101 protein-coding genes (1 of these 101 only partly in view) are annotated in these 115,343 nt (G+C 53.2%); 26 read left to right on the top strand and 75 right to left on the bottom strand.

Features of this window, described 5'->3' with window-relative positions; genetic code table 11:
* The 12 genes from KQI79_RS01855 to KQI79_RS01800 all read right to left on the bottom strand — a co-directional run.
* A protein-coding gene (locus tag KQI79_RS01855) for a glycoside hydrolase family 88 protein (protein ID WP_216536523.1) crosses the window boundary here: on the bottom strand, positions 1–1,002 show its 5' portion. Its footprint begins 120 nt before the window's first position; the window shows 1,002 of its 1,122 coding nt (coding positions 1–1,002); its start codon is at positions 1,000–1,002; the stop codon falls past the left edge of the window.
* A gap of 26 nt (positions 1,003–1,028) precedes the next feature.
* Positions 1,029–2,921 (bottom strand): DUF2264 domain-containing protein, encoded by a 1,893-nt coding sequence (locus KQI79_RS01850; protein ID WP_230192094.1) that lies wholly within the window; start codon positions 2,919–2,921, stop codon positions 1,029–1,031.
* Between the two features lie 29 nt (positions 2,922–2,950).
* A complete protein-coding gene (locus tag KQI79_RS01845; protein WP_216536509.1) occupies positions 2,951–4,552 on the bottom strand; it encodes a response regulator transcription factor in 1,602 nt (533 codons plus the stop codon).
* Positions 4,527–6,344, bottom strand: a complete 1,818-nt coding sequence (locus KQI79_RS01840; protein ID WP_216536508.1) for a cache domain-containing sensor histidine kinase — start codon at positions 6,342–6,344, stop codon at positions 4,527–4,529. Before KQI79_RS01840 ends, KQI79_RS01845 begins: the two co-directional genes overlap by 26 nt.
* Positions 6,345–6,464: 120 nt before the next feature.
* Positions 6,465–7,841: an ABC transporter substrate-binding protein gene (locus KQI79_RS01835; protein ID WP_216536507.1), complete on the bottom strand. Its 1,377-nt coding sequence runs from the start codon at positions 7,839–7,841 to the stop codon at positions 6,465–6,467.
* Positions 7,842–7,947: 106 nt separating this feature from the next.
* Positions 7,948–8,772, bottom strand: a complete 825-nt coding sequence (locus tag KQI79_RS01830) for a carbohydrate ABC transporter permease (protein ID WP_216536506.1) — start codon at positions 8,770–8,772, stop codon at positions 7,948–7,950.
* 24 nt (positions 8,773–8,796) lie between these two features.
* Entirely contained in the window at positions 8,797–9,705 is a 909-nt protein-coding gene (locus KQI79_RS01825) for a carbohydrate ABC transporter permease (RefSeq protein ID WP_216536505.1), read from the bottom strand.
* Between the two features lie 304 nt (positions 9,706–10,009).
* Positions 10,010–10,354 (bottom strand): cytochrome o ubiquinol oxidase subunit IV, encoded by a 345-nt coding sequence (gene cyoD, locus KQI79_RS01820; protein WP_216536504.1) that lies wholly within the window; start codon positions 10,352–10,354, stop codon positions 10,010–10,012.
* A 1-nt stretch (position 10,355) separates the two neighbouring features.
* A complete protein-coding gene (gene cyoC, locus KQI79_RS01815; protein ID WP_216536503.1) occupies positions 10,356–10,970 on the bottom strand; it encodes a cytochrome o ubiquinol oxidase subunit III in 615 nt (204 codons plus the stop codon).
* Complete coding sequence (locus KQI79_RS01810; protein ID WP_216536502.1) at positions 10,970–12,940, bottom strand: cbb3-type cytochrome c oxidase subunit I; 1,971 nt, start codon at positions 12,938–12,940, stop codon at positions 10,970–10,972. Before KQI79_RS01810 ends, cyoC begins: the two co-directional genes overlap by 1 nt.
* Before the next feature lie 20 nt (positions 12,941–12,960).
* A complete protein-coding gene (cyoA, locus tag KQI79_RS01805) occupies positions 12,961–13,929 on the bottom strand; it encodes a ubiquinol oxidase subunit II (protein WP_216536521.1) in 969 nt (322 codons plus the stop codon).
* Between the two features lie 852 nt (positions 13,930–14,781).
* Positions 14,782–15,336, bottom strand: a complete 555-nt coding sequence (locus KQI79_RS01800) for a DJ-1/PfpI family protein (protein ID WP_216536501.1) — start codon at positions 15,334–15,336, stop codon at positions 14,782–14,784.
* A 184-nt stretch (positions 15,337–15,520) separates the two neighbouring features.
* Between KQI79_RS01800 and KQI79_RS01795 the strand changes: the two genes are divergently transcribed.
* Positions 15,521–16,252, top strand: a complete 732-nt coding sequence (locus KQI79_RS01795; RefSeq protein ID WP_230192098.1) for a DUF4352 domain-containing protein — start codon at positions 15,521–15,523, stop codon at positions 16,250–16,252.
* Between the two features lie 913 nt (positions 16,253–17,165).
* Here the strand turns inward: KQI79_RS01795 and KQI79_RS01790 are convergent.
* The 5 genes from KQI79_RS01790 to KQI79_RS01770 all read right to left on the bottom strand — a co-directional run bounded on the left by KQI79_RS01790 (position 17,166) and on the right by KQI79_RS01770 (position 24,319).
* Positions 17,166–19,757: an outer membrane protein assembly factor BamB family protein gene (locus KQI79_RS01790; RefSeq protein ID WP_216536499.1), complete on the bottom strand. Its 2,592-nt coding sequence runs from the start codon at positions 19,755–19,757 to the stop codon at positions 17,166–17,168.
* A gap of 135 nt (positions 19,758–19,892) precedes the next feature.
* Positions 19,893–21,263, bottom strand: coding sequence for an ABC transporter substrate-binding protein (locus tag KQI79_RS01785; protein ID WP_216536498.1), 1,371 nt, complete (start codon positions 21,261–21,263; stop codon positions 19,893–19,895).
* Positions 21,264–21,300: 37 nt separating this feature from the next.
* Complete coding sequence (locus KQI79_RS01780) at positions 21,301–22,692, bottom strand: M56 family metallopeptidase (RefSeq protein WP_216536497.1); 1,392 nt, start codon at positions 22,690–22,692, stop codon at positions 21,301–21,303.
* Positions 22,693–22,702: 10 nt separating this feature from the next.
* Positions 22,703–23,062: a BlaI/MecI/CopY family transcriptional regulator gene (locus KQI79_RS01775; RefSeq protein ID WP_216536496.1), complete on the bottom strand. Its 360-nt coding sequence runs from the start codon at positions 23,060–23,062 to the stop codon at positions 22,703–22,705.
* A 225-nt stretch (positions 23,063–23,287) separates the two neighbouring features.
* Positions 23,288–24,319 carry a BMP family lipoprotein gene (locus tag KQI79_RS01770; protein ID WP_216536495.1) on the bottom strand — a complete coding sequence of 344 codons (1,032 nt, stop codon included), beginning with the start codon at positions 24,317–24,319 and terminating at the stop codon, positions 23,288–23,290.
* Between the two features lie 219 nt (positions 24,320–24,538).
* Between KQI79_RS01770 and KQI79_RS01765 the strand changes: the two genes are divergently transcribed.
* Genes KQI79_RS01765 through KQI79_RS01745 form a run of 5 tightly spaced genes read left to right on the top strand, consistent with a single transcriptional unit; the run spans position 24,539 to position 30,166 of the window.
* Positions 24,539–25,657, top strand: coding sequence for a carbohydrate kinase (locus KQI79_RS01765; protein WP_216536494.1), 1,119 nt, complete (start codon positions 24,539–24,541; stop codon positions 25,655–25,657).
* A complete protein-coding gene (locus KQI79_RS01760; protein ID WP_216536493.1) occupies positions 25,654–26,577 on the top strand; it encodes a pseudouridine-5'-phosphate glycosidase in 924 nt (307 codons plus the stop codon). Before KQI79_RS01765 ends, KQI79_RS01760 begins: the two co-directional genes overlap by 4 nt.
* Before the next feature lie 11 nt (positions 26,578–26,588).
* Positions 26,589–28,118 (top strand): ABC transporter ATP-binding protein, encoded by a 1,530-nt coding sequence (locus tag KQI79_RS01755; protein WP_216536492.1) that lies wholly within the window; start codon positions 26,589–26,591, stop codon positions 28,116–28,118.
* A 4-nt stretch (positions 28,119–28,122) separates the two neighbouring features.
* Positions 28,123–29,199: an ABC transporter permease gene (locus KQI79_RS01750; protein WP_216536491.1), complete on the top strand. Its 1,077-nt coding sequence runs from the start codon at positions 28,123–28,125 to the stop codon at positions 29,197–29,199.
* A 1-nt stretch (position 29,200) separates the two neighbouring features.
* Complete coding sequence (locus tag KQI79_RS01745) at positions 29,201–30,166, top strand: ABC transporter permease (protein WP_216536490.1); 966 nt, start codon at positions 29,201–29,203, stop codon at positions 30,164–30,166.
* 369 nt (positions 30,167–30,535) lie between these two features.
* Here the strand turns inward: KQI79_RS01745 and KQI79_RS01740 are convergent, their stop codons facing one another.
* The gene (locus KQI79_RS01740; protein WP_216536489.1) at positions 30,536–30,817 is read right to left on the bottom strand and encodes a hypothetical protein; all 282 of its coding nucleotides are present in this window, start codon (positions 30,815–30,817) and stop codon (positions 30,536–30,538) included.
* Between the two features lie 243 nt (positions 30,818–31,060).
* Here KQI79_RS01740 and KQI79_RS01735 point away from each other — a divergent pair, with 243 nt between their 5' ends.
* Positions 31,061–32,029 (top strand): RNA polymerase sigma factor, encoded by a 969-nt coding sequence (locus KQI79_RS01735; protein WP_216536488.1) that lies wholly within the window; start codon positions 31,061–31,063, stop codon positions 32,027–32,029.
* An 87-nt stretch (positions 32,030–32,116) separates the two neighbouring features.
* A complete protein-coding gene (locus KQI79_RS01730; protein WP_216536487.1) occupies positions 32,117–33,220 on the top strand; it encodes a carbohydrate kinase in 1,104 nt (367 codons plus the stop codon).
* Between the two features lie 46 nt (positions 33,221–33,266).
* Here the strand turns inward: KQI79_RS01730 and ptsP are convergent, their stop codons facing one another.
* The 15 genes from ptsP to KQI79_RS01655 all read right to left on the bottom strand — a co-directional run bounded on the left by ptsP (position 33,267) and on the right by KQI79_RS01655 (position 50,048).
* A complete protein-coding gene (gene ptsP, locus KQI79_RS01725; protein ID WP_216536486.1) occupies positions 33,267–34,991 on the bottom strand; it encodes a phosphoenolpyruvate--protein phosphotransferase in 1,725 nt (574 codons plus the stop codon).
* Positions 34,988–35,254 (bottom strand): HPr family phosphocarrier protein, encoded by a 267-nt coding sequence (locus KQI79_RS01720; protein ID WP_216536485.1) that lies wholly within the window; start codon positions 35,252–35,254, stop codon positions 34,988–34,990. The genes ptsP and KQI79_RS01720 overlap by 4 nt, the downstream gene beginning before the upstream one ends.
* A 39-nt stretch (positions 35,255–35,293) precedes the next feature.
* Positions 35,294–36,655 carry a PTS ascorbate transporter subunit IIC gene (locus tag KQI79_RS01715; RefSeq protein ID WP_216536484.1) on the bottom strand — a complete coding sequence of 454 codons (1,362 nt, stop codon included), beginning with the start codon at positions 36,653–36,655 and terminating at the stop codon, positions 35,294–35,296.
* A 23-nt stretch (positions 36,656–36,678) separates the two neighbouring features.
* Positions 36,679–36,948: a PTS sugar transporter subunit IIB gene (locus KQI79_RS01710; RefSeq protein WP_216536483.1), complete on the bottom strand. Its 270-nt coding sequence runs from the start codon at positions 36,946–36,948 to the stop codon at positions 36,679–36,681.
* A gap of 74 nt (positions 36,949–37,022) precedes the next feature.
* Positions 37,023–37,757, bottom strand: coding sequence for a sugar isomerase domain-containing protein (locus tag KQI79_RS01705; RefSeq protein WP_216536482.1), 735 nt, complete (start codon positions 37,755–37,757; stop codon positions 37,023–37,025).
* Positions 37,758–37,806: 49 nt separating this feature from the next.
* A complete protein-coding gene (locus KQI79_RS01700) occupies positions 37,807–39,966 on the bottom strand; it encodes a BglG family transcription antiterminator (protein ID WP_216536481.1) in 2,160 nt (719 codons plus the stop codon).
* Between the two features lie 339 nt (positions 39,967–40,305).
* On the bottom strand, positions 40,306–41,658 hold the full coding sequence (locus tag KQI79_RS01695) for an ABC transporter substrate-binding protein (RefSeq protein WP_216536480.1): 1,353 nt from the start codon (positions 41,656–41,658) through the stop codon (positions 40,306–40,308).
* A 345-nt stretch (positions 41,659–42,003) separates the two neighbouring features.
* Positions 42,004–43,086: a sulfate ABC transporter substrate-binding protein gene (locus KQI79_RS01690; RefSeq protein ID WP_216536479.1), complete on the bottom strand. Its 1,083-nt coding sequence runs from the start codon at positions 43,084–43,086 to the stop codon at positions 42,004–42,006.
* 19 nt (positions 43,087–43,105) lie between these two features.
* Positions 43,106–44,170 (bottom strand): sulfate/molybdate ABC transporter ATP-binding protein, encoded by a 1,065-nt coding sequence (locus KQI79_RS01685; RefSeq protein WP_216536478.1) that lies wholly within the window; start codon positions 44,168–44,170, stop codon positions 43,106–43,108.
* A gap of 1 nt (position 44,171) precedes the next feature.
* On the bottom strand, positions 44,172–44,969 hold the full coding sequence (locus KQI79_RS01680) for a sulfate ABC transporter permease (RefSeq protein ID WP_216536477.1): 798 nt from the start codon (positions 44,967–44,969) through the stop codon (positions 44,172–44,174).
* Entirely contained in the window at positions 44,966–45,781 is an 816-nt protein-coding gene (gene cysT, locus KQI79_RS01675) for a sulfate ABC transporter permease subunit CysT (protein WP_216536476.1), read from the bottom strand. Before cysT ends, KQI79_RS01680 begins: the two co-directional genes overlap by 4 nt.
* A gap of 295 nt (positions 45,782–46,076) precedes the next feature.
* Positions 46,077–47,219 (bottom strand): N-methyl-L-tryptophan oxidase, encoded by a 1,143-nt coding sequence (gene solA / locus KQI79_RS01670; RefSeq protein ID WP_216536475.1) that lies wholly within the window; start codon positions 47,217–47,219, stop codon positions 46,077–46,079.
* A gap of 113 nt (positions 47,220–47,332) precedes the next feature.
* Positions 47,333–47,914 (bottom strand): TetR/AcrR family transcriptional regulator, encoded by a 582-nt coding sequence (locus KQI79_RS01665; protein WP_216536474.1) that lies wholly within the window; start codon positions 47,912–47,914, stop codon positions 47,333–47,335.
* A 4-nt stretch (positions 47,915–47,918) separates the two neighbouring features.
* Entirely contained in the window at positions 47,919–48,551 is a 633-nt protein-coding gene (locus KQI79_RS01660) for a YigZ family protein (protein WP_216536473.1), read from the bottom strand.
* Between the two features lie 141 nt (positions 48,552–48,692).
* Positions 48,693–50,048 (bottom strand): glucose-6-phosphate isomerase, encoded by a 1,356-nt coding sequence (locus KQI79_RS01655; protein ID WP_216536472.1) that lies wholly within the window; start codon positions 50,046–50,048, stop codon positions 48,693–48,695.
* 292 nt (positions 50,049–50,340) lie between these two features.
* On the opposite strand from KQI79_RS01655, the gene KQI79_RS01650 reads away from it, so the two are divergent.
* Positions 50,341–51,246 carry an NAD(P)-dependent oxidoreductase gene (locus tag KQI79_RS01650; protein ID WP_216536471.1) on the top strand — a complete coding sequence of 302 codons (906 nt, stop codon included), beginning with the start codon at positions 50,341–50,343 and terminating at the stop codon, positions 51,244–51,246.
* Positions 51,247–51,351: 105 nt separating this feature from the next.
* Here the strand turns inward: KQI79_RS01650 and tkt are convergent, their stop codons facing one another.
* The 3 genes from tkt to KQI79_RS01635 form a co-directional block, all read right to left on the bottom strand.
* Positions 51,352–53,370: a transketolase gene (gene tkt, locus KQI79_RS01645; RefSeq protein WP_216536470.1), complete on the bottom strand. Its 2,019-nt coding sequence runs from the start codon at positions 53,368–53,370 to the stop codon at positions 51,352–51,354.
* A 286-nt stretch (positions 53,371–53,656) separates the two neighbouring features.
* Positions 53,657–54,517 carry a formyltetrahydrofolate deformylase gene (purU, locus tag KQI79_RS01640; RefSeq protein WP_216536469.1) on the bottom strand — a complete coding sequence of 287 codons (861 nt, stop codon included), beginning with the start codon at positions 54,515–54,517 and terminating at the stop codon, positions 53,657–53,659.
* Between the two features lie 103 nt (positions 54,518–54,620).
* The gene (locus KQI79_RS01635; RefSeq protein ID WP_216536468.1) at positions 54,621–55,754 is read right to left on the bottom strand and encodes a deoxyribonuclease IV; all 1,134 of its coding nucleotides are present in this window, start codon (positions 55,752–55,754) and stop codon (positions 54,621–54,623) included.
* 108 nt (positions 55,755–55,862) lie between these two features.
* Here KQI79_RS01635 and KQI79_RS01630 point away from each other — a divergent pair, with 108 nt between their 5' ends.
* Together KQI79_RS01630 and KQI79_RS01625 are read left to right on the top strand one after the other, a co-directional pair.
* Positions 55,863–56,333, top strand: a complete 471-nt coding sequence (locus KQI79_RS01630; protein ID WP_216536467.1) for a DUF2621 domain-containing protein — start codon at positions 55,863–55,865, stop codon at positions 56,331–56,333.
* A 27-nt stretch (positions 56,334–56,360) separates the two neighbouring features.
* Positions 56,361–57,260, top strand: a complete 900-nt coding sequence (locus tag KQI79_RS01625) for a TIGR01777 family oxidoreductase (protein WP_216536466.1) — start codon at positions 56,361–56,363, stop codon at positions 57,258–57,260.
* On the opposite strand, the gene KQI79_RS01620 is transcribed toward KQI79_RS01625, so the two are convergent.
* The 10 genes from KQI79_RS01620 to KQI79_RS01575 form a co-directional block, all read right to left on the bottom strand.
* The gene (locus tag KQI79_RS01620; protein WP_216536465.1) at positions 57,257–58,957 is read right to left on the bottom strand and encodes a DUF6382 domain-containing protein; all 1,701 of its coding nucleotides are present in this window, start codon (positions 58,955–58,957) and stop codon (positions 57,257–57,259) included. The genes KQI79_RS01625 and KQI79_RS01620 overlap by 4 nt on opposite strands.
* A gap of 21 nt (positions 58,958–58,978) precedes the next feature.
* Entirely contained in the window at positions 58,979–59,485 is a 507-nt protein-coding gene (locus tag KQI79_RS01615) for an A24 family peptidase (protein WP_230192112.1), read from the bottom strand.
* Positions 59,486–59,498: 13 nt separating this feature from the next.
* Positions 59,499–60,485 carry a TadE/TadG family type IV pilus assembly protein gene (locus KQI79_RS01610; RefSeq protein WP_216536463.1) on the bottom strand — a complete coding sequence of 329 codons (987 nt, stop codon included), beginning with the start codon at positions 60,483–60,485 and terminating at the stop codon, positions 59,499–59,501.
* Between the two features lie 41 nt (positions 60,486–60,526).
* The gene (locus KQI79_RS01605) at positions 60,527–62,713 is read right to left on the bottom strand and encodes a hypothetical protein (RefSeq protein ID WP_216536462.1); all 2,187 of its coding nucleotides are present in this window, start codon (positions 62,711–62,713) and stop codon (positions 60,527–60,529) included.
* Between the two features lie 80 nt (positions 62,714–62,793).
* Positions 62,794–63,519 (bottom strand): TadE/TadG family type IV pilus assembly protein, encoded by a 726-nt coding sequence (locus KQI79_RS01600; RefSeq protein ID WP_216536461.1) that lies wholly within the window; start codon positions 63,517–63,519, stop codon positions 62,794–62,796.
* On the bottom strand, positions 63,488–63,667 hold the full coding sequence (locus KQI79_RS01595) for a Flp1 family type IVb pilin (protein WP_230192116.1): 180 nt from the start codon (positions 63,665–63,667) through the stop codon (positions 63,488–63,490). The genes KQI79_RS01600 and KQI79_RS01595 overlap by 32 nt, the downstream gene beginning before the upstream one ends.
* Before the next feature lie 53 nt (positions 63,668–63,720).
* Positions 63,721–64,596, bottom strand: coding sequence for a type II secretion system F family protein (locus KQI79_RS01590; protein ID WP_216536459.1), 876 nt, complete (start codon positions 64,594–64,596; stop codon positions 63,721–63,723).
* Positions 64,597–64,613: 17 nt separating this feature from the next.
* Positions 64,614–65,369 (bottom strand): type II secretion system F family protein, encoded by a 756-nt coding sequence (locus tag KQI79_RS01585; protein WP_216536458.1) that lies wholly within the window; start codon positions 65,367–65,369, stop codon positions 64,614–64,616.
* Between the two features lie 30 nt (positions 65,370–65,399).
* Entirely contained in the window at positions 65,400–66,617 is a 1,218-nt protein-coding gene (locus KQI79_RS01580; RefSeq protein ID WP_216536457.1) for a TadA family conjugal transfer-associated ATPase, read from the bottom strand.
* Complete coding sequence (locus tag KQI79_RS01575; RefSeq protein WP_216536456.1) at positions 66,614–67,822, bottom strand: P-loop NTPase family protein; 1,209 nt, start codon at positions 67,820–67,822, stop codon at positions 66,614–66,616. Before KQI79_RS01575 ends, KQI79_RS01580 begins: the two co-directional genes overlap by 4 nt.
* Positions 67,823–68,169: 347 nt before the next feature.
* Here KQI79_RS01575 and KQI79_RS01570 point away from each other — a divergent pair, with 347 nt between their 5' ends.
* Complete coding sequence (locus KQI79_RS01570; protein ID WP_216536455.1) at positions 68,170–68,979, top strand: thermonuclease family protein; 810 nt, start codon at positions 68,170–68,172, stop codon at positions 68,977–68,979.
* Positions 68,980–69,132: 153 nt separating this feature from the next.
* Here KQI79_RS01570 and KQI79_RS01565 read toward each other — a convergent pair whose 3' ends face one another.
* From KQI79_RS01565 to xylA, 5 genes are all read right to left on the bottom strand, one after another.
* Positions 69,133–69,708, bottom strand: coding sequence for a hypothetical protein (locus tag KQI79_RS01565; protein WP_216536454.1), 576 nt, complete (start codon positions 69,706–69,708; stop codon positions 69,133–69,135).
* A 69-nt stretch (positions 69,709–69,777) separates the two neighbouring features.
* A complete protein-coding gene (locus KQI79_RS01560; RefSeq protein ID WP_216536453.1) occupies positions 69,778–70,281 on the bottom strand; it encodes a hypothetical protein in 504 nt (167 codons plus the stop codon).
* Positions 70,282–70,654: 373 nt separating this feature from the next.
* A complete protein-coding gene (locus tag KQI79_RS01555) occupies positions 70,655–71,074 on the bottom strand; it encodes a hypothetical protein (protein WP_216536452.1) in 420 nt (139 codons plus the stop codon).
* A gap of 106 nt (positions 71,075–71,180) precedes the next feature.
* On the bottom strand, positions 71,181–72,689 hold the full coding sequence (gene xylB / locus KQI79_RS01550; protein ID WP_216536451.1) for a xylulokinase: 1,509 nt from the start codon (positions 72,687–72,689) through the stop codon (positions 71,181–71,183).
* A 4-nt stretch (positions 72,690–72,693) separates the two neighbouring features.
* On the bottom strand, positions 72,694–74,007 hold the full coding sequence (gene xylA / locus KQI79_RS01545; protein WP_216536450.1) for a xylose isomerase: 1,314 nt from the start codon (positions 74,005–74,007) through the stop codon (positions 72,694–72,696).
* Between the two features lie 175 nt (positions 74,008–74,182).
* Between xylA and KQI79_RS01540 the strand changes: the two genes are divergently transcribed.
* A complete protein-coding gene (locus tag KQI79_RS01540; RefSeq protein ID WP_216536449.1) occupies positions 74,183–75,358 on the top strand; it encodes an ROK family transcriptional regulator in 1,176 nt (391 codons plus the stop codon).
* A gap of 100 nt (positions 75,359–75,458) precedes the next feature.
* Here KQI79_RS01540 and mgrA read toward each other — a convergent pair whose 3' ends face one another.
* From mgrA to KQI79_RS01505, 7 genes are all read right to left on the bottom strand, one after another.
* On the bottom strand, positions 75,459–76,445 hold the full coding sequence (mgrA, locus tag KQI79_RS01535; protein ID WP_216536448.1) for an L-glyceraldehyde 3-phosphate reductase: 987 nt from the start codon (positions 76,443–76,445) through the stop codon (positions 75,459–75,461).
* A 77-nt stretch (positions 76,446–76,522) separates the two neighbouring features.
* On the bottom strand, positions 76,523–76,939 hold the full coding sequence (locus tag KQI79_RS01530) for a PaaI family thioesterase (RefSeq protein ID WP_216536447.1): 417 nt from the start codon (positions 76,937–76,939) through the stop codon (positions 76,523–76,525).
* 75 nt (positions 76,940–77,014) lie between these two features.
* Positions 77,015–78,691: a long-chain-fatty-acid--CoA ligase gene (locus KQI79_RS01525; RefSeq protein ID WP_216536446.1), complete on the bottom strand. Its 1,677-nt coding sequence runs from the start codon at positions 78,689–78,691 to the stop codon at positions 77,015–77,017.
* Positions 78,692–78,733: 42 nt separating this feature from the next.
* A complete protein-coding gene (locus tag KQI79_RS01520; protein WP_216536445.1) occupies positions 78,734–80,515 on the bottom strand; it encodes an acyl-CoA dehydrogenase family protein in 1,782 nt (593 codons plus the stop codon).
* Positions 80,516–80,535: 20 nt separating this feature from the next.
* Entirely contained in the window at positions 80,536–81,717 is a 1,182-nt protein-coding gene (locus KQI79_RS01515) for an acetyl-CoA C-acyltransferase (protein ID WP_216536520.1), read from the bottom strand.
* Between the two features lie 67 nt (positions 81,718–81,784).
* Positions 81,785–84,172: a 3-hydroxyacyl-CoA dehydrogenase/enoyl-CoA hydratase family protein gene (locus KQI79_RS01510; RefSeq protein ID WP_216536444.1), complete on the bottom strand. Its 2,388-nt coding sequence runs from the start codon at positions 84,170–84,172 to the stop codon at positions 81,785–81,787.
* Positions 84,169–86,400, bottom strand: a complete 2,232-nt coding sequence (locus tag KQI79_RS01505; RefSeq protein WP_216536443.1) for a (Fe-S)-binding protein — start codon at positions 86,398–86,400, stop codon at positions 84,169–84,171. Before KQI79_RS01505 ends, KQI79_RS01510 begins: the two co-directional genes overlap by 4 nt.
* A gap of 182 nt (positions 86,401–86,582) precedes the next feature.
* Here KQI79_RS01505 and KQI79_RS01500 point away from each other — a divergent pair, with 182 nt between their 5' ends.
* The 3 genes from KQI79_RS01500 (at position 86,583) to KQI79_RS01490 (ending at position 89,598) form a co-directional block, all read left to right on the top strand.
* Positions 86,583–87,359, top strand: a complete 777-nt coding sequence (locus tag KQI79_RS01500) for an electron transfer flavoprotein subunit beta/FixA family protein (RefSeq protein ID WP_216536442.1) — start codon at positions 86,583–86,585, stop codon at positions 87,357–87,359.
* Positions 87,360–87,390: 31 nt separating this feature from the next.
* Positions 87,391–88,380: an electron transfer flavoprotein subunit alpha/FixB family protein gene (locus KQI79_RS01495; RefSeq protein WP_216536441.1), complete on the top strand. Its 990-nt coding sequence runs from the start codon at positions 87,391–87,393 to the stop codon at positions 88,378–88,380.
* A 114-nt stretch (positions 88,381–88,494) separates the two neighbouring features.
* A complete protein-coding gene (locus KQI79_RS01490; protein ID WP_253297893.1) occupies positions 88,495–89,598 on the top strand; it encodes a nitric oxide synthase oxygenase in 1,104 nt (367 codons plus the stop codon).
* A gap of 71 nt (positions 89,599–89,669) precedes the next feature.
* Here KQI79_RS01490 and KQI79_RS01485 read toward each other — a convergent pair whose 3' ends face one another.
* The 14 genes from KQI79_RS01485 to KQI79_RS01420 form a co-directional block, all read right to left on the bottom strand.
* Positions 89,670–90,221, bottom strand: coding sequence for a DUF1697 domain-containing protein (locus KQI79_RS01485; protein WP_216536440.1), 552 nt, complete (start codon positions 90,219–90,221; stop codon positions 89,670–89,672).
* A gap of 77 nt (positions 90,222–90,298) precedes the next feature.
* Positions 90,299–90,721 (bottom strand): thiol-disulfide oxidoreductase DCC family protein, encoded by a 423-nt coding sequence (locus tag KQI79_RS01480; protein ID WP_483311360.1) that lies wholly within the window; start codon positions 90,719–90,721, stop codon positions 90,299–90,301.
* A 22-nt stretch (positions 90,722–90,743) separates the two neighbouring features.
* Entirely contained in the window at positions 90,744–91,421 is a 678-nt protein-coding gene (locus KQI79_RS01475; protein WP_216536439.1) for a DUF4166 domain-containing protein, read from the bottom strand.
* Entirely contained in the window at positions 91,405–92,385 is a 981-nt protein-coding gene (locus KQI79_RS01470; RefSeq protein ID WP_216536438.1) for a DoxX-like family protein, read from the bottom strand. Before KQI79_RS01470 ends, KQI79_RS01475 begins: the two co-directional genes overlap by 17 nt.
* Before the next feature lie 525 nt (positions 92,386–92,910).
* The gene (locus KQI79_RS01465; protein WP_216536437.1) at positions 92,911–93,549 is read right to left on the bottom strand and encodes a response regulator transcription factor; all 639 of its coding nucleotides are present in this window, start codon (positions 93,547–93,549) and stop codon (positions 92,911–92,913) included.
* Positions 93,550–93,604: 55 nt separating this feature from the next.
* Complete coding sequence (locus KQI79_RS01460; RefSeq protein WP_216536436.1) at positions 93,605–94,969, bottom strand: sensor histidine kinase; 1,365 nt, start codon at positions 94,967–94,969, stop codon at positions 93,605–93,607.
* Positions 94,970–94,979: 10 nt separating this feature from the next.
* Positions 94,980–95,492 (bottom strand): VanZ family protein, encoded by a 513-nt coding sequence (locus KQI79_RS01455; RefSeq protein ID WP_216536435.1) that lies wholly within the window; start codon positions 95,490–95,492, stop codon positions 94,980–94,982.
* A gap of 23 nt (positions 95,493–95,515) precedes the next feature.
* Positions 95,516–96,172 carry a flagellar brake protein gene (locus tag KQI79_RS01450; RefSeq protein WP_216536434.1) on the bottom strand — a complete coding sequence of 219 codons (657 nt, stop codon included), beginning with the start codon at positions 96,170–96,172 and terminating at the stop codon, positions 95,516–95,518.
* Positions 96,173–96,323: 151 nt separating this feature from the next.
* A complete protein-coding gene (locus KQI79_RS01445) occupies positions 96,324–97,526 on the bottom strand; it encodes an enolase C-terminal domain-like protein (protein ID WP_216536433.1) in 1,203 nt (400 codons plus the stop codon).
* A gap of 23 nt (positions 97,527–97,549) precedes the next feature.
* Positions 97,550–98,392, bottom strand: coding sequence for a carbohydrate ABC transporter permease (locus KQI79_RS01440; protein WP_216536432.1), 843 nt, complete (start codon positions 98,390–98,392; stop codon positions 97,550–97,552).
* Entirely contained in the window at positions 98,379–99,251 is an 873-nt protein-coding gene (locus KQI79_RS01435; protein ID WP_216536431.1) for a carbohydrate ABC transporter permease, read from the bottom strand. The genes KQI79_RS01440 and KQI79_RS01435 overlap by 14 nt, the downstream gene beginning before the upstream one ends.
* A gap of 78 nt (positions 99,252–99,329) precedes the next feature.
* Positions 99,330–100,640: an ABC transporter substrate-binding protein gene (locus KQI79_RS01430; protein WP_216536430.1), complete on the bottom strand. Its 1,311-nt coding sequence runs from the start codon at positions 100,638–100,640 to the stop codon at positions 99,330–99,332.
* A 130-nt stretch (positions 100,641–100,770) separates the two neighbouring features.
* Entirely contained in the window at positions 100,771–101,493 is a 723-nt protein-coding gene (locus KQI79_RS28125) for a FadR/GntR family transcriptional regulator (protein ID WP_216536429.1), read from the bottom strand.
* A 144-nt stretch (positions 101,494–101,637) separates the two neighbouring features.
* Positions 101,638–102,621, bottom strand: a complete 984-nt coding sequence (locus KQI79_RS01420; RefSeq protein WP_216536428.1) for an LCP family protein — start codon at positions 102,619–102,621, stop codon at positions 101,638–101,640.
* 247 nt (positions 102,622–102,868) lie between these two features.
* Here KQI79_RS01420 and KQI79_RS01415 point away from each other — a divergent pair, with 247 nt between their 5' ends.
* Entirely contained in the window at positions 102,869–104,509 is a 1,641-nt protein-coding gene (locus tag KQI79_RS01415) for a SulP family inorganic anion transporter (protein WP_253297892.1), read from the top strand.
* A 79-nt stretch (positions 104,510–104,588) separates the two neighbouring features.
* A complete protein-coding gene (locus KQI79_RS01410) occupies positions 104,589–104,918 on the top strand; it encodes an ArsR/SmtB family transcription factor (protein ID WP_216536516.1) in 330 nt (109 codons plus the stop codon).
* Between the two features lie 42 nt (positions 104,919–104,960).
* Here KQI79_RS01410 and KQI79_RS01405 read toward each other — a convergent pair whose 3' ends face one another.
* Genes KQI79_RS01405 through KQI79_RS01395 form a run of 3 tightly spaced genes read right to left on the bottom strand, consistent with a single transcriptional unit; the run spans position 104,961 to position 107,398 of the window.
* Entirely contained in the window at positions 104,961–105,731 is a 771-nt protein-coding gene (locus KQI79_RS01405; protein ID WP_216536427.1) for a hypothetical protein, read from the bottom strand.
* The gene (locus KQI79_RS01400) at positions 105,718–106,263 is read right to left on the bottom strand and encodes an RNA polymerase sigma factor (protein WP_367398123.1); all 546 of its coding nucleotides are present in this window, start codon (positions 106,261–106,263) and stop codon (positions 105,718–105,720) included. Before KQI79_RS01400 ends, KQI79_RS01405 begins: the two co-directional genes overlap by 14 nt.
* Positions 106,264–106,315: 52 nt before the next feature.
* Entirely contained in the window at positions 106,316–107,398 is a 1,083-nt protein-coding gene (locus tag KQI79_RS01395) for an FAD:protein FMN transferase (protein ID WP_216536426.1), read from the bottom strand.
* A 142-nt stretch (positions 107,399–107,540) separates the two neighbouring features.
* Between KQI79_RS01395 and KQI79_RS01390 the strand changes: the two genes are divergently transcribed.
* The 8 genes from KQI79_RS01390 (at position 107,541) to KQI79_RS01355 (ending at position 115,248) form a co-directional block, all read left to right on the top strand.
* A complete protein-coding gene (locus KQI79_RS01390) occupies positions 107,541–107,933 on the top strand; it encodes a NusG domain II-containing protein (protein ID WP_216536425.1) in 393 nt (130 codons plus the stop codon).
* The gene (locus KQI79_RS01385) at positions 107,917–108,474 is read left to right on the top strand and encodes a Gx transporter family protein (protein ID WP_216536424.1); all 558 of its coding nucleotides are present in this window, start codon (positions 107,917–107,919) and stop codon (positions 108,472–108,474) included. The genes KQI79_RS01390 and KQI79_RS01385 overlap by 17 nt, the downstream gene beginning before the upstream one ends.
* Positions 108,467–109,318, top strand: coding sequence for an ATP-binding cassette domain-containing protein (locus KQI79_RS01380; RefSeq protein ID WP_216536423.1), 852 nt, complete (start codon positions 108,467–108,469; stop codon positions 109,316–109,318). The genes KQI79_RS01385 and KQI79_RS01380 overlap by 8 nt, the downstream gene beginning before the upstream one ends.
* Positions 109,294–110,163, top strand: a complete 870-nt coding sequence (locus tag KQI79_RS01375; protein WP_216536422.1) for an ATP-binding cassette domain-containing protein — start codon at positions 109,294–109,296, stop codon at positions 110,161–110,163. The genes KQI79_RS01380 and KQI79_RS01375 overlap by 25 nt, the downstream gene beginning before the upstream one ends.
* Entirely contained in the window at positions 110,163–110,957 is a 795-nt protein-coding gene (locus KQI79_RS01370; protein WP_216536421.1) for an energy-coupling factor transporter transmembrane component T family protein, read from the top strand. The genes KQI79_RS01375 and KQI79_RS01370 overlap by 1 nt, the downstream gene beginning before the upstream one ends.
* A gap of 107 nt (positions 110,958–111,064) precedes the next feature.
* On the top strand, positions 111,065–113,029 hold the full coding sequence (locus KQI79_RS01365; protein WP_216536420.1) for a peptidase U32 family protein: 1,965 nt from the start codon (positions 111,065–111,067) through the stop codon (positions 113,027–113,029).
* Positions 113,030–113,053: 24 nt separating this feature from the next.
* Positions 113,054–114,367: an aspartate aminotransferase family protein gene (locus KQI79_RS01360; RefSeq protein ID WP_216536419.1), complete on the top strand. Its 1,314-nt coding sequence runs from the start codon at positions 113,054–113,056 to the stop codon at positions 114,365–114,367.
* A complete protein-coding gene (locus KQI79_RS01355) occupies positions 114,358–115,248 on the top strand; it encodes a UbiA-like polyprenyltransferase (RefSeq protein ID WP_216536418.1) in 891 nt (296 codons plus the stop codon). The genes KQI79_RS01360 and KQI79_RS01355 overlap by 10 nt, the downstream gene beginning before the upstream one ends.
* Positions 115,249–115,343 lie beyond the last annotated feature (95 nt).

Below are 115,343 nucleotides of genomic sequence, written 5' to 3'. Positions count from 1 at the left end.
GTGCCGCAACAACCCTTCCGCTTTGGAATGGCTTGCTTCCGCATAGTTCGTCGACAAGGAATACATGCTTTGCCGCAACGCTTTCTCGAACGATTCCCGATCGGGGTCGCTGTCGCCGAGCCATTCCAGCAGTTCGAGCAGACCGCATGCGGCGATCGCGGAAGCGGAGCTGTCGCGCGGCGTTCCGGGCTCGAGCGGAACGTCGAAATCCCAGTATACGACGTAGTCCTCAGGCAGCCTTTCGATAAAATAGCGGGCAAGCCGTTTGGATGCGTCCAAAAACGCGGCATCCTTCGTATATCGATAGGCGAGCGCGAAGCCGTAGATGCCCCATGCCTGTCCGCGCGTCCACGTCGATCCGTCCTCGTATCCTTGATGCGTGCCGCCGCGAAGCGCATGGCCCGTGCTCGGATCAAAATAAAACGTGTGGTAAGAGGAACCGTCGCCGCGCACGAGAAACTTCAGGCTCTTGCGGGCGTGCCGATAGGCGATGTCGTAATATTTGCGGTCGCCCGTCTGTTCGCAAGCCCAGAACAGGAGCGGCAAGTTCAGCAAACAGTCGATAATGATCCGTCCCCCGTTATCGGGATCGCCCTCGACGCCCCACGCCTGAATCGCGCCCATCCCCGGCCGCCACCGCCCGCACAGCTTCTCCGCCGCCTGCAGGGCCACGGCGCGCGCTTCCTCGCTTCGGGTCGTCCGCCACTGGGCGACGGCCGACAGCGAATACAAGAAGCCGATATCGTGGTGATCCAGCTCCACATGACGATCCAACCGGTCCTTGAAGTTCGGCAGGAACGACTCTGCCGCCTCTTTATAGTAAGCGTCCCCGCTGTATTCGTAAGCCAGCCACATCATGCCGATATAGAAGCCCTCGATCCAATCGTCGTTGCCGCCCCACTCGTAGCGCTGCCCTTCCGTAATATGCGGCAGCTTTCCCGGGTGGCCGGCAATATTATTCTTCAGTATATGCAAAGCTTGTTCGATCGCTTGTTGCCACATCGCTTCTTCCATCCCCTTCCAGAGCTCTATTGCGCATCCGTACGCGATCGCGAAACGGGCGCCTCGCACCATATCTCGCCCGACTCCGGGTCCCGCACGACGATGGCGGATCCTCCCGCCGCGCGCTCGACGCGAGGCGGCCGCGCCCATCGCCGCACGTTCTCCTCGCTATGCGTCGCCCCAATCACGGCGGAGACGAGCCAATGTTCCCCCGGCTCCAACCGGGTCGTCAGCGTAGGAATCATCGTGCGCGGGTGCAGCACATTCGTGTTGGCGTCCGGATAAATCATCTCGGCCTGCCCATGGCCCTCCACGTTCGCGATCCCGCTGACGCCCCATGGCAAGATGGCGGCAATGCCGCATGGCACGGTCATAATCGCGTCTTCTTCGCGGATCGCGAAATCGGCCGGACGCCGCACGGCAAAGCCGCCTTCGGCCGCGTCAAGCGGCCGCCCGGTCGCGATACGGTGAATGCGGACATGCCACACGCCCGCAGGCACGAGCCATGTCCGCACTTCGACGTCGCGCCAAGGCAGCCAGCGCGAATAGACATAGCGCTCCGCGATCGCGAACTCCTCGCAAAACCGCCGCACGCGGTAATGGTCGTCGCATTCGCTGAGCGCCAGCGTCGAATCGTAGGCGCCCTGCACCAAGCCGTAGTACGCCTTCGGCACACTGAAGCCGAACAGCGTCGAATACGCGAACTTGGCGTATTTCGCTGCGCTGTGCGCCATATCGAAGTTGGCCATTTGCCCGGATGCGAGCGCCGTCACATGCCGGTCCCCTTCCGGACGGCAAACGATCATTCGCGCATGCGGCTGCGCGGATGCCGCTCCAAGCGCGGGCAGCGGCTCTTCCTCCGCCAGCCAAAACGGATCGTCGTCCGGCAAGGCCAGCACGAGGAACGTTTTGTAAGCCCAATAAGGCGAGCCCGGCGCATTATAGTTCTCTCCCATGATCAGGTTCGGATAAGCATACCCGATGCTGAGCAATCCGTCCGGCGCAAAGATCGGTTGGCGGAACCACCAGCGCAAATGGCGCATGACAATTCCTTTCAGCACGCCCGGCGTAAACACTTCCACGCCGGCGTACGCGAGCGCGGACCAGAACGACGCCTGCGCGAAACGGTACGTCAGGCTCCGCCCGAACGGCAGACTGCTTCCGTCTTCGGCAAACCAATAGACGAATTGCTCGGCAAAGCGCTTGGCCCGTTCGCGATAACGCGCGGCGCGCCCGGGATCTTCCCCTTCCATCAGCTTCGCATAGATCAGCGTATAGTAATGCATCGCGAACGGAATGTAATAATCGCGCTGATCGGTCTTGCCGTCCGCGTACCAACCGTCGTCCAAATAATAGGAGTCGATCGTGTCCAAATACTCGTTCATAATCGCCCGGTTATAAGGCAGGCCGACCTTCATCAATCCGATATTGACGAGCACGGTGAACATAAGCCAATTGTTCGGATTCGAACGATCGACCAAGTTGATTTGATTGAGCCAGCGGAACAGATTGTCTCGCTGCCGTTCGTTCAGCGGCTCCCACAACCGGTGCGGCGCAAGCGCCAGCCCGAGGCCAAGCGCCGCCTGCTCGACCATTCGCTGGTCCTTCGTGCCGAAATCGCCCCAATACTCCTCATGTTCCGGGTCGGTTCCGTTCGCGATTCCTTGAAGGAAGAGCGGCCACAGATCGCTGTCCCCGCCTCCGGCGGCATGCGGCACAAGCCCCCATAGCGGCCGGGCGAACGCCTCCATCAAAGCGATCGCTTCATTATGTATCGCTCCCGTCGCCCCGAGCTCCAATCCGGCACGGCCCGGGGTAAATCGCGCCCGCAAAGGCTCGAACGTTGCAACGGCCGCTTGCTGCAAGTCGGCTTTCGTGCGAAACGATTGCCAATCCGGCATTTCAGTTGTTTTGTGCATACGGTTCATACTCCTATCCGCCGTCTTTGTTAGTGCCAAGCCGTATATTCGCTGGGCGTCATGCCGACTTCCCGCTTGAACAGTTTAATGAAGTAGCTCTTATTGGCATAGCCCAAATAATCCGAAATTTCTTCCACCGTCTTATTCGACAGTTCCAGCAGTTCCTTCGCCTTTTGCAGTTTGACCATATTGACGTATTCGATAAAATTTTGATTCGTTTCCCGTTTGAACAACCGGCTGAAATAGCTGGAGTTCAAATTCAAGTGAGCCGCCATATCTTCCAGCGTAATTTTCTCGGTTACGTGCGCAATGACGTATTGCTGCGCCTTGATCACTTCCGTACGCTTCGAACGGACCGCAAGCATGCTCAATTTGCGCGAGAGATCGCATACGTATTGCAGCAGCCATTCTCGCAAATGATCGATCGATCGGATTCCGTTTACGGCGTCATGAAGCTTCTCTTCCGACAGGGAAGGCTGATATTGCAGCGTAACCTTCGTCTTCATCTGCAAATCGAGCAGCAGTTGCAGCACCCACTCTTTCACGTCGCCCGGATGGAATTTTTCGGATTTCACCCATTCCGCCCAGCCGCCGACAATGCTCTGCAACTCGTCCGTCCGGTTCAGCGCGATCGCGTCGTTGATGACGGAGAAGAAACGGGAATATTCCCCGTAAATATCTTCCGCGCTGTATTTCTGTTTCTCGAAACGATGAACTTTCGCTTCTTCCAGATAGAAACGATGCCAGGCTTCGTTTAACATCGGCGCAAGCGTTCTGCGGATATCGTCCGGCGTGCGCGCCTCTTGCCCGATCAAGCAGGAAACGGATATTTTCAAGTAATTCTGAAAAGCCGCAATGCATTTTTGCGTGGAATAATAAGCTAATTGAACCTCTCTCGCGGGATCGTCGCAGCATAACAGTACGACCAGATCCCGATTGCTGTACCGGAAGATGACGCATCGATGCATCGAATCCATAATTTCCTGCAAAATATTCTCGACCGCGAAAACGATCGTATAATCGTTCATATTCCGCAGCCGCGCCGCTTCGGCCGCCCGGTCGACCGACACGACCATCGGCACGTAATGCTTCGCCTCGAGCGATATGCCGTTCAGCCGCGCTTGCTCGATCCAATTATCCTTCGTCCACGACGGCTGATACAACGTATCTTTCAGAAACTGTTCCTTCAAAGCCGATTGGTTGATCGATTGCTTCCGTTGATACATCAGCATTTCCGCGATTTTATCCTTTTCCTTGCAGAGATCGGTCGAAATATGCCGCAAAATACGCTGCAGTTGGCCGACGTCCAAACTTTCTTTAAGAATATAATCGCTGACTCTCAATTTCATCGCTTGCTGCGCATAATGGAACTCGTTGTGGCATGATAATATCACCGCGCGGAACAGCGGGTGAACGGCGCCCAGCTTTTCCAACATTTCCAATCCGTTCATTTTGGGCATGCCGATATCGGTAATAACGATGTCCGGCAAGCTCCGCTGCGCGCCTTCCCACGCCTCGAGCCCGTTCGAATAGCAGCCGACGAGTTCGATGCCGAGTTCTTTCCAAGCGACCGTTTCCGAAAGATACCGTACCACCGGATAATCGTCATCCACTAGAATCGCCGTCAACATGATGCTCATCCACCCTTCCATACTCTAATGGAAATATCAACGCAATTTCCGTACCCACATTGGGCTCGCTCTTCATCTCCATTTGGAACCGGTCGCCGTAGATTAAGCGCAACCGCTGGAACACATTGGTTACCCCGATTCCCGAAAAACCGGCCGGGGCGCGTCCCCGCGGATCGGCCGAGCCGTCCAATTTGGACCGCAGCTCATTCAATCTTGCCTCCGTCATTCCGATTCCATTGTCGCGAACCGCGATCCGCAACCATTGCCGCGCACCGTCGTTCCCGCTATCCGACTCGATCGCGATTTGTCCGTCGTATTGCTCGAACCCGTGAATGATGGCGTTTTCAATGAGCGGCTGTATCATAAAGCGCGGAACCAACGCATTCCCGGTGTCGTCATCGCCTTGAAAATCAAGCCTGACCTGGTTCGCATGCCGGAAATTCATCAGACGAACATAATGGCATACCGTATCCACTTCTTCCCGAAGCGTAATGAATTCGTTATCGCGGGTGATCGTCATTCGCAGCAGCGAAGACAACGAACCGATCAAGTCCGCGTTTTCCTTATCCCCTTGTATCAAAATGTTCAACCTGATCGAATTCAGAAGATTGAACATGAAATGCGGGTTGATTTGCGCCTGGAGCATTTCGAGCTCCGCTTTCCGCTTTTTGGCTTGCTCCACCGTAATTTGCTCGATCATCGACTGGATTCGGTCCAGCATATGATCGATCGTCCGCCCGAGTTGGCCGACTTCATGCTGGCCGCGAATGCCGGAGCGTTCGTTAAGCTGCCCGCGTCCGATATTCGTCACGAATCGGCTCAATTCGGCGATCGGCCTCGTAATGGCGGAAATGACCAAAGTCAATAAAATGCAAAATACCGTAAAAAATAAAAATTGCAGTGTAAAGCTGATAAACAAAACTTGCTTGTTTTTCGCAAGCGCCGACGACAATGGGATCAGGTTCACCAGTCTCCAGTTCTCGTTGTTGTGCAGCTTCTTTTCGACGTACACATAATTTTCGCCGTCAATACCGATCGTCCTCGAATCACCGCTTCGCTTCCACCAATCCAATCTCGTTCCGATCTTCTCCGGATCGGTATGGGAGATGACGACCCCTTCTTCGTTCAACAGCATCATTTCTTGATTCGGGGTATTCGCCAGCATGGAACGAATTTTCCTTTCGTTTACGCTGACGACGACATAGCCGACCGGGCTGCTTGAAGTCGTCCGGATCGGGCGCCCGATCGTCACCAGGTAAGAAGACGCATTGCCCGGCAAGAAATAATTATGCTGCAAACCGGTCCAATAGGTGGAGAAGGCCGGGATACGGTCCAGCTCCGAGAACCACGGTTGTTCATACAGTGTGACCGGGTTGAACTCGATATGCGAATAATTCGTATAGATTAAACCGTTTTTCCCCAAAACCGTGACATAAAAATCGCCGTTCTGCGCGAATAAATCGTCCAGAAAACGCACCAATCGGCTGTAATTCACCAGGAAATCTTCCCTTTGTTCCGCCGATTGCATGTCATGCTGGCTAAAGAGCAGCAATTGGCGGATGCCGCTGTTCGTCAGCACGATGTTCGACAATTCCAACGTCTGGTCGATAATGCCGCCGACATCGGACTGCACCGCTTTCAACGAATCTTCCGCGCTGATAACCGCCTTCTCCAAGATAAGATCTTTTGTAAAATAATTCGTTACGACATAATTGACGCCAAGAGGGACCAGGAAACATACTAATGCCGACCACACCAATTGTTGACGCAAAGAGAGTTGTCTTATCTTCACCGGATGCAGGCCTCGAATCTAAATGGAATAGGACAGGGAAAACGAACGAATATCGTTCGTTTCCCCCGTATCCTCAATTGTAAATCCGTTTCTATTAAGCGGCAACCGCTTTACGGCCGATTATTTTCCGTTATTTTTAACAATCTCCGCAATTTTTTGATCGATTTTTTCGATCGTCTTATCAATGCTTTCTTTATTCAGGAGAAACAGTTCGGCTTCCGGAATGACGGAATTTTTCACTTCTTCGGCATAGGTCGCAGGAACGGGCGCGCTTCCCGGAATTGTATTTTTCATCGTATATTTCAAAGATTCCACGTCGATTTTGGACGGGTCCTTCGCATTTCCTACGATCGTTTCGACTAATTTGTCCGAATCCGATTTCGCCCAACCGGAGAACACTCTTCCCCCGATTTCCAAGCCCTCGGAAGTGTACCATCTGACGAACTGATAGGCGGCTTCCTTGTTTTTCGACTTGGCGGCAACGCCCATATACGTCGGCTGTACCGGCGAATAATGCGCATTCTCGCTTTCCAGCTTCGGAAGCGGAGCGAATGCGGTTACGAATGTGGCGGGAATCGCATCCGTGCCGCCCGATTCGGCCACCATCCAGTCTCCCATCGGGAGCATGACGGCATTTCCGTTAAAATATTGGTTCCGGTATTGCAATTTTTGCGAGATGATGTCCTCATACGGGCTCACGCTCTTGTCCTCGTACATCATTTTCTTCATCATTTCCAGATTCGTTTTGAGCAGCGGATCTTTCCCGTTGGACGTTCCGTCGGACTTCAAAAACGTATTGTCGGCGGATTTGCTCATCAGCTGCAATTGGAAATAATCCGGCCAGTTATGCAAATAAGCGCCATAACGTTTGCTTGCTCCATCGCCTTTGGTCAATTTTTTCGCATAGTCCATAAAGTCGTTCCAGGTCCAATCCGTCGGTACGGGCAAGCCTTCTTGATCCAGCACCTCTTTGTTCATAATGACGAACCAGCGCTGCATGGAGGACGGAAGCGCGTAAATTTTACCGTTGACGCGCGTGTCGACAAGGTATTCTTCATCGTAGTTGTAGCCTTGTTCAATATATCCGTCGAGCGGCTCGAGCAATCCGATGTCGGCGCGCTGCGAATAGTTGGTATACGGGAACTCGATAATGTCGAGCTGATCGTTGGAAGCGGCCATCAAATCCAGCTTCTGCATCGCCGCGAGCGAATCGCCTTTCTCGCTTAACAAATCGAGCTCGACTTTGATGTTAGGATATTTCTTTTCAAATTCCGGAATAATCTTGCTCCATTGGGCCTTCCCGTCCTGCTGCCAGGTGCTGAGCTTGAGCGTCACTTGCTCGGCTTGTTCCGGCTCATTCGCGGACTCTTTGGACGGCTCCGGGGAATTCGAGGATGCATTCTGTTCCGCCTGCGGCGACGATTGGCTTCCGCTGCCGCATGCGGCAACGAACAGCGCCAGAGATAAACAAAGTACGAGCGATAAAATCTTTTTCATATAGACCCTCCTAATTCATAAGTAAGTGCTTACAATGCCATCCTATCACGATTGATTCGGAAGCGAAGTGGCCAATTTTGACGTATACGAAACGATTTTGACTTCTTCATCCTTTTACGCCGCCGAGCGAGATCCCTTCGATGACTTGCTTTTGCCCGATTGCGAAAATAATAAGCAGCGGCAATATCGCCGATACGGTTCCGGCCATCATAAGCGAGTAGACGTCGCCGTATTCGTCGCCGAATAGCGAAATTCCCAGTTGGATCGTAAACAACGCTTTCGTCTTGAGAAAAATAAGCGGATTCTGATAATCGTTCCATGTCCAGATGAAGCGCAAAATCGCATAGGTCGCCAGCGCGGGACGAATCAGCGGCAGCGCGATTTGGAAAAAGGAACGGAAATGGCCGGCTCCGTCGATTTTCCCCGATTCGATATACTCGTTGCTGACGCTCATAAAGAACTGCCGCAGCATAAACGCCCCGATAATGCTGAAGCTGTTGAGCAATATGAGCCCAAGATGCGTATCGTATAAATGAAACCAGCGCAGCAGCAGGAATTGCGGGACGAGCGACGCTTGCGGCGGAACCATGTATAGAGCAAGTACAAGCAGGAACATCGTATCTCTGCCGCGAAACCGCAATTTGGAAAACCCGTAAGCCGCGAGCGCGCACACGAACACGTTGATGACGGTCGTGGCGACCGTTATATAGATGGAATTTCCGTAATACCTGACGAAATCCCCCGACCATACTTGCTTATAGTTTTCGATCGCATTCCACTGTTTGGGAATCCATTCGATCGGAAACGTAAAGACGTCGATTTCCTGTTTGAATGAGGCCGACAGCATCCATATGAACGGAAGCAGGAATAAGATACCGATCAGTGCCATAACGATCGTCCAGCATAATTTCGAAATGGATAGTTTTTTCATTGAAGTTTCCTCCTCCCTTGCCGTTTAGTAGTTGACCCACTTCTTCTGCGCAATCCATTGCGCGGCCGTAATGATGAGGCATATAAGGAACAAGATGAGCGCCATGGAAGAAGCGTAGCCTGTCTTCAGCTCGACGAACGCCGTATCGTACAATTCGTATACGATGACGGTCGTCGAATTCGCCGGACCGCCTTTCGTCAACACCTGGATGAGGTCGAATATTTTGAAGGAGCCGATAATGCCCGTCACGAGCAAGAAGAAAGTGGTCGGCGATATGCACGGCACGGTAATGTTGCGGAATTTCACCCATACGTTGGCGCCGTCGATATCGGCCGCTTCGTACAAATCTTTCGGAATCGACTGCAAGCCTGCAATGTAAATGATGATATTGTAGCCGAGCATAATCCAGACTTGAATCATCATCAGCGACGGCAGCGCGAAATCGATATCGGCGAGCCATTTGGGCGGGTTGTCGACGCCGAGCGCTGCGAGCGTCTGGTTTACCGGCCCCAGCGAAGGATGGAACAGCACTTGCCATACCATCGCTACGGCGACGATGCTGGATATGTACGGCAAAAAGTAAATCACCTTGAACGTATCCTTGATATACACATACTTGTCGATCAGTATCGCAAATACGAGCGCGAGAATCATCGTCACCGGCACCGTAAAGATGAAAATAAGATTGTTCTTCAAACTTTGAACGAAAGCGGAGTCGTTGAACAATTTGACGAAATTGTCAAAGCCCGCGAATTTGATGGCGTCGAAGCCCGCGACGAAATTCCAGTTCGTAAAGCTGAGCAGCAGCGAGAACACGACGGGAATCAGCGTTAGCACGACGAGACCGATCATTAAAGGAGCGACAAACAAATATCCCGCAATTTGCTCTCTCGTCCCCATGCTCAAATGGTCGAATCTGTTTTTTCGATTCATGGTTGGTTCCTCCTATACCCGTTGTATGTCTCATTGTAGAAAAAACGAGCGCGCCGCATAAGAAATAGAAATGAGCATTTTGGAACGAATTTTACTTTTTGCGCACGCAAAAAACCCGATGGAGCCGAATTCTCATCCGGTCAATCGGGTAATAGGCCGCTAGCCTTGCGTTAATTTTTTAAACTAGTTTTCAGCGAAATAGCCGACCGCCCAAGCAAGGACAAAGTCAATGTACCAAACCTTATAAAATAAAGGACTTTGCAACGTTAATGTCGCAACGCGGACAGAGGATCCCTTATTCCGATTAATGCGCCACTTGGTTGAAGGTCATGATCCAGATCGATCCCGCCAGGATCGTGACGACGATGACGAGGCCGAGAATAAGCGCCATAACGTTCCAACGCTTATTCTCCCCGTCGCGAATATGCATGAAGAAGAACAGTTGGACGATAAATTGCAGCGCCGCCATCGCCAGGATGACGACCGCCGTCGCGGTTTTGTTCAGCATTCCGTTCATCACGACGACCAGCGGAATGACGGTCAGGATGATGGACAGCAGGAAGCCGATCACATAGGACTTCAAGGAACCGCCATGGGATTCGCCATGCGTTTGTTGCGAATGCGCCTCATGTGCGTTATGGTTACTCATCCTACATCACCCCCATCAAGTATACGACCGTGAAGACGAAAATCCAGATCGCGTCGAGAAAATGCCAATACAAGCTGATGACGTTCACTTTACGCTTCGTTACATTCGTAATGCCGTGGCGCCGAAGCTGAATCATAAGCGCAATCATCCAGATCAGACCGATCGACACGTGCAAACCGTGCGTTCCGACCAATGTATAGAAGGCGGATAGAAATGCGCTGGTCGAGATGGTTGCCCCTTCGCCGACCAAGTGCACGAACTCGGTCACTTCCAGCGTAATGAAAGAGATCCCGAGCACGGCGGTAACGGCCAGCCACCCGATCAGGCCTTGCTTGCTCCCCCGGTTCATCGCCAGAACGGCAAGGCCGCTCGTAAAGCTGCTTGTCAGCAAGATGAACGTTTCGGCGATAATCATCGGCATTTGAAACAATTCTGCCGCCGTAGGACCGCCGCTCGTATTATTCCGTAAGACGACGTAAGTGGCGAACAATACGGCGAACAGAATCACGTCGGTGATGAGAAACAGCCAAAATCCGAACGTCTTCAACGATTCTTGATCGTGATGATCATGCTCATGATGTTCGGCACCGTGACGTTGCGAAATCGTATGTGCCATTAATTTGCCCCCCTCAACGCTGCTTCCGTACGCTTAATCTCGTCGACCGGAATGTAGTAGTCCGTATCGTATTGGAACGAGCGCGCCAGCATGCATATTGCGACGCCGATCAGTCCTGGAATCGCCATCCACATCCAGCCCCAGACGAAGCCGAAGCCGGCCACAAACCAGCAGATCGACTTGATAAACGGAATGCCGGAATTTTTCGGCATATGGATCGGTTCGAGCGGCGGCTCGGGCTTCGGCGGAATGCCTTGCGCCCGCTTCTGCTTTTGCTCCCACCAATCGTCCTGGCTTTCCACCGTCGGCGTGATGGCGAAATTATATGCCGGAGCCGGGGAAGGAATCGACCATTCGAGCGTACGGCCGTCCCAATTGTCGCCCGTTTTTTCTTTTTTATGATTTTTGATGCTGTAGGCGATTTGCCATACTTGGAAAATAAACGCGATCCCCATCAAAAATGCGCCGACCGTCGAAACGACGTTAAGCGGCTGCCAGCCCATATCGAAATCGTACGTATTGAGACGGCGCGTCATGCCCATTAAGCCAAGCGCGTATTGCGGCATGAAGCAAATGTAGAAACCGATGTTCCAGAACCAGAACGCCCATTTGCCGAGCCGTTCGTTCAGCTTGAAGCCGAACATTTTGGGCCACCAATAATACAATCCGGCGAAATATCCGAAGACGACGCCACCGATCAGCACCTGGTGGAAATGCGCGATCAGGAAGTAACTGTTATGGAACTGGAAGTCGGCCGGAGCGACCGACAGCAGAACGCCGGTCATCCCCCCGATGACGAAGCACGGTATGAACGCCACGGCCCACATCATCGGCGTCGAGAACGTAATCTTGCCCCGGAACATCGTAAACAGCCAGTTGAACACTTTGACCCCGGTCGGGATGGCGATCAACATCGTCGTAACCGCGAAGAACGCGTTCACGTCCGCCCCCGATCCCATCGTGAAGAAATGGTGAACCCATGTAAAGAACGAGAGAACGCTAATCGTCATCAAAGCGAACACCATCGATTTATAGCCGAACAATTTCTTCTTGGAAAACGTCGCGACCACTTCGGAAAAAATACCGAACGCGGGCAGGACGACGATATACACTTCGGGATGTCCCCACATCCATATCAAGTTGACGTACATCATCGGATTCCCGCCGGCGTCGAGCGTAAAGAAATGCGCGCCGGTAAAGCGGTCCAGAAACAATAACGCGAGCGTAACGGTCAAAATCGGGAACGCCAAGATGATCGTCAAGCTGGATGACAGAACCGACCACGTAAAGACAGGCATCTTCATTAACGTCATGCCGGGCGCGCGCATTTTCAATATCGTCACGATAAAGTTAATGCCTGTCGCCAAGCTGCCGATCCCGGATATTTGGATGCCCCATAAATAAAAGTTCTGCCCGACGCCCGGACTGCCCGACAATCCCGACAGCGGCGGATAAGCCAGCCATCCGGTGTCCGGGGAGCCTCCGATGACAAACGATACGTTGAACAGCATCGCGCCCCAGAAGAACAGCCAGAAGCTAAGCGAGTTCAAGAACGGGAACGCAACGTCACGAGCCCCGATTTGCAGCGGTACGATAATGTTGAACAAGCCGAACATGAGCGGCATCGCCATGAAAAGAATCATGATCACGCCATGGGTCGTAAAGATTTGGTTGTAATGCTCCGCATTCAGAAATTCAAGCTGCGGCGCGGCGAGTTGGGCTCGCATAAGCAGCGCGTCGACGCCGCCGCGGAATAACATTAATATGGATGCGATAATATACATAATGCCGATCTTTTTATGGTCGACGGTCGTCAGCCATTCCGTCCATAACCAGCGCCATTTTTTGAAATAGGTCAAGACGAATACGATCGCGACGACCGATAGAGCAATCGATACTTGCGCCCCGAGAATGAGCGGATCGCCGGTAACGAAAAACTCGGATGCGAATTCTTTCAAATTATCGAGCATAGGAACCACCTTTCTGTTTGCTATCCCCCATGATGATGTTGGGAAGTACTGTCGCCTTGCTCCGACGGTTGCGACTCTTCCATAACGCCGTTTGCCCCGTCGTCAGGCTTTTCTCGATCTTTCGAATTGGTGCCGCCGTGATGGTGGGATCCGCCCGGAGCGTATTTCGTTACGACCCGCTCGAACAAGCCTTCCGGGAACGAGGAGAACGACTGCAAATCCGAAACTCCCGGTTCTAATAACTGCTCGTAAGCTTCTTCCGTTAACGGCGGGGACGTTTCTTTTACTTCCTTCACCCATGCATCGAACTCGTCTTCCGATGTCGCCTTCACTTTAAACGTCATTTGCGCGAAATCCTTTCCCGTGAAGTTGGCCCCCGAACCGTAGTAGCTGCCTTCTTCATCGGCTTGCAAATAGAGCGTCATCGCCATGCCCGACATCGTATACATTTGGCCGCCGAGCTGCGGAATCCAGAACGAGTTCATCGCCGATTCGCTCGTCAGTTCGAACCGCACCGGAACTCCAGCCGGAATTTGCGCGTAATTGATCGTCGCAATGTCCTGATCCGGATATTTGAACAGCCATTTCCAATCGAGCGACGTGACTTGTATCGTTATTTCCTCTTTTGCCGATTCGATCTGTTTGGAAGGCTCCAACGCATAAGTATAATTTACCGTTACGGCAGCCAGCGCGATAATGACGATGATCGGGATGGTCCACCACGTAAATTCAAGCTTGTTGTTATGTTCCCAATTCGGTTTGTACGCGGCTTTCCGGCCCGGTTTGTCGCGATAACGCCATACGATAATGACGGTCATGATCAGAACGGGAACGATCACAATCGCGCACAGTATCGTAGCAATGACCATCAAATCCCTTTGCGATGACCCGATCGGGCCTTTCGGATCGAGCACGATAAACTTATCGCTGCACCCCGATAAGAGGCCAACCATGACGGCAAAAAGAACGGGCATCAAAATTCGCTTCATCGGTCTCACTCAGTTTTCATCTCCTTGTCCTTACCTGCTCTTGCGGATGCGCTTCGTAACATATTTCATTGACGAGAGACGTGACCGCTATTTTGTTACTCTTAACATAGCAGAAATAAAAGCTCTTAACTGCCGACTTAACAATTACGACAAAAAACCGCCTTTTTTTCGTAATACTTTATTCACCGGAATGACAAATCTTCGGCATTTGCTGGAGCAAGCTGGAATTTCGCCGATTTATCCGCATGAAACTGTCACAAAACGTTCAACGTTTTGCCGGTATTCTCCTTTCCCGCCATTAGCGTTGCATCCCTTTTTAAAAACGGATTGGGACGAGGAAGCAGTGTTCGTCTTTGGAAACCAACCGTGCTAGCAGGGAGAGATTAGTTTGACAATGACTTTGATTCAGAAACCTGCAAATGAAACCAATTTCATCATACCGTTAACGGCTGACGTTCTTTCGGGCAGGCTAACGAAACTGAAACATGCTTATGAGGGAAAAAAAGCGATTAAACCGCCGATTTCCTATGAATAACGATACGTACTTTCGTATGATTGGAAATGTCTTCATTTTGAGCCCAATAAGGATTGCCAGTTTCGTTAGCGCCTAGGTCCGCGCGGATCGCCTTCAAAATGGGGAATATTACTATCGCGCATGACAACTTCCATGAACTCGAATCCGCAGCCTTTATGGAGGCAATGCAGTGCACTCCCGCAACCATTTGCTTTGGGCACGATCCCATTCGCTCAGGCGGCGACAATTTGGGAACGCAAAAAAGGCCGCCCCAAAGCCACCAAAATGACTCTGGGACGACCTGCTATTTTCAGCTTCGCGCCTGATGATCCGCCAAACTATCGCAGCAATTTCAAAAATTCCCGCATAAATCCCGGCAAATCCGGCCAAGCATGGCCTGAAACAAGATTGCCGTCAAGATGAAGCGTTTCGGAAGTATAAGACGCTCCTATATTTTCAACGTCAAATTTGCATGCGCTATATGCCGTCATCGTGCGCCCTTCGAAATAACCTTTCCCCGGGAGGGCGCTAAATACTAAAGCCGCATGGCAAATCGCCCCGATCGGCTTGTTCGATTCCAGGAAATGTTCGAGAATGCGCGGAATATGCTCGTCGAGCCGAATATATTCCGGCGCCCGGCCTCCCGGAATGATCAGGCCCGCATAATCCGACGGTTCCACATCCGCGAATGCGAGATGCGATTCCAGCCTGTACCCCTGTTTTTCCGTATAAGTATCCCATCCCTCGAAATCATGCACCACCGTTTGCAGCAATTTTTTCTTGGGCGAGGCGATGACGGCTTCGTATCCTTCCTCCAATACGCGAAAATAAGGATAATACACTTCAAGAGCTTCTACGGCGTCTCCAGTAATGATGAGCACTTTTTTGGACATGGAATCAACTCCAATTCATTTTTTTAGGCTTTGCCCTGCATTTATTGTCAACCAACGGATAACCGCTGTAAAGAGGTGGAAAATGCGGAAATTTGTCGTACGAAAAATATTTTTTTTCGCGGTAGGAAAAAACGATTCCGCATCGAAATTAGGGAATGTAAACCAAAATGTTCAGGAGGGAATTATGAAGAAAAAAGCTTTCATCATCGCATCGCTAGCTTGTTTTGCGGCGGTTGCCTTCTCCGCCGGCGTCTTTGCGGCGCAAGACATCAAACTGATCGTGAACGGCAAGACCGCCAAAGCCGATGTGAAAACGATCGACGGTTCGACCTACGTTCCGCTGCGGGCCGTTTCGGAAATGTTAGGCGCCAAAGTCGATTACGATCCGAAGACCAAAACGGTTACGATTACGGGAGCCGCCGGCGCCGGAGAGAAGGAGAACGCAAACGAGAAGGCCGGAACGTCATTGCGCAATGCCGCGCCGATCGGTACGACGGTTTCCTTTTCCGATTCGGGCATATACGAATATGAAGGAACGTTAACCGTGAATGAAGTCATCCGGGGCGAAGAAGCGTGGAAGCTCGTTTCGCAAAACGAGTTCAATAAAGAGCCGAAGGAAGGCTACGAGTATTTGCTGGCAAAAGTAACCTTCGGCGTGACGAAGAACAAGAAAAACGCTGACGAACAAATTGTGATTAACCCTGCCAGGTTCGATCTGCTCTCGGGAGACGGCAAGGTATACGACCGTACTTCCGTGGCCGATCCGGAACCGGGCATCGCCTCGAAATTGTATGCCGGCGCGTCGCATACCGGTTGGGTCGGATTTCATGTGAAAAAGGACGATCCGAATCCGATCATCGCGTACGCCAGATCCCTGGACGGAACGGGCGGAGCCTGGTTGAGAACGTCTAAGTAAGGCAACAAGGGTTCCTCTCCGACTTTACAGAGAGCTTTTGCTTTTCATGGCATATAAAACCGCTGGAGAACACCCCTCCTGCGGTTTTATTATTCTTTGGCGGGCGAAGGGCGCATAAGAGTCGGCATAAAAGTCAGCATGCGGCATGGCGAAGAGCGTATCCCATTCGTCATAGCTCCGAAGTTTGGAGTTAATTGGTAATTCTATCGATTATATGTCACCGGCGTTGCATCGAGAAATTGCTATTCGGACCGTACGGCCGTTATTTCGCGTCAAAATCGCTTATTCACGGTTTAGGCGGACATTGGTTCCGCTATCCGTTCGACGGAGGGCTTATTTTTACGCTTTTGCCGCGAATAGAGGATCGTATGTCCGCGAACTGTCCGAAATTGGGCGTTTTGTCACAATCAGCGTCTTCTGTGTCCGCGAACTTGGGAGCGAGGCGGTAGAACCAATGTGAAGGAATAGTACGGTAATCCGCACAGCTGTTTCAATATTGCTGAAAAAAGTTAATGCAACGCCAGTGATGATTCTGCAAAGGTATACGAAAAATCGTACTAATCGAGCGGCGCACACTGCGAATCCGTCGATTTAGTTCGAAATTTCATACACAATGAGCGATTTCCCCCTATTCCCTACTATATGTACTCTTTAACGGCGAAAACTACCGCTAATTTTTGAGAATCAACTTTTTGGGCAAGTCCGCTCGAAAGCAGTTCCGCAAAATACCGTTAGTTTTCATTTTTTGCCCCGTGAGAACAAGATTACTCCAGAATTTACCGCTAAATAAAAAACGCCTGACGGGTCCTTGCAGCTTACTCGAACCGAAACGATCGAAATAGGAATGGATTCCTCGAAAAAAGCAAGACGCCCGCCGAAGGGTTCCGCCGCGAACGGACATCTTGCGATCAAGCTATTTCAATTTCGTGAACATCCCGTTCCCTGAGCCGACGTATACATCGTTGCCAAGCTTCGTAACATAACCTTCGACCGCCGGCTTCTCGCGCAGGTCGGGATAACCGAACCGCTGGCCGGCCACGCGATTCAGCGCCGTTCCATCCTTGGCGCGCAGCGTATATAGATGCTTCCATCCCTGCACTAGCAGCTCGTCGCCGCGCAGAATCATGCGCGGACCGCCGTCAGTCAGGGGAGATTGCCAAATCGTCCGTCCCGTAGCCAGTTGCAGCGCCGCAGGATGTCCGTCGAGCGCAAGGTACAGCGCATCTTCTTTTACAATGGCGCCTGCGCCCCTTCCTTCCCGTTCCCATACGATTTCGGAATTGACGGTATCGTACAATGCCGTTGTGAATGTTTCATTCGGCCACTCTCGCGAACCGGTAATAAGTAAGAAATACCGTTCGTTTGCTTGTTCTACGCTCTGTTCCCCGATTAAAGGGAGACGATGCGTCACTTTACCCGTTTTCGTATCGATTCGCAACAGTTCGTCCTTTGCGGGAAGCCAACGTTCCGCCGGAGCAGGCGAGCCTAGATCCCTTTCGTCGACGGAATAAGGGAAATTTTCATAGAGGCCCGATTTGAACCTGGACATGTCGATGTTTTCAGGGAGTTCCCATCTTTTCTTCCCGGTTCGCGAATCGTATGCGGACAGGCGATTTTTCGAAGCGATCAATACGTTATCGCGCGACTGCCGATCCAGGATCAGGCTCTCGCTGTCCGCGAGCGTTTTGGTCCATAGCGACTTGCCGGTCGACTCGTCAAACGCGGTCAGTTTCCCGCTCCTCTTGCCTTCCCAATCGCTCTTCTGCATGACGATTACCCCATTCGCTTTCGAAAACTCAAGACGGTAATTCTCGTATTCCTTGCTATTGCGATTGAATCTCTTGCTCCATACCGTCTTGCCGGTGTTTGCGCTGATATACCGCAGCGAGGGCGAGTCGCCGTATGCGGTGTAAACGGCTACGTTCCGGCGGTCTTCGGAAATAAAATAGGCGAGTTCCTCGTTTTTGACATCGATCGTCCACCGCTTGCCCCCGGTCGCCGCGTCAACACCATACAGCTTTTTATCGTAATGCATGCCGCTGTATCCGCCGTCATCCGCCAATACAAGGAGCGTTGAGCCAGCTTTGCCGACAAGGAAATTGTAGGCGAGTTCGCTTTGAAACTTCCACGCTTCCTCTTTCCGTACGGATCGTACGAACGGTTCCTTTCTTAATATATGGGAAAGGCGGCCGCTTTCTCCATCCATCTCAACTACGCTCAAATACCCGGTCTCGCCTTCCGGATAGGCAAACTCAATCCCGCGAACGGTTTTATCCTTCGACCAGGTCACGGCCATTTGCCAAGCATCGGTTTCGTATCTCCAAACGTCCAACGTTTGCAGCGGTTCTCCCGTCATATTGACGGCTTCGGACGATTCCCGGAAGGACGGTTCGCCGAAAATTTGCTTGAACTTCGATGCCGCATCGCCGGGCCGAATATTGGCGTTTACGGCAGCTTTCGTAAAACTGAGCGATCGAGCATCCGATTTTACAGGCTCGACGTCCCGTTCCCGAATCCACCCTGCCCGCGGCGCCCGCTCATTTTCCGCCTGTTCCTGGTACAGATATACTTTCAACCAGTCTTTGTAACGCGCTATCGCCTGCACTCTTTGTCCGATTTCCGCGACGCCGCGTTCCACCGAATCATTCGGGTACAGGGCTAAGGACGTTGTCGCCTTCATGGCGAAATCTTGCGGCAGCATACCGCTCATTTCCTCCGTCTCCGGCGTCAAATACCAGATCGGGATCCAGCCGAAGTCGCTTTCGAAATCGATGAGGGCGTAATGTTCGGTAAGCGCGGTTACCAAAAACGCTTGCTCCGGTTTCGGATAGAACAACGCCTCCCGTTCCGCCGCGCGCGGCAAAGCGTAAGCTGCATCGGTTCCGGAGGGCAAGCGGTAAGTTTGGCCGATTTCGATTCCGTAACGCTCGGCCAACCTATTAGCCGCGGAATCGCCGGGCGGAATGTCCGCTGTGCCGGAATAAGAGGAGACAACTCGGCCGTCCTTAAGGGCATACGCAATATACTGCGATACTTTGTCATGATCCCATTCGACGATAAGCTGCTCGCGAACCGCGCCGCTGCGCAGTCCGTCGAAATCGACGTCCACCGTATATCCGTTCCTGTCAGCAAGGGGCGTAAACTGGTACGAGGAATCGGCAACATCGTACCGCCAATACTCCCGCGTGATCAACTCCCCGCCCTCATAACGGGATTTTTGGAATTCATAGTCGGGCGATTCCAGCACTCGCACCAATTGTTCTTTGCTCATGCCGATTTGAATTTGCCTCGTGTCCGGCAAACCGGATGACCGGTCGCCCTTCGGGACAAGCGATCCCTTCTCCTTCAGCTGTTCGGTCGATACTTCCACGAGATTCGCAGACGTCGGGCCGCCGGATTCGAAAGGCTTCCGCGAAGAATCGCCTCCGTCTTTCGCCGCCGCGCAGCCCGCTGCCAACGCGAGCACCGCCGCAAAATATATGGATTTCACCCATCTCGTTTTCATGTCATTCTCTCCGTCTTTCATTGTATATTTTTTTCATTCGTTTCTAATTATATGACGAGAGTGGAGAATGGATTGTTACGCTTCCTTCCGAACTTTCTTTTCCGGATCCAGCGCTGAAATGAGCCGCCGCTTGCATTACGATTGATCAGCCTTCACAATCCGGTCCAATACCGTCTGGCCCTCCGCCTGAATCCTGTCCAGCGCCTCGTCCAAAGTCGTCTCTTTGGCTTGCACCCGCTGAATTTCCCGTTTCGTCAGTTCCTCAAAGAGCGGATAAAATTCATTGGGGATATCGCTTTCGCGGCCGTTACTCACGGTCTTGGGTTTAAGCGCATAGAAGGCCTCCAGTCCGTTCTCCGCATATTCTTCTTTGTAAGAACCCATTCTGGAGAGCAGGTTACCGTTCATCGTTCGTGATTTGATCTTAGCATATTCGACCCCGTTGACATATTTAATAAACTCCCAAGCGGCATCCGAATTCGGCGAACCGGCCCGAATCGCAAATATTTCCTGCAACTGAATATCTCTTGACGAATCCGGCTCGAACGGGTCTACCGGACCTGCCGCAATCCCCAGTTGAAAAGGTTTAAAAGCCTTGATTCGTTCTTTTACCTGCTTTATATTTTGAAGCAAATAAGAATCGTCCACGGTCATCGCCATCCGTCCCATCAAAAACGGCTTATGCAGATAATACTCCTCTAAAGAACCGCCCCAAAAGTCCTCTTTCGGGCTGTAAATTGCCCCGGAATTCGCCGCTTCCAAAGCCATCTTCCAAACGTTTCTCCATGAATCGGTGTTTGCCGTCACTTTCAACGTACCGGGATTGACAGTGGTCAGTCCTTGGGTATAAGCGATACTGCTTGCTAAAGTATCTAGAAGACGATCGGAGGTCACGGAACCTTGCAGTCCGAACCCGTACACCCGCTCCTTCTCGTCGCCATCCGCCGGAAAACGCCGCGCCAATTCGAGTATTTCCTGCCAGGTCATTTTGTCATGCGGCAATTCGACTCCATACTTGGCGAACAAATCCGCGTTATAGAACAGCGCGTTGCCGTAAAACCTCGGACTGAGCCCGTACAGTTTGCCACCGCCCTTTTCTTTCAACAAATCGATGATGGTAGGATAAATGCCGTCGATGTCGTAGTTTTCTTTGCGAATGAAAGAATCCAGTTCCAACAGCATCCCGTCCGCGGCATATAGTTCGTATTGCTCCGCGCTGAGCAGCACAACATCCGGCTGCTCCTTATTGATAAAGTTGGTCTCCGCCTTGATGCCGTCTTTTTCCGATTCATAATCAATACCGCGATAGTCTACGACCTGCACTTCAATATTGGGGTATTTCGTAGAGAATAAATCGCCGTATTCCTGATAAAAATAGTCCTCGCTATAATACATAATTTTGAGACGCCGAGGCTCAGCGGACTTTTCCGGCTTGACGAGCGTACATCCCCCAAGCGCAATACAAAGCGCGATAACGAACATCTTATATATTTGTTTGACTCTCATTGCGACCTCCAAAGGCTGAAGTGAGGAAGAACGTTTTTTACCGAAAAACTATATTGCCGCCGGCAATGTGAAAGCCGTATGTATCGATGAATTTCACCAGCTCTTGATCGCTTATTGACACGATCTTCTCGATTTGGTTGCTGCCGTTTCTGATCACTTGCACGTCAACCGCGCCTCTTGCGTCGAAATAAAGAGTATCGGTTTCCCTTTTCGCAGCCGCATTCCCGTCAATCAATAACCTGATCGCTTTGTTGTCCCATAAATAGCGCTGTGTCTTTGGATCGTACTCGATTCCGTAATCCGTATAGACGTCTAACGATTCATCGCTTGCACCCGGGCCGTCGCCCTGCTCGAATGCAAACGTATAGTTGGAGCCGACAGTCGCTTGAACGTCGTCTGCCGTACCTGGCGTAAATACCGTAACGGCAGTCGCCTGCATGTCTTCTGCAGTGCCGGCCGCGAAGACCGAAACGGCTCCCAGGGTCAACGCCACGGACAAAACGATCGTTGCGACCGATGCTTTTCTAAATTTCATAATGGATACGATTCTTTCTTGGACGGCATTTTTACCGAATCCGTTATACAATGGGGCAAACTTTGAATTCCGCTCCGCCATAGCGATCAAAGACAATGCATAATCCGCCTTCTTGTCATCGCCGAGCTTCTGTAACACCTTTTCGTCGCAGGCCAGTTCCAAATCTCTGTTCAAGAGCATATACAAGAGCCAGACTAGCGGATTGAACCAATGGATACAAAGCGCCAGTGCCGATACGGTCTTCCATACCACATCGAAATGCTTGATATGCGTCAATTCGTGAGTAAGAACCTGTTTCAATAGCCCCTCATCGCTTAGATCCAACGCCTTCGGCAAAATAATTCTCGGTTTCAACAAGCCGCAGGCGATCGGGGTCGTGATTCGATCGGAAACCAGTATTCGGATGGGGCGAACGGTTTTATGTCCGCGCAGCCACTCCTCTATGAAGGGATGATGCCGAAGCGGCAAAGCCGTTCGAATCTCCCTGTAGCTTCTATAAAAAGCGGCTATACAATAAACGGACAGCAGTATCGTTCCCGCAAGCCAAACGACAACGATCGGAGCGATGAATTCGCTTCGATCCGACGTAGCGGTACCACCTGCGTATGAATGGGCCAAACCGGGAACGCCTTCCATAGATTGCCCGTTGGCGAGAGTTGAGATATCGGCAGCCGGAGAAGGAAGAAACGATGCTGCGCTGCCGATCCAATCGGATACGGTCCATAGGGGTAATGCGGGTATCGGAATGGAAACAGGAAGGATCAGCCGACATACCGCAATGCCCCATAGGATCACAAATGTTGTTTTGGGCAGCTTATCGATCGCAAGCGCTCTTACTATTGCAATGAAGGCTATCAAGGCTCCTGCCGAAATGCTCATTTGGAGAATCATCATCACAAATCCCTCACTTTAGGCGCTCAACAATTTGCTTTAACTTGTCGATCTCCGCTTTAGTCAAATTTTTCTCGTTAATAAAGGAAGAAAAGAACAGCTCGGCAGAACCGTCGAACATTTTGTTGATCAAACCCATCGTTTCCTGTTCCTGTACTTGCTCCTTGGACACTAGCGCCTTGCATACGAAATTCGGCTCCACTCGTTCGATTGCATTTTTTTCGATTAGTTTTTTAATCACCGTATAAGTCGTATTTCGATTCCAGCCCGTTTCTTCTTTCAAAAGCTTGGCAAGCTGCCCGGCCGACAAATCCCCCTCTCTCCATAATGCTTCCATCACTTTTAATTCCGAATCAAACAATTTAATTTCCATGTTATTCTCTCCTTGCGTGACTATTGCAATAGTTATCATGCATCAATACTATCGCAGTAGTCACACCTTGTCAATGACGATTATAGTAGTTAATCAAAAATTGGGGATTACCGAACCTAGAGTTGTGTCGAAAACAAAAAAAGCCGCCGATCTCCCGGGCTTACCTTTGCGGGTGATCGACGGCGCGAGGTTCGGACTTTTTATCGTTTCGTCCTGCAAGCTTGCCTATTCCATCGGCACTTCAATTTCTCCGTTCACAATCTTCTCTTTATATTCTTCGACTTGTTTCAGAACGTCCTCGGGCACGTTTTTCGAAGAGGTGTCGGCAATGCCGACCCCGTTCTCTTTCAGCCCCAGTTCGAGCGTAGTTCCGCCTTCGAACGTTCCGTCGATCAGCTCTTCGGAGACGCGGTATACGGCTTCATCCACCCGTTTCATCATGGACGTCAATGTAACGTCGTCGCCGTACTCCAAGGACTGGTCTCTATCTACGCCGATGACCCATACTCGCTTTCCTTGTTTCAACCGGTCCGACGCTTCGTTGAACACACCCGCGCCGGTGCCGCTCGAAGCGTGGAAGATAATATCGGCCCCCGCGTTATAAATGGTCGCCGCCGCCGCTTTGCCGAGATCCGGCTTATCGAACGCGCCGGTATAGTTGACGATAATTTCCGCGTCCGGATTGACCGCCTTCACTCCCGCTTTAAAACCGGCTTCGAATTTGGCGATAACCGGAATTTTCATTCCCCCGACGAAACCGACTTTGTCCGATTCGGTCATTAATCCCGCAATGACGCCGACAAGAAAGGATCCTTCATGCTCCTTGAACAAGACCGACTTCACATTCGGTTCGTCCACTTCATTATCCACAATGGCCAGCTTCGCGTTCGGGTTGTCCCGAGCCACCTTCTGAACCGCCTCCACCATGACGAATCCCGTCCCCCATGTCAGGTCGTAACCGTTCTTTACAAATTGGCTCAAATTCGGAACGAAATCGGCGTCGGTTTTACTCTGCAAATATTTAATATCCGCGCCTTTGTCTTTTTTGATCTGCTCCAAAGCTTCCCAAGCGGTTTGGCTGAACGCCTTGTCGTTCACCCCTCCGATATCCGTTACCAAGCCGATTCGGACCGATTGTTGACCCGCGTTCCCTTCGTTCTGTTCGGTACCGCCGGCGCTTTTGCCCGAATTGCAAGCGCTAACAATCATTGATACGAAAAGCATGAAAACGACCGACACCCAAGATAACCTTTTCAACAGAATTCCTCCCTTTAATCAATAATAGTTTAACAAATAAATGTTTGTTTATTAAACTTATGTTTATTTATAGCATATGCAAACCGAACTATCAATACTAAAAAAATGTTCCAAAACGAAGGAAGCGGAAATAAGCGGCAAGTTGCAAATAAAAAATTTACTATTGTTTTTACAACAAACATATGTTTATAATGATGTGAAAAAGGATGGTGACAAACATTGGACAAAGATAAGGACAAACAGATTTTAGATTACATCAGGCTGAATCCTTATATATCGCAACAGGAATTAGCGGATAAACTCGGTTTATCCCGTCCGGCGATCGCGGGGTATATTTCCAACCTGACCAAGAAAGGAGTGATTAAAGGGCGGGCGTACGTATTGCGCGAAGATACGGTCATCACTTGTATCGGCACGTCCAATTTCGACCGGAAAGCCTACAGCAAGCAAAAAATGATTACAGGCACGGCCAATCCGGTCGAATTCAGCGAATCATGCGGAGGCGTGGCGCGGAATGTCGCGGAAAATTTGGCCCGGCTCGGCCTTCACGCGACGTTGGTATCTTGCGTCGGCAACGACCGGGAAGGAGAGCTGCTCCTGGACGAAACGCGGCGCGCCGGCGTCGATGTCAGCCAAGTCAATGTGCTGCCGGACGAAAGAACCGGCACGTACACGACATTGCTGGACACGACGGGGGAAATGTTCATTGCCATCGCCAATTACAATGTATTGGACCGGTTAACGAGTTCGATGTTGGCGGAGCGCTGGTCGGCGGTCGCCTCCTCGCAAGCCGTCTTCCTCGATTCCAACGTATCGGCGGAGAGTCTCTCTTATGTCATCGAACGTTGCAGGGACGAGAATATCCCGCTCTATGTCGATCCGGTATCGCTGCCGGATGCGCAGAAGCTTCCGCAAAGGCTCGACGGCGTTCACTGCATATTTCCGAATCGCCACGAAGCCGGATTTTTGGCGGGCATGGTGATCGAGAGGGCGGAAGATTGCCGCATAGCCGCCCGCAAAATAAAAGACAAAGGAGTGCGCAACGTCATCATTACGATGGGCGACCAAGGATTGTTCTATTCTTCCGAGGAAGAGGAACGGTTCTTGCCCACTTTTTCAACCGAAGTCGTAGACGTTACGGGTGCGGGCGACGCCTTTACGGCAGGGTATTTATTCGGCATCGTCCGGGAGGAAAGCATGCATCGCGCCTGCCAATTAGGCCTGGCCGCTTCCTCAATCGCTTTGCAAAGCGATCAATCCGTTTCGCCCAAGCTGCAGCCGAATCTATTGTATTCCCTATTAAACGAACATAACGATGAGGAGGTCCTAACGCAATGAAATCTTATATAACGATATCCGAAGAAGTGCAATCGGCTCTGGAGCAAAAGCTTCCTGTCGTCGCCCTCGAAACGACGATTATCTCTTTCGGATTCCCGCATCCGTACAATATTCAAATGGCATTGGAGATGGAGGAAATTATTCGCCGGCATGGCGCCGTTCCCGCAACGATCGGCCTGAAGGAAGGGAAAATCAAGGTAGGCTTAAGTAAAGCGGAAATCGAGGAGTTCGCCACGGAAGGCTCGGTGTTGAAGGCGGGCCGGCGCGATTTCCCTTATGTGCTCGGGCAGAAGAAGTTGGGGGCCACCACCATTTCCGGCACGATGATCGCCGCCGGACTGGCAGGCATCCGAGTATTCGCCACGGGAGGATTGGGCGGCGTACATCGCCACGGCGAAGTGACATGGGACGTTTCCGTCGATTTGACCGAAATGTCGCTTACCAATGTCGCGGTCGTCAGTTCCGGCGCCAAAGCGATTCTCGACCTGGGCCGGACATTGGAAGTGTTGGAGACGTTAGGCGTGCCGGTCGTCGGATACCAATCGGATTATTTCGCCTCGTTCTATTCCCGCCAAAGCGGATTGAAAGCCAATTTCCGGCTGGACACCCCGGAGGAAGTCGCGGCGATGATGGACGCGAAATGGAGTATCGGCCTGAACGGCGGAATTCTTGTCGCGAACCCCGTACCGGAGCAGGACGAAATTCCGTTCGCCGAAATCGACGAAATTATTAAGCAAGCGGTGGAAGAAGCGAACGCCGAAGGCATCGCCGGGAAAGAAGTGACGCCGTATCTGCTGAAGCGCATCAATCATCATACGAAAGGCCGGAGTCTGGAGACGAATATTGCGCTGGTTAGAGAAAATGCAAAAGTAGGCGCGCAAATCGCCGTCGCCTATCAACATCTGCAAAACAACAGGTAGGTGAGATGACAATGGCGCCAAATGCCGCAGTGGAGTTGAAAAAGATTACAAAACGTTTCCCCGGCATCGTCGCGAACGATTCGATCGATTTCAAGCTGGAGAAGGGAAGCGTTCACGCCTTGCTCGGCGAGAACGGAGCGGGCAAATCCACGCTAATGAATATTCTCTTCGGACTGTATCAACCGGACGAAGGCAGCATTGAGATCGATGGAAAAGAAGTCGCCATCAACGGGCCAAACGAAGCGATCGGGTACGGAATCGGGATGGTGCACCAGCATTTCAAGCTCGTCAGCCCTTTTACGGTCGCCGAGAATATTATTCTCGGCATGGAGCCGAAGCGCGGCGGGCGCATCGATACCCGTTCGGCCGTCCGTAAAGTGCAGGCCTTGTCGGAACAATACGGATTGCATGTCGATCCCCAAGCGAAAATCGCGGAAATATCGGTTGGCATGCAGCAAAGAGTGGAGATTTTGAAAACGCTTTACCGCGGCGCGAACATTCTTATTTTCGACGAACCGACGGCGGTTCTTACCCCGCAAGAAATTTCCGAACTGCTGGACATTATGAAACGTTTGGTTGCCGAAGGCAAATCGATTATATTGATTACCCATAAATTGAAGGAAATTATGCAAATCGCCGACACGGTGACCGTTATCAGGCGCGGCAAAGCAATCGATACTTGCCCCGTATCCGGGACGAACCCGGATGAGCTCGCCGAGAAAATGGTCGGGCGAAGCGTCAATTTCAGCGTGGAGAAACAGCCTGCAAAGCCCGGCCCGGTCGTCCTGAAAGTCGACAAGCTTGTCAGCCGCAATAAGGACGGCGTCCAAGCGCTGAATGAAATCTCCTTCGAGATTCGGGCGGGCGAAATTGTCGGAATCGCCGGGGTCGACGGCAATGGACAGACGGAACTGATCGAAGCGATATCCGGGCTAAGAAAAGCCGATAGCGGGAGCATTCGCCTGAACGGCCAAGAACTGACTTCCTTAACGCCGCGCCAAATATCGGAAGCGGGGCTGTCGCATATTCCGGAGGATCGCCATAAGCACGGTCTTGTGTTGGATTTTACGATGAGTGAAAATATGGTGCTGCAAACGTATTTTCATCCCGAATTCCAAAAACGGGGGCTGCTCAATTATAAAGCGATCGACCGCAAGGCGGAGACGTTAATTGCCGAATTCGACGTTAGAACGCCTGACATCCACACTCCCGCCCGCGCACTGTCCGGAGGCAATCAGCAGAAGGCGATTATTGCCAGAGAGATCGACAAAAATCCGGATCTGCTCATCGCCGCTCAGCCGATTCGAGGCTTGGATATCGGGGCGATCGAATTTGTGCATAAACAGCTGATCGCTCATCGCGACCGCGGAAAAGCCGTGCTTCTCGTGTCCTTCGAGCTGGACGAAATTCTGAACGTGGCGGACCGGATTGCGGTCATTTACGAAGGTCGAATCATAGGCGAGGTATATCCGCATGAAACGAATCATCAGGAACTGGGCCTGATGATGGCGGGAAGCGATAAACGTTCAAAATCGAGGTGATACGATGCGCAAATTGGCGACATGGTTGCAAGGAGACTCGCTTATTATTTCATTCGTTTCTATTTTTCTAGGTTTGCTCTGCGGCGCGGTCATTATGCTGATGGGCGGATACAATCCGATCGTCGCCTATTCTTACCTGTTCGCCAAAGTGTTCGGCAATATGTATGATTTGGGCGAAACTTTGCGGCAGATCAGCCCGCTTATTCTTACCGGTCTGGCCGTCGCCTTCGCGTTCCGGTCCGGACTGTTCAATGTAGGCGGCGAAGGGCAATTTATTATGGGCATGACGGGGGCAACGATCGTAGGAATCAAGCTGTCGCTTCCATGGTTCATCCACGCTCCCCTTGCCGTAATCGCCGGAGCGCTGTTCGGCGGCCTGTGGGCGGCCATTGCCGGGTTTTTTAAAGCGAAGCGCGGGGTTAACGAAGTCATTACGACGATCATGTTGAACTGGATCGCCATGTTCCTTGCCAACTATTTGATCGGAGCGTTCCTAATCGAAGCAGGCCAGCAACGTTCGCAAACGATCCATGACTCCGCATCCGTTACGATCGCCCCTCTGCTCCCTTTGTTCGATAACGCGCGCATCCACTGGGGCATGCTGCTGTCGTTCGGATGCGTCCTGATCTATTACTTGGTGATGTGGAAAATGAAGCAAGGCTACGAATTTCGGGCGATCGGCCATAATGCCGAAGCAGCCAAATATGCCGGCATGAATATTAGCAAAAGCATCGTGAGCGCTATGTTCCTTAGCGGCATGTTCGCCGGTTTGGCGGGAGCGTTCGAGGTTCTCGGCGTATTTCATTATCAGCCCGTCGCGACCGCCTTCCCCGGTTACGGCATTGACGGCATCGCGGTAGCGCTGCTCGGCATGAGCAATCCGATTGGCGTCGTCCTCGCCGCCTTCCTGCTCGGATCGCTCACGTACGGAGCGGCGGGGATGAGTTTCGGAACGGATGCGCCTCCTGAAATTATTCGCGTCGTGATCGGTTCGATTATTTTCTTCGTCGCTACGCAAGGCATGATACGTTTCGTTCTGAAACGGTTTTATCCAAAAGGTACCGGGAAGAAGGTGATGTAAGATGGATGCAATGGACGTCATCGGTAACATTATCAACATTACCCTTGTATACGCCACCGCGTTAATCTTTACTTCCATGGGCGGAATCGTTTCCGAGAAATCCGGAGTCATCAATATCGGTTTGGAAGGACTTATGACGATCGGGGCTTTTACCGCGGCGATAACCGCCTTTTATATGCAAACAAAGCTCGGAATGGGGGCGAGTTCCCTCTGGATCGGCATGATCGCCGCCATGATCGCTTCCGCGGCATTCTCGTGCATCCATGCGGTCGCCTCCGTTTCATTCAAGGCGAATCAAATCGTTAGCGGCGTGGTCGTAAACTTTTTGGCGGCGGGATTGGCCGTCTATTTGGTCAAGCTGTTGTTCGACGGATCGGGAACGACAGACACATTGAAGGTGGTATTCGGCAAAATCGAAATTCCTTTCCTTTCCTCGCTCCCGATTATCGGAAACGGAATATTCGTCGCCTATCCGACCACTTTTCTGGCACTCATTCTTGTCGTTGCAATCTATTACGTATTGTTTAAAACTCCGTTCGGTCTGCGCTTGCGGGCCGTCGGCGAGCACCCCAGCGCGGCGGATACCGTCGGCGTCAAAGTGTCTCGTATGCGGTATATGGCCGTCATGTTAAGCGGCGCTCTGGCGGGACTCGGAGGAGCGACGATCGTGTTGACGACGACCAGCAATTTCTCCCATAATACGATTACCGGGCAAGGATATATTGCGCTCGCGGCCATGATTTTCGGCAAGTGGAATCCGTTCGGAGCGTTGGTGGCTACGCTGTTCTTCGGATTTTCGCAGGCGCTCGGGAATATTGTGCAGTTGTATCCGTGGGCGAACGATATCCCGCGGGAGTTTATCTATATGCTTCCTTATATTTTAACGATTCTCATCTTGGTCGGGGCGATCGGCCGCGCTTATCCGCCCGCTGCGCTCGGCGAGCCTTACGACCCGAACAAACGTTAAGTTAGCGGCGCTGCCTGGAGATCGCAATTCTCTGGGCAGTTTTTATAGCGGACAGTGGATCCCTTATTTGGCGAAAAAGCCCCTTTTTCCGCATGCTGGAGGACAGAGCTTCCGTTATCTGTGACAAATCGTCTTTTCGGGCCTGTTCCGGGTCAAATTGCGGATCGTGTGTCCGCCAATCATCGAAAAAACGCTCATCTAGCCAATTTAACGGAAGCTGTATCCGCCAAATCGCTTACCGCAGTCGCTTTCCCGTTTCTCGCGATCAAGCGGCTTAGAACAAACAAAAATCGCCCCCTGGCCATCATGCGGCCAAGGGACGATATGCTAGACGAGACTTATACGGCTCGCCGTACGCGCCCTTCCGTCTTACGATTCGCTTCGCTCGTTCTCTCGATCTCGATTCATCCGTTCGTGCACCAGCCCCATCGCCGTGCCGATGACGTAAATATGAACGCTGCCGACCAGAAATCCGAGGCCGACCATCAGGCCCGTATTTTGATCGCTGAAATGATATAAATTGAACAGGCATAGCAGCAAGCCTATGCCGAATACGGCCCAAGCCATCCAAGTCATCGCTTTGACCAAACTCCGGGCGCTTCCTTCATTGCCGCCTTTCACTCCGCTTACGGATACTGTCTTTGTCGTCATCTCGAACACTCCCGTACTGTTGTAAGTGCTTACTTATCTATACTATACCACATGTATCCGAATTTGTTCATACAATTTTCGAAATTTGATCAAAAAACGGTCAAAATTATACGCAGGCATTAGTCTAATCATGTTTCCGGAATGGGCCCGCATGGAATCGATCGAAAAAATTTTACGCCCCCCGCATCGAATCGAACCGCTTCATTGTCTAATATAATAGAGACTATACGAGGAGGAATACGAATGGAACAGCATACGGAAGCGGATCTTCAAAGTTTGGAACAAGAAGCGTGGAATTTAAAAAAGAGATTTCTAGAGACGGTTGCGCCTTATCGGTCGGATCTGTGGAGGTATTGCCGCAAATTAACCGGTTCGCCATGGGATGCGGAAGATTTGGTTCAAGAAACGCTGCTCAAAGCGTTGGCCTCGTTAGGTCAGATTTGGCAGCCGGTATTTCCGAAGAGCTATCTGTTTCGCATCGCGACAAATACGTGGATCAATCAGTGCCGCAGAGACAACCGATTCGAGTTGTCATCCTATGATGAAGAATGGGATGATTCCAATCGCTCCGGACATATATCGGATTTTGAAATTTACGAATCGATCGAGTTATTGGTACATAGATTGTCCCCCAAACAAGCCGCGGCTATTTTATTGGCGGAGGTGTTTCATTTTACCGCTAAGGAAACGGCGGATATGCTTGCAACGACGGAAGGAGCGATGAAATCCTTGCTGCACCGGGCAAGAAAAAACTTGCGATCCATGCAAACAAACGATGAAAAGAACAGGGAAAGCCGAAGCGTCTTGGAAAGAGAATATCCGATGCCGGACCGGAAAGTAATCGATTCGATTATCGACGCGTTCCATAAGCGCGATCCGGAAGCGATGGCCGCACTATTCAGCGAATACGCCTATAACGATATCGTTCACGTCGGACAGGAATTCGGCAGGGAAACGATCAAGAAATACTCCGTCCGCGATACGTTTTTGCATTGGTCCGGAGCATTAAAGGCTTTCTTTCGGATGCTATGGGATCGCCCGGTTGTGATCGTCTTGATCGATACGAACCAAGGGTGGCAGTTAAAGAGCGTAATTTATTTGGAAACGCTAGACTGCTCTATCGTTTATAAAAAGGAATATTATTTCTGCGAAGATTTATTGCTGGAAGCGGCCAAAGAATTGGATGTTAAGCTTCACGAGAGAGGCTGGTGAAGAAATTTCGTCAACAGGATCGCCATGTACCGTTTTTATTTTATATAAACATATGTTTATAATGAAATGAAAGGGATGGTGACCTCGATGGAAAAAAACAAGGAGCAACAAATTTTGCACTATATCAGGCTGAATCCGTACATATCGCAGCAGGAGCTGGCCGATAAAGTCGGTTTGTCCCGTCCGGCGATCGCAGGATACATTTCCAATCTGACGAAAAAAGGTGTCATCAAGGGGCGCGCATATATTTTGCATGAAGATGCGATCATTACATGCATCGGCACATCCAACTTCGACCGCAAAGCCTACAGCAGGCAAAAAATTATAACCGGTACGGCCAATCCGGTGCATTTCAGCGAATCATGCGGAGGCGTGGCGCGGAATGTCGCCGAAAACTTGGCGCGGCTCGGACTTCATGCGACGCTCGTGTCCTGTGTCGGCAACGATAAGGAAGGAACGCTTCTATTGGAGGAGACGCGGCGGGCCGGCGTCGATGTCAGCCAGGTGAGCGTCATGCCGGACGAGCGGACGGGCACTTATACGACATTGCTGGACGCGACGGGAGAAATGTTCATCGCCATGGCCAATTACGATATTTTGGATCGGTTGACGAGCGCCGTGCTGGCCGAACGCTGGTCGCTGATCGCATCCTCCCAAGCCGTCTTCCTCGATTCCAACGTATCCGCGGAATGCCTGACTTACGTTATTGAACGTTGCCGGGACGAGAATATTCCGCTCTATGTGGACCCGGTCTCGTTGCCGGATGCGCAGAAGCTTCCGGAGAGGCTGGATGGCGTTCATTGCATATTCCCGAATCGCCGCGAAGCCGGATTGCTTGCCGGCATGAACGTCGAAACGGCGGACGACTGCCGCGCCGCCGCACGCATCATCAAAGAAAAAGGCGCCCGCAATGTGATCATTACGATGGGCGCCGAAGGGTTGTTCTATTCGTCCGAAGAAGAAGAGCGGACATTGCCGTCCATGTCGACCGAGATCGTGGACGTGACGGGCGCGGGCGACGCTTTCTCCGCCGGTTATTTATTCGGAATCGTCCGGGGCGAAACGATGCAGCAAGCGTGCCGACTAGGCCTTGCGGCTTCCTCGATCGCCCTGCAAAGCGACCAATCCGTGTCGCCTAAGCTGCATTCCGATTTGCTTGATGCTATCGTTTCGCAGGCCGGCCCCAAATAAGCGGCGCCCCTCCCGAATCCGATCGGGAAGGGCGCTTCCTATTCTATTACGCGAATTGCTCCTGCAGTAAAGAGAGCACTTCCTCTTGGCCGGCGCATTGCAAGGCGGATGCGGCCATTTGCTCGCAAGTCCCGCTATCCAGCGAAGCCGCCTTTTCTCTAATGCCGAGTATAGAAGAAGCCGACATGCTGATCGAATCGACTCCCAGGCCGATCAGAAGCGGAAGAGCGGACGCTTCGCTGCCCCATTCGCCGCATAGGGAAACGGTAATGCCATGGCGATGTGCTTGCTCCGCAATATAGGCGATCTGGCGCAGAACGGCCGGATGATACGGTTGGTAAAGATGCGATACCGATTCGTTCATGCGGTCGCAAGCCATCGTATATTGCACCAGATCGTTCGTGCCGATACTGACAAAGTCCACCATCGCGCCGAGTTGGTCCATCAGCAGGGCGGCAGCCGGCGTTTCCGCCATGATGCCGACTTTCATATGCAGGTCGTAAGGGATTCCTTCTCGGTCAAGCTCCTCTCTCGCCTGCTGCAAAAGCTGCCGCGTTTGCCGGATTTCTTCGGCCGCGCAGACCATCGGCAGCATAAGCCGCACTTGCCCGTAATGGCTCGCGCGCATAATGGCCCGCAGCTGCGCTAGGAACAACTGTGGCTGGTCCAGACAAAGCCGTATCGCTCGATAGCCGAGAAACGGATTCAGTTCTTTCGGCACTTGGAGATAAGGCAAATCTTTATCGCCGCCGATATCCAAGGTGCGGATCGTGACCGGCTTTCCGGCCATCGTCTCCGCGGCTTTGGCATAGGCGGCAAATTGCTCCTCTTCCGACGGCAAATCGTCGCGATGCATAAAGATAAATTCCGAGCGGAACAGGCCGATCCCTTCGGCTCCTTGCCGCAACGCCGCCGCCGCTTCGTCCGGATGGCCGATATTGGCCTGCAGAACGATGCTCTTGCCGTCGGCCGTAACCGTCGGCTTATCCTTCCAGCGGGCTAACCGGCTGCCGGCTTCCTCCAACGCGCGCCGTTTCTCCTCGTATTCGCTCAGCAATTCCGGGGCGGGATCGATATGAACGATTCCGGCGCTGCCGTCCACGATGAGCGTCTGTCCCGATTGAATCCGATCCCGCAGTTCGCCGGCGCCTACGACGGCGGGAATGCCGAGCGTTCGGGCAAGGATCGACGAATGGGACGTTCGCCCCCCCGTCTCCGTCACCCATGCCAGCACCGTGTCCGGATTCGCTCCGACGGTGAGCGAAGGCGGCAAGTCGCGCGCCACCCATATGACGGGGCCGTTCGTTCGCTCGACGCCATCGCTATCGCCGCCTTGCAGCTCCGTCAACAGCCGATTGCCGAGATCGCGCACATCGCTCGCCCTTTCCCGCATATATGCATTGTCCATTGACTCGAACATGCCGATCAATTCGTCCACTTTCCTCTTCGCCGCATCGGCTGCGGACGCGCTTTCTTCGTCGATGATGCGCAGCATGCCCTCAATCCAGGAGCGATCCTTCGTCATTAGAATTTGGCCTTTAATCATTTTGGCGGTGTCGTCGCCAAGCTTGGCCTGCGCCTGAGCATAGATCGTTTCCAATTGCTGCCGCACCTGCTCGAACGCTTGCAATAGCCTCGCTCTTTCTTGTTCCGGCTCTCCCGCCGCGATGGCAGGCGCCGCCTCATCGTCTTCCCAGTATGAGCGGGGAAGTACCCAAGCCGTACCGATCGCAACGCCTTCCGCCGCCGCAATGCCGCGAATCGTATTCATGCGTCCTCCTCCATTTCGCCGAGAACCCGCTCCAAAGCGGCCAATGCCTCTTCCTCATCCGGTCCTTCCGCTTCAATCACGATCTCCTCGCCGCATGCGATTGCCAGCGAAATGACGCCGACCATACTTTTGGCATCAACCGAAATACCGTCTTTCACGAGTGAAATCTTGCTGGCAAAAGCGGAGGCACAATCGACGAATTCCGTTGCCGGACGCATATGCAACCCGTTCGCGTTTCGGATCGTAGTTCGTTTCTCCACCATGTTTCTCCCCACCTTTATTTCTCAATATCGTCATTCACATTATTGTTTCAGTTCCGCGCCTTTGTTCCGGCCGTTGCGAACGATGCCCCATACAATGAGCGCAACGATAACGGCAGGAACGACAATCGGCAGCAAATGAAGCGAATGGAGCAGCTTCACGCCCGATAGCACGATCAGCGCGTCGGACACGAGCAGAGCGATCCCCGTTACGCCATACGCCTCCAAACCGTACATCGGGAAGAATAACGCTACCGGAATCGTTAACACCAGGCCGTATATCAAACCGGAAATCATCGCTCCCCGTCTGCCGCCCCACGTATTGCCGAAGATGCCGGCAATCCCGCCGGTGAAAAATCCGCCGATGATGGAAGGAAGCGGGACGATTGCGCCGAAAGATTGGGAGACGAGCATTCCGATCACCATGCCGACGATGCTGCTCAAGAAGCCGATAATCAGCGCATTCGGCGCAAACGCGAATACGACGGGACAATCCAGCGCTGGCGTCGCCCCCGGCACGAGCTTCTGCGCCACCCCGCGGAATGCGGGTACGATTTCTCCCAGGAACATCCGCACTCCCTGCAGCAAAATAAGCACGCCGGCCGTAAAGCCAAGCCCTTGAACGATCGCAAACACGATCCAATTCTGGTCATTGCTGATCGACTTCATAAATTCAGGACCGGCCATCAATACGGAGATAAGATAAATGAGCACCATAACGCAAGAAATCGAGACCGCCGTGTCCTTGAAAAATTCCAAGCTTTTCGGCATTTTCATCTGTTCCGTGCTCTTCTGCGGATTGCCGGCGAGCTTGCCGATGCCCGCGGACAATACGACGCCGGCCGTTGTAAAATGCCCGTAGCCGATATCGCCGGAGCCCGTCAATTTGCGCATGATCGGCTGGGCGAGCGCCGGAAAGAGCACGCAGGCCAAGCCTTGAATCATCGATCCCCATAGCACCGCCTCAACCGTCTGATATCCTAAATCGTAGAAAGCCCACGCCAATGCGCCCGACATAATCCACAACATATGCCCCGTAAGAAAGATATATTTGAAAGGAGAGAAGCGGGCAAGTATAATATTGATAACAAAACCGAAAGCCAAAATCAGCGAACCGTTGCGGGCAATCTCGGGCACCTTCTCGGACAGCGCCCCGACGACGGCTTCATCGAACGGAACGACGCCGGTCAACTGAAACCCTTGGGTAAAAATCGTGGCGAACGGTTCCAAATATTGAACGATAACTCCCGACCCTGCCGACAAGATCAATACGCCAAGTATGGTCTTCAGGGTTCCTTTCGTGACGTCTGCGGCATTTTTGCGCTGGATTAGAAGACCGACCAAAGCGACTAATCCGAGCATGACTGCAGGCGTCGTTATTAATTCAATCAGGAAATCGAGCATCGCGCTTGTTCCCCCTTCTTAGGTTATCGGTTTAAAAAAGCAATGACTTTCTCCTTGATCTCCGCCTTGTCCGTCATATTTTCCAGGAAAATGACCGGCGCTCCGACGTCCGGGAAACTGTTCTCCATATCCTTGGAAGTAACGAACAAATCCGCATCGAGACCTTTTACCGACCCCATATCCATCGCTTGCGTGTCGGCCTGCTTGCCCAACTCCTTCAAAATATCGTCAATGCTCATCTTGACCATCAAACTCGTGCCGAACCCCATGCCGCATACGGTTACAATTTTCATCGTCTTCCACGCTCCTATTTGGAATTTTACAATTCATAACCTAACGATACAGCCGAACGAACTTCTCTTCCCGATTACAAACATTTGATGCGGTCTTTATAGCGCCGTATATACTCCGCGTTGATCGCATCGCCCTTGTCCAGATTGGAACTGACCCAGATCGGCGGCTGCACGCCGCGGCCGCATAATTCATCCACGGTCTGAACGATGAGCGATTGCAGCAAGGTGAAGCCAAGAATCGACGAAGTCGGGCCGAACTTGGCCGGCATATCCTCCCGCTCCATAATCGCGTCGCCGCTTACTCCGCAATTGTCCAGCACGACGTCGGCCACATCGATCAATTTTTTCCCGGAAGGATGGCGGCTTGTCACATCATTCGTAAACTGCAGCGACGTCAATGCGATAACATGCATGCCGCGTTTCTTGGCTTCCATCGCCATCTCCACCGGCACGGCATTCCGACCGGAAGTCGAGGCGATCAGCAACACGTCTCCCGGGGCGATCCGTTCATGCTCCAGCACGATTTCCGCATATCCTTCGATTCGTTCAAACCAGGTGCTCTTCGGCGCTTCGGGCCGTAAAGACAAAGCCGGCTCCAGAATAGCGTTTACGGGCACCAACCCTCCCGCGCGATAAAATACTTCCTCCGCATACATTTGCGAATGTCCGCATCCGAACACATGCAGAACGCCGTCTTGCTGAACGGCATCCGCCACCAGCTTTGCCCCTTGACGGACCGACTCCAATTGCGTATCTTTCGCGGTCTGCATCAATTCCATAATTCGATCGATATAAGTCACTGCCAACATGTTGATCTAATCCCCTTTCGTATGAATCCATGATGATTGCATTCGAACGTCAGTCATGCAACAAAGCGAGCGCTTCATTCGTTGACGACGCCTTCATGAGAGCGGATAGCCGCTCCTCGTCGTTAAATAGCGACATTAAACGGGATAAAGCTTGCAAATGCGATTGCGGATCCGTCGTTCCGAAAGCGAAGACCAACCGGACCGGATCTCTGCTCGGATGCCCGAACGCCACGCCGTCGGGAACGATCTGCAGGCTCATGCCCACTTCGTTGACCCCGTCTTGCGGCCTTGCATGCAACAAAGCGACGCCGGGCGCTACGACCATATAAGGCCCGTGCTTGCGCAACCCGTTCATCATCGCGTGGGTATATTCCGCCTCCACGGCGCCGGTACTTTCCATCAGCTCTCCCGCCTTCATTACCGCATCTTCCCAAGAAGTACAATCGGGACGGCAAACTACGGTTTGTTCCGTTAATAAATCGGCCAGCATTTTTCCTTGATCGCTCCTTTTCCAAAATTGTGTCATCGTTTTTTCGCTATGGGCAAAATAGGATGCGATTGTCCTGCTCACCTCCTTCGCAAACTGGGGATGATGCATTCCCAAGCGGGCCGCCGCCGCAACGACTTCCCCCGTCAGCCTTTCTCTCAAGCCGGCGAACGAGGCGCTCCCGTCGGCCAGCCAAGCGCGAATCGCCAGAACGTCTTTCGAATCGAGAAACGGGCTGCATTCAATGACCGCCGCTCCGTCGAGCTGAAACGGCACCGTTGCAAGAAATAAATCGGTTTGCCCGTCAAGCCATTCCCGTACGGCAAAGACGGAACAGGTCGCTCGAACGTGAATTTCCGGAAATTCCTGCATTAACCGGACTTCCAGCATTTGCGAAGTGCCCATTCCGGTCCCGCAAACGATGACGGCCCGCACGCTTCCGGAGGAAACGCTTCCTTTTTTGCGCTCCACCGCCGCTCCAATGTAAAGGGCAAGATGGGCCGCTTCGTAATCGGGAACGGTAATGTCGAACAATTCTTCCACCGCCTTGGTCCCGGACCGGGCCGCGTAGAAAATCCACGGGTAAGCTTGCTTGATATCCATCTCCGCCGGGGAAACGGCCAATTGCGCGATCCCGTAGCGCAGGCGCTGAATCATCGGCGCCACATGATTGGCCAGCCCCCGATACAGCTCGCGGTCCCCTTCAAAGGACAAGCCGAGAAACCGCTCCGCGATTTCGACCATATTGCGCACCGCGGTTGCCAGCATGGAAGCTTCCCCTTCCGATAGAGGCTGGAAGCCGTCCAACCATTCGATCATGCTGGATGCCGCCAAATGGACGGCCATATTCAGCACTTCTTCCTCGGGCCAAGGCAGCGCTTGAGACGGCAGCATATGAGCGAGCAGCGAGACGAGCCAAGGATGGAAATTTTGGCGGCGGATGCGTTCCTTCTGCCGATCGGACAGCGAGATTCGCCCCCCAAGCGGAATCCGGTATGCGGCGATCGCCATATGGAGCGCATAGGCGGCTAATGCTTCGTCGGTGAGACGCATGCCGTGCCGTTTCAACTCCTTGCGCAAACCGAGCAATACGCCAATCGTTCGTTCCCGCCCCGTTTCCGTTCCGCCGGGCGGTTCGCCGTCCGCTTTCAGGCAACGGTAAATTTCGTCAATGTATTTTTGCGCGGCCGGCATTTTCATCAAGGGTTCATCCGTCAGCAATTGGAATAACGCATTGCGGATCGCCCTCTCTTCCCCTACCGCCAACACGCCGAAATTGGGCCGTTTGACGAGCCGAAGCGGCGTATTCGTCCACGCCCGCTCCAAAGCGTCCAGATCGCGCAGCGCCGTCGATTTGCTGATACCCAGCATAAGCTCGAATTCTTTGACCAGAACCGCTTCATTGCGAAACAGCAATTCGAGCGCCATCAGTTTATGGCGGTCGTCGGGGTTGTAGGCGATTTGACGGCGGAAAGCCGGCGGCGAAAGCGGCGGTTCGGACGGGATTCCGCGGCCCTTCGTTTCGAGCCAAACGCCAACATTCGGTTTGCGGCACAGCCGCATCCCTTGCTTCCTGCACCACGCGTCCAATCCTTGCAGATCGTTGCGGATCGTTCGCTCGTTCACCTTGAACGAGCTGGCAAGGAAAGAAACCGTCAGCGGGCGCCGGCTTTCCTGCAATTTCTGAAGCATCAAATATTCGCGCATACTAAGCATCGCCATCTCCGTCCTTTTCTCGTGAATGCTCGTCTTCGGGAACGCTCGTTGTCTAAAGACTGCTGGGCAATGGTTCCTTGCTTACCTATATTGTAGCGGCACGAACCTTGCCGATTCAATGGAGTAAACTTGTGTTCTCTTCCGCGGCAAATGCGGCAATATGACACTATTTCACGAAAACGTTATCATCCCGGCACAAAACGGCTGCAGGCAGTCCATAAATTACCTTCGGAAACGGAAAAAAAAATCGCCGCTCCCCGGACTGGCCGTTTCGGGATCGACGATATTGGCAAACGTCTATATACTATTGATCATTGCGGACCGCACTACGGAAATTCCATCCATTTATTTTCGTTTCTCCAGATCCAGTTTGGCTTGCAAATCTTGCTGCATGGCGGCAAGCGCGTCGTTAACCGGCACGTCGTTATACGCCATATCATTCAGCGCATTCTCCATCGCCATAAAGACTTCGTTACGAAACTCCTGGGAGAAAGGTTCGCGGTCGACCACGTCCCATCCCGTGCCTCCGTTTAAAGACGGCTTCAGCAAAGTGAAGGGCTCCGCGCTCAAGCCGCCGATCGTTTCCACTCTTTCATTGCGTATCGGCAGATTAAGCATAAGACCGGATGTCAAAAAATCGGCCATTTCGGGACTGCACATATAATGGAGCAATTCCCACGCAAGACGTTTATTCTCGGAATCTTGATTGATCGCGAACAAGTCGTTGAAAAAAATAAACGGAGACGTCTCCGGACTTGCCGGATTGACCGGCATCGTGACGAGACCTACTTCGAACTTCGAATCGCCCGTCAGATGTTCGGATTGCGTAACGTATCTGATCGTCATCGCTGACTGCCCCATCGCAAAAGGCGTCTCATTCGTTGCGATAGAAAAAACCGGTTCCTCCGGAGCGTACAGTCCGTTATTTTTGATCAATTCCGCCACTTGCCCGAATGCCTGGTTCCATCCTTCCGTTTCGAACTGCATCTTCTCGCCGCGGCTGTCCAGTATGCCGATCTGTAAGGTCTGGGCGATATTCAATACCATTTCCAGCGAATTAGGAAAAAGCGAGCTTAGGCCGTATAGCGGTTGTTCTTCGGTACTGAGCGCGCCGAACCGGGATGCGAGAGCCGCGATTTCGTCCCATGTCATTTGATTGCGGGGCGGTTCGATGCCGTGCTCGGCGAACAGCCCGGCATTGTAATAAATGGCTTGCGTAGTATAGGTTGGCGAGATTGCGTAGATGCTACCGTCTCCGATTTGGCGGAAATAGTCCATGAATTGACCCGGTATGCCGCTTGTGTCGAAGTTCTCCTGTTGCATGACGGCATCCAATTGCATCAATTTGCCCTTCTCGGCCAATACGGACACTTGGCTCTTATCCAGCAATATAAGATCGGGCTTTTCCTTCTCGATCAGTTTCAACAAATGCTCGGCCGGCTCCTGTTCCGTTTCCGTATTTTCCCGCAAAGGTTTCGTATCGACAATCTCAATTTCGACGTTCGGATATTTCGACTGAAAATAATCCCCGTAAAGCAATCGAAACGTCTGTTCGTTGCCGTACATCACTTTAAGCGTTCCCGCTCCGTCCTTCGGCATCCCGGGCAACGCCGATTTCTCCCCCAGACAGCCGCTTGCCAGCAATAAAATTGCCAGCGCGCCGATCCATGCGGCTGCATACCTTCGCATCCTTCGCATTTTTTCTCCTCCAAACTGGATTTTTACGGTCAATTTGCGCTGCAAGATCGAAACCTGTACTCATAAAATTAAAACGTTTTAACTTTCAGGCCGATCGAGCCCATGTTTTTCCTGTTATCTATTTCCTTTATATATTAACATTGCATGCGTTGTCAATCACTATAATTCATTGAATTCCTAGTCCTTTCTTTCTTGTTCACCGCCTTCCTCCAAACGATGTTACTTGGAACTATTTCTTTTTAATTAAATATAAACGTTTTAATTTTAGTGATTATTGAAGCCTGGCATCAAAAAAAAGAGCCAGAACTCCCCATACGGTTGTTCTGCCCCTGACAGCGGCTATTTTCACAGACCGGCCAGCACTTGATACCATACGCCCCGCCTGGAATAAAGCGTTTCGCGTACGGCGTCCCAGCCGCCGAGATATTCGATATCGAACAAGCCCGCCGGGTGCGGATAACGGTCTTTCACTTCCGCGTATACTTCAGGCGCGACCGGACGGAATCCTTCGTCCGCGAACACGCGCTGCGCCTCCGGTTGAGACAAATACTCGATGAACGCTTCAGCCACCTCGCGCGTACCGTGACGGTCCGCGTTGACGTCGATGACCGCCGCCGGATTCTCGATCCGTATCGTATCCTTCGGCACGACAACTTCATAATCGACTCCCTTGTTGATGCGCGCCAACAGCTCGTTTTCATACGTGACGATGACATCGCCCACGCCATACTCGAACGCCGCCATCGAAGCGCGCCCGCTTTTGTCGAGCGATTCGATATTGTCATGCATTCGGCTTAGAAATCGCTTGGCATAGGCCGGATCCTGCGCCCCCCCCAATTCCTCCGACCGCTTTAGGCCCGCGCCGTATATCGCATTAATATCCCATTGCGCTCCGCCCGACGTCTTCGGATTCGGGTACAGCACCTTCACGCCCGGGCGCATCGCGTCCTCCCAATCCCGGATACCGTGCGGATTGCCCGGTCTCGTTCCCATGACGACGATCGACTCCGTGATCATGCCCCGATAAGGTCCGTTTTTCCAATCGCGGGTAATGAGACCCGCCTTCACGATTTTGTCGATGTCCCCTTCCATCGCCAGCATTGCCACATCCGCTTCGAAACCGCCGACGATCGCTCGCGCTTGCGTCCCGGAAGCCTCATACGATTCCTGGAATGTGACGCGTTGCCCCGTTTTCTCGTACCAATGCGCCGCGAATTTCGGCAATATTTCGCCCATCGCGTCCTTGACGACGCTGTAGGCGCCGATGACGAGCGTTACCCCGCCGCCGGACTTCTCCTCTCCGGACGCCGCCGCAGGCTCGGGAGATTGCGAAGGGCCGCCGCAGGCCGCGGCAATGATGCCTGCGAGGAGGAGCCATACGATAGCAAACGCTGCTGTGTGAAACGGACGATGATACCTGCCAAACATTGCGCTTCCTCTCTTCCATCTAGATATGAATCGGCATCGGGTCCTCTTTCAGCTTGTTTTCCATAATCCAACTGTCGTTATCGTTGAACAAATACGCCCGATGCACGAGCACGTATACCTCTTCTCCCGGCTGCAGCACGTCAAGCTCAAGCGAACGGTACGTGATGAGCGTATGGCTGCCGACCTCTACCTCCACCATCCACTCGCTGCCGCGAAAATGAATCTGCTTAATTCTTCCCCGTTCCGTTGCCGACAAAAGGCTGAATTCATGCCGTCTCCCGATTTCAATATATTCAGGGCGAATGAGCGCCTTCGTGTGCGGCCAAATCTTCGCTTCCTCGAAGCCTTTCAGTTCGGAGATTTGCTCCACGATCGTCGATTCGCCGATAAAGCTCGCTACGAACGGCGTCTGCGGGTTTTTATATATATCCCACGGCGTCCCCTTCTGCTCGACTTTCCCTTGATTGATGATCATTATTTCGTCCGCCACTTCAATCGCCTCGTCCTGGTCATGCGTAACGAAAATCGAAGTAATCCCGACCCGCTCGATCAAATTCCGCAGCCATACGCGTAACTCCTGCCGGATCTTGGCGTCGATCGCCGCAAACGGCTCGTCGAGCAACAGCAGCTGCGGCTCCGGCGCCAACGCCCGCGCAAACGCAACCCGCTGCCGCTGCCCGCCCGACAATTGATGCGGATACCGGTGCTCGAACCCTTTTAACCCCGTGAGCTCTACCAGTTCCGCCACCCGCGCCCGAATTTGGTCCTTCGGCATCTTTTTGATCTTCAACCCGAACGCGATATTATCGAACACCGACATATGTTTGAATAAAGCGTAGTTTTGAAAAACGAACCCGATTCCGCGTTCCTGTGGCGGCAAATCGTTCACCTTTTTCCCGTGAAACACGATCTCCCCCGAATCCGGCGTTTCGAGACCGGCCAAAATACGCAAAATGGATGTTTTCCCGCCTCCGCTCGGACCGAGCAGGCCGATCAGATGGCCCTTTTCGATTGAGAAACTGACGTCGCGCACCGCCTGGAACTGCCCGAACGTTTTGTTTAAATGGCTCACTTCAATATGCATTTCAATGCACTCCTTTTCTTTTTTTCGTCCATTCCATAATGAGCAGCAAGCCGATCGAAAAAGCGGCAAGCACGAAAGCGACGCCGTTCGCCGCGGTCACATTGAAATTTTCCACATCTTGATAGACGAGCGTTGTCGCCGTTTGCGTTTTATTCATAATGTTGCCGGATACGACAAGCACCGCGCCGAACTCTCCCAACGAACGGGCTACCGTCAATACGACGCCGTAAATGACGCCCCAACGGATCGAAGGCCAAGTTACTTTCCAAAACGTCGTCCACCCGTACGCGCCCAGCGTCGAGGCCGCCTCTTCCTGGCCCGAGCCGATTTCCTGCAGTACGGGCATCACCTCGCGCACCATCAGCGGAAACGTGACGAACAGAGTAGCGAGCACCATGCCGGGGAAGGCAAACACGATTTTCAAGCCGATCGATTCGAAGAAGGCGCCGATCACCGTATTGGGCCCCAGAAGGAGCACGATCATGAATCCACCAATAACCGGGGAGACGGCAAAAGGCAGATCGACAATACTGTTTAACAGTTGTTTGACCCTTCTTCCGATCCATGTTCCGCGGACCAGATAGACGGCAAGCATAACGCCGAACAGCGTATTCAACAGTGTAACGACGATTACGATCAACCCCGTCATCATCAAAGCATGCTGCGCCTGCGGGCGGGTCAGCGCCTCGACGAATCCGCTTAAGCCCTGCTCCCACGATCCTGTAAAAATTTTGGCAAGCGGAATGATCAGCACGACCGCGAATATGAAATAGGTGAGAAGAATAAGCGCTTTTTTCATTTGTTCAATCTCCGTGTTTGCACGAAATGAATAAGCCATAAAACGGCAAACGACAATGTCAGTAAAATGATCGATACCGCCGCAGCGCCGACCGGATTATCGCTCTCCACTTCGCCGAAAATGTATACCGACGCGATGAGCGTCTTTCCCGGAATATTGCCGGCTACGAGCACGACGGCGCCGAATTCCGCGATTGCCCGCGAAAAAGCCAACATCGCGCCGCTTAATACGCCCGGAAGCAGGGAAGGAAAAATGACCTTCAGGAAGGTTCTTCGTCTGGTAGCGCCAAGCATATAGGCGGCTTCCTCTTCCGATTTGTCGATTTCCTCCAACAGCGGCTGCACCGCGCGAATGACGAACGGAAACGTAACAAATAGCATCGCGATCACAATCGCCGGTTCGTGGAACACAATTTCAAATCCGAGACGTTCGGCCCATTGGCCGACCGGGCTGTTCGGGCCGAGCAAGAGCAGGATCATGAGCCCGCCGACAGCCGTCGGCAAGGCGAACGGAAGATCGACCAGGCTGTTCAACAGCGTTCTGCCCCAGAAGCGGTAACGGGTCAACACCCAGGCGATCATCGTTCCGATGACGATATGGATCGCGGTCGCGATAAGCGACAGTTTCAGCGTCAGCAGCACCGCCTTCCATGCCAGCGGTTCGGTCACGCTTTCTACAAACTTCCCCCATCCGGATGCGAAAGAATGGGTGTATACGCCGACAATCGGCAGTATGATCAATAGTAAAAAATAAAGCATGATGGTGCTGCGGAACCCCCAAGTCCATCCTTTATGCCGCAATATCGTATCCAACGTACTTCTCCTCCCCAAGCCTTCACTTACCCATAATTCCTATTCGATTACTTGGTATTATAACTTTACCAGAATATGACTTCTCGCGTCAATTCCTTATTTTGAGAAAACCTCTATCAAGGCTTTCTATTTTGCGGTTAAAAGGAATTTCGTTTTATCAAATTTTCTAATGCAGAATATTCATTTTGCTTATGATGTGTGAGTGCCTAATAGGGGAAGCGCGATAAGTTTTTCGAAGCAAAACGCCCGCCCCGGCATAATCGCCGGAACGGGCCTTTCACGCTTTATGAAGATTTTAAATGCGAAATGCGGAGACATCCGTGAGGCTTTGTCCTGTCGTCAACCATTCGCCTATCGTTTGGCCGATGCCGCTGCTGAACTTGAAGCCGTGTCCCGACCCTCCGCCCGCAAACCAAACGCCGGGACGGCCGGGAAGGGGGCCTAACATGAACCGTTCGCCCGGCGCGTTCTCGTACAGACAGACGCTCCCTTGCAGCAACCCGCCGGCTTCCGGCAAAAAGTCCCTCACAAAAGCGGCGAGATGTTCTTCGTCTTGCCGATAGGCGCCGAACGGCGGGATCGGCCGGCCGGGAGCGAGAATATCGCCCCCGTCATGCCTGCCGACTTTCAAACCGGAACCGTCCAGATCGGGAATGCCGTAATATTCTTCATCGCCGCCCTTGTTGACGACGAACGCCGGAAACGTTCCATCGCCGTATCGATGCGCCGGGGCCTTGAACCAGCCGATCGGTTTGCGCACAGGCTGAATCCGGCCAAGCAATTCCGGCACTACCTCCGCCGACCATGCGCCGGCCGCGACAAGTACGTTGTTCGCACAATAGGCGCCATTTTCGGTATAAACCTCATTCCCGCGCTTTCCCTGTTCGATTCGTAACGTTCGCGTATGAATTAACAATTCCGCCCCGTATTTCTGGGCCAACATCCGATATGCGCGAATAATCCGCTCGCTGAACAAAATGCCGCTATTCGGCTCGTAAAGCCCTTCCATTCGTTCCGGCACGGAGAACCCCGGCCATCTTGCCGTCAAATCGCGGGCGCTTATGTATTCATAAGGGATGCCGAACGCTTCGCAGCTTTCCCGTTTGGAGCGAAGAAAACGGGAGCCTGCCGGACCTATGCTTAGAACGCCCGTTTGGCGAAAAATTTCGCTATGTTCCGCCAGCGTTGCGCTCTCGCGAACCGCCTCGGCCAACTCGCTCCATAGCCGTCCGGAGCGAAGCGCCAAGGCAACGTAGGGCGCCCCCATCGTGTACGCCGTCCGAAAGATGCGGGTTTCCCCATGGTGGCTTCCGTTATGATGCGGCGGGTCGTGGGCGTCGATCAGCAGCACGCTCGCCCCCGATTTTGCCAAATAATATCCGGCGCTCATCCCGAAACTGCCCGCGCCTACAATAATGACGTCATAATCCGTTTTCACCTGAACTCCCCGCTTTCGCTTCCGATAATGAATTCGTCCAAATTAGACCATATCGGCTTAGATCTGTCAACGCAAACAAAATAACGCCAACCGTTGGAACGGTTGACGTCGCGCTAAAAACTGCAGGCCAAAAATTTTACGTGGGCAAGGGCTGCCGGTTTAATTTCATCGAAGGATACCTGATCTTGGATATAATAGGATATGAAACCGTGTACCGCTAAGAACAGGCTTAACGGAATATTCTGTCTCGCTTTTTCCGTAAGTTCTTTCCCGGATAGGCTTTGGCGCACAATGGCGGCAAACAATTCCAAGCATCGCGCTTGTTCCGTCCGGCAATAAGCAAGCATCTCTTCATCTCGCGTCAAGAACATAATTTCGTAATGATGCGGATTATCCAGCCCGAACCGAATAAATTCCAACATCACATATTCGAGCTTGGAAACGCCCTCTCCCGGCGCCTGGCCGCTGACGCGCTCGATTAATAAGCAAAGCTCGTTGAAATCCTCCGCAACGAGAGCATAAAATAATTCGGCCTTCTCCTTAAAATGATAATACAAGGAACCGTGGCTATACCCCAACTGCTGGCCGATACTGCGCATTGAGATAGCCCGATAACCTTTCGTAACAAACAAATGCCTAGCGACTTCTAATATTCGTTCACGCGTCAACTCCTGTTCTACCGCTCTTCTTGCCATGCCATTATTCTCCTTCGATAAAATAAACCTGATCCCCTCGCGTAATAACGCCTTGACCTTGCGTCAAATCGGTTATCCACGCCGTAAAGCGATCGGCCTCCGCCGCAACGGGCAAGCAGGTCAAGATAACTTTATCCGTAAATTGCGTTTCGCCCATGCGTATGTTGCGATTGCGCAATTCATTCTCCAGTTTCCCCAACCACGTATAGTCGATTTCGACGTAAATTTGCGTATGCAATACGTTGACGATCGCGTCGGCCGCTTCGATGGCGGCTACAGCGCCGTCCGTATAAGCGCGAATCAGCCCGCCCGCTCCCAGCAATATTCCGCCGAAATAACGGGTGACGACGATCGCCGTATTTTTTAAGTTTTGATTTTTGATGACTTCCAGTATCGGTTTGCCCGCCGTGCCGCTCGGTTCGCCATCGTCGGATTGCTTCTGGATTTCATCCCGTTCGCCGATCATATAGGCGGAACAATTATGCGTGGCGTTCCAATGCTGTTTCTTGATTTCGTCAATGAATTGGATCGCTTCTTCTTCGGTCTGTACCGGTTTGGCATAACCGATAAAGCGCGATTTTCTAATGACGATTTCCTTGTAGCCGAACTGTCTGACTGTCTTAAAGCGATCCAGCATCCGCATCAGTCCTCTGGTTTATTGCTGCAAGATGATAAATTTCCCATGTACAGCTATGATTTCAAGAAAGCAGTTCGGCCGACTCCAACCATGTGGATATGGCGAACTGCCTTTAGATTGTCACTTCATGATGAACTGCAATTATCGAGTCAAGCGGGATTCTAGTTCCGCTTTTTCTTTCTCGTATCCGGGCTTGCCAAGCAAGGCAAACATATTTTTCTTATACGCTTCGACACCCGGCTGGTCAAACGGATTGACGCCGAGCAAATACCCGCTGATGCCGCAAGCTTTTTCAAAGAAATATACGAGATAGCCGAACGTATACGGCGTCATATCCGGTATCGTTACGATGAGGTTCGGCACGCCGCCGTCCGAATGCGCCAGCATCGTTCCTTCAAACGCTTTCTTATTGACGAAATCCATCGTCTTGCCTGTTAAGAAATTGAGTCCGTCCAAATCGTCCGGATCGCTCTCGATCGTAATTTGGCTTGGCACTTCCGCAACTTGGATGACCGTTTCGAACAAATTGCGCGTACCTTCCTGGATGAATTGTCCCATGGAGTGCAAGTCGGTCGAGAAGTCGACGGAGGCCGGATAAATGCCTTTATGGTCTTTTCCTTCGCTTTCGCCGTACAGTTGTTTCCACCATTCGGATACGAAATGCAAAGCCGGTTCGTAATTGACGAGAATTTCCGTCGTTTTGCCTTTACGGTAGAGCGCATTGCGCACCGCCGCATATTGGTAGCTGGCGTTCTCCGCCAAGTTCGGATTGCTGAATTCTTTCGACGCGTCGGCCGCGCCGTTCATCATTTCCGCAATATCGATGCCCGCCACAGCGATCGGCAACAGGCCGACAGCCGTCAGAACGGAATAGCGTCCGCCTACATCGTCCGGAATAACAAACGACTCGTATCCTTCTTCTGTGGCAAGCTTCTTAAGGGCGCCTTTCTCGCGGTCCGTCGTCGCGTAGATGCGTTTGCGCGCCTCTTCTTTCCCGTATTTCTTCTCAAGCAGAGCGCGGAAAATGCGGAAAGCGATCGCCGGCTCGGTCGTCGTGCCCGATTTGGAAATGACATTGACGGAAAAATCCCGATCGCCGATCAACTGAATCAAATGATTCACGTAGGTCGAGCTGATGTTATTGCCGGCAAAGTAAACTTCCGGCGTTCTGCGCTGTTCCTTCGGCAGCATGTTATAGAAGGAATGGGACAGCATTTCGATCGCCGCACGCGCGCCCAAATACGATCCTCCGATTCCGATTACGACAAGCACTTCGGAGTCCGATTGGATTTTGCCGGCAGCTTGCTGAATTCTTGCGAATTCTTCCTTATCGTAATTCGTCGGCAGGTCGATCCATCCAAGATAATCGGATCCTGCTCCCGTCTTATTATGTAACTGTTCGTGAGCCACGCGAACCGGCTCCGTCAAATAATCGATTTCATGTTGCTGCACAAAAGACAGTGCTTTACTATAGTCGAACTGTATTTTCTTGCTCATGTTGCTGCATCCTCCTCGTCATTATGATGCTTTTCCCCTTTGCATCGTTAAACTGTATATAAAATAGGATACTGTATATTGCCGCAGAATACAAGCTAAGTCACGGTATAATAAGAAATGTTCGCCATGGAACTTGCGTTGGACGCAATCCATTTCAAGGTGTATTTCAAAGTGTTTCAAAGGAACGTATGTTCTATATTTCAGAATACCATATTTCATTTTTTATTTCAACTGACAAGCATGTTACAATATTAGGTAGGATGCACAACTATCGGATGGAGGCGGATATGGAATGAAAAAAATCGGATTTATCGGTTTGGGCACGATGGGAGGCCCGATGGCGGCAAATCTTCTGGCCAAAGGGTATGAGGTGACCGTTTATAACCGGTCTGCGGACAAGGCAAAGCCGCTCGCGGAACAAGGAGCCAAAGTCGCCTCCTCCCCTGCCGAGACGGCGAAAGGAGTCGACGTGCTGTTCACCATGATCAGCGACGACCGTGCGATCGAGGAGGTCTATTTCGGCGAAAACGGCGTATGTGCCGGAATCGGCGACGGCGGCGCGGCGAAAACGGTTATCGACAGCAGCACCATTTCGCCGGAATTGGTGCGAAGAATTGCAGAAGCGCTCGCCGCTCGAGGCGTCGAATTCCTCGACGCTCCCGTAACGGGCAGCAAGCCTGCCGCCCTTGACGGCACGTTAGTCTTTATGGCGGGAGGAAAAGAAGAAACGGTCCGCCGTCATGAGGAACTGCTCCTGGCGATGGGGCGCAAAGTGCTCTATATGGGGCCGTCGGGCAGCGGCGCGATCACGAAGCTGGCCCATAACGCAATCGTCGGCATTAACAATGTGGCGCTTGCCGAAGGTTTCTCGATCGCCGCCAAGGCGGGCATCGACACGAGCGCATTTCTCGACCTGGTGATGTCCGGCGGGGCGGGCAGCAAGGCCGCCGAGTTGAAAGGGCGTAAAATCATCGAGCATGATTTCAGCAACCAATTTTCCTTAAATCTCATGTTGAAAGATATGAAGCTCGCTTCCCGGCTTTCGGATCAAATGAGCGTTCCCGTCCCGATGCTGGAAGCGGCCAAAAGCATGTTCCAGATCGGACAGACGCAAGGCTACGGGGAGGAAGATTTGAGCGCCGTCGCGCGCTGTTACGAGGATTGGATCGGCCGCCGCATCGGCAAAACCGGTAACTAACCAACCGGATCCATAACTAGGCGCGATTGCGGTAAAAAAACATCCCGCTTCGCTCTGCTATTCTTATAGCAGGCGGGCGGGATGTTTGCATTTGAGATCGTCCTATTACAGCAGTTCCTTCACTTTGCCGACGACGTTCTCTACCGTAAATCCATATTCGCGAATGACGCGGTCTCCAGGAGCGGAGGCTCCGAATTTGTCGATGCCCAGTACGGCGCCTTGTTCGCCGACATAACGTTCCCAACCGAACGGATGGGCCATTTCAACCGCCAGACGAGCCTTGACGTCAGGCAGCAGCACGGAATCGCGGTATTCCTTCGGCTGAGCGTCGAACAAATCCCAGCTTGGCATACTGATTACGCGCACTTGCACGCCTTGTTCGGCCAACGCTTTTTGCGCTTGTACCGCGAGCTGCACTTCGGATCCTGTCGCGATAATTTGCGCTTGAGGCTTGCCGTTTGCCGCATCGGATACGACATACGCGCCGCGGGTTACCCCCTCGCGCGCCATTTCCGCCGTATTGTCCAATACCGGCAAGTTTTGGCGGGTTAAGACGAGCGCCACCGGATTGCGGCGGTTTTGCAGCGAATAAGCCCATGCCGCCGAAGTTTCGTTCGCGTCGGCAGGACGAATGACGGTCAAATTCGGAATGATGCGGATCGACGCCAATTGCTCGATCGGCTCATGCGTCGGGCCGTCTTCGCCGACAGCGATACTGTCGTGCGTCAGCACGTATACGACCGGCAAATTCATCAGCGCCGCAAGACGAACGGCAGGACGCAAGTAATCGGTAAATACGAAGAACGTTCCGCCGTATACTTTCAGGCCGCCATGCAGCATAATGCCGTTCATTGCCGCAGCCATGCCGAATTCGCGTACGCCGTAATAAATGTTGCGTCCCGCGTAATTTTCCGGATGGAATACAGGCAAGCCTTTCAAATGCGTCATCGTCGAGCTTTCCAAGTCGGCGGAGCCGCCTACCAGGCTCGGTACGTTCTTGGCCAATCCGTTCAGCGCATTGCCGGAAGCGACGCGCGTCGACAACGGTTTGTCCTCAGACGTATATTTCGGCAAGTCTGCGTCCCAATTTGCCGGCAGTTCGGCGGACACGGCTTGTTCGAATTGTTTCGCAAGCTCCGGATAGGATGCTTTGTATGCCGTGAATTGTTCATTCCATGCGTTGTATGCCGCAATGCCCTTTTGCTTCACTGCAGCGAAATGATCGCGCACTTCTTGCGGTACGTAGAAATCTTCCTCGTACGTCCAATTGTACGCCTCTTTCGTCAATTTCGCTTCTTCCGTTCCCAGCGGAGAGCCGTGTGGACCGGCGTGGCCGCCTTTGCCCGCCTTGTTCGGGCTTCCGTATCCGATCACCGTCTTCACTTCGATTAACGTCGGCTTGCCGGATTCTTGCTTCGCTTGTTCGATTGCCGCTTCGATCGCCGCGAGATCGTTGCCGTCCTCGACGCGCAGCACTTGCCAACCGTACGCTTCAAAGCGTTGTGCCACATTTTCCGAGAAAGCGAGGTTCAAGTCGCCGTCCAAGGAAATATCGTTCGAATCGTATAGTACGATCAATTTGCCGAGCTGCAAATGGCCTGCCATCGATGCCGCCTCGCTGGAGATCCCTTCCATTAAATCCCCGTCGCCGCAGATCGCATAGGTGTAATGGTCGACCACTTTGAATTGATCTTTATTGTAAGTAGCTCCAAGCTGCGCTTCCGCCATCGCCATACCTACCGCCATCGCGATCCCTTGTCCAAGCGGACCGGTCGTAGCGTCGACGCCCGCCGTATGTCCGAACTCCGGATGCCCCGGCGTCAAGCTGCCCCATTGGCGGAAGTTCTTCAGCTCTTCCATCGGCAAATCGTATCCGCTCAGGTGAAGCAAGCTATAGAGCAGCATCGAACCGTGTCCCGCGGACAACACGAAACGGTCGCGGTTAATCCATGCCGGTTGATCGGGATTATGGTTCATCGTTTTCGCAAACAGTTGATAACCCATCGGAGCGGCACCCATAGGCATGCCCGGATGGCCGGATTTAGCTTTCTCGATCGCATCGATCGCGAGCGTGCGTATCGTATCGACGGATAGTTGATCAATTGACTTGTTGCTTGCTGACATGTTGATGGTTCCTCCATTTCATTTTCGAAATACTCATTGATTTGAAGACTACTGTTACTTTGCATTATATTGTATCATTTGCGTCATCCCATTTCCATAAAGAAAGATAAAAACCGCATAGAAATCCATTTCTTTTTCGCAGAAATGTCATACTATGCGGCAGTTATCGTTCATACTATAAAGTTGATAACGATATGCTATACAATTAACTTGAAGAAAAAGTATATCATATTCGTAAAATATAAATAGGATTAAACCATCCTATTTGCGAATATCGCTTGAACGGCTAGTTGAAAACGACCGTCTTGTTCTGATACACCAAAATCCGGTCCTCGATATGCCAGTGGACGGCCCGGGCAAGCACGACGCGCTCGATGGTGCGTCCGATCCGTTTCAGCTCGTCCACATCGTCGCGGTGGCTGACGCGCTGCACGTCCTGTTCGATAATCGGGCCGCCGTCAAGCTCTTCCGTCACATAATGCGCGGTGGCGCCGATAATTTTCACCCCGCGATTGTAAGCTTGGGCGTAAGGTTTGCCGCCCACGAACGCAGGCAGGAACGAATGGTGAATATTAATGATCCGATTCGGATAATGCTCCAGGAATCTTGGCGAAATAATTTGCATGTATCGCGCCAAAACGATGACGTCCGCACGATCTCCCACCGCTTCCAACTGTTTCCGCTCCGCTTCCGGCTTATTGTCAGGAGTCACCGGAATATGATGGTACGGTATGCCGAAAGATTCGACGTATTCCCGCATATCGGGATGGTTGCTTACTACCATGGCGATTTCCGCGTCCAAGTCTCCCGCCTGCCATTGCCACAACAGCTCCACCAGACAATGGTCTTCCTTGGAGACGAAAATGGCCAGCCGTTTTTTCTTGCTCACTTGATTGATGCGCCATTGCATGCCGAACTTGTCCGCCGCCTCCGCGAAATGCCGCTCCAACTCCGGCAGGCGCTCCTGCAACCGCTCCAGGTCGAATTCGATTCGCATGAAAAACATGCCGCCTTCGGGATCCATCGTATATTGGTCGGACTGTACGATATTGGCTCCGTGCTCGTACAAAAATTGCGACACGGCCGCCACGATTCCCGCCCGGTCCGGACAGGAAATCAACATTCTAGCGCGATCTTGTTTGTTCATTCTCCACTAACCTCTTTCATTGCCGTATTCCGATTGGTATATAATAAGTGCGTGTTCAAAAGTCGACTTTTCAGCACCGAGAAGGTTGCGAGAACCCGACTCTCTATGCGTTGATGAGCAGTTCTTTGCCGCCGAACCATGCGGTAAGCCGATGGTTGATCGCTTCTTCGGACAAGTCCGGGAACAGGCGCGCTTCCGCGACCATATCGTACAGCCTGTCCATCGGCTCGCGCGGATCGGCTTTCTTCGCCTTCGCGTCGTTCTTAAGCAGCGTCCACGTGGACAGCACATATTCGCGCGGATCGATCTCCTGTTTCTCGAAGAAGAAATGGAGCCGCTCCACATCGTCGAAGAACGATCCTCCGAATCGTTCCGCGGCGTCTCCCCGCAGCAGGGCAATTTCCGCTTCGTACATCGGTCTTTGCGTCTTGTCCTCTTTCCCGATCCAAGGCGTTTCCAGAATAAACGGCCGGCCTTGCAGCGCTTCGTGACGGGCGACATTGTTCATCGCTTGAAATCCGATCCAGCCGGCGCCGACGGGGGCATGCCGGTCTTTCCCCGCGCCTTGGGGATTTTTGCTGTCATTCATATGCACGACGGCAATGCGGTCCAAGCCGATGACCCGGTCGAATTCCTCCAGCACGCCGTCCAGGTCGTTCACGATATCGTATCCGGCGTCATGCATATGGCATGTATCGATACAAACCGTCAATCTGCCGTTATCTTGGACTTTGTCGATAATCGAAGCGATCTCCTCGAAGCTCCGGCCGATTTCCGTCCCTTTGCCCGCCATCGTCTCAAGCGCGATATTGACGTCCGTCTCTTTCGTCCCGCCAAGCACTTCGTTAAGCCCCTCGGCAATCCGGTTAATGCCGTATTCCGCGTCCTTGTCGGTATAGGCTCCCGGATGAAGGACGATGTTCTTCACGCCGATGTGATGGGTACGGCGAATCTCTTCCTGCAAGAAGGAAACGGCCAACTCGAACGTATTCGGCTTGTACGATCCCAGATTGATAATATAAGGGGCGTGAACGACGATTTCTTCGAATCCGTGTTCCCTCATTAAAGCTTTGCCTTCTTCAATATATAGATTCTCGATAGGCTTGCGGCGCGTATTTTGCGGAGCGCCCGTATATATCATAAAAGAGCTTGAGCCGTATGATGCTGCTTCTTTCGTCGCGGTCACCAATCCCTTGTCGGAAAACGACACATGGGAACCGATTTTCAACGTTTTCATAATAAAACTCCCTTCTATCGATTATCCCATTATTTTACCGTGAATATCGTAATAAATCTAGAAATACGTTATAATTCTTTATGGAAAAACAATTTGAGGTGACGCTGCATGCATACTGTTTTCGCTTCTTTATTTTTATCGACAAGCGGTCCGAGCAACGGATTTATGAATATGATCGTCTTATGGTCGTTTGTTTTGATCGGACTCATGGCAATCGGCGGCTTTTTTATGTTCCGCAAGTTTTTCAAAGTGCTTCCGAAGCAGGATGGCAAATCAAAGCTCGATTGGCAAAATTATTGGGTTGAGACGAGCCGCCATCTTTGGACCGATGAATCGAAGCAATTTTTGGACCAATTGGTTCAGCCCGTTCCTTCCCCCTTCCGCGACATCGCGAAGCATTCCATAGCGGCGAAAATCGGCCAGCTTGCCGTGGAGAGCGGGGCGAAAGAAGTAACGCGCGATTTATGCGTGAAAGGGTATATTATGGCGACGCCGAAACGGGATTACCGCAACTTGGTGAAATTTTTGGAGAAAAACGGGATCGACTACACGCCTTACCGGCATTTGTTTAACAAATAAGAACACGTTTGTGAGGTGGGACGGCCAATGAAGCTTGTCATTTGCGGGGGAAGCGGTTTTGTGGGAAACGCCCTCTCGCGGCATTGGGCCCATTCCGGGCATGAGGTAACGATCGTATCGCGCAAGCCGCCCGAGGCCCGGACGGACGGAACGGACGCGATAGCCTATGCGGCTTGGAACGATTTCGAACGGGAGCCGCATCGGTTCGAAGGCATCGACGCTATCGTCAACTTGGCGGGAGAATCGATCAATCAGCGCTGGACGAATGCGGCGAAAGAACGCATTCTGCAGTCCCGCTTGCAGGCGGCCGGGCGGGTCGCCGCTCTCGTCTCCAAGCTGGAACGAAAGCCGCATACGGTTGTCAACGCTTCCGCGATTTCCGTCTACGGCGCGTCCGAAAGCGACATATACGACGAAACAAGTCCGATGCGCGTAGAGGACTTTCTATCAAGCGTCATCGAGCGATGGGAGAAAGCGGCCGACGAAATAACCGATGTCCGCTTAGTGAAACTGAGAGTCGGGGTCGTCCTCGGCAATGACGGGGGAGCGTATCCGTTGATCCGCTTGCCCTACCTGTTCGGAGCCGGCGGACGGATCGGCAGCGGCCGTCAATGGCTGTCGTGGATTCACATCGAAGATATCGTCCGCCTCATCGATTTTTGCGTGTCGAACCCCGGCATGGAAGGGATCGTCAACGCAACCGCGCCGCATCCCGTAACGAATGACGAATTCGGGCGGACTGTCGGCAAAGTTTACAGCAGACCTCATTGGTTCCCCGTTCCCTCCTTTTTCTTCAAATGTTTATTCGGAGAGATGTCGATGCTGCTGCTGGAAGGGCAACGGGTTATGCCGCGCGTTGCGCTCTCGAACGGATTCTCGTTTCGGTATCCGACGGCGGAAGAGGCGCTGCGGCAATTGAAATCTTAACGCAAGCGGAATGTATATTCCGTCCCGGCAACGGCAAACACATCGCCGTCGGAGAGCGGATACGATTTATACGGCACGATGCGCTCCGTTCCAAGCCATGTGCCGTTCTTCGATCCAAGATCCTTCAATCCGTATCCGTTATCTTGATACGTTAGCTCCACATGCGTGCGCGAGACGCCGGCCGCGGTTTCGACATAATGTACGGCTCCGCCCGAACGGCCGATAATAAACGGGAATCGCTCCAAGTCGATTCGCTCGCCTGCCGAGCCGTCCCCCGGATGCCGTTCCAGGTAGGGACGCGCTTGTACGGCTGCCTTCTCTTCCGCCCCTCTCATACCCGCAGAACGCGGCAACAGCGAGGTCGCATCCGACTGAGGCGAGAAGAGCCCTTCCGTCTTATGGGCTAATTGTTCGTAATATCGTTCGTCCGCCGCTTCCCCGTTCGGCGGCGCGACGGGAACGCCCGCCCCCGCCGGATCGGGCAAGTTTTCCTTTTCATTCGTCCTCAGCTTGGCGCTTACTTTCTCCGCCTGAAAGCTTCGGAGAGAGAAAACCGCTTCGCTTCGTCCGCTTGCTTCGGCTCGTCGAACCGCTCCCCCCGTATCCGGATCCATCGAATCGTAAAGCGGCAGTACCGCCGCAGGCCGCTTCGGACGAAAATGAAAATACCCTTTCCACCAGATGAATACGAACGCTCCCAACAGCGCGGTTAAGCCGAGACATACATAAGCCATTCCCGGTCCCGGGGCCTCATCATATACAAACCGCCACAAAATGGCCGCGGCTGCGACGCAACTAAGCGGAACGTACAGTTTTCTAGGCTGGCGCTCCCGCAGATCGTCTTCATCGTCTTTCATTTCGTCCGCCGCAAAGGCTGGATGATCCGACCCTCCTGCAAAGCCTGCGCCGGACATGACGTACCGGCCGGGCTCGTACGGATCGGAACGCGAATCGCCGGCGATTGGATCGCCGGCTTCCGTTTGCGGCGCGTCTTCGAAAGACATGTCGCGCCGTCGGCTATCGTACGCCAACTCCGTTCTCCCGCCGCCCCGTTGGGCGGTCCGTTGCGCATTGCCGAATTCGCGTATTTCTTGGGCCGATTCGGATGTTCCCGCTTCTACATGAGACAGCAATTGCAGCAAAAGCGACTTGCATCCGGCGACCGTAAAAGCCGGATCTCCGCAATATTGCAAGATGCGCTGCAATCCGGAGCCGTCCGGCTCGATCACATACGCAAGCAGTTTCATGGCGAGCGAACGAATCTTCTCCCGCACCGGCTGCTCGCGGGAAAGCGGATCGCGCAAAGGAGCGTACGTAAAGAATAAACGCCCCTTTCTTGGCGAACCTTCGACAAAAATATAATCCTCATGAAGCCAGTAGTTATTCGCTTGAAGCATGTAGATAGCGCAATCGTCCAAAGCCGCGGCGATTTGGAGCAGCAAATGGTAATATTCCTGCTGCGTGAACCGCTCTCCTTGCAGCGCTTGGGAAAGCATCCGTTTGCCTGCGATGTTGTAGTGCAAGCTGACGTGAAAATCCAATTCCCGGATGACGAGCGGCAGCAAATGGGGGATATCGACCGATTGAATCATGTTGACCTCGATCGAAGCAAGATGCTCGTTTCGCAATCCTTCCGTATGCTCCAGCACCATAAAGATCGAACCGTTTTGCACAAAATCCGTTTGGAAACCGTACATATGCCCATCTCCTCCTGCTTGTCACTGCAAATAGAAATAAGCGGTCCATGCGCCCGGCAGCACAGCGTACATGAACGGGAATCGGAGCTGTTTCATTCGTTGCATGGGAATCGGCCGCCATTTGCGCATAAACGGCAATTGGAATACCGCCAGCGGCATACGGCGCATTCGCGAGAATTCCCGGCGAAACAGCACGATCACGACTCCGATTAGTCCCGCATACAAGATCGAGTACATGATCGAATAGAGCGTAAACTGCAGTCCGATTAACGCGCCTAACGCGCCGAAGAGCTTCACGTCGCCCGCTCCGACCGCACCGAGCGCATATAAAACGAGCATGACCGCAATACCGCCCGCCATACCGGCCAAGGCGAACAACAAGCCGTCCCATCCTCCGCTCCAACCGTGAAACGTGAGCCCGGCAAGCACGGCCGGCACGGTAAGCCGGTTCGGTATGATCGAATGTAAAGCATCCGTATAAAAGGCCGCGAGCAAAAATACGGCGCATAATATCAATTCGAATTTCAAAATGAGTCCCTCCTTACGGCTTTGACGCCCCGTCGTTTTTTTTCCGAACGTCGAAAGCCATCTCCGTCCGCCCCCCGCCTTCCGCTTCAACGGCCAAATTCCACATTCCCGGCGTCGTGTTTCCCGATACATGCCATTCCCATACGACATATCCTTCTCCGTCTGCGGTTGCCATCCCTAAATGCTTGGCGACGCTCACGCCGCTTTTATAATAAACCGTCAAATTGGCCGTGCCGCCGGGCGCGATTTTGGCGGTTAATTTCGCTTTTCGGCCGGGTAGAAGCGGATTCGGTTCCAACGAAACGATCTGCGGCTTCTCCCCTTCTCCGTCATCGTCTCCGCGGCCTGCGGCGGAAATATCGCCGATCCATACCCTCTCCTCCGCCTTTGCCCGCAATACGAGATCCCGGTTCAAGAGCGGAACTTTCATCGGAAGCTTGTAGCTAAGCTCCAAAGCGAAATAAGGATCTTTCTTGTCTTTTTTCAAAATAGGAATGCGCACCCGCGATACGCGGATACGTTCAAACTCCAAAATATGCTCCTGTACAAACGGCTTCATGAACGGTTTGATGAAAGCATCGCCGAACGCCTCGTGTACCGAGTCTTCCGCGGCCCGAAACCATTTCCAATCCCGAATCCAATCGCCGATCGGCGGCGGAAACAATTGATCGAAGCTTTCGGCGACCTCTTCCGCCGAAAGCTTGTCCGAGGTACCTTCCGCATCATTCGGGGCTTCCGCAGATCCGCTCCCCGGCACTCCGGAATTTCCTCCGTCCGCTTGCTCCTCCCGATTCTCAAAAGCCAGCATGACCGGATAGAAGTGTGCGGCTACCTGCTTCGTCGCCTCGGCCGCCGTCATCTGCAACGCCATCGTAATGAGCGACATTTGCACAATATACACCAGGAAAACGACGAACATGAGAAAGACGGGAAGCGCCATTGCAGCTTCGACGACCATACCGCCATCCTCCCGCCGAAGCCATCCCCAGCGGTACTTCATTCGCAACACCATCCTGCTCTAATAGAGGTTCTGAACACGCATTAATATGAAAATGCCGCCTTTTTCGTCGCATAATACCGGTTGTTTTCCACTTCGCCATGCAGCAATCCGACGTATCCAAGCATTCTCATCATGCCCGGCATAAACCAAAGGCGAATGGAAGTGCGAACTTCGCCCCGCACATACGTCGGTTTCTCGGCGGGATTCGCCCCGGTATTGAATTGGATCAACGCCAGCATGCGCGACATCATTTTCCCGTTATCGGTATGAAGCATCAGGAACATACGCATATGATCTTTGTACGTCAACTTGATCGGTACATATTTGGACAATGTCAAGCTTCCTTTATTGACCAGTTCCAGCAAATCCGCGATAGCATGCTCAATGCCGTACAGGAGCGCCGCCGCCAGTACGAGCAGCGGATGGCCCATTCTGGCGTTCTCGGCCAGACCTTCCATCGTGCGAATCGCCAGTCGCATGCCGAATATTTCCCCGTATGCGGCCGCCAAATTGCCGCCCGGATTATGAAATCCGTACAGAATATATTCCAGCTCCTGGTTGTTTACGCCCAACGTATTGATTAACGCATCGTCCGGCTGGGAGGAAGCGAATAAATGCTTTAACTTGGCAGGATCGAATGAACGGAATTGATGAACCGCATATTCATTGCGGTAAAATTCGTCTCTTAGCTCCGCCAGCATATCGGACATGCCGCCGAACAATCCGTCCATCATAGACATCGATTCTTTTCCCGCGTCACCCGGGTCCTGGCTCACGCCAACTTGCTTCGCTTCTTCCCCGCCGGATTGTTCGTTGAAAGCTCGGTTGGCATCGTAATATTGCTCCAAGCGATTGTAATTTTCCATTTGCGCTTTGGCCCGGTCCTTCAGCTTTGCAATATTGTCGATCAAATTTTTCGCCTGCTTCAGTTGCTGTTTCCCTTTGTTCTCCAAGTTTTTCCGTTCCCGTTCCGAACTGCGGTGCCGTTCAATTTCCGCCGTGCGGGCGACGATCGTCCTCCCGCTGTCCGGATCATAATCGCTGGCATACTTGTCGAATTCCTTTTTCATCTCCCGCACCGATTGCTTTAAGGATCCCGCGCCCGCATTTCCAATGAAATCGGATAAAGCATCCGCGGCATGCGATTGAAATCGATCGACCGCCGTGGCGACGGAAGCGAAGAGCGCGGATTGGCGTTCCGTCTCGGAGCGGAACTCGTCAAAGAACGAATCCGGCAAAATCAATTCTTCCGCCGAACTGCGAATCCGCTTCACCGTTTCGGAAATATCGGCGGGAACGGCGGGAATGCCGGCAGGTGGCGTATCGCTGTCCTCTACCTTCTCGTATTTGGCGTTGTTCGGATTGCTGTCGGCCGCGGCAATGACTTGTTTCATCTCGTCGTTCAACTCGCGAATGCGATCGAATTTGGCCGGCAGCTTATCCGCCATTTGCCGGTGCCTGTTCTCTGCCTGCCCGGCAGCACGCGTCATTTGGCCGGTTAATTGGGAAGCTTCGTACTCGTATAAAGCCGTCTCCCATACATACCTCTTCGGTTCGTCCTCGTCCAAATTCGCATCGTAACTCCTCTTATAGGCGTAGTCCGCATACTGCGCGGCGATATCGGCGGCGGTGGAAATCGATCCGATCGTGCGATCGCTCAAATCCAGCCCGCCGCTGCCGGCAATGTAACCGGCAACTTGCCGCGCCTTCTTGCCGGCCTCCTTCATCTCGTTCACAATCTCGTCGATGAGCGCCTCGCGTTTATCGAACAATTTCCCTAGCCGTGCAAGCAAATCCGTCGTGTTGGACGCTTCCTTCATCGCGGCCGACATCGGCTTGAAGCGGTTGACGACTTCCAGCGTGAAATCGATCGGAGCCTTATACTTCATTTCCTCCAAGATTTGCCGCTCGAAAATCGCGTATTGTCCCAACTCGCGCGAAAAAGCGACGGACTGCGTATCCAGCCGCGTGTCCAATAAATGAAATGCGGCGCCCCTGCCGGATTGCATATGCAAGCTGTCCCGCAATAAGGAGGCCATCAGTTCGTTGCCGTCGCTCTCGCCGAATGCAAATAATCCGTATTTTTCATGCAATTCCGGATCGAATGCCGACATCACGGACCTCATGCTCGCTTTGGCTAATTGTTCCGTGTGCATTTGAACCGCGGCAATGCGCGCATAATCGATAAAAACGGCCATAAAGGTAAATATCGAAGCAAAAATCATCATCAGAAAAACGGACACCGAGCCCCGTGCGGAAAAACATAAGGTTTTCACGCTTTCATCATCTCACTTCTCCAATTACGAAATTACTTTTGTTTCTTGCGCAGCACTTCACGCGCCTGATCCCTGTCGATTCCTTCCTCCTTCGTCCCGAACTTCCTTCCGTAATAGCGGGAGAGTTCAACCGTTCGAACGAATTCGACCGGATCGACGATCGAGGAACTTAAGCCGGTTTCAACGCGCACCTTGCCCATGATTTTTTCGAGCGGCGGAAACCGCAAAGGGTTATGCAAGCGAACGGCAACCTTTCTTTGTAACAAGGCATTCGTATATATCATTTCGCCTGAAAGGCCTTGCGGAATATATCGGGCGGCGTTGCCCATCTTGGTCAGCGGCAAGCCGCCGCCCGGCGACGGTTCGGCGCTTGCTCCCTGTCCATGAAGGCCGTTCCTCCCGGTTACAACGAACCGTGCCCGCTCGTAATGCTGCGATAACCCGAATAGAACATCGAGCGCGCGGTCGTCGGATAATCGCCAATATAAACCGTCATGCCGCCCCTCCGGCACTTCTCCCGTTTTCGGCGCTTTGCCGCTGTTGTCCCAACTGTATGCGGCCCGGTCGACGGCCGTCGACGCGACGTATACCAATACGACTTTCTGATACATATATAGGCAAAAAAACAAAAGCGCCGTCAGAATGAAAAAGATGAGCGGGAACAGCATGGAAGCTTCGATCGTGAAGCTCCCCCGTTCGTCCGACAGCCACTTCCCGCGCCGATGGCTAATCTTCGAATAATTTATTCGACTGCTCATCGGCCCTGCCCATTAACGACTCGATAAAATTCATAATTTGCGTTCGAAATAAAAGGACGATAATAATAAGTACGGCAATGATGAATATAATTTCCACCGTCCCCAATCCCTCTTCTTCGTTCCATAATGTTCGCAGCCAAGTCCGCATCCTTTTCACTCTCCTCTTCATGATTCGCGATTGACTCGTTTGCGCCGCTTCCTCTAATTCATCATGAGAAAAATCGGCGTACAAACTAACGCAAGCAAGACAAAAAATATAACGACCATCGGAAATACGAGCTTGGAGGAAGCTTCCTCGCCTCTCGTGCGGCTGATCGCCTTCCGCTTCTCCCATAACATCCGCGACAAATCCCGCAATGCGGTTACGAATTCGTCGCCGCCGCGGCGGTGGTTCAGCAAAATGGTCGTCGCAAAAATCGATACTTCCTGAACGGCGCATCGTTTGCTGAATTGCTCGAACGACTGCTGGAAAGAATACCCGTTCCGCCATTCATTGATCATTTGAATCAGCTCTTTATACAACGGATGATCGGCCTGCTCTTGTTTTCGTTCGACGCATTGCGCCAGCGCTTTTTGGACCGTTTCTCCCGCATTGACCAACAGCGTAATTTTATTCAGCAATTCAGGCAATTCCAATACAATATCTTGCTGGCGCCGAACGACCTTTTTCGCCAAATCCTGAATCATCGCGGCAGGTATGAGCACAGCCATCACCGCGCCGAGCGCGAATCCGGCAGCCTCCCCATCCGTCAGCAGCGACACCGCGCAGCCGAAGACAAGCGATAAATAGCTGTAATTCAACCATTCCGCAAGAAAGAACGGCGTCAACGCCTGCGCGTTCGCACTGCCGTACAGCGTCTGAATGGAACGTTGAATTTTGAACAGCAGCAACGGGTACCGTTCTGTCGGCCGCAGCCTTTCCAATACGTACAGCATGGGCGGAGCCAAGCGGGCGAGCTTGAACCTGTCCGCATTCGTCCGAACTTCCCGCGCGTAGGTCTGTCCCGCAAGCTTGTACAATACGATCCAGGCAAGAAGCAACAATAGAAGGCAAAATATCCAAACCGACGGCTGCATAGGAAACGTTCACTTCCTTACACTTGAATATCCATAATTTTGGCAATCAGCCAATAGCATGCGCCTAGCGCGAGCAGCGCGACAGTAGAGACGATATATCCCGCCATGCCGCGCATCGGCTCCAAAAAATCGGGAGCGCTAACGTTCAGAAATGCGATAAATAGAAACGGGGCTGCCATCACCGCTTTGGATTCGAACCGTTTCTGCGCGATCATAACCGAAATTTCCTGCTGGATATCCAATTTTTCGCCGATCATCGCCGATGTGCGCCGCACGACTTGCACCAAATCGCCGCCGGTCCGCTTGCATGTCGTAAACACGTCGGCGAAGTTCGTAATATCTTCGATCGCCGCGCGACGGCTAAAATCTTGAATTGCCCGTTCGATCGGCTCGCCATTCTCCAACCGGAAGCAAATGACCTTGAATTCCCGGATCAAATCGGTCTGCATATCGGGGTATAACAATTGCAAATCTTGAATCGCTTCGCGAAAACCGTTTTCGACCGAACGGCCGGCCGCCAAAGAGGAAGCGAGCGAATATAGCGCTTGCTTGAACTGGAAGCCGAGTTCCGCGCGCCGCTTGGCAAGCAGCGACTTTTGCCTGACGCGCGGATACAACGCGCCTCCGCATGCCAGCAATACCGCAAATGCAAGTTGCTGATAAAATAAATATCCGATCGCGAACAATACGGCTGCGGCCGCGGCGAACGACACGATTCGCTGTTTAGGCGACAGACGATAGACGGTATAATCCGGAAGTGTATTGTTTTCCATTGAACCATGCCCCCTTCGTGCCAAATTCCGTCATAGTGCAATGCCGGCCATGCGCAGCTTCTGCGTATGTTCAAGCCGAAACTCCGTCGGCCGCAGCGCTCCGATCACTTTCCCGTCCGTCTCCGTTTCTTCCTCAAAACGGTATAACGGATTCAGAATCACCTCCCCCCGGCGCATGCCGCTTACTTCGCAAATTTCCATCACTCTGCGCGAGCGGTCGCGCAAACGCGACAAATGAATAATGATATCGATCGCCGAACCGATCTGCTGCCGAACGACATCCACCGGCAAATCGGCCCCGCTCAGCACCATCGTTTCCAAGCGGCTGATCATATCTTTCGTCCCGTTCGCATGACCTGTCGACAAGCTTCCGTCATGCCCGGTGTTCATCGCCTGCAGCATATCCAGCGCCTCCGCGCCGCGCACTTCGCCGACAACGATCCGATTCGGCCGCATTCTGAGCGAAGCCCGAATCAAATCCCGGATCGTCACTTCACCCTTTCCCTCCGTATTGGCATTGCGCGTTTCCAACGAAACAAGATTCGGGACGGTGCGTATTTGCAGTTCCGCCGAATCCTCTATCGTAATGACGCGCTCGTCTTCCGGAATAAACTGGGATAATGCGTTCAGAAATGTCGTTTTCCCCGACCCGGTTCCCCCGCTAATGAAGATGTTGTATTTGGCGCGGACTAATGTTTGCAAGAATTGAGCCGCTTCGCCGCCAAGCGCTCCCTTGGCAACCAAATCCTCCATCGTCATCGGCCGTTCGGGAAATTTGCGGATCGTCATCGTCGGCCCTTTCAGCGCAATCGGCGGCAAAACGACGTTCACGCGCGAGCCGTCTGCCAGCCTTGCGTCCACAATCGGCGACGATTCGTTGACGACACGGTTCACTTGCGCTACGACGGATTGGATAATATCCTCCAGTCTTTCCCGGCTCTCGAACGAGACGGATACTTGGCGCACCTGACCGTCTTGCTCGATAAATATTTCCTTATGACTATTGATCATAATTTCCGTAATGGCCGCGTCTTCCAGAAACGGCTGCAACACATCCAGCCCGCGGAAGGAGTGGAACACTTTGCGAACGATCTCCCTTTTATCCGCAGCGGTCCATCGCTCCCGTTCCGCACGCCGGAATACGGCGGATTCGATATGTTCGAGCAATTCTTCGTCTCCGGTGGAAGCCGATAAATTCAGTCCGGCGCGCACTTGATTGCGCAGCTCGAGCACCAGCTTTTCATTCATGTGGCGATATCCCTCCGCGCTCCGCCGCCGGTTCCGCTTCCCGCTCCCATTCCCCCCATGCAAAGCTTCAGCACCTCTGTTTGAAACACGGGCGAGAGCAAGAGCAGCTCCGTTCGATTTACTTGTTTCCATGAGGGCACGTAAGGAAGATAACCGTATATTTGCATATCCGAGCCGGCCGGCCGATTCGTCATTTTTCCCATATACCGATTGACGACAAATCGCGTTTTGCGCAGCATGGCCGCGTATTCCTCGCGATTCGCGTTTTTCATTTGCCTTAGCCAAATATCCGTTTTATGTATGCTCGAAACATCGTCCTGCGTAAGCCATATAATGCTGTCGCTCCGGGAAAGCGCCGTTACATTCCTTTCATGCAGCGACGACTCCAGGTCGACGAGTATCACATCGTATCCGCCGCAGTCCGCCATCAAATCCAGCAATGTTAGCGTATCCGCCTTCGTCATTTGCATCATTTCATCGGCATGGTCGATCGGCTCGAAGTAATCCGCCTTTGTTGCCGGATCATGCGATTTATATTTCAACGGCGTAAGCGCCGTTTCCGGCGGTTGTTCCCCAGCCCGGTTCTGTTCCGCCCCGGATTTGGCCGCGGCATGGCCTGCCTTCATATAATAAAGAAACTGAGCGAACTTGTTGGATTGACCCGATGTAGGCGTCGCGCCGAAAAAGATTCCCGAACTGTTCAACGTCTCCAGATTCAAATAAAAAACCCGTTCTCCCCGCAGTCCCAACTGCTTGGCCGCATTTAGCGCAACCGTCGTCTTGCCGATGCCGCCGACCGCCGAATAAAACGCAACGACGCGTGCTTTGCCTTGCATTTTCGCAAACGATAAGGCTTGTCCCCGTTCCGCCACGTAGGCGGATAACAAGGAGGAAAGCAGCACGTTTAAAGGTTGATATTTTTTCACAGCCGTCCATTTGCCGTTTGGCCGTTCCAAGTCGTTTTCGACCAATTCAACGATAACGTTGCCAGAATGGTGCCCGTTTGACACCGAGTCCAAGAACGGCGTTTCCGCCGCCAGCAGATCGAAGTAAGGCTGCAATTGAATATAATGACGCAGCGTATCGGGCTGCGAGAACGATTTAACCGTTACTTTGTGCGCGTATTCCGACGTTTCCACATACCGCATAAACAGTTCGATATAATACTTGTCCGCCGACGCCAAAATCATTTGAATGCGATCCATAAGCCCCTCCCCAACAAAAAACCGCCAACAAACGCAGTGATCCTGCGTTTTGTCGACGGTGCTTCCGTTCGTTCCATGGTATTCTACGCTTATCGTTTTTTTCTGTCCAACACCTCCCGGTCCGTTCCCTCTCCGCACTGTCAACACGACGGCTAGGTGCATAAAGAACAAAAAACCGCCAACAAACGCAGTGATTCTGCGCTTCGTTGACGGTGCTTCCGTTCTTCATCATATCATTTCGTTGAACATAGAATATCACAGCATTTTACAGTTTGCAAGATTAATTTTTTCCGTTCATACTATGTAAATGGCAATCATCTTGAACATACATAAGGAGTTTGGAAAGTATGCGCACATTGAAAAAAACGTTATTATGCTTTGCCGCGCTGGCGGTTATGCTTGCCGTTATCGCCGGCTGCAGCCAGGACAACCAGCAAAGCGGAATGATCGATGCGAAAATCGTCAGAGTGGTGGACGGCGATACGATGGAGGTGTCGTTCCAGGGCAAAAAGGAAAAACTTCGCCTTCTGCTCGTGGATACGCCGGAAACGGTTCATCCGAACAAACCGGTCGAACCTTTCGGACCGGAAGCCTCGCAATTTGCCAAAGAGACGCTCGAGGGCCAAAACGTCAAACTGGAGCTGGACGTCTCCGAGCGGGATAAATACGGGCGTCTGCTCGCTTATTTATGGATTGGCGACCGCATGTTTAACGAAATGCTGTTGGAGGAAGGGTTGGCGCGCGTCGCCTACGTCTATCCGCCGAACGTGAAATATGTGGATCGGTTCCGGGAAATTCAGAAAGAAGCGCAGTTGGCCGAGCTCGGAATATGGAGCATCGAAAATTACGCGACTGACAAAGGCTTCGATGCGGATATTGCGGCGAAAGCGCAACAAAATGCCCCCGAAAAGAAAGGTTCGAGCGCGAAGTCGGTTACCGGCCAGGAAAAATCATCGTCCCAAATAGAAGAGACGAAAGATAAATCCCAAACTACGGCGGGCTGCAAAAATCCGACGATCAAAGGAAACAAGAGCAAGAAAGGCGAGTTGATCTATCACGTGCCGGGCGGTCAATCTTATGAAGTAACCAAAGCGGAGGAAATGTTCTGCACAGAGGAAGAAGCGCAGGCTGCGGGATATCGTAAGGCGAAAAGATAGGGAGCAAACTTTTAGTAACATACGCCTGCGCCTGCGACGAACCCTCGTTCCGCAGATCCATACTTTCTCTAATTATGTCCAAACACTTGACAAACGAAAGTATAAGAAGTGGGGGTTACCTAGTGTTTGTTCTTATATTCCATGCTTACTAAATTATTTATAGGTAGTCAGATGCTCATAAAGCCTATTGGAAATATTAGAAGCAGATTCATATTTAAGTTCTTCCTCTGACAAAAAAATAAAGTATTTATTATGCATTAATACTTCGTAACTTGGATAATCAGTAATAATTTGAATACAGTAATTGCCTTTAATATTAATACCCTCCGAATCGAGTCTTTGTCTTAGTGTTTCACTAGTATCAGAAATAAGATTACTCGAAGCATAATCTAGTTTATTTTGGAGTTCTGAATTATGCCAATATTCAAAATAATCATTCCACTTTTTCACAAAAAAACTCTTTGATTTGAATAGATTGCAAAAAAAATTAGTTCTATCCATAATATATTTATTATCCCACTGCACAAAATCTCTGTTTGACAAATAAATTGTGTTTGGAGTGAAAGTCGAAACTAACTCGTTCCATTTTTCTATAAACACATTTGGAAAACATTCGTTAAATATTCGTATTCCTCTATTATCATTTCTAACCTCTAGTTTATAATTTTTATCCAAATAAATCATGAAATTGAAAATTATTGATATATTATTTGATAGTGAGAATGTCATCTTACTACTAAGCCTCCCAAAAAAATCAAGCAACTTCTGGATATTATCCAGAAGTTGCTCTAATAAATATTATGGTATGACAACACTAACTTCACAATTTGGTACAACCCACGAGAGTTGACCATTAGTGTCAATCGCAACTCCTGTTAATTCAGCTATATAAACCCCGCTTGATAATCCACCTAAATAAACTTGTCCACTGACGGAACTACCTACCGCACCGACTCCTTGGATACCATACGACTCTACTAATACACCTGATGATGTTTTAATTCTCACTTCACCATTGAAATAATAGCCCAGTGAAAATTTGGGATTTACTCGCCAATGTACGGATTTTGATCCAATACCGGTATAGTTAATCGCAGCAGATCCATAATTCCCAGTACAAGTTACATTAATCTTTATGACTCCGTTTTCATCTCTGCACTCAACTTGCATAGGAACAACTACAGTTCCCCCTTCCAAATTTGTTATATCTTGTTCAAGTTGTCTGTCATATGCAAAGGAAGTGGGTATAACCAAAATAGAGAAAATAAAAAATAAAAATAGTGAGACGGCTTTTTTATACATCTTAACCCTCCTAAGTTTTATTTTTACATTGAAAATGATACCATATTAATTTTAATATGTAAATATACCCAATTTTAGGTTATGTTATATAAATCTCTCATTTAGTTCGAAGCATAGAGTCGGAAAATTCTGTGCTTCGAAAGTGCAACACTGAGAAAACGTGAAAGTGCTCCAAATCTTTGGTAGAATATCGTTTATGTGCATACCATCACCCAGTACGACGCGCTGTTAATCCGTTTCGCCGTTCGTCCCCGAATTACCAACCGAGTTACAAGAGCTTTATCTAGAGAGTATCATGTTAGCATTAAAAATGCAGCCCCTTCTCCGGAGAGATCAGGGCTGCATTTTTCGCTGCATAGTGTCGCAACGACATTTACCGTTTAGGTTCGCGAATATGCGGCTTCATATCGATCATGTTGTCGATATTTTGCTCGAACTTGGCCATCCGTTCCTGCATATGCTTGCGATGCGATTCCAGGAGCGTTTTTTTCAAGACGTCCCGCGAAACGCCCTGCTCTTTGGCGATTTCGGCCAGCGTCTTTCCGCTCTTCATTTTTTCGAACAGCGTTTTCTCGTCCAGCTTCAACACGCCGAGCAGTTCGGGGCTCGCGATCCATCGCATGCGGAATTTCTTTTTGCAATCCCCGTGACAGCCGCGTTCCTCCTGCGCCTTTGCGCCTTTATCTGCCGGATCGACGGTTTGGGCAGGCGCCGCGTTGTCGGCATATGCGCTAAAAGGAATCGCCAACGCCAATACGGCCGGCAAGACGATCCTTTGCAACCACTTGTTCATAAAGTTTGCCTCCTCATACATTTTTTGGACTACCTTATTAGTATGTTCAGCAAACCTTAAAACAAGCTTAATGAAACATAAAATTTTAACCGGACGAACAAGCCGATTACAGCCTGAACGGCGCCAACCGCTCGTTTAACGTTTTCGTCGCCGCGTACACTTGCCGGTATACGTCGAATAAACGGCTGTATTGCTCCGCCGCCGCAGCATTCGGCTCAAAACGGCGCCCTTGCTTCACGAATGCTGCGGCGCATTCCGCGAGATTCGCAAACCAGCCGCAGCCGACCGCAGCCAGCATTGCCGCGCCAAGCCCCGGCCCTTGCTCGTTCTCGAGCGTCACGATCGTCGCATTGAATACGTCGGCTTGCATTTGCAGCCATACGTCGTTCTTCGCCCCGCCGCCGATCGATACGATCGAATGCAGCGACTTGCCCCGCTCCCGCAGCATTTGCACCGACTCGTTCAAGGAGAACGTGATGCCCTCCATCACCGCGCGCGACATGTCGTCCCGGCCGTGCGAGCCGTCGAGCCCGATAAAGCTGGCGCGAATAACCCCGTCCGCATGCGGCGTGCGTTCCCCGACCAAGTACGGCGTGAACAACAATCCGTTCGAGCCGATCGGAACGTTCCCAACGCCGGACAAAAGCTCGTCGAACGATTCGCCGGCCCCGCCGCATACCGACCTCCACCATTCCAGGCTGTAGCCCGCCGCCAACGTTACGCCCATCACATAGAAAGCTTCCCGCTCGCCATGGTTGAAAAAATGCAGCTTGCCGGCAAAATCGCGGTCTTTCTCCTCTTCGTACGCGAGGACGACGCCGGACGTGCCGATGCTGCACATCGCCACCCCGGGCGACAGCACGCCGGCGCCGATCGCGCCGCACGCGTTGTCCGCCCCGCCGGCGAACACTTTCACCGCGGGGGAAAGCCCGGTCCGCTCCGCGATATCCGGCAGCAGCGTCCCGACCAATGCGGCGGATTCCGCAAGCGGCGGACAAATGCGCGGATCGATGCCGCAAGCTTCGCAAACGTCCGCGCTCCACACTTTGCCCCGCACGTCAAGGAGCAATGTGCCCGCCGCGTCGGAATAATCCATATGGAGTTCGCCCGTCAGGCGGTAACGCAAATAATCTTTCGGCAGCAGAAATACGTCAGCCTGTGCATAGATCTCCGGCTCATGCTGACGGACCCATAGCAGCTTCGGCAGCGTAAACCCTTCGAGCGCGCGGTTGCGCGTCACCTCCAGCAAACGCTCGCCAAGCGTCCGCTCGATGTGCCGGCATTGCTCCGTCGTACGGGAATCGTTCCACAAAATCGCGTTGCGCAGTACGCGACCTTCCCGATCGAGCATAACGAGCCCATGCATTTGGCCGGAAAAACTGATTCCTTCGATCCGTTCCGCCCCGGAACCGAGCGACTGCGCCAATTCGCGCAAGGCCTCGACCGTTTGTTCTACCCAATGCTCCGGGATTTGCTCGCTATAGCCCGATTTTTCATGCAGCAAAGGATACGATTTCGAAACTTCCCCGCGCACTTTCCCTTCCCGGTCTACGAGAAGCGCTTTGACTGCGCTCGTCCCCAGATCCACTCCGATAACATATCTATCCTTCGTCATAGCCTTACTCCGACAGCAGATAACGGTTCAATGTCGCGCGCAGCACTTCTTGACGGCCCGATACGTTGCGGATCGGATGGTTGTGCAGCGCATACGCTTCCAGCGAACGAAGCGTCGCCTTGCCCGAAACCACTTCCAAGCCGATGCCCTCTGTAAAGCTTGCGTAACGGCTGTCGATCGCGTCTTCGAACACGCGGTCTTCGATCAGCTTGGCCGCCGTTTTCAAGCCTTTCGCAAACGTGTCCATACCGGCAATATGCGCATGGAACAGGTCTTCCGCTTCGAAGGAGCCCCGTCTCACCTTCGCGTCAAAATTTACGCCGCCCCGGCCTAATCCGCCGTTTTGAAGCACTTCGTACATCGTTAACGTCGCCGAATACAAATCTGTCGGGAATTCGTCGGTATCCCAGCCGAGCAGCAGGTCGCCCTGGTTGGCGTCGAGCGATCCGAGCACGCCGTTCATGCGCGCCACCCGCAGCTCATGCTCGAACGTATGCCCGGCCAGCGTCGCATGGTTCGCTTCCAAATTCAATTTGAAATGATCCTTCAATCCGTACGTTTGCAAAAATGCGATCGTCGTCGCCGCATCGGTGTCGTATTGATGTTTGGTCGGTTCTTTCGGCTTCGGTTCGATCAAAAATTGCGCGTCGAAACCGATTTCTTGCGCGTAATCGATCGCCATCCGGTATAGATGCGCCAAATTGTCGAGCTCCAGCTTCATATCGGTGTTTAGGAGCGTCTCATACCCTTCGCGTCCGCCCCAGAACACATAGTTTTCGGCGCCAAGCTCCTTGCCCACTTCAAGGCCCTTCTTCACTTGCGCGGCGGCGTACGCATAGACATCGGCATTGCAAGCCGTACCGGCCCCGTGCACGAAGCGCGGATTCGTAAACATATTTGCAGTGTTCCACAACAGCTTTACTTTGCTCGTTTTCATGTAATCTTTCATCATGCCGACGATCGCGTCCAGATTGGCGTTCGTTTCTTGCAGCGTATCGCCTTCCGGAGCGATATCCCTGTCATGGAAGCAAAAATAAGGGACGCCCAATTTTTCGACGAACTCGAAGTTCGCCTCCACTCTCGCCTTCGCCAAATCCATGCCTTGATAACGGTCCCAATCTCTTACAAACGTGCCGGCACCGAACGGATCGGTTCCGTTCGCCGTAAACGTATGCCAATAAGCGACGGCGAAGCGCAAATGCTCCTCCATCGTTTTGCCCGCGACTACTTCCTGCGGATTGTAATGCTTGAATGCCAGCGGATTCGTCGAATCCTTTCCTTCAAATTGAATCGGTTGCACGTTTTTGAAGTATGCCATTTCGGTTCCTCCTCATCGTTTGGTCAAGCGCCCGGACCGACAACCGCGAACGCTTTGCCGTTGATATCGCTATCATAACATGCTATACTTAGTTTGTGCAATGGATAAACTAAGTTTCCAAACGAGATGGATTCATGATAGAATGAACGCATCTTTTTTCGAAAGAGGCTGCTCCATGAAAACGACCGGAGATCAACATTTGGTAAAAAAAATAAATACATCGCTCGTCCTCGAGACGATCAACCGTCACGCCCCTCTATCCCGCGCCAAAGTGGCGGAAATGACGAAATTGAATAAAGGTACCGTCTCCAATCTGGTGAACGAACTGATTGAGAACCATTTGGTTTATGAGATCGGAACGGGGGAATCGAGCGGCGGCCGGAGACCGGTCATGCTGCTCTTCAACAAAGAAGCCGGCTATGCGATTGGCGTCGATCTGGGCGTCGATTATATTTTGACCGTCCTCGCCAACCTGCATGGCGAAATCGTGCAAGACTCGACGGAAACGTTGGCAAGCAAGTCGTTCCCATCGGCAATGAAGCAAGTAAAGGCGGCGATTGAAGCCATGATCAAGCAAGCGCCTCCGAGCCCGCACGGCATCGTCGGAATCGGCGTCGGCGTTCCGGGAATCGTAGACGAAGAGGGTACCGTCCTGTTCGCTCCGCATTTGAAGTGGAGCGACGCCAACGTAAAAAGGCAATTGGAAGCCCATTTTCCTTACCCGGTTTATGTCGACAATGAAGCGAATGCGGGCGCGATCGGCGAGAAAAAGGCGGGGGCCGGCAAAGATGCCGCCAACCTCGTATATATCAGCGTCGGCACGGGGATCGGAACCGGAACGATCATCAACGGCGCTTTGTTTCGGGGGGCCAGCGGTTTCTCCGGCGAAATGGGGCATATGACGATCGAAGCGTTCGGCAAGCCGTGCTCTTGCGGCAACCGCGGCTGTTGGGAGCTCTATGCCTCCGAATCCGCTTTGCTCGAGCTTGCCGAAGAGCGTCTCGCCGTACCCGAAGACGCGAATCTCGACGCCCTTCTCCGTAAGGCGGAACAAGGCGGCGCGGCCGCGATCGAGCTGTTTGAGCATATCGGAAGGTACCTTGGCATCGGAATCGCCAATATCGTCAATACGTTCAATCCGGAACTCATTATCGTCGGCAACCGGATGACCAAAGCCGAACGATGGCTGCGCCCCGCCATTCAAAACGCGCTGGACGAAAGAGCGCTTCCTTTCCACCGCCGGCATGCGGCGCTCGATTTTTCGCGGCTGGGCGTCCGCTCCTGCGCCTTGGGCGCGGCGGACTTTGCCGTCGCCGGTTTCCTCGCAGGCATCAAAGTCGTCGTCCAATAAACAAAAACCATCGCCCGCAGCGAACCGAGGCATCCGCCAAACAGCGGGCTCCGGTCTCGTCCGCAAGAGCGATGGTTTTTCGTTCCCGTACTCGAGCCGCTTATTTCAGTATATCGTCGATCTCGCGCAGTTCCTCTTCGTCGAAATGAAGATTGTTCAGCGCGGCCACGTTCTCTTCGATTTGACTAACGCGGCTGGCGCCGATCAAGGCCGATGTGACGCGTCCTCCGCGCAGCACCCAGGCAAGCGCCATTTGCGCCAGCGATTGTCCGCGGCGTGCGGCGATCCCCTGCAGTTTGACCGCTTTGGCGACGACCTCTTCGGTAATATCTTTCTCCTTCAAGAAACCGTTTCTGGCGGCGCGCGAGTCTTTCGGGATGCCGTTCAAATATTTATCGGTCAGAAGTCCTTGCGCAAGCGGGCAAAAGGCGATACTGCCCACGCCGTTCTCCTCCAGAACGTCTTGCAATCCGTCTTCGATCCAACGGTTCAGCAAGGAATAGGACGGCTGATGGATCAATAGCGGCGTTCCCAATTCCTTCAAAATGCGCACCGCTTCCGCCGTTTGTTCCGCGTTATAGTTGGAGATGCCGACATATAACGCTTTCCCTTGCCGCACCGCCTGGTCCAACGCGCCCATCGTCTCTTCCAGCGGTGTATCCGGATCCGGCCGATGCGAGTAGAAAATATCGACATAATCCAGTCCCATCCGCTTCAAGCTCTGGTCGAGGCTGGCGGTCAAATTTTTCTTCGAGCCCCATTCGCCGTACGGCCCTTCCCACATATAAAATCCCGCTTTGGTGGAAATGATCATCTGGTCGCGGTAAGGAGCGAAATCCTTCTTCAACATCGCGCCGAACATTTCTTCCGCCGAGCCCGGGGGCGGCCCGTAATTGTTGGCCAAATCGAAGTGGGTAATGCCCAAATCGAACGCCGCGCGCAGCATCGCTCGCCCGTTCTCGAACGTGTCGACCCCGCCGAAGTTATGCCATAAACCGAGTGAAATCGCCGGCAGCTTCAACCCCGATTTGCCGCAGCGATTGTACCGCATCGTACCGTATCTTTCCGGATTCGCCTCATATCCCATGTTCCAAACCTCCTGTTATGATTGTAAATGGAACCATATATGTACAATTCAAATACTAAAAGGTTGGGAAACGAAAGTCAATCGATTACCCGAAACGTTCCCGTGCCGATCGTGCCAAGGTTCCCCTCCCCGCCTAAGATGCGGCCGGACACGGTAATCATTTTGCGCGATTGATGCACGATTTCCGCCTCCACGAGCAGTTTGCCGACATGCAGCGGCGCGACGAAATTGACGTTCAAATTGGTCGTGACAGTCTTCTCTTCCGGCCTGGCCGCAAGCACCGCAAGCCCCATCGCATTGTCCAGCAGCGACGACAGCACGCCTCCATGCACGATGCCGATCAGGTTCAAATGATGGGATTCGGCCTCAAGGCTAATCGTCACGGTACGATCGTTCAACTCTTCGATGCGGCAGCCGAGATAGCCCCAGAAGGTTCTCTCGGCGGCTTCTGCCATTCGGCTCATATATGCGAGTCTGTCCTCGTTGTTCGTCATGTGGCGAAACACCTCCTATCGGCCATAAGCGCCTTCCTTTTCAGCCTCGCCCCGACCCGGAGGCCTTGCATGCCGTTACTTCGTTCCGTTCAATTCTTCCTCCAACAGCTTGCGGCGCAGCACTTTGCCGATAATCGTTTTCGGAAGCGATTCGCGAAACTCCACTTTCCGCGGCACCTTATACGCGGCGAGCCGTTCGCGGCACCAAACGTCAAGCTCCCGCTCGCTCAGCGCCGCCCCTTCCTTCAACACGATATAGGCTTTCACCGTTTCGCCGCGATACTCGTCGGGAACGCCGGCCACGGCGGCTTCCTTAATCGCCGGATGCTCGAACAGCACCTCTTCGACTTCGCGCGGGTAAATTTTAAACCCTCCGGCAATGATGACATCCTTCTTCCGGTCGACGATCGCGAAGAATCCGTCCTCATCCATCGTCCCCATATCCCCCGTATACAGCCAACCGTTCTTCAGCACGATCGACGTCTCTTCCGGCCTGTTCCAATATCCTTTCATTACTTGCGGGCCTTTGACCGCCAATTCTCCGATTTCGCCGATCGGCAGCTCTTCGCCCGTTTCCGGATCGACAATCATCGCCTCCGTGTCGGGGAAAGGGATGCCGATCGTGCCGATTTTCCTTTTTTCCCATACCGTATTCGCATGCGTGACCGGCGACGCTTCCGTTAGCCCGTACCCTTCGATCAGCCGTCCGCCCGATAACGCCTCGAACCGGTCCTGCACCTCGACGGGCAGAGGGGCCGAGCCGCTAACGCAAGCTTTGATCGAGGATAAATCGTATTTCCGAATATCGGGATGATGAATGAGCGCGATATACATCGTCGGCGCGCCGGGGAAAATGGTCGGCCGCATTTTGTCGATCGTTTCCAGCACTTGCGCGACCTCGAATCTCGGCAGCAAAATTAACATGCCCGCCGCATACATGCATTGATTGAGCAGCACGGTCAAACCGAATACGTGAAAACACGGCAATGCCGCCAAATACCTCTCCTTGCCCGCGTCCGACCGGTAAAACCAATGATTGACCTGCAACGTATTGACGATCAAATTATAGTGCGTCAGCATCGCTCCTTTCGGAACGCCTGTCGTCCCGCCCGTATACTGGAGAACGGCCGTATCTTCGCGGGCGTTCACTTCCGCGCATACCGGCGTCGCCGGCGCGGCGGACAACAGCTTCGTGAACGATCGTACGCCGTCAACGTATTGAACCGACAAATCGAGGCCGTCTTTTTTTGCTTTGATCGGATACAAAACGTTTTTCGGAAACGGCAAATAATCTTTCATCGAAGTGACGATGACATGCCGCAGATCGGTCTTCGATTGAATATTCAACACCCGTTTATGCATAAAATCGAGCGTCACGATGGCGATCGCTCCGGAATCGGCCATTTGCTGCCTTAATTCGCTTTCCATGTAAAGCGGATTCGTCTGAACGACGATCGAACCGTTCATCAATGCGCCGAAATAAGCGATCACCGTTTGCGGGCAGTTCGGCAGCATAATCGCCACCCGCTCCCCCGCCTCGACGCCAAGCGACCGCAGCGCGTTCGCGAATTGATAGGAAGCGTGCAGCAATTCGCGGTACGTCATACGTTTGCCCATGAAATAAAGCGCGGTATTGTCGGGAAATCGCCTGGCCGACTCGATAAGAAACTCGGCGATGTTATGCTCCGGATAATCGTAAGTCTCTGCTACCTCTTGCGGATAATGACGCAACCAAATCATGGAGGAACTCATGGACGGTTTCCATCTCCTTCCGGCAGGTTTTCGTTCTTGCGATTACACGGTATATTTCTCTCCCTCGATGACGCGAGCCGCGATTTCTCTCTTTAACCGCACCGTGTCGACCGGTACGGAACGGGCCAGTTTCTTCAGGATCGACAACTGCGTACGCAGCGTATCGCCCGATTCCAATGCCGCCAGCGAACGTTTCGCAATCGACTCGATCCGCTCGAACGCTTCATGAACGAATACTTGCGTCATTTGCATCGCATGCCGCGCTTTCGTTTCGCCAACGCGCCCGATCATCTTTTTCGTCCGGACGAGCGCGCTTTCCATGGCGTAAATTTGAATCATCATATCCGCCAAATGGCTCAACATTTCTTGTTCCTCTTCGATGTTCGCCTGATACTTCTGCACGGCGAGGCCGCCAATCATCAAGAAGATCTTTTTGGCCATGGACAGGGAATGCGTTTCTTGTTCCAACGCGCCTTCGAACGTCTGCCCGGGAACGAGCTGCAGCAGTTCGGATTGGAGCGCCTGCAATTTTTCCATGAGCGGCAGTTCTCCCTTTAGCGCCTTTTTGAGCAGCGTGCCTGGCACGAGCAGACGGTTGATTTCATTCGTTCCTTCAAAAATGCGGTTAATGCGCGAATCGCGGTAGATGCGCTCGATTTTGTATTCCTGAATGAAGCCGTACCCGCCGTGGATTTGCACCCCTTCATCGGCCACGAAATCGAGCGCTTCGCTGGCGAACACTTTATTAATCGAGCATTCGAGCGCATATTCCGAGATGCCTTTGGCGGAATGCGCGCCCGCGTCCGGGCTCGTATGATCGATATGCTTCAGAATCATGTCGATCAGGCCGGAAGTGCGGTAAACCATGCTCTCAAGCACATAAGTGATCATGTTCATCTCGGCCAGCTTCTGCCCGATCAGCGGAAAGGAAGATAGCGGCTTGCCGAATTGCGTGCGGGTATTGGCGTATTGCGACGCGAGAGCGATCGCTTCCTTGGCGCCGCCTAAACAACCCGCGCCCAGCTTGAAGCGGCCGATATTCAAAATGTTGAAGGCGATTTTATGTCCTTTGCCGACTTCGCCGAGCAAATGGTCCGCGGGAATGCGGGCGTCCTCGAAAAAGAGCGGACAGGTGGAAGAGCCTTTAATGCCCATCTTTTTCTCTTCCGGCCCAACCGTAAAGCCGGGCGTATCCCTTTCCACGATGAACGCGCTGAAATGCTTGCCGTCCACCTTCGCGTACACGATGAACAAATCGGCAAAACCGGCATTCGTAATGAACGTTTTGGAGCCGTTCAGAATGTAGTGCTTGCCGTCCTCGCTCAACCGCGCCGTCGTCTTGGCGCCGAGCGCATCCGAGCCGGAGGTCGGTTCGGTCAGGCAGTAGGCGGCGATTTTGGCTCCCGTGGCGAGATCGGGCAAATATTTGTTCTTCTGCTCCCGGGTGCCGAAGAAGACGATCGGCAGCGTGCCGATGCCGACATGGGCGCCGACCGACAGAGCGAAGGAAGACGCGCCGGCCAGCACTTCGTTGATAAGCGTCGAGCTGACTTTGTCCAAGCCGAGCCCGCCGAACTGTTCCGGCACATCCGCGCCGAGCAGTCCCAGTTCGCCCGCTTTGCGCATCAGCGAAACGGTAAGCTCGTAATCGAGCTTCTCGATTTGCTCGTCGCGCGGCAATATTTCGCCTTCGATAAATTGCCTGGTCGTTTCCGCAAACATCCGCTGTTCTTCGGTAAAATCTTCCGGCGTCATGAGCAAGTCCGCGTCAAGATCCTCGATGACGAAGCTTCCGCCGGCAATTTTCGTATGCAGTGTGTCCATCCTTTTCTTCCCCCTATCTGTTATCCATGCACTTCAAATACGCCCGCCGCGCCCATTCCGCCGCCGATGCACATCGATACGACCCCGAAGCCTCCGCCGCGGCGGCGCAGTTCGTGAATCAAGCTCGCCGTCAGCTTTGCTCCCGTACAGCCGAGCGGATGCCCGAGCGCGATCGCCCCGCCGTTGACATTGACTTTGCTTTCGTCAAGGTTCAGCGCGCGAATGATGTGCACGCATTGCGAAGCGAACGCTTCGTTAATTTCGAACAGATCGACCTGTTCGAGCGTCATCCCCGCTTGGCGGAGCGCCTTCGGGATCGCTTCGACCGGGCCGATGCCCATCACCTCGGGCGCGACGCCCGCCAGCGCGAAGGCGCGGAACGTGGCGAGCGGCGCAAGGCCAAGCCGCTCCGCCTTGGCGCGGCTCATGACGACGGCGGCCGCGGCGCCGTCGCTCATTTGCGACGCGTTGCCCGCCGTCACCGTGCCGCCCGCCGCGAAGGAAGGCTTCAGCTTGGCAAGCGCCTCAAGCGTCGTCTCGGGTCGCACTCCTTCGTCTTGCTCGAAAGCGAACGTCTTCTCCCATAACCGGCCCTGTTCGTCGACGCCTTTCACGCTCGTCTGCACCGGGACGATTTCGTCCTTGAATTTGCCCGCGGCAAGCGCCGCCGCCGCCTTGCGATGGCTTGACACGGCGAAGCGGTCCTGGTCCTCGCGGCTGATGCCGAAACGCGATGCCACCAATTCCGCCGTATGCCCCATGCCCATGTACACTTCCGGCATCCCGGCGACGATTTGCGGGTGCGGCGCCGGCTTGAAACCGGTCATCGGCACATGGCTCATGCTCTCGACCCCGCCCGCGACAATCGTATCGGCATGGCCGAGCATGACTCGTTCCGCGGCGAATGCGATCGCCTGCAAGCCGGAGGCGCAGAAACGATTGATCGTCGCCGCCGGGACCGTCGCGGGGAAACCGGCGTACAGCGCCATAATGCGGGCGAAGTTCAAGCCTTGCTCGCCTTCCGGCATCGCGCAGCCGATCAGGACGTCTTCCACATCCTCCTTCGCCAGTCCCGGCGCGCGTTCGATGACGGCGTTCAGCACCGCCTTTCCCAAATCTTCCGCGCGCGTTTGCGCCAGATTTCCTTTCTTCGCTTTCCCGACCGCCGTACGGGCGACGGAAACGATGACCGCTTCTTGCAACGTCTCTTGGTTCCGCACGAAATTCACCTCCACTAGTTTGCCCCTCGTTTCATTTCCAACCGTGCCGCTAATTGCGCAGCGGCTTGCCGGTCATCAGCATATGCTGCATCCGCTGCTGCGTCTTCGGCTCCCCGGTCAGGCTGAGAAACGCCTCGCGCTCCAAATCGAGCATATACTGCTCCGACACGAGCGCGCCTGCCGGCGCATTGCCGCCCGCCAGCACATGCGCCAGCTTGCCGGCGATCAGCAGATCGTGATCGCTGATATAACCGCCTTGGCGCATCGCAAGCGCCCCGAGCTGCATGACCGCCTTGCCGTCCTCGCCGGCGACGCGGATTTTCTCTTCGGACGGATGCGCATATCCGGCGCGGTCCATCTCCAACACCGCCAGCTTCGCTTCGTAAATCCGATGATCCGCGTTCACGATCACCCGATCATGCGGCCGCATATAGCCGAGGTTCGCCGTGTCGAAGCCGCTTGTCGATACCTTCGCAAGCGCGATCGTCTCGAACGTCTTGTTCAGGTACGGCTGTACATCCGCTTCCGTACCGGCCGCCAAGCGGCTTGCGCGCAGCGCCATCTCCTTGCAGCCCCCGCCCGCCGGAATCAAACCGACGCCCGTCTCGACCAGGCCGAAATACGTTTCCGCAGCGTAATAAATCCGGTCCGCCGGCATGCACGCTTCCACGCCGCCTCCCAGCGTCATGCTGTGCGGGGCGGCGACGACCGGCTTCTCCAGCCGTTTCAAGTCCATCATCGTATTCTGGAACAAGCGGATAATGGCGTCGACTTCCTCCCATTCTCCGTCCTGGGCTTCCATCAGCAGCAGCATCAAATTGGCGCCGACGCAGAAATGGCGCCCTTCGTTCGCGATGACAAGACCGCGGTAACGCTGCCGCACCTCTTCGACGCTCTGCTGAATCATCGTCAATATGTCCGCGCCGATTGCATTATTCGGCGAATGAAATTCCAGGCAAGCGACATCGTCGCCCAAATCGATCAGGCTCGCGCCGGGATTCGAGCGAATCGTTTTGTTTTGCCGTTTCAGCGCAGCAAGCGATATCGACTCCGGCTTCGTCTCCATCCCTTTATATTCGTTTCGATGCACATAGAACCGCATATCGTTTCGCTCTTCATAGAACGTCTCATGACCGGCGGCAAGCCATTCCTTCACCCAAGCCGGAACGTTCATCCCTTCGCTCTCCATCTTCGCCACCGATTGCCGCACGCCGATCGCGTCCCATGTTTCGAACGGGCCCAACTGCCAGTTGAAACCCCATTTCATCGCCAAATCGATATCCGCGACCGTGTCGGCGATCTCGCCCAATTTATCCGCCGCATAGACGAGCACCCGCTTCAAAATATTCCATGCCAGCTCCGAATAGCGATCCGGCGTAGATAGAAACGCCTGCAGCTTCGCCGGCGCCCCTTTCGCCGCTTTCGCCGCCGTAAGCGAAGCCGAAGAGATGTTGCTTCTCGGCGCATATTCCATCGTCTCCGGCCGCAGCGCCAAAATGTCCGATCCTTTGCCGGGCGTCTTTATTTTTTTATAAAATCCTTGCCCCGCTTTTTCGCCGATCCAGCCGTTCGCCGCCAGCCGCTCCAATAACGGAGGTGCGGCAAAAACCGCCTTTTCCTCCGCGGCCTCCGCCGGAATATTGTCATACACGTTGCGGGCCACATGCACGAACGTATCCAGCCCGACGAGGTCGAGGGTACGGAACGTCGCGCTCTTCGGATGGCCAATCGCGGGACCGGTCGCGGCATCGACCTCTTCGACGCTGTATCCTCCCCGCTCCATTTCCTGCAGCGTCACGAGCAATCCGTATGTACCGATGCGGTTCGCGACGAAATTCGGCGTATCTTTGGCAACGACGACCCCTTTGCCAAGCCGTTTCCCGCAAAAATCGACCATGCCGTTGACGATGTCCGGGAGCGTATCCGGGCCCGGTATCACTTCGAGCAATTTCATATACCGCGGCGGGTTGAAGAAATGCGTCCCCAGAAAATGCTTGCGGAACTCCACGCCGCAATCGGCCGCCATCTCGCGAATCGAAATGCCGGACGTATTGGAGCTAACGATCGTGCCGGGCGTCCATACCTGCTCGATGCGCGCGTACAATTCTTTTTTTAGCTGCAAATTTTCCGTAATCGCCTCGATAATCCAGTCAACCTGCCTAAGCTGTTCGAAATGGTCCTCGATATTCCCGGGGGTTATACGCTGCGCGAACGATAAGTCGTACAGCGGCGACGGGTGTGCTTTCTTTACCCTTTCAATCGCGCCCGCCGCCAAGCGGCTGCGCTCCTTCGGATCGTTCGCGGAATCCTCCTTCCCCTGCTCCGCCGGCACGATATCGAGCAGCAAACATGATATGCCTACATTGGCCAAATGAGCCGCAATGCCCGATCCCATGACACCGGAACCGATTACGGCAGCTTTACGGATCGTTTTCATTGTACGGATGCCTCCCCTTTCGTTTCCCGCGCCGCAACATCGCCGCCAAACACCGATAGCGCCAAAATTTCCGCAACGTCCCGCGCTTTGACTTCATTTTCAACTTCCTTCATCTTCGTTCCGTCCTCCAACATCGTTAAGCAATACGGACAAGCCGATCCGATCATCGTCGGCCGAACTGCCAACGCTTGCTCCGTTCGCGCCAGATTGACCCGTTTGCCCGCCGTTTCTTCCATCCACATTCTGCCGCCGCCCGCCCCGCAGCACATCCCGTTCTCGCGCGCACGCTCCATCTCGGCAAGCTCCACGCCCGGAATAGCCTGCAATATTCGGCGCGGCGGATCGTACACGCCGTTATAACGGCCGAGATAACAAGAATCATGATACGTGATTCGTTCCTTCACCTCGTACTTCGGGACCAGCCTTCCTTCCCGCACGAGCCGATCGAGCAGTTCGGTATGATGCAGCACTTCCGCCTGCAGTCCGAAGTCGGGGTATTCGTTCTTCAACGTGTTGTACGTATGGGGGCATGCGGTTACGATTTTGGTTACGCCGTATTTTTCAAACATCGCAATATTTTCCGCGCAAAGCTGCTGAAACAGAAATTCGTTGCCCATACGCCGCGGCGTATCGCCGGAATTTTTCTCTTCATTGCCCAGCACGGCGAAGTTGACGCCCGCTTCCTGCAGCAAACGAACGAAGGAATGCGTAATCTTTTTGCTGCGATTGTCGTACGCCCCCATCGAACCGACAAAATACAAAAATTCAAAGTCGGGATTTTCCTTGACGGTCGGCACCCGTTTCGTTCGATCCGCCTGATCGCCTCCGGCTTCGACGTCCCCGTACGCCGCCAATTCGCCGATCCATTTCGCGCGGTCCGCGCGGCTTATGCCCCAAGGATTTCCTTGGCGCTCGATATTTTGCAGCGCCCGCTGGCCGTCATGCGGCAAGCTGCCCTGCATCAACACAAGATGGCGGCGCAAATCGACGATCTTATCGACATGCTCGTTATCGACCGGGCATTGATCTTCGCAATTGCGGCATGTCGTGCATGCCCAAATCTCTTCTTCCGTAATGACATCGCCGATCAATTCGATCTGCTCTGCCGATTTGCCGGCGGCAGCGGCAGACCAAAGCATCGTTTGCGCCTGCATCGTCGGGCCGATATCCGTCACCGCTCCGCCGTCCCACGCTCCGAAAGCTTCTTTGGCGTCGCCCATCCGGTGTACGCCCCCGTCCGCGAAGGCGAATTCGGGCACCCAAGGCGACTTTGACGTCAGCGCCGCCCCTTTCTCCGTCAAATGATCGCGCAGCTTCGTAATGAGATGCATCGGCGACAGCAGCTTGCCCGTATTCGAAGCGGGGCACACATTCGTGCAGCGGCCGCATTCCACGCAGGCGTAGAAATCGATCATCTGTTTCTGCGTGAAATCTTCGATCTTGTGAACGCCAAACGATTCGGCATTCTCGTCCTCGAGATCGAGCTTGCTCAATCGGCCCGGAGAATCGGTCCGCCGCAGCCAAATGTTGATCGGCGCCACGATAATGTGGAAATGCTTCGATTGCGGAACGTACACCAAAAATGCGAGAAGCAGCAAAAGATGAATCCACCACGCGATTTCAAACAGGACGGACGCGGCGCTATAAGACAAGCCCCCGAACATGGCGGCAATAAGCGACGATAACGGCGCGAAGGGGGAAAATTCCATTCCCTCCCTCGCCCGCTCGAACGCGAGCGCGAACAGGACGGACAGCATGAGGAAAACGATGAAAAATACGACGATGCCGGGCTTCCACCCCTTTTTTAAACGCTTCAAATTTTCGCCGTACCGCCTGAATGCGGCGTATCCGATCGCCAAGACGACAAGCGCCGCCGTAACCTCTTGCGACAGGCTGAACCAAGCGGCGTCGAACCACGGTATTCCCCGTCCGGCCAACCCTTTGACGATAAGATCGAGCGCGCCGAACTGAACGATGATGAAGCCGTAGAAAATGATCGCATGCATCGCGCCGCTTTTCGGATCCTTCAACAGCTTTGTCTGTCCGAACGTCTGCGCGGCAAATCCGGCGCTCCTCGCGCCCTCCTTCGTCTCCCCTGCTCCTCCCCCCCAAACGGATTGGCCGAGCTTGACGTACCGGTAACGGCGTTGTACCGCTTGGACAAATAAAACGATCGCATATCCGGCAATTAGTACGAATAGTACGATGCGAATCAGCGTTTCAATCATCGATCCCATCCTTCCGTTTGGAAAATATAACCAGATGATGCCGCAGCCATCCTAGTTTATGGATATGTCCTTGTGTTGGCAAAAATGAGTTTCTTTCTTCATGGAAACGGGAAAACCGACATAGAGTTTAACAATGGTTAATTCAAACAAGCACAAACGGTTAACGAAAGGAGCCGGGTCGGATGAACATTTATGTTTTGCTGAAGCAAACGTTTGACACCGAGGAAAAAGTCGCCGTCCATGAAGGGGAGATCGTGGAAGAGGGCGCGAAGTTCGTCATCAATCCGTATGACGAATATGCCGTGGAGGAGGCGCTTCGAATTAGCGAGCGGCACGGCGGCAAAGTGACGGTCGTTTCCGTCGGGCCCGAGCGATACGCCGAAGCTTTGCGGACCGCGCTCGCGATGGGAGCGGATGAAGCCGTCCTGATCACGGACAGCCGCATTGGAGCGGATGAATACGCCGTCGCGGAGGCGCTTGCAGCGTTTCTGTCCGGACGGAACCCGGAGCTCGTTCTGGGCGGCAACTTCTCCGTCGATAACGGCGCGGGACAAGTTGCCGTACGGCTGGCCCAGCGTTTAGGGCTTCCCCATATCGCCGCCGTCATAAAACTAGATATTGCGGAGGACGGCAAGACGGTCGCACACCGCGACGCCGAGGGCGACGTGGAAATCGTGGAAACGGCGCTGCCGGCGCTGATTACGGCGCAGCAAGGATTGAACGAGCCGCGCTATCCCTCCTTGCCCGGCATTATGAAGGCCAAGAAAAAACCGCTCCAGCGGCTGACGCTGGACGATTTGGAAGGTTTGACGGCGGAAGCGGTCAGCGCGAGAACGGAACGCACCGCATTGTTCCTGCCCCCCCCGCGCAAAGCGGGCAAGCGTTTGACGGGCGAGCCCGCCGATCAAGCGCAGCAATTGGTGCGGCTGCTGCGCGAAGAAGCGAAGGCATTGCAATGATTCCGATTCGTATTCAAGGGAGGAATGTACGATGAGCAACGTATATCTGGTCGTCGCCGAAATTCGGGACGGCAAGCTGCGGCAAGTTTCTTTGGAAGCGTTAAGCGCAGCGGGAAGATGCGCCGCGCCGGGCGATATCGTCGCCGCCGCAGTCGTCGGCCGCGGCGAAGGCTTGCTTGCGGCCACCGACGACCTTGCCGCTTACGGCGCCGAGCGCATTTATGTCGTCGATCATCCGGACTTGGCGCATTATCGCGCGGAAGCTTACGGCGCCGCACTGCTGCAAGTCGTCAAGGAGGCCAACCCGGGCATGATTATCCTGGGACATACGTCGATCGGACGCGACCTGGCGCCATGGCTCGCCTCCGCGCTCGACGCAGGACAAATCGCGGACGTCACAGCCATCGATCAAGAGGGGGATGCGCTGCTGTTCACCCGGCCCATATACGCAGGCAAAGCGTTCGAGAAGAAACGGTTCGCGAGCGGCGGAGGAATACAGGTCGTGACGATCCGTCCGAACAATCTCCCTCTGGCGGAACCGGATCCGGGCCGGCTCAAGGAAATGATCGAAGTGGGATACGGAGCGCCCGCCTTGCGGACGTTGGTGCGTGAAGTCGTGAAAAAAACGGCCGGCAAAACGGATTTGGCGGAAGCGAAATTTATCGTGTCCGGGGGAAGGGGCGTCAAGAGCGCGGAAGGGTTCAAGCCGCTCGAAGAGCTGGCCGAGGCGCTCGGCGGCGCCGTCGGAGCTTCGCGCGGCGCATGCGATGCGGGGTACTGCGATTACGGCTTGCAAATCGGACAAACCGGCAAAATGGTGACGCCGGAAATTTATATCGCCTGCGGCATCAGCGGCGCCATCCAGCATTTGGCCGGGATGAGCGGATCGCGAGTCATTATCGCCATCAATACCGATCCTGAAGCGCCGATCTTCAAAGTGGCCGATTACGGCATCGTCGGCGATCTGTTCGAAGTCGTGCCGCTGCTTACGCAAGAATTCCGCCGGGCGCTCGGCAAATAAACGCCGCACCATGTTGGCCTTTCTTTTGCAAAGTTCCTTTTTCCGACACTCCTGTCGTCCCTCTCCTATGATAACCTAAGAGCATAAACATCCGGAGGAAGGGATACGCAATCCATGACGATACAGACAGAACATCCGCTATATTCTGCGGCTTCGCAATTTATTGCAAAGTGCTACCGCGAGCTTGGTAAAGACGAAAAGGAAACCGCGGATCGATTGGAGCAAATTGCCCGCGAAATCGAGGAGACGAATTTCTACAGACATACGTTCGAAGAATTGGAGTACGGCGCAAAAATGGCGTGGCGCAACAGCAATCGATGCATCGGGCGCCTCTTCTGGCCGTCTTTGCATGTATTCGACGCCAGGGACATCGATACCGAAGAACAAATTTACGAGGCATTGATCCGGCATATTGAATTTGCAACGAATGACGGCAAAATCCGGCCGGCGATCACGGTATTCGCCGCGGCGGGCCATGGGAGGGATCAGGTCCGCATTTGGAACCATCAGCTCATCCGGTATGCCGGGTACGAAACGGAACAAGGCGTCATCGGCGATCCGCATTCCATTCCGTTCACGAAGGTTTGCGAGTCGCTCGGCTGGAGCGGAAAGAGAACCCCATTCGACGTGCTGCCTCTCGTCGTTACGGCCGGTTCCAATTCGCCGAAGCTTTTCGAGATCCCTCCCGCCATCGTCAAGGAAGTTCCGTTGTCCCATCCCGAGTTCGAATGGTTTCCCGAGTTGGACTTGAAATGGTACGCCGTCCCGCTTATTTCGGATATGCGGCTGGAGATCGGCGGCATTTCCTATACCGCCGCTCCTTTTAACGGATGGTATATGGGAACGGAGATCGGCGCGCGCAACTTGGCGGACGCCGCACGCTACAATATGCTGCCGACATTGGCGCATCGCATGGGACTCGCCCCGGCCGCGAACGCTACGCTTTGGAAGGATAGAGCGCTCGTCGAATTGAATATCGCCGTACTCCACTCCTTTAAAAAAGCGGGAGTCGGCATCGTCGATCATCATACGGCGGCACAGCAATTCAAAACGTTCGAGGAACAAGAACGAAGAGCCGGCCGGCCGCTGACCGGCAACTGGACCTGGCTGATCCCGCCGCTCTCGCCGGCGGCGACCCATATTTTTCACCGGAGTTACGACAATACCGAAATGAGTCCGAATTTCCATTATCAACAAGCTCCGTACGCGCGAGACTGAACGGGAATCCGTTTCTTGCGGGCCTGTCCGCTGTATGAATTCTTTGGGCAGGTCTCCGATCCGGTCACGCCTTACTCCGCGGCAGCCTGAGCCTGCATCAGTTCGTATACTTTGCGCGTTGTATTGACATTCCTGATCGTCATGTTTTGATATAGTTTCGAGCCGGGAAGTTTCTGCATGCCGCTTTTGGCGGCGTTTTTTCTGTCAACCGACCAGAGAATCGCCCCGGCAACGTAAATTACCGTATCAATGTCCGGTTTGATGAGGAGCTTATCGAGCACCGACTCGTTGTCGACCTCTTCCCATAGAAACATGACATCGCTTTTCATCCGATCGTCGTTGGTCCAAGAATCCGGAAGCGAGCTTATTACTTTTTGCATATCGTCGAAACTGCGGACGACGACTTTGATTTGCAATCCGAAGCTTGCAAGGATGGCCTCTTCCAAAATACGCGGAAGTTCCGCTTTGGAATGGCTGTTGTCCGTAAAAATGATATTGCCCGAATTGATATACGTTTTTACGTTGTTCATCCCTGCCTGTTCAAAAGCTTGTTTCAGCAGCTTCATATCGATTTTATTGTTTCCGCCAACGTTGATCCCCCGAAGCAATGCGATATAGATCACCAGGATCCCCCTTTTCCACGACTACATATATTGATTAGTTTCTACTATAAAGGATACGCAATATCGTCTGTCAAGCTTTACTCCAGAAAGCGGGATCGGATATCGGGGGGCGGCATCATGCATTGTTCCCGCCGTCCGAACCAGCGGTACCGGTTTTTGGCGATAATGCCATAAACGAAATTTCGCAGCGGGAGAGGGACGAATATGAACGCGTAGAGGAGCGGCCACAATCCGTTCAGTTGCTTGCAGACGCGTAACGCCGCGCTCGATTTTTCGTATATTTGCCCGTCTTGAATGAGAAGGAACGATTCGAGACGGCTGCCGACCGCCTCTATCCCTTGCCGTCGCAAGTACCGCACCGCCGCTTCCGATTGCAGCGGAGCGAATTTGAATCGCGCATGCGGATCGCGCCGGATGACAAAGCGAACGATACCGTTGCATAAATGACATACCCCATCGAATAAAATGACGTTCTCGCTCCGGCTTTTGCGGTTCATCATATGTCCCCTCCTTTCGGATCAACTACTCCCGCCTTTCTTCCCGTAACGGCAAAGCGTCCAGCGGAATTCGGCTGCGATCGAACGGCACGCATTCGGCGGCAAACGTTCCGTTATAGGCAAATACGGTGCCGATCAGCCGATTCGTAACTTCCACCTCGATTTTATATTTTTGCAGCGCGTCGTCGTACCATTCGCATACGTTCGCGATGCCGGAGAACATCATCGGGAATCGGAACCCCAGCGCATGCTCGTAGAACCGCTGTTCTCCCGAACGGATGCGGATCCCGCCGTTCGCGCCGACCTTCATGTCGATATCGACGGCCAAATGCTGCCGATCGCCCAGGTAATCGACGATTCCCTGCCTCTGCTCGCTATAGATCATCGTCGCATCGAATCGGCGTATGGCGCGCGGAAACTTGAATTTGCGGATCCATGTGACGGTCTCCCGTCCGAAACGGTCTACATACGCGTAATTTTCGATCGTAAACGGGATATTCCTTCCTCCCTGCGGAAACATAATGTTCCGGCTCGTCCCGATATAGAGCGGCAATGCGGCCAGCTTGGCAAAATAGATTTTCTCCATCATACCATATCCGACAGAGGCGATCTTGTCCCCGCTCGCGAATCCGAAACGCTTCCGGATTTGCGGATGCAAATTCGCGAAGTCCGAACCTAACGCTTTTTCATAGATCGACGGCATTCGAATTCCCCCTTATTCCTTCCTTTGCAGCCGGATCGCCCGATGCTCGCCGCGAACTTGGCGCTTTACGCAGGCAATTGCCGGCGTTGGGCAAATCTTTCGCCGTTCCCCAGGCGATGCAGCCGAGCCCGATCGTCGCGGCGCATAACACGGCCGGGCTGAACGGAGCGATCAACACATCGGCTTGCCCGAGCGCCGCGCCCGCGGTTAGTGCGGCAACGAGCGCCATATTCAGCCAGTATACGGCGGCGGAGCGGTGCCATATCCAAACGGCCGCCGCAAACGCGATTTCCAGAACGCCTAGCGCGAACAATACGGGCCGCTCCCAACCGTGAAATATGCCCAAACCTTGCAAAATAGCCAATTCCCCGGCATGGGCGAACCATATTTTCGGCACCAGTCCGCCGTATCCCCAAATAAGCGATGTCAACAAAACGGCGAAATAATGAATCCATGTCATAGTGAACGAAACGGCCGGATGCCTGTCCCGTTCGATCCATAACCGAAGCCTGTCAAAGCTCCAAGCCGTCGCCCAGCCGATCAGCGGCCGGAACAACAGCCGGTCGAACCAACGCCCGAAGGGGCCGAATCGCGTTTGATAGTCGTATTTTGTAATAAACGTTACGCCTGACGCATGCGGCACATATCTCCAATACCCGCCTCCGGTCCGAATGAGGGAGAGCGGATGGTCCGAGCCGAACTTCAAGACGGACGTGCGCTCTCCGGAAGCGCGCCGAACCGTTGCCGCCGTTTCGCCCGTCCCGCTAATGTATAGGCCAAACCCGATTCGGGTCGCATACTTGAACCGCTGAACTTCCTCCCCGTACCCGCGGGGGAGGTATGAAATTTCCGTGAAACGCAAATCCCATTTCTCGTGTTCCTCCGGATGCTGCGTATACTTCCATAACGTTTCCATGTCTGCGGCCATATCCAGCTCTACATATACCGGTTTATTTTTCGGCATCGCTAACCCCCCTCTTTTTCGGAAGCCTTCTTCCCGATCCTCCGTCCTATTCAACTCCATTGTAGCCGTGCAGTTCGCCATGCGGCAGTTCCAACTTTCGTAGTACAACAACAAATAGAGGTACTACGAAACGTAGTACCTCCAGCGGGTGTCACGGCAGAGTCGGGACTGCGATGACCGGTTAGTATGTTGCATAAAGTGCAGCATAGGCCGGGGTTCAAGGTCGGATCGGGCCGACATGTTGTACAATGTACAGCATAAACGTACAAAATCGGCTGAAAACGGCCTATCACCCCTCTGTATGTTGTATAAACTACAACATAGTGCAATCGCTCCAGAAAAAGGGGCTGGTATGATGTACAAAATACAACATACCAGACTCGAACGCAGGCGACGCCTCACTATTCCTCGCGCCCAACGCACAGCCAAGCATCCCTGTTCACTCACGCTTCGCGAACAGTTCTTGCGGCAGCCTACCGTGCCCGGCCAAGCCTCCCGCCGCATGCCAAAGGGCCGCATCCCATTTCAGTCCCGCTCCTCGCGCCGCCACAATCCTTTGCGCTTCACCTTTTCCACCGCTTCTTTGCTCGAGCGGACGCCAAGTTTTTTCAACATTTTGTTCACCTGATTTTTGAGCGTGCTTTCCGCCTTGAACAGCTTCTGTTCGATCTGGGTTTGCGTATAGCCCGCTTCGATTAACTCGTACACTTCGCGCTCCGCGGGAGTAAGCGCCTGAAGCTGCTCTTCGCGCTTCAAGCGGGCCAGCTCCTTGAGCAGCACTTCCATCGGCCCGGCATGGCGATGCGCCGTCCGAATGGCTTGCGGCAGTTGGCGGTAGTTTGTTTTCTCGATATAGTTGATCGCGCCGGCCGTGAAAGCTTGCGCAATGACCGCCTCGTCATTGAGAGATGTGAGCATGATAATCTTGACGGGACGCAGTTCGTGAATGTCCAATGCCGCGTCGATCCCGTCCAGCCGATTGCCCGATAATTGAATATCCATCAGCAAGACGTCGAATTCCAGCGTCTCCGCCAGCCGAACCGCTTCTTCCCGGCTCTTCGCCGCTCCGACAACGAGCATATCGGCCTCGTTGTTCAAGAAGAGCGTCATCGCTTTGATCCAATCAGGGTCGTCTTCTACAATCATGAGCCGAATATGATCCATCTACGAATAACGCTCCTTGTCCTACAAATTTGCGGTGCCGCGGCTCGCTCAGGCACTAATCCGGGCGATGCATGCTTGTCACCTTGTTGCCTGGAAAATACAGCGATACCGCCGTCCCTTCCCCTTCCGCGCTCTCGATCCGAAGCGAACCGCCGCTTTGCTGCATCACTTGATAACAATACGTTAACCCGAGCCCGAAATTGCCGCCGCGCCCTTTCGTCGTATAGAACGGTTCGAGGACGCGATCCAGCTGCCGTTTCGGAATGCCGCGCCCGTTATCGCGAACCGCGATCGTCACTCCCCCGCGTTTCGCCGGAGCGAGCACAATTCGAATATCGCCGCCCGCTCCAGGCCGGATCGCTTCCGCGGCGTTTCGAAGCAAATTGCCGAGTACCTCCTGCAAATGAACCGCGTCGCACATCACTTCAGGATCCGCTTTCCGCACGATCTGCGCGAAGATCCCGCGTTCCGCGAACATCGGCATATGATGGCGCACGCATGCTTCCGCGATATCCGCCAGACGGTGCGGCCGCTCCAGCAGGACGATCTCCTGCGTTTGCCCGTGAATGCGCGTTACCATGGCAAGCATATGTTGCGCCGAATTCGCAATAATTTGCAGCTGTTCTTCGACTGCGGCGGACGGAATGTCCGGTTCCGGCCTCACGTCCCGCAACAGCGTCGACTTGATGTTGTCGGCGGAGAGCGATATTTTGCCGATTTCGTTCTTAATCGTATGATTCAACAGCGCCGTTCCCGAACTGACCGCCTCGATCGCGCTTTCCAGCGGATCGCGCTCCAGGCGGAGCTTGACGCCAAGCACCCCGGAGCCGGACAGAAAGGCGAGCAAAACGCCGGCAAACAGCGAATATCCGATAAATCCCGCAATATACGAAAAAAACGAAAACGCCGGATCGATGGCCCGCCCCACGTTAATAAACAGTAAAGCGGCAAGCAGCGAAGGCGCAATGATGAATAGAGTCATAAGGCGATTCGTCTTCTTGCGCCGGTCGCGTTCCTTCGCGAAGGCGGCAACCAATAACGCGCATGAGGCGAGATAATACGGCGCTACGAAAACGAGCAGCGGCATATAATGAATCTCTCTCCCCCAGGCGAAGAACAGAACCGCCAGCAATACGACCGGCAGCAAGAGAACGAATTTGAGAATCGTCCGCGCCCGCGTCCGGAACAACTCCGAATAGACGATGCAAAAGATCAGCGCCCCATAGGGCGTCAATGTATGATTCGCCAGCTCCAGCAGAAACGCGGCAAGCTCCCAGCCGAGCGCTTCCGCCGTGTCGACAAGTCCGCCGATGCTGGCGCAACTGACGAAGAAGGTCGCCCAGCGGTTCGATTCCTTCCCGGGCTGGCTTATGATGAGAATAACGGCCGCCGCAAGCAGCGCAGCAAAATAAAATAACATACGCACCGCCTTACTTCACGTTGGACTGTCTTGCGCCGCGACGTTTCCGGTACGCCGTCGCCAGAACGAATGCGATCGTCATAATCAAGACGCCGACGGCGTCGACCGCAACATCGATCGCATGTCCGGTACGCCCGGGCACAAAGCTTTGATGCCATTCGTCCGAAGCCGCGTACAATAACGACAGCAAAGCGCCGGTGCCGATCGCCGTCCCCTCACGGATCGGCAGCGCAAGCAACGTCTTCATCCATAGGAACGTTAAGACGGCAAATTCGGTCACATGCGCCGCCTTGCGGATCCAAAACTCGATAAAATCGTACGGCTTTGCCGATGTAACCAATCCGCCGTCATAGTAAAATTCGATATGCGGCAAATGGTCCACGATCGCTTGCGGAATCCAGGCCGCCAGCGCGGGCCGCAAATCTTGCTCCACGTACGGCTCCGCGGACTTGATAAAAATAACGGCCATACAAATTGCCGTCAGCGCCAACCATATCAAAAAACGTTTCTTTATCCACTTCATCGAATGGCGCATTCCTTCCCGTTTCACGTTTGCTCGGCTGTCCTTGCGCGCAATTGTTTCCGGATGCAGTAGCGGACGATTTCGCTTCGCAGCGGTTCCTTAATCTCCGTGAAAGCGATCGACACCCGCCGTCTCCCGCCAGGGCCTGTCCGCAAATCGACGACGCGCGCGCCGAACGAAATATGCTTTCTGCCGTTCTTGTCTTCCAAATACATATGGCCGATGACGTCGTCCCCGACGCGATAAAGCGATTCCTCGTTCCTATCTTCCGCTTCGTAAAAAGCGATGCCGCCGCCGCTAATATCGACGGTAACATATTTCGCATTCTCGCCCGAAGCCGCTTCGATCCATACCTCGATTTCCGCCGGAATGCGAAAGAAATTCCTTCTCTGCACTCTTTGGACATCGCTGAAATCGGGCCGCGGTTTCGTCAGCGTTACGCGGGGACCTTCGAATGAAACGGCGGAATCATACACGAATTTATCTTTGCCGTCATAAAAGTATACCGAGACCGCCCCGGCAAGATGATGCGGCAAAGGCTCGTTATTTGTATCGACAGGGTTTCGCACGTACATACTCGCATCGCTCATTCTAATGATTTGCGTAAAATAGACCGATCCGTCTTCGCATTCGATTTCGATAAGTTGATTGTTCCAAAGCTCCATATCGTCCGTATTCATGGCGTCAACGACCTCCTATAGCGTTTTGCGATAAAGGATCTTCCATTTCCATTATGAGGAACAATTCCGAAAGTGTAAATAGCTCCGCCCGTCGGGCCGAAAACAAAAAAAGAACCAGGCTTATCTTTCGCCTGATTCTAACTTGCTTTCTTCACGGGAAAGTTGGCGTACCGTCCGGCAGCCTTGCCAACGTCCATTCCGGAAGAACGTTATGGCAAGGGTATTGCGCCGCTAATTTCTCGTCGACGTCGATTCCCAATCCCGGTTTATCGTTCGGATACACGTAACCGTTTCTAATTTCCGGACATCCCGGGAATACTTCCTGAAGTGCCGGACTGAATCCGTTCCACTCCTGGATGCCGAAATTGATGCTGCTGACGTCGAGATGCACATGCGCCGCATGCCCCACAGGCGATGTGTCCCCCGGACCGTGCCAAGCGGTGCGTACCCCGAAAGCTTCGCAGAGCGACGTTAACTTTCTCGCTGGCGTTATGCCTCCGATTTGGCTGATATGAATCCGAATATAATCGATCAAACGATTCGTAACAAGAGGCATCCATTCGTTAGGATTATTGAACAATTCGCCCATCGCCAGCGGAATCGTCGAATGCTGGCGAATGAGGCGGAACCACTCGAGCTGTTCGGGCGGAAGCGCATCTTCCAGGAAAAATAATTGGTACGGCTCCAATTGCTTGGCAAAGTTCACCGCATCGATCGGGGCCAAGCGTTCGTGAATATCGTGCAGCAACTCGACGTCCGGTCCCAGCTCGGATCGCAGGTGCTCGAACAATCCGAGCACGCTTTTCATATAGGCTTTCGGATCGTAATAAGCTCCGGCGGGGGCTCCTTCCGGCGCAACGATCAACTGGTCTTTGCCGCCATAGGTGCCCAATTGGCAGCGAATGTAGCGGTAACCTTGTTCGATGTACGAACGCGCGCTCTCTTCCACCTGTTTGAAATCAAGGCCGTCGGCATGCCGGTATACCGCCGCGCCCTCTCGAACCTTCCCGCCAAACAGCTCGTAGAGCGGCATTCCGGCAAGCTTTCCTTTGATGTCCCAAAGGGCCATGTCTACGCCGGACAATGCATTGTTCATAATGGGCCCGTTCCGCCAATAACCGCTCACGAGCGAAGAATGCCATATATCGTTAATGCTTTGAACGTCTTTTCCGATCAAAAACGGCTTCAAATATTGTTCGATGGCGGAATGCACCGACAAATGGCGCTGCGTAAAGGTAGCGCAACCAACGCCGTAAATTTCCGGTTCCGTTGTTTCCACTTTGACGACAACCAAATTAATGCCTTCCGGCGCCGTCATAATCGTTTTAATATTGCGAATTTTCAGTTTCTCCATATCCACTCGCCCTTTAGTTGTTGTTATTGCTTGACAGCGCCTGCCGTCAAACTGCTTATAAAATATTTCTGCATAAATAAGAAAAGAATGATCAAAGGCAAACTGGACACGATCGATGCGGCCATCATATCGTTCCAAGCGATTTTGTAGAACCCGTTCAATTGGCCGATTCCTACCGGCAATGTTTTCATATCTTCCGTTGTCATCAGAACGAAAGCGAACATATATTCATTCCACCCCATCAGGAAAGAGTAGATCGCCGTAGCCGCAAGTCCCGGCAAAGATAAGGGCAGAATGATTTGCAGGAATGTCCGCATTTTGCCGCAACCGTCCATCATGGCCGCTTCATCCAATTCTTTCGGTATGCCTTGAAAAAAACCGAGCATCATCCATGTGCAAAAAGGAATCGCAAACGAAATATAGACGATAATGAGTCCCGGATGCGAATCGATCAACCCGAATGTTTTTAGAACTTTATAAAACGGAATGAGCAGCATGATCGAAGGAAACATTTGCGTGACAAGCAGAAACGTCAAAAACGCTCCTTTGCCCGGAAACCGGAACCTCGAGGCCCCATAGCCGGCCAACGCCGAGAACACTAACGAAATCAAAGTAGACGCGAACACAATAATAACGCTGTTCACAAAATAATCGGCGAAAGGATAGTCCTTCCAAATTCGAATAAACGAATCGAAGGTAGGATGTTCGGGAATCCAAACCGGCGGTGAACTCAACACTTCTTCATTGCTCTTGAACGCGGTAGAAACCATCCACAAAGTCGGTATCAACACGCCGGCCGATGCGATCGTGAGAATGGCGTACATGCATGCGTTGAACAGCGATTTCTTCCCTTTAATCGTTGCCATTTCCAAACAACCTCCTGTATCCGTATCCCATCAAGTAACATACGAAGAAGACGATAATTGCCATGGCGGAAGCTTTGCCGAACACGAAATAATCGAAAGCTTGTTTGAAAATATCGATGCTGACAACGTTCGTCGCATTTCCGGGCCCGCCTTGGGTTAATATCCAAATCATCGTAAACTGCTTAAACCACCAAACGGTATCTAAAATAAGCGTAACGAGCATCACCGGCATCAGCCCGGGCAACGTCACGTAGCGGAACGCCGTCAATCGCGTACAGCCGTCGATTTTGGCGGCTTCGTATATATCTTCCGATATATTTTGCAAACCGGCCAGAATGAGCATCATGACCATCGGGAAGCCCTTCCAGATCGAAACGATAATGACGGCGATAACGGCAATTTGTTCGTTGCCCAGCCAGGAAATCGGTTCGTCGATCATGCCTGTTCCCATCAATACGGCGTTGAACAGGCCATACAATGGGTTGAACAGCCACTTCCACAGCAGTCCCACTACAACCTCCGGAAAAAGCCATGGAAGAATCAAGATGACGCGAAACACGGTTTGTCCCTTCAATTTCATGTTTAGAATGAGCGCCAGTCCCATGCCGACTACGAAATGGCCGGCAACAACCCAGAATGTGTAATGCAAAGTAAGCAATATTTTGCCGATGAATTCCGTATTCGAGAAGATTTCCTTATAGTACTTTAACCCTACAAAATCCCACTTCGTCGTTAAGTTGGTGTCGAAAAAACTGATATAAGCCCCGTATAGCAGCGGGTATGTAACAAGCAACAGAAGCGTGACGACGGCAGGGGCGATGAACCAATACCCGATCCACCGGTTTTTTGACGACAGCATAGTTGTACCTCCATAGATTACCAAGAAGGCCGTAAGGGAGCAGAGATCCACTCCCTTACCGTGACGATTCTTGAAGGATTAGTTGGTATTGCCGATAACCTCATTGGCCCGAGCGGCCGCTTTCTTGGTCGCTTCATCCGCATTCATGCCGCTGGCGATCATCGATTGGTACGCCTCGGCAATAATATCCTGAAATTGCGAATATTGCTTGAAATCGGGGGTCGTGAAAGCGTACTGAAGCGCTTCTACGAATCCCGCATAATCTTTGCCGGTCAGCTGCTGATCTTCGCCGACTTCGATTTTCGTCGGAAGCCTGCCGCTTAAAGCATTCCACTTCAACGAATTTTCCTTGTTCACCATAAATTTGAGGTAATCCGCAACGATCTCTTTATTCGGGCTGGATTCGGCAATCGAGTAGCCCAGCAAACCGAACGTGGCGATATGTTTTTCTTTCTTCGGAACCGGAGTGCTGTACAGTTTCCCTTTCAGTTCCGGATTTTGATCGTAAATGCTGCCCAATGCATTCGGGCCTGTAATCATCATGGCGACTTTGCCGCTCGCCATCAAACTCGCCGCTTCCGGGAAGCCGGTTTCCGTCACCCCGGGCGGGATCACCTTAAATTTATTATTCAGGTCGGCATAAAACTGAAAAGCCTCTTTGGCCGCCGGAGAATCCAACTCCGTTACCCAGTTGCCGTTCGCGTCCTGCTTCAATTCTTCCGCGCCAAAGGAGCGCAATACGGTAATGAAGCGGTCCGCACCGGAGCCGTTGCGCGTACCGACCATCCCAAAGCCCCATTGATCGACTTTTCCGTCCCCATCGGTATCCTTTGTTAATTTTTGCGCGGCGTCAAGAAAGTCTTCCCACGTCTCAGGCGCCTTCAATCCCTCTTCCTCGAACCAATCGCCGCGGTATACGAGCGCCAGGGGAGCCGCTACCCAAGGCAAAAACTGCAGTTTGCCGTCAACGCTCGATTCTTCCAGCAAATTCGGATAAAATTCGTTTAAATACTCTTGACCGTAAAGTTCCGTCAAATCGGCAGTAATGCCCATGTTGTACGCCGTTCGAATAAATTGCGGCGTGTTGGTAAACGCATCGGGCAAATCCGAAGCCGTGGCGAGCGTCGTAATCTTCTTATACAAATCGTTCATCGGTACGCCGATAAACTCGATTTTCACGTTCGGATTCAGTTTCATATACTCTTCCGCCATCGCTTTCTCGGCCGGTCCGTCAGGATTTTCCGTTTGCGAGACGGACATGATGCGAATAGTGGTTACCTGATCGCCGCTTTCCCCCGTTTTTCCTTCCTGCTTTTGGCCGCAGGCGCTCGCGAGCAGACTCAACACGATCAGTAACGAAATCCAACCGGCATACCTTTTTCTTTTCATGCAAATGACCTCCTCGTTGAAATAGGTAAAATATATGGTTAGCCGTCATGCGACAGAATCGCCGCCGCGGCGACAACCTAATGTAATATGACATATGATATATGATGTCATACAAGTTATTCGAAAAAATTTACTTTTTGTTTTTTTCCTGATAACGCAACCATTTGATTGTACGGTCTGTCGTCGTCGTAACGGATTCGCGCACCAATCGCTTCACCAATTCGGTATCTCTATTTTTAATCGCCTGATATTGTTGCGTATGCCCTTTCAAGCTGACTTCCAATTCGCCCAATACTCGGTTCAGTTCTTCCAAATGATAATAATAAACCCGCTTCATGCTTTTCATAATTTGAACGAAAAGTTCGTTTTTCGTTGCATGAACAATCGCCATATGAAACTGATAATCGGCAACGGAATATTTGGCATAATCGTTTTGATTCGCCTTCATTTCGTTAAGCGCTTTCTCAATCGCCAAAATGTCTTGTTCGTCGGCGCGCTCGACGGCCAATTCAATGCACTTGGTCTCAATGAGCTCCCGGAATTCCATAATATCTACAAATTCCTTTTCGCTCATATTCATGATCGGAGCCATCATCTTCAAATCGTAGCTTCCCGCCGTATTCGAGACGAAGGAACCTTTCCCGTGCCTCGTGCTGATCAAGCCCATATCCCTTAATTTTTGCACGGCGCTGCGAACGCTTACGCGACTGACGTTGAACATGCTGCATAATTCGTTTTCGGAAGGAATTTTATCTCCCGCCTGCCAGACTCCGTTCACGATTTTCTCTTTCATCTGCTCGTATACGTCGTCGACGATATTCTTTTTCTCAATCGCTTTAAAATTGTTTGTCACCGTTTATCCCCATCTCCTTGTAACATGTCATACAAGTTGTAATTAATATACTAGCAAGTTTTACTATTTTCGTCAAGCACAAATCGACGGACAAGCTTCCAACGGATCAGGCCATACTCATCCGTCAATTTGTTACAAGCAAGTTTATTGCTCGTTTATATATTGTTTGATTTGCTCCGGATCGATAACGAGCACGTCGTTACCGTCGATTCTCTGAGGCTTAAACATCCCGGCCGGAGGAATTTGCACGTCCGACATTTGACCAAGATCGATCCGCATGCCAAGCCTGGCTAATTTCAACATCTCATGGGGCTCGATATTCGTTTCCAAGTAAGGGGCGATACTGTTCAGCACTTTGGGCAATTGGACCAGCGTCGTCGTCGATTTCATTTTGGCGGCGACGGACGACACAAATTTGCGCTGCCGTTCGCTGCGGCCGAAATCGGACTTGGCGTCGCTGCGAAAACGAACATATTGCAGCGCCTGCAATCCGTCCAAATGCTGCTCCCCTTTTTTCAAATCGATATTATATCTCGGGTCGTCGGCGCGATCGATTCTGCGCATATTTTTCTCGATATCGACATCGATGCCGCCGATGGCGTCAATTAAGGCAATGAATCCTTCGAAATCGACATAAACGTAGTATTGCACGTTGAGCCCGGTCAATTGTCCGACCGTTTCCATGGCAAGTCCCGGTCCTCCGAAAGCGAGAGCCGTGTTGATTCGGTTCTTGCCATAACCGGGTACGTCCACATAAGTGTCGCGAAGAACGGAGTAAAGCTTTGCGCTTTGCCGCTCGGGGTCGATGGATACGAGGATGTTGGAATCGGAGAGCGGACGGCTTCTGTTGCCTCTGGCGTCCCCGCCGAGGAGCAGGATGTTGACTTTCTCCTTCCCGTCCCATTCGGGAGGTTCATGGGCAGGCTCTTCGTGCAGCCGACGATGATCCAGCATATTGTTTGTTTCGCTATTCTCATGAATTTGTTTCGTGAAAGACAAGATCGAATAGACGTAATACGCCGCAATCAGCAAAATGACCGCTCCGACGCCTAATGACGAATAGAGCCAAATTCGATTGCGTTTGGTTTGATTGCTCCTTTTGCGGGGCATGGCTTGTTGCTTCAGCATGAAACATACCAACCTTTCCATTGACGTTAGGCCCACTTTGCTCATGAAGTGCACGTCCGGTCGGATGGGCGGCGGAATCTCTTTCTATCTATGTAAACGCACCCAACCGGAAGAAAGTTACGATTTTTGTCGAAACAAAAACGAAGCGGCATCCATTGACGGAAATGCGCTTTGACCGTACAATGAAACAGTATATGTATATTCAAAAATTCAAATATACATAATATTAAATATAAAAGGGGGTATCATGATGAGATTTGTACGGGCTCACCGCTTTCGAAACTATTCATTGGCGCTGCTGTGGAAAGACCTGCTGTCGGGACTCATTGTCGGTATTATCGCTTTGCCGCTCGGAATGGCATTCGCCATCGCTTCGGGCGTAGACCCGCAATACGGCATTTACACGACGATTATCGCGGGAATACTCATTTCGGTCTTCGGCGGTTCCCGCCATCAGATCGGCGGACCGACCGGCGCTTTCGTTCCGGTCATATTCGGCATCGTAACGCTATACGGATTCGAGGATTTGCTGATCGCCGGGTTCATGGCCGGAATGATGCTATTACTCATGGGTTTGTTGAAAATGGGGGCCTTCATCAAATATATTCCAAGACCCGTGACGATCGGCTTTACGGCGGGAATTGCCGTGATCATATTTACCGGACAAATCGCCAATTTTCTCGGCTTGCAAGGGATTCAAAAACATGAGCGCTTTATCGACAATATGGCGGAAATCGTTCGGCATGTCGGAACGACGGATCCGGCCGCCGTACTAATCGCTGCGATTTCCCTCCTCTTCATTATCGTTACGCCGAAACTGTTCCCCAAACTTCCCGGCTCGTTCGTCGCGCTTATCGTCGCGGGAGGTGCGGCCGCTTTGTTCTTCCCGGATAAAATTGCTACGATTGGCTCGACTTACGGGGCGATCCCGAGTTCGTTGCCGACCTTCCGGCTTCCGAATATCACATGGGATAAAGTGCAAAGCTTATTCGTTCCCGCATTGACGATCGCTTTGTTGGGAGGGGTCGAATCGCTCCTGTCGGCCGTCGTAGCCGATGGGATGACGGGCGATCGCCACCATAGCAATCGCGAATTAATCGGGCAGGGCATCGCCAATCTTGCCGCGCCGTTATTCGGGGGCATACCCGCCACAGGAGCGATCGCCCGCACGGCCACGAACATTAAAAACGGAGCTCAATCCCCCGTATCCGGCATCGTTCACGGCTTCGTGACCTTATTGATTCTGCTCCTATTCGCTCCATACGCTTCGGCTATACCGCTCGCTGCCATGGCCCCGGTCCTCATGACGGTCGCCTGGAATATGAGCGAAGTCCGGCGCTTTAAATATATCGTTCGCTTGAAAACCGGAGACACGCTCGTTCTGCTCGTTACCTTTTTGCTCACTGTCTTTGTCGATTTAATAACGGGAGTGGGGGCGGGGCTTTTATTGGCATTCGTTCTTTTTGTCAAAAAAATGAGCTCGATTTCCGTCACGACGAAAACCGGCGAACATTTCGCCGAAGACCGGCAAGAGAGGATCTGCTATGCGGAAGTGGAAGGCGTTCTTTTTTTCGGAGCGGCTCAATCGTTCGAACGCTTGATTCTGGATCAACTGCGAGATCGGCCGAGCATTGTCGTCATTCGTTTGAAACAAGTGCCGTTTATCGATACAACCGGGATTTCCTATCTCTCCGGCGTCATCGGTTTCGTCCAAAGTTACGGCGGTACGGTGCTGATCTCCGAGGTACAGCCGCAATTGCGCGAAATGTTCATGCGCACCGAATTGGATAAAATGATCGGAGAGACGAACATGTTTGCCCAAACCGGCCAAGCGGTCCGTTATGCCGATTCTTTGTTTCATCGGGGGAAAACGGACGTTTGCGGTTGACAGAAACCATAGGAATAAGGTAATTTCATTCAAGAATAGATGTCCCATTCAAATCAAACGGGAAGGTATGTGCGCAATGATGAACCTGGAATTACAACAATTTAAAGCGGAATTTTTCAAAGCTTTAGCCCATCCTCTTCGTATTCGCATTCTCGAACTGTTGTCCGAGGGGGAGAAGAATGTGAATGAAATACAATCCCTGATCGGAAGCGAGGGTTCCGCGGTATCGCAACAATTAATGGTGCTGCGCGCCAAAAATATCGTGAAAGGCACCAAAGACGCCAACCGCGTCGTGTACGCCCTGCGGGACCCTGCCATCGTCGACGTGCTTGAGGCGGCCAAAAAAGTGTTCAACAATCATTTAGTCGACACGATTGTGTTGCTCGATCAGTTGGAAGGGGCCGAGTAAAAGACGCGCGTCAGCCCTGATCTTCCGCTTCCTGCGCGGACGCTAATTCTTTCCCGGTTGCGGCGCGGCAGATTCAAATCGGACGGATTCCGCCAGAGCGATCATCTCCTCTCCCGTTACCGGCGGGGCATCGATATCTTGAATCACGGACAACAGAATATTCCAATCTTCCAATTGAAAATAAATATAATGAAAAACCGGAAAATCGTGAAATTCGACTAGCTTCGCTTCGGCTCCGTTTACTGTCACGTCTTTGACGGCCGCCTCGCCGCCCATCGTATGGAGAAAGAACATCGGCGGCGAATCGATCAGGTACCTCGCTTCTATGTCGATGATCCGCCCATTCGTGCCAAGAGCGTATTTATATCCAAGCGGTTGGCCTTGCTTCTTTACAACTTTCATAAACCGTTTTATCTCCGGCATCGCATCCATCATGTCGGACCACGGAACGGGAACGCCCAACAGTTGTTCCGCCTCCGTTTTCGAGGAAATTCCGATTTCTTCGTCCCCTTCCTTCCAAACGATACGCATGTTCCTTTCCGTTTCCTTTACTACCTGTTTGATCTCCACTTTCGGTTCGATGAATTGCGCGATAAAAGCCATAGCGGGCTTGAAGGCGACGACCGTCTGCAAGGCGAACAAAAGCGCAGCCGCAGCGAAGGCCGCTTGGCGGATGTTGCGTTTCTTTTTTTTGCGGCGGGCATCCCGGTTAACGTATCCTTCCCATATCTGTTCGAAGGTAACGGAGGAAGTTCGGCGTCGCACCTGTTTTTCCAGGGCATCTTTCATCTGGACGGCGTTATTTTTCTCCATAAAGTTCCCCCCTTTTCGTGAATCCGTAAACATTCGAACGGGGCAGTCGATTGCGCAACGACATGAGCGCGCGATTCAATCTGGATTTGCATGTCCCAATTGGAATATTTAAAATTTCGGCGATTTCATACAATTTCAATTCTCCGTAAAAATGAAGCATGATGATTTCTTTGCTTTTATGGGGCAATCGCTCGATTTCCCGCAACAATTCCTCGCTGGCTTCGTCTCTAAGAACCGTCTCTTCCACCGGCACCTCGTCCTCCGTCTCCGGTACTTGTCCGATCAAAACGAGCCATTTCTGCTTGCGCAGCATGTTCCTTGCCGTATTGAGCATGATTTTATAAATCCACGGCCTAATCGGTTTGGTCCGATCTAAGGTGCCGATTTTCATATAGATTTTAATGAAAGTCTCCTGCGTGATATCGTCCGCCAGCGATTTCGATTTGGTCAGCACGTAGGCCGAACGGAATACGAAAAGAGAATATTCGGCGAATAACCGCTCCGCCTCTTCCATGGAAATCCGATTTTCCACGAACATACCTCCGTTATAGTTGTCTCATCATATATACACGCGATATCGGAAATTAGTTCGCTTTTGCGGCAAGATTTGCCAACTCGTACGTTTCGTCCGTCAACCGGAACGACTTTATCAGCCCGTCCGTCATGTATACTTTGCGTTCCGCCGTCACGAATAACGCTTCGACGCGATCCAGAGATTGAGTCAGTTGCAAGCCCTCTTCCAGCCCTAAGGCGAAAGCGGCCGTCGACAAAGCGTCGGCATCGGCCGAGCGGTCCGCGACGATCGTCACGCTGATCAACTCGTTGCGGACGGGATATCCGGTTTTCGTGTCCAAAATGTGATGGTAGCGTTGGCCGTTTTCCATAAAGTAACGCTCATACACGCCCGAGGTGACGATCGTTTGGTTATCGACGCGAATTTGCCCGATCGGATTTCCGCGCATTTCGTCCGGAGCCTGGATGCCGATATTCCACAGTTCGCCGCCCGGTTTCGTCCCGACAGCCATAATGTTGCCCCCCAGATCGATAATCGCGCTTTTGAAGCCCATCTCGAGCAGCCGTTCCGCAATGCGATCCGCCGCATACCCTTTCCCGATGCCTCCCAAGTCGATCGACATCCCGCTTTGGGCAAGTTTGACGGTACGATTCGTTTCATCCGTTTCAATGTTCCGGAAATCGACAAGATCCCGCTTCCGCTCGATGTCGGCCTGCGGCGGAACTTTGGCCCCTTCCTTGCCGATTTGCCACAAATCGACCAATGGCCCGATCGCCGGGTCGAAGCGTCCATCGGTTAAGTCGGCATAGCCGACCGCTTGGCGGACGAGCCCGAACGTTTCGTCGGACACCCGCACCGCCTCTTGCCCTGCTTGCAAATTCACTTGAGAGACGTCGCTCGTTTCGATCGTCCGGCTTAATTTCCCTTCGATTTCTTTCATCAAACTTTCCAATTCCTTGAAATGCGCGTCGGTAACGCGTTCGTCGTACACTTTGACCGTAACGATCGTATCGAAAGCGAAATACGTGCGGGAGATTGGCAGCCCGCTGCCGTTCGAAGCGCCCGGCGCGGAAATGGGGGCGCAGCCGCTTGCGCCAAGCAACAAAATAACAAGCGATAAAACGTATCCGGAAAATAAAGGTTTCGTGCGCATATCGGATCCCTGCCTATCGAAATTTTGTCTTGCGATTATAGCAAATCCGATCTTCTCGCCGCTGTAGGAATCGTCACAGAACGATTTGGCGCGAACGGGTATAATGAATGAACTCATAAACCAAGCAAACGGGGGTGCGCCTGTGAAACGCGGTGACTTCATACTGATCGGAATTGTCGTATGCTTCGCATTGGCGTTGGCGGTGCCGAAATGGCTCGGCCCCGCTCCGCAAGAACCCGCACCGTCCGCTGCAACGTACGCCGTTATTTCCGTGGACGGAAAGCCTTACCGGACGGTGGAATTGACGGAGGAAGAGCAATGGATTGAAATCGAGACGGAACGCGGCCGCAACGTACTGTTCGTGCACGACCGGGGCATCGAGATGTTCGAGGCGGATTGTCCGGATGAAATTTGCTTTACTTTCGGCTGGATCTCGAAGCCGCAGCAAACGATCGTATGTTTGCCGAACCGCGTACTGGTCGAAATTGTTGCAGATCAAAGCGAAGGAGATGAGATCGATGCCGTCGTTTCGTGAATCCCATGACGCTGCGGCCGGTTTGAAACGCATCGTCGCCGTGGCCATATTCGCCGCGGCCGCCGTCGTGCTCGGCGTGATGGAATCAATCATACCGGTCAACTTTTCCGTTCCCGGCGCAAAACTCGGCTTAGCCAACATCATGGTGCTGACCTGTCTTTATTTTCTCCGGGGGAGAGATACGCTGCTGCTTGTCGCATTGAAGACGATTTTGACGGCGCTCGTGTTCGGCACATTCTCCAGTTTTTTGTTCAGCTTGTTCGGTTCGTTGTTCAGCTTTGCCGTCATGTATATACTCATGGCAGTCAGCGGCAAACGTCTCAGCTTGATCGGCGTCAGCATCGCCGGGGGCATCGCGCACAATATCGGACAGCTTGCCGCGGCCGGGATCGTCATTCGCAGTTCGACCGTCTTCTATTACCTTCCCGTACTGTTGCTGACAGGAGTGGCGACAGGCATTTTTGTCGGCATTGCGGCAAAATACGCAATACGGGCTTTGTCCCAAATCCCGTTGTTTGAAGGGTGGGGAGAACATGACTAAAACGGCCGTTTCCTTGGAACATGTCTCCTTTCATTATCCGCGCCGGGACAAGTCGCTCCCCCCCGCGATCCGCGATATTACGCTGGACATTCCTTCAGGGCAATGGGTATCGATCGTCGGAGCGAACGGTTCGGGCAAATCGACGCTTGTCAAATTAATCAACGGGCTGCTGCCCCACAGCGGCGGACGTATCTTTACGGGCGGCTTGGAGCTTCACGCCGGCAATGCGGCGGAGATCAGGCAGCGCGTCGGATTTGTGTTCCAGAACCCGGACAATCAATTCGTGGGCGCGACGGTGGAGGAAGACTTGGCCTTCGGTTTGCAGAACCGCCGCCTCGAGCGGAAAGCAATGCAAGAGCGTATTGCTCGGACTGCAAAGCAGTTCGACATCGCCCATCTGCTGCACCGGCATCCGAGCGAGCTGTCCGGCGGGCAGAAGCAGCGGGTCGCCATTGCCGGGGCGCTTGCGCTGGAGCCGGACATCATCGTGTTCGACGAGGCGGCTTCGATGCTGGACGAATGCGCCAAGCGGCAGTTGATCGGCCTGATGCGCCGGCTCCATGCCTCCGGAAAGTATACGATGATCGCCGTTACGCACGACGAGGACGAGATTCTGGCTTCCGACCGCGTCATTGCCCTGGCGGACGGGACGATCGTCGCCGACGAAATGCCGGAGCATTTCTATATGCTTGACGATGTCGTCAGGCAATGCCGCCTGCGGCCGCCTCTCTATGTGCAATTGTCGCGCGAGCTCCGCAAGCGCGGAATCGACATCGGCATGCATTTCCGGGAACAAACGCTATTGGAGGAACTAAGGCGATGGGCATTCGATTCCATGATGTAACGTATTCGTATGAGGAAGGATGCCCCTTGGAGAGCGCCGCGCTCCGCGGCATTCGTCTCGAGTTGGAAGAAGGGCGGTTCATCGGCATTCTCGGCCGGGCAGGATCGGGCAAATCGACGCTGCTGCAGCATTTCAACGGCATATTGCGTCCTTCGTCCGGCTCGCTTCATATTCTCGATTTTCATATACGCGCCGGCGAGCCCCTCCCCAATGCGCAACTGCTGCGCAAACGCGTCGGACTTGTATTTCAATTCCCGGAACAGCAGTTGTTCGCGGAAACGGTGGAGAAAGATTTATGTTTCGGCCCGCTGCAATTCGGAGCGACGGCCCCGCAAGCGCGGGAGATGGCGGAACGGGCGGCGGAATCGCTCGGCCTCGAGCGGGAATTGCTCCCGCTCAGCCCGTTTCGTTTAAGCGGCGGCCAGATGCGCAAGGCCGCGATCGCTTCCGTACTGGCGACGAACCCGGATGTGTTCGTGCTTGACGAACCGACCGCGGCACTGGATGCGCGCAGCCGCGAAGATTTGTTGGGACTGCTCCGGCAGCTATGCGAGCGGGACCGGAAAACGATCGTCGTTGTAACGCACAGGCTCGAAGAACTGCTGCCCTACGCCGATCGTTTCATCGTCTTGGACCGCGGAACGGTAACGTTTCAAGGGACGGCGGCGGAAATCTGGGGGCGGCCGGAACTGCTAGAGGAAACCGGCATCCCCGTTCCGAAACCGCTTCGGCTGCGGCAGGCGCTCATGCGCGACTTCGGCATCCCGCTGCCTCCGAACGGCTCTCCCGCGGACTGGGCGGATCAAATCGAGCGAGCTTTCGCCAGGCGAAAGGATGAGTCGTGATGCGGCAGAAATTCGTCTTAGGAAGATATATCGAACGGGACTCCTGGGTTCATCGCCTCGACCCCCGCGCTAAGTTAACGGCGATGCCGCTCTATGTTTGCATCCTGGTCTTCGCGGACTCTTGGATCGCCGCGGGAATCGTGACCGGCTACTCCTTCGCGGTCATGCGCGCGACGAACGTTCCGTTCCGCACTTTCGTCAAAGCCGCCAAACCGCTTCGGTATCTGATGATTTTTATGTTCGTATTTCAAATGCTGCTGATCCGCGACGGTCCGCCGCTGCTGGATTGGGGAGCGTTCGCCATTCATGCGGGCGGATTGCGGCAAGCCGCGCTTTCCGTATGGCGCATGGCCTTTCTCGTGTCGTTCACGGCAATCCTTACCTTCACGACGACGCCCGCCAAGTTGAACCAGGCGCTGGAAGACGTGCTCGCCCCTTTCAAGCTGATTCGTCTCGATCCGCAGCTCATTGCGCTGACGATCGGGATTGCGCTCCGGTTTATCCCGACGATCTGGGATGAAGCGCAAACGGTGATTAAGGCTCAAGCTTCGCGCGGCGCGGACCTCAGGGAGCTCCCCTGGCGGGAGAAAGGCAAAATGATCGTTCCGCTGCTCATTCCCGTCATCGTAGGAGCGTTCCGGCGGGCCGAAGATTTGGTCTATTCGATGGAGGCGCGGGGATTCCAACTGGGACAACCGCGAACGAAATATTACGAACTGCAATGGAAGACGAGAGATTCGATATTTATCGCTTCCTTCGCACTCATTGGGGCGGTTGTGTTCACAATTACGTGAAACCGGCCGCTTTTATTTGTGAAATTAATCACATGATTTCCGTTTGCCGCCGGATATGATGGAACTACCTTAATCATATTTTATTTTATAAAACGGGGGAATGAACGATGGCGCGATATTTTAACGGGAAAGAAATCGAACTGCTGGCGCCGGCCGGCACATTCGAAATTTTCGAATCTGTGATTCGTTCGAAATGCGATGCGGTCTATTTCGGGGGTCCCTATCTCAATATGCGCATGATGCGCAAAGGCTATAATTTAACGATCGAAGAAGCGGAGAAGGCTGTCGCGATCGCGCATGATGCCGGCAAAAAGGCATATGTCGCCGTCAACAACTTGATCAATCACGAGGAACTGGGGCAAACCGAAGCGTACTTGCAGCGGCTTGACCGGATCGCCCCCGACGCGATTATCGTACAAGATTACGCCGTACTTGCCATCGTCCGGGATATGGGGCTGAATCTTCCGATTCACGCCTCGGTGATGATGAACGTTCACAATCTGGAGATGATCCGCTTCCTGCAGGAGAGGGGCGTCACGCGCGTCGTCGCTTCGCGGGAAATGGATTTGCGTACGGCGGAAAGCTTGCAACGACAGACCGGCATAGAAATCGAATACTTCGTGCATGGCGATATGTGTTCCGTTCACGGCGCGAACTGCCTCTACAGTTCGCTCTTATTCGGCAACAGCAGCAATCGCGGGCGCTGCCTGAAGCCGTGCCGCTGGAGTTACCGCATGAAGAAAGACGGATATATCTACCCGACCGAATATCCTCTCGCCGCCAAAGATATGTATATGTACGAGCATATTCCGGAATTGATTCAAGCCGGCATTTGCTCGTTCAAAATCGAAGGCCGCATGCGGGACAAAGAATTCCTTACGATGCTTGTCGACAGTTACGGCGACGCCATCGACCGGTATATCGAAGATCCGGTCGGCTTCGACCGCAGGCAGGACGCCGGGCATCTATACGACTGCCGGAAACGCGATTTTTCCACGGCTTACGCTTTCGGCAAGCCGGGCCTTAGCTTTATCAACCGACGCTACGAAGGAACGGGGAAATTTTACAGCACCGGCAAGGTGTTCAGTACGCCGACAGCCGAGCGCGAGATGAACGCGGACCGACTCGAAGAAGTAAGGCGTGCCTTGATCGAAGTCGGCAAGGATGCGAGGGAAGATGCCCTCTTGTCCCCGGCTTGCGGCCAGACCGCGGACGTCCCTCAGCTTAGCGTGCGCGTCAACAACATGGCGCAGGCGGAAGCGGCGATCGAGGCGGGGGCGGATCATATCTACTTGTCCGGCGACGTATTCATGCCCGATATGCCGTTTACGAAACGGGAGATCGAACAGCTTGGCGCGGCGAAACGGGGCGCGAAGCTATACCTGAGCATGCCGCGAATGATGACCGAATTGCATTTCGAGCAATACGGCCAATTATTATCGGGGGCGCGGCTTCCCATCGACGGATTGCTTGTGACGAACGTCGGCGCCATCCGCAAATTCCGGGAGCTGGGCTATCCTCTGATCGGCGATTATTGCCTCAATATATACAATGAACTGGCCGCACGCATGTACCGCGAGTTCGGGCTTGTGCGGATCGCGCCGTCGATCGAGCTGAATACGGCCGATTTCGCGGCATTGATTCGCAATGCGCCGCTGCCGGTCGAAATCGTCGCGCACGGTTCTCCCGTCGTGATGTATATGGAGCTCGATCTGTACGAGAATGCGGAAGTATTCGAACCGATCGGCGAGGAAGACAATCGATATGTCGATAACCGGCATGCCGTTCTGATGACCGACCAAGGCGAAAACCCGGTCTATCGCGATCATCACGGGCGAAATCATATGACGTTGGCGAAAGAATTATGTTACCTGCCTCTCGTGCCGGAATTGCTGCAGGCGGGCGTTTCGTTCTTCCGCATTGAAGGTTGCACTTATACTCCGGAGCAATTGCGCGGAATCGTGCAAGCTTATAAACATGCGCTTGAAGCGCCGGAGCAAGCCGCGGAAATCTTCGGGAGGATGTCTCCCGTTTACGCGGGCTATACGCTCGGGACCTTGTCGTTCGGCTAATGCGTAAAGAAAGGAGCAATCATCGTGAACAATACTATCGGACCTGAAGCGATATTGGCAAAGCGCCGATCTTATTTTTACCCGTGCACGCAGCATTTCTATAGCAATCCGCCGCAAATCGTACGCGGCGACATGCAATATGTGTACGACTCGACCGGCAGACGATACGTCGACTTCTTCGCCGGCGTCTCCGTCGTAGCATGCGGCCATTGCAACGGGGAGATCGCGCAGGCGACAATCGGGCAACTGCGCACGCTGCAGCATACGACGACCATTTACTTGACCCAACCGATGGCGGATTTGGCGGAACGATTGGCCTCGATCCTGCCCGGCGCCATACGGCGAACCTTCTTCTGCAACAGCGGTTCGGAAGCGAATGAAGGCGCGCTGTTGCTCGCGCGGCTTCATACCGGCAAGCGCGGCTTTATCGCCTTGGAAGGCGGGCTGCACGGACGGACCGCGCTCACGATGGCTGTCACGGGCATTCCGATGTGGCGCGCCGACGCCGACGCCGACGCAGGGAACGACTGGGTATCGTTCATTCCGCGCCCGTTCGATCCGGGGCTTGCCCCGGACGAAGCGGCGCGGCGCTCGATCGCGGCGCTCGAGCGGGTACTTGCGGACAAGGGAGATTCAATCGCGGCCATGATCGTCGAACCGGTCCAGGGCAACGGGGGGATCGTCGTTCCGCCGCTCGATTACTTCAAAGAGGTCGAGGCATTGCTTGAGCGGCATGGCGTCCTGCTGATCGCGGATGAAATCCAGACCGGCTTCGGCCGCACGGGCCGAATGTTCGCCATGGAGCATTACGGCGTAACGCCCGATATCATGACGACAGCCAAGGCGCTTGGCAACGGCGTGCCGATCGCGGCTTTTTCCTCCACCGACGATATTGCCGCCTCGTTCCGCCGTCCATCCGCCTCCACCTTCGGCGGAAATCCGGTATCGTCCGTGACGGCGCTGGCCGTCCTTGATTATATGGAACGGGAGCGGTTGACGGAACGCGCCGCCCATCTCGGTTCTGTGCTTGCCGCCGGTCTGCGGCGGCTGCAGTCGCGGCATCATTGCGTCTCGGACGTGCGCGGACTTGGCCTTATGCTGGGGATGGAAATCGGCGGGGACGATCCCAATCAAGGAGCCGCGCGCGTCGACCGCATTCTCGAACGGATGAAAGATCGGGGCTTCCTTATCGGGAAAAACGGCCTGGGCCGCAATGTGCTTGCCTTTCAACCGCCGCTGGTCGTCGGCGAACCCGATATCCTGAACATGCTGGAGGCGCTTGATGCCGTCCTCGGGCTGGAATCGTCGATGGAGGAAGGTGAGAAGCCATGGAACTGATCGGCAAAATCGCATATAAAACAAAACGTTTCGGCGAGCTGGTCATGTTCTCGCATACGCTGTTCTCGCTGCCGTTTGCCGTCATTGCCATGGTATGGGCCGCGCAAGGCCTGCCTTCCTTTCATACGATGTTCTGGTCGCTCATCGCTCTGGTCGGCGCCCGCAACGGGGCTAACGCCTTCAATCGGCTCGCCGACCGGGTCTTCGACGGGCAAAATCCGCGCACCGCGCATCGCCACTTGCCGCAAAAGCTGCTAAGCCGGAAAGAAGTAGCCTGGTTTGTCGTCGTCAATTACGGCGTGCTCGTGCTGGCGTCGTACATGCTGAATCCGTTATGCTTCGTCCTGTCGCCTATCGCGATTATCCTAATCTCGTCCTATTCGTATACGAAACGGTTCACCTGGCTTTGCCATCTGTACCTCGGATTCGTCATCGCGTCCGCGCCGATCGGCGCCTGGTTCGCGGTAACGGGGCAATTGGCGTTCACGCCTTTCGTGCTGGGGACGGTCGTGATGCTATGGATCGCCGGCTTTGACATTATTTACGGCACGCAAGATATCGACTTCGACCGCAAAATCGGGCTATGGTCGATACCGGCCGCGTTCGGGCTGCGAAGCGCGCTCCTGATCGCCAAAGGATTGCATGGCGTTATGGTTGCGCTGCTTATCTTTCTTTATTTTTTCCTGGATTTAGGGTGGATTTACTTATTGGGCGTGCTGGCTTCCATCGTTTTGCTTATGGTCGAGCATAAAGTGATCACGCCTCACAATCGAAAATTAATGAAATTGGCTTCCTACAAATTGAATCAAGCGATCAGCATGGTCATTCTTGGCTGCACGCTGCTCGACTTTTATATTGCATCGGCACAAGCGTTGCATTGAGCGTTTTGTTGTGACTTACGACGATTAAGCTAGAAGGGCTCTGCATTGGGGCTTTCCTAACAAGCACTGGCGTTGCATCGAATAAGCTGCGGATT

Origin of the sequence: Paenibacillus sp. MSJ-34 (assembly GCF_018918005.1) — a bacterium.
Lineage (GTDB): Bacteria > Bacillota > Bacilli > Paenibacillales > Paenibacillaceae > MSJ-34.
This window is presented reverse-complemented; position numbering and strand designations above follow the sequence as displayed.

Coding starts and splice junctions, on each gene's coding strand:
- KQI79_RS01420 (WP_216536428.1), bottom strand. CDS start 102,621: ATGCTGAAGCAACAAGCCATGCCCCGCAAAAGGAGCAATCAAACCAAA.
- KQI79_RS01740 (WP_216536489.1), bottom strand. CDS start 30,817: ATGACGACAAAGACAGTATCCGTAAGCGGAGTGAAAGGCGGCAATGAA.
- KQI79_RS01825 (WP_216536505.1), bottom strand. CDS start 9,705: ATGAATCGAAAAAACAGATTCGACCATTTGAGCATGGGGACGAGAGAG.
- KQI79_RS01625 (WP_216536466.1), top strand. CDS start 56,361: ATGAAGCTTGTCATTTGCGGGGGAAGCGGTTTTGTGGGAAACGCCCTC.
- KQI79_RS01585 (WP_216536458.1), bottom strand. CDS start 65,369: ATGGAAAACAATACACTTCCGGATTATACCGTCTATCGTCTGTCGCCT.
- xylA (WP_216536450.1), bottom strand. CDS start 74,007: ATGGCATACTTCAAAAACGTGCAACCGATTCAATTTGAAGGAAAGGAT.
- KQI79_RS01735 (WP_216536488.1), top strand. CDS start 31,061: ATGGAACAGCATACGGAAGCGGATCTTCAAAGTTTGGAACAAGAAGCG.
- KQI79_RS01775 (WP_216536496.1), bottom strand. CDS start 23,062: ATGGAAATTAAATTGTTTGATTCGGAATTAAAAGTGATGGAAGCATTA.
- KQI79_RS01565 (WP_216536454.1), bottom strand. CDS start 69,708: ATGACATTCTCACTATCAAATAATATATCAATAATTTTCAATTTCATG.
- KQI79_RS01525 (WP_216536446.1), bottom strand. CDS start 78,691: ATGAGTTCCTCCATGATTTGGTTGCGTCATTATCCGCAAGAGGTAGCA.
- KQI79_RS01580 (WP_216536457.1), bottom strand. CDS start 66,617: ATGAATGAAAAGCTGGTGCTCGAGCTGCGCAATCAAGTGCGCGCCGGA.
- KQI79_RS01660 (WP_216536473.1), bottom strand. CDS start 48,551: ATGCTGGATCGCTTTAAGACAGTCAGACAGTTCGGCTACAAGGAAATC.
- cyoA (WP_216536521.1), bottom strand. CDS start 13,929: ATGAAGCGAATTTTGATGCCCGTTCTTTTTGCCGTCATGGTTGGCCTC.
- KQI79_RS01655 (WP_216536472.1), bottom strand. CDS start 50,048: ATGAGCAAGAAAATACAGTTCGACTATAGTAAAGCACTGTCTTTTGTG.
- KQI79_RS01450 (WP_216536434.1), bottom strand. CDS start 96,172: ATGAATACGGACGATATGGAGCTTTGGAACAATCAACTTATCGAAATC.
- KQI79_RS01410 (WP_216536516.1), top strand. CDS start 104,589: ATGAACCTGGAATTACAACAATTTAAAGCGGAATTTTTCAAAGCTTTA.
- KQI79_RS01650 (WP_216536471.1), top strand. CDS start 50,341: ATGAAAAAAATCGGATTTATCGGTTTGGGCACGATGGGAGGCCCGATG.
- KQI79_RS01510 (WP_216536444.1), bottom strand. CDS start 84,172: ATGAAAACGATCCGTAAAGCTGCCGTAATCGGTTCCGGTGTCATGGGA.
- KQI79_RS01750 (WP_216536491.1), top strand. CDS start 28,123: ATGCGCAAATTGGCGACATGGTTGCAAGGAGACTCGCTTATTATTTCA.
- KQI79_RS01385 (WP_216536424.1), top strand. CDS start 107,917: ATGCCGTCGTTTCGTGAATCCCATGACGCTGCGGCCGGTTTGAAACGC.
- KQI79_RS01610 (WP_216536463.1), bottom strand. CDS start 60,485: ATGAAGTACCGCTGGGGATGGCTTCGGCGGGAGGATGGCGGTATGGTC.
- KQI79_RS01810 (WP_216536502.1), bottom strand. CDS start 12,940: ATGCTCGATAATTTGAAAGAATTCGCATCCGAGTTTTTCGTTACCGGC.
- KQI79_RS01730 (WP_216536487.1), top strand. CDS start 32,117: ATGGAAAAAAACAAGGAGCAACAAATTTTGCACTATATCAGGCTGAAT.
- KQI79_RS01835 (WP_216536507.1), bottom strand. CDS start 7,841: ATGAAAAAGATTTTATCGCTCGTACTTTGTTTATCTCTGGCGCTGTTC.
- KQI79_RS01790 (WP_216536499.1), bottom strand. CDS start 19,757: ATGAAAACGAGATGGGTGAAATCCATATATTTTGCGGCGGTGCTCGCG.
- KQI79_RS01665 (WP_216536474.1), bottom strand. CDS start 47,914: ATGGCAAGAAGAGCGGTAGAACAGGAGTTGACGCGTGAACGAATATTA.
- KQI79_RS01455 (WP_216536435.1), bottom strand. CDS start 95,492: ATGAAGTGGATAAAGAAACGTTTTTTGATATGGTTGGCGCTGACGGCA.
- KQI79_RS01630 (WP_216536467.1), top strand. CDS start 55,863: ATGCATACTGTTTTCGCTTCTTTATTTTTATCGACAAGCGGTCCGAGC.
- KQI79_RS01710 (WP_216536483.1), bottom strand. CDS start 36,948: ATGAAAATTGTAACCGTATGCGGCATGGGGTTCGGCACGAGTTTGATG.
- KQI79_RS01845 (WP_216536509.1), bottom strand. CDS start 4,552: ATGTTGACGGCGATTCTAGTGGATGACGATTATCCGGTGGTACGGTAT.
- KQI79_RS01590 (WP_216536459.1), bottom strand. CDS start 64,596: ATGCAGCCGTCGGTTTGGATATTTTGCCTTCTATTGTTGCTTCTTGCC.
- ptsP (WP_216536486.1), bottom strand. CDS start 34,991: ATGAATACGATTCGCGGCATTGCGGCGGCGGAAGGCGTTGCGATCGGT.
- purU (WP_216536469.1), bottom strand. CDS start 54,517: ATGAACAAACAAGATCGCGCTAGAATGTTGATTTCCTGTCCGGACCGG.
- KQI79_RS01380 (WP_216536423.1), top strand. CDS start 108,467: ATGACTAAAACGGCCGTTTCCTTGGAACATGTCTCCTTTCATTATCCG.
- KQI79_RS01700 (WP_216536481.1), bottom strand. CDS start 39,966: ATGGCGATGCTTAGTATGCGCGAATATTTGATGCTTCAGAAATTGCAG.
- KQI79_RS01785 (WP_216536498.1), bottom strand. CDS start 21,263: ATGAGAGTCAAACAAATATATAAGATGTTCGTTATCGCGCTTTGTATT.
- KQI79_RS01520 (WP_216536445.1), bottom strand. CDS start 80,515: ATGGACACACTGCATACGAAAATTGCCGGCGGAAGCTTCGTCATCGAG.
- KQI79_RS01600 (WP_216536461.1), bottom strand. CDS start 63,519: ATGAGCAGTCGAATAAATTATTCGAAGATTAGCCATCGGCGCGGGAAG.
- KQI79_RS01365 (WP_216536420.1), top strand. CDS start 111,065: ATGGCGCGATATTTTAACGGGAAAGAAATCGAACTGCTGGCGCCGGCC.
- KQI79_RS01620 (WP_216536465.1), bottom strand. CDS start 58,957: ATGTACGGTTTCCAAACGGATTTTGTGCAAAACGGTTCGATCTTTATG.
- KQI79_RS01415 (WP_253297892.1), top strand. CDS start 102,869: ATGATGAGATTTGTACGGGCTCACCGCTTTCGAAACTATTCATTGGCG.
- KQI79_RS01405 (WP_216536427.1), bottom strand. CDS start 105,731: ATGGAGAAAAATAACGCCGTCCAGATGAAAGATGCCCTGGAAAAACAG.
- KQI79_RS01460 (WP_216536436.1), bottom strand. CDS start 94,969: ATGTTATTTTATTTTGCTGCGCTGCTTGCGGCGGCCGTTATTCTCATC.
- KQI79_RS01720 (WP_216536485.1), bottom strand. CDS start 35,254: ATGGTGGAGAAACGAACTACGATCCGAAACGCGAACGGGTTGCATATG.
- KQI79_RS01695 (WP_216536480.1), bottom strand. CDS start 41,658: ATGCGAAGGATGCGAAGGTATGCAGCCGCATGGATCGGCGCGCTGGCA.
- KQI79_RS01635 (WP_216536468.1), bottom strand. CDS start 55,754: ATGAAAACGTTGAAAATCGGTTCCCATGTGTCGTTTTCCGACAAGGGA.
- KQI79_RS01780 (WP_216536497.1), bottom strand. CDS start 22,692: ATGATGATTCTCCAAATGAGCATTTCGGCAGGAGCCTTGATAGCCTTC.
- xylB (WP_216536451.1), bottom strand. CDS start 72,689: ATGACGAAGGATAGATATGTTATCGGAGTGGATCTGGGGACGAGCGCA.
- KQI79_RS01715 (WP_216536484.1), bottom strand. CDS start 36,655: ATGCTCGATTTCCTGATTGAATTAATAACGACGCCTGCAGTCATGCTC.
- KQI79_RS01795 (WP_230192098.1), top strand. CDS start 15,521: ATGAAGAAAAAAGCTTTCATCATCGCATCGCTAGCTTGTTTTGCGGCG.
- KQI79_RS01395 (WP_216536426.1), bottom strand. CDS start 107,398: ATGCGCACGAAACCTTTATTTTCCGGATACGTTTTATCGCTTGTTATT.
- KQI79_RS01500 (WP_216536442.1), top strand. CDS start 86,583: ATGAACATTTATGTTTTGCTGAAGCAAACGTTTGACACCGAGGAAAAA.
- KQI79_RS01375 (WP_216536422.1), top strand. CDS start 109,294: ATGGGCATTCGATTCCATGATGTAACGTATTCGTATGAGGAAGGATGC.
- KQI79_RS01570 (WP_216536455.1), top strand. CDS start 68,170: ATGCGCACATTGAAAAAAACGTTATTATGCTTTGCCGCGCTGGCGGTT.
- KQI79_RS01475 (WP_216536439.1), bottom strand. CDS start 91,421: ATGCCGTCGATCTATGAAAAAGCGTTAGGTTCGGACTTCGCGAATTTG.
- KQI79_RS01685 (WP_216536478.1), bottom strand. CDS start 44,170: ATGCATATTGAAGTGAGCCATTTAAACAAAACGTTCGGGCAGTTCCAG.
- KQI79_RS01540 (WP_216536449.1), top strand. CDS start 74,183: ATGAAAACGACCGGAGATCAACATTTGGTAAAAAAAATAAATACATCG.
- cyoD (WP_216536504.1), bottom strand. CDS start 10,354: ATGAGTAACCATAACGCACATGAGGCGCATTCGCAACAAACGCATGGC.
- KQI79_RS01830 (WP_216536506.1), bottom strand. CDS start 8,772: ATGAAAAAACTATCCATTTCGAAATTATGCTGGACGATCGTTATGGCA.
- KQI79_RS01440 (WP_216536432.1), bottom strand. CDS start 98,392: ATGGCAACGATTAAAGGGAAGAAATCGCTGTTCAACGCATGCATGTAC.
- KQI79_RS01355 (WP_216536418.1), top strand. CDS start 114,358: ATGGAACTGATCGGCAAAATCGCATATAAAACAAAACGTTTCGGCGAG.
- KQI79_RS01800 (WP_216536501.1), bottom strand. CDS start 15,336: ATGTCCAAAAAAGTGCTCATCATTACTGGAGACGCCGTAGAAGCTCTT.
- KQI79_RS01495 (WP_216536441.1), top strand. CDS start 87,391: ATGAGCAACGTATATCTGGTCGTCGCCGAAATTCGGGACGGCAAGCTG.
- KQI79_RS01555 (WP_216536452.1), bottom strand. CDS start 71,074: ATGAACAAGTGGTTGCAAAGGATCGTCTTGCCGGCCGTATTGGCGTTG.
- mgrA (WP_216536448.1), bottom strand. CDS start 76,445: ATGGGATATGAGGCGAATCCGGAAAGATACGGTACGATGCGGTACAAT.
- KQI79_RS01745 (WP_216536490.1), top strand. CDS start 29,201: ATGGATGCAATGGACGTCATCGGTAACATTATCAACATTACCCTTGTA.
- KQI79_RS01755 (WP_216536492.1), top strand. CDS start 26,589: ATGGCGCCAAATGCCGCAGTGGAGTTGAAAAAGATTACAAAACGTTTC.
- KQI79_RS01465 (WP_216536437.1), bottom strand. CDS start 93,549: ATGGATCATATTCGGCTCATGATTGTAGAAGACGACCCTGATTGGATC.
- KQI79_RS01530 (WP_216536447.1), bottom strand. CDS start 76,939: ATGACGAACAACGAGGACAGACTCGCATATATGAGCCGAATGGCAGAA.
- cyoC (WP_216536503.1), bottom strand. CDS start 10,970: ATGGCACATACGATTTCGCAACGTCACGGTGCCGAACATCATGAGCAT.
- KQI79_RS01435 (WP_216536431.1), bottom strand. CDS start 99,251: ATGCTGTCGTCAAAAAACCGGTGGATCGGGTATTGGTTCATCGCCCCT.
- KQI79_RS01480 (WP_483311360.1), bottom strand. CDS start 90,721: ATGATGAACCGCAAAAGCCGGAGCGAGAACGTCATTTTATTCGATGGG.
- KQI79_RS01490 (WP_253297893.1), top strand. CDS start 88,495: ATGACGATACAGACAGAACATCCGCTATATTCTGCGGCTTCGCAATTT.
- KQI79_RS01680 (WP_216536477.1), bottom strand. CDS start 44,969: ATGAAAAAAGCGCTTATTCTTCTCACCTATTTCATATTCGCGGTCGTG.
- KQI79_RS01690 (WP_216536479.1), bottom strand. CDS start 43,086: ATGTTTGGCAGGTATCATCGTCCGTTTCACACAGCAGCGTTTGCTATC.
- tkt (WP_216536470.1), bottom strand. CDS start 53,370: ATGTCAGCAAGCAACAAGTCAATTGATCAACTATCCGTCGATACGATA.
- KQI79_RS01575 (WP_216536456.1), bottom strand. CDS start 67,822: ATGGATCGCATTCAAATGATTTTGGCGTCGGCGGACAAGTATTATATC.
- KQI79_RS01605 (WP_216536462.1), bottom strand. CDS start 62,713: ATGATGATTTTTGCTTCGATATTTACCTTTATGGCCGTTTTTATCGAT.
- KQI79_RS01445 (WP_216536433.1), bottom strand. CDS start 97,526: ATGGAGAAACTGAAAATTCGCAATATTAAAACGATTATGACGGCGCCG.
- KQI79_RS01850 (WP_230192094.1), bottom strand. CDS start 2,921: ATGCACAAAACAACTGAAATGCCGGATTGGCAATCGTTTCGCACGAAA.
- KQI79_RS01505 (WP_216536443.1), bottom strand. CDS start 86,400: ATGATTGAAACGCTGATTCGCATCGTACTATTCGTACTAATTGCCGGA.
- KQI79_RS01705 (WP_216536482.1), bottom strand. CDS start 37,757: ATGTTGGCAGTGACTTATATCGATCGAATTATGGAATTGATGCAGACC.
- KQI79_RS01760 (WP_216536493.1), top strand. CDS start 25,654: ATGAAATCTTATATAACGATATCCGAAGAAGTGCAATCGGCTCTGGAG.
- KQI79_RS01430 (WP_216536430.1), bottom strand. CDS start 100,640: ATGAAAAGAAAAAGGTATGCCGGTTGGATTTCGTTACTGATCGTGTTG.
- KQI79_RS01470 (WP_216536438.1), bottom strand. CDS start 92,385: ATGCCGAAAAATAAACCGGTATATGTAGAGCTGGATATGGCCGCAGAC.
- KQI79_RS01595 (WP_230192116.1), bottom strand. CDS start 63,667: ATGCGGACTTGGCTGCGAACATTATGGAACGAAGAAGAGGGATTGGGG.
- KQI79_RS01370 (WP_216536421.1), top strand. CDS start 110,163: ATGCGGCAGAAATTCGTCTTAGGAAGATATATCGAACGGGACTCCTGG.
- KQI79_RS01560 (WP_216536453.1), bottom strand. CDS start 70,281: ATGTATAAAAAAGCCGTCTCACTATTTTTATTTTTTATTTTCTCTATT.